Genomic DNA, 111,771 nt, shown 5'->3' with positions numbered 1-111,771 from the left:
GCGTCGGGTCCGAGCCGCTGCCCTCCCGCGCCGAGCTGTCGGGGCTGTCGCCAGGGCTCGCCACCGGAGGTGAGAAGGAGGGTCGCAAACGACTCGCGGCCTGGCTGCGCGGCCCGGTGTCCTCCTACGAGGAGCGCCATGACGACCTGGCGGGCGACGCCACGTCCCGTCTCTCGCCGCACCTGCACTTCGGCACCCTCTCCCCGGTCGAACTCGTCCACCGGGCGCGCCGGGTCGGCGGGCCGGGTGCCGAGGCCTTCGTACGCCAGCTGGCCTGGCGCGACTTCCACCGGCAGGTCCTCGCGTCGCGGCCGCAGGCGGCCACCGCCGACTACCGGACCCGGCACGACCGTTGGCGGTCGGAGCGGGAGGCGCGGGACGACATCGAGGCCTGGAAGGAGGGCCGCACGGGCTATCCGGTAGTGGACGCCGCGATGCGCCAGCTGCGGCACGAGGGCTGGATGCACAACCGCGGCCGCCTGCTGACGGCGAGCTTCCTCGCCAAGACCCTGTACGTCGACTGGCGGGTGGGCGCGCGGCACTTCCTGGACCTGCTGGTGGACGGCGACATCGCCAACAACCAGCTCAACTGGCAGTGGGTGGCCGGGACCGGCACCGAAACCCGGCCCAACCGGGTGCTCAATCCGGTCGCCCAGTCCAGGCGTTACGACCCCGACGGCGGCTATGTCCGCCGCTGGGTGCCGGAGTTGGCGGGGGTCGAGGGGCGCGCGGTGCACGAGCCGTGGCGGCTGCCGGACGACGAGCGCGCCGCGCTCGACTACCCGGAGCCGATCGTCGACCTGTCCGACGGACTGGCCCGCTTCAAGCAGGCCCGTGGGCGGTGAGGGGCGCGGCCTCGCCGCCTCGCACGCCCCCCACCTCTACACATAAGGAAAAAATAAGCGCAGAATGGGCGATGGCGGCGCTTACCGCACACCGCATCACCAGCGGTCAGGCCTGCGAGTCAAAGGAGACGAGTCATGGCCAACGTCTCGCCCACCAGTAGGGACATAACCAGCCACCCCGATGTATCCGAAATGCGGGAGCGGTACGACCGCATGCTCGGAGGTCGTGATGTGACGCTCCTGGACGGACCGGTGTTCCTGCTCGGTCTGTACTGCGCCGTGTCCCCCTGGATACTCCACTACACGACGAGCCAGCCCCCGCTCGTGACCCACAACCTGATCGTGGGGATCGCGATCGGCCTGCTGGCCCTCGGGTTCACCCGGGCTCCGGAGCGCATGTACGGCCTCAGCTGGGCCTTCTGCGCGATGGGCGTCTGGATGATCATCGCGCCGTGGGTCGTCGGGGACAGCCCGGATGCGGGTGTCGTCGTGAACAACATCATCATCGGCGCGCTGGCTGTGATCCTGGGGCTGATGTGCGCCGGCGCGGCGGCGAGGAGCACCCCCAGGCCGTAGCGCCCCACCGAAGACCGACACGACGGCCGGTCCGCACCCGCGGACCGGCCAGTTCGCGCCACGGCCCACAGCTCACCGGGTCGGCATCAGCCACGGTTCCTGCGGCAGCACATGCCCGGTCTCCAGGAGCGACTTGAGGTTGGACAGCACGGCCGGCCAGCCGGAGGACACTTCGGCGCGCGCGCCCTCGTCCGCCAGGTCCTCGTGGGTCACGGTGAGCCGGACGATCTCGGCGTGCCGCTGGATGTCGAAGGTGACTCGGGAGTACTTGTCCTCCTGTCCCTCCTCCTCCGGTGCCGCCCAGGTGGTGACCAGCCGGGTCGGGCGCTCGCTCTCCACGACGGTGCCGACCACGTCCGCGACGCCCGAACCGTCCGTACGGACGTGCTCCCAGCGGGAACCGGGCCGCCAGTCGGACACATTGCTGTGGCCCCAGTAGGCGGCGGTCAGGTCGGCGTCCGTCAGCGCGTCCCAGACCCTTTCGGGCGTGCTCTCGATGTAGGTCACGTAGACGAATGCGGGCTTGTCGGTCATGGCTTCCTCGGCTCGTCGTTTCACCGCCCCGAGCACGCGCAGGCGCGGGCGCTCGAACTTGTCGATCCACCGCTCCTGGATCTCGTGGAGCGGGACCGGATTGAGGTAGTGCAGCTTCTCCCGCCCCCGCCGCACCGTGCTGACCAGGTTGGCGGCCTCGAGGACGGCCAGATGCTGGGTCACCGACTGGCGCGCCATGTCGATCCGCGCGCACAGCTCGCCCAGCGTCTGCCCGTTGTCCTCGTGCAACCGGTCGAGGAGCCGTCTGCGCGTCTCGTCGGCCAGGGCCTTGAAGACCTTGTCCATGGCGGGGTCACTGTCTGATCGCACACCCAACGTTATGCAGGCAATTACCTGCATGTCAATCGGGCGAGGGAGGAGCTCCAGAGAAAACCACTCGCCGACCAGGCGCGCGCCCCGGCACGCTGCCCGCATGCATCAGACGCACGCACTGCTCATCGGGGGACGGGCCGGGGTAGGCAAGACCACGGTCGGCTGGGAGGTCTCGGCTCGACTGCGGGCCGCACGGGTCGCACACGCGGTGATCGACGGCGACTTCATGGGAGCCGTCCATCCGGCACCGCCGGGCGACCCGCACCGGGCCGGCGTCACGGCGCTCAACCTGGCCGCCGTGTGGGGGAATTACGCCGATCTCGGATACCGGCGTCTCGTCTACACGAACACCGTGAGCGTGCTCGACGAGGCGGCGCTCCTGTTCCGCCGGGCGCTGGGCGAGCACGTACGGCTGGTACGGGTTCTGCTGACGGCCACCGACGAGACGGCCGAGCAGCGGCTGACGGGGCGGGAGTTGGGCTCCGAGTTGGAGCACGAGATCAGGGGCAGTGCGCGCAAGGCGCGGCTGCTGGAGGAGCGGTCGCCCGCGGACGTCCTGCGCGTCGTGACCGACGGTCGCACGGTGACCGACATCGCCGCGGAGGTCGTGGCCGTCACCGGGTGGGCGGCGGACGAGGTCGCGACGACCGACGGCCCTGCGCCGAGCGCCGGTTGAAGCGGAACGGACTGTCCCTCTCTCCACGGGGAACACGATGACCGCGGGGACCGGAGGAAGAGGGACGACATGGAGATCTCGGGCATCATCAGTGCCATCGTGATCGGCATCATCATCGGCGTACTCGGACGACTCGTGGTTCCGGGGCGGCAGCGCATCGGGATCCTGTGGACGATCCTCGTCGGCATCGTGGCCGCGCTGATCGGCTCGGCGATCGCGGCCGGCCTCGACGTGGGCGACACGGACGGCGTCGACTGGATCGAGTGGCTCATCCAGATCGGTCTCGCCGCGGTCGGCGTCGCCGCCCTGGACCGGACGAAGGTCGGCCGCTGACGCCTCGCCCGGCCTGAGCCTCCTCATCGCCCGGCGAGCAGCCCCTCGTACCAGGTGACGGTGGCGTCGACCGTCTCCGCGAGCGGGGTCGGCGCGACATCGAAGGCCTGCTCGAAGGCCGTGGAGTCCATGATCTGGGGCTCGGTGTGCTGGTAGAACATCTCGGCGTACTCGGCCATGAACTGCTCGTCGAACGGACCGGCGGGCCGGGGCTCGGGCAGCACCACGACGTTCAGCGCCTTCCCGACCCGCTTCTCGATCATCGCGTGTATCTCGCGGGTGCTGACGGCCGGCGCCGTGGGCAGATGCCAGACCCGGCCGTCACCCTCCGGCCGTTCACCGAGGGTGGCGAGCCCGGCGGCCACGTCCTCGATGTTGGTGTAGCTGTGCGGCAGGTCAATGTCGCCGAAGCCGAGGACCTCCCCGCCGGTCAGCGCGCCCGGGAAGGCGGCCCCACCGAGGGAGGAGTTCAGCACGCCGGGTCCGACGAAGTCGGCGGAGCGGGCGAGGACCACCCGGACCCGGCCCTCCCGATGGGCCGCGAGGTACTTCTCGTCCAGTTCGGCGCGCATCCTGCCCTTGCGACTGGTCGCGTTCCACGGGGAGTCCTCGGTCATCACCGCTCCCCCGGTCTCGCCGTACGGGTAGAGCGTGTCGAGTACGACCAGCCGCGCCCCGGCGGCCTGAACCGCACCCATGATCGCCTCCTGGATCCGCGGCATCACCTCGACCTGGAGGTGATAGGCGACGTTCACCGCGTGGTAGACGACGGCGGCTCCCGCCGTGGCGGCCCGCGCCCCCTCCGCCGTGCTCACGTCGGCGGCGAAGCGCTCCACTCCGTCGAGCGCGGGCCCTTCCCCCTTGCGGTCGACGAGACGGACGGCGTGGCCGCGGCGCACGAGCTCCCGGGCGAGGGCGGTTCCGGCGGGGCCGGAGCCGAGGACGGTGTGCAGGGAGCGGGTGCCGTCGGTGGCGGTGTTCATGGTGACCTCTTCTCAGTTATTCACTCTTGCTTGTGTTAGACACCATAACTCTTGCTATGGACCATTGCAAGAGAAGGGCATCCAGGCTTTCGTTAAGGTGTGTCGCGATACCGAGGAGGAGCCGCCGTGACCAGCAGTGCGCAGACCCCGCGAGCCCGCTATCGCGAGCAGACCCGCGCGGAGATCAAGGAGATCGCGCTCCGTCAGCTGGCCGAGGGCGGCACGGAAGGGGTGGCCCTCACCCGGATCGCCAAGGAGGTGGGACTCTCGGGTCCCGCCCTCTACCGCTACTTCGACTCCCGCGACGCCCTGCTGACGGAGCTCATCCGGGACGCGTACGCCGACCTGGCGGCGGTCGTCACCGCGGCAACCGCCGCGCTGCCGGCGGCCACATCACCGCGCGCGCGGCTGCGGTCCCTGGCCGCCGCGTGCCGGGACTGGGCCGTGGAGCAGCCGCACCGCTATCTGCTCCTGGAGGGCACGCCGGTGCCGGGCTACACCGCGCCGCCGGACACCGTCGACAGCGCGCGGGCAGTGCTCGGCCCGTTCCTGCCGGCCTTCGAGGCGGCCGAGCCGTCGGCCGCCGTGCTGCCGGTGGTCGAGCAGATGCGGGCCTGGGCGGAGCGAGACGCGGCGGTTTCCCAGTGGGCGCGCGAGCAGGTGCCCGCGCGGGCGGAGGGCGCCGCCCTGGCCGGCGCGGTGTTCGCCTGGTCCCATATGCACGGGGCGATCGGGCTGGAGGTGTCCGGCCAGTTCGAGGGCATGGGCCATGACGGGGCCACGCTGCTCACGGCCCAGATCGACTCGCTGGCGGACTCGTTCGGGCTCGCCTGAGCGCACCCCGGCGCCGCAGGGGTCCTACGGCGTGTACACGTACGGCGTGGTCGTGGTCAGCGGTTCGAAGCCGAGCCGTTCCAGGACGGGGCGGCTGGTGCTCATGGCGTCGACCTGGAGGTAGCGGTACCCGCGGTCGACGGCCGCACGGCCGCGGTGGGCGACCAGCGCCCGGTAGATGCCCCGGCCCCGCCAGCCCTCGACGGTGCCGCCGCCCCACAGTCCGGCGAAGCGCGTCCCCGGCACGAGTTCCATCCGGGCGGCGCTCACCGGAGTGTCACCGGCGAGGGCCACGACCGCGACCACCGTGTCGGGGTCGGCCGCGAGGTGGGCCAGCAGCTGGTGCCGGAGCCGGGAGCCGTCGGTGCCGAAGGCCTTCTCGTGCACCTCGGCGACCATGTCGACCCCCGCCCGGTCGGTCACGGGGAGGATGCGGATGCCCTGCGGCGGCTCGGCGTCCAGGTTCAGATCGGCGGCCTCGCCGATCATCAGCGTCTCCTCGGGCTGGGGCGTGAAGCCGGCGTCCCGGAGCCGCCGGCCGAGGTCCACCGGCAGGTCATGGCCGTAGAGCTTCCACTCGAACTCCCGCCCGAGCCCGGAGAAGTGCGCGATCTGCTCGGCGATCGCGGCGTCGGCGCTCGCCTCGTCCAGGCCGGACCACACGACGCCGTTCCAGCCGTGCGCGGACGACACCTGGCGCACGACCCGGCCCACCCGCTCCACGAGCGCGCCGGGGCCGTCCGGCCGCGCCCCTTCCCGCATGTCCCGGTCGAACAGGGCGAGCACCCCGGCATGATCCATGGGAGCACTCCACCACCGCGCCCGTCGCGGGGCAAGACCTTTTCGGTCCGGCCGCCCCACCCCGCCGCCGGGCGGGAGTTCGGCGAAAATGGGGTACCCAGAGGCAAGTCGCGCCACGAGGAGGGCCGTACGCCATGGTCGTGAAGGACACCGAACTGCCGTACCTGCGCCGCTGTGTCGCGCTCGCGGCCGAGGCGCTGGAGGCCGGGGACGAGCCCTTCGGTTCGGTGCTGGTGGGGGCCGACGGCATGGTGCTCGCCGAAGACCACAACCGGGTGGCCTCGGGCGACCGCACCCGCCACCCCGAGTTCGAGCTGGCCCGCTGGTCCGCCGCCTACATGTCGCCGCAGGAACGCGCCGCCGCGACCGTCTACACCTCCGGCGAGCACTGCCCGATGTGCGCGGCCGCGCACGCGTGGGTGGGCCTGGGACGCATCGTGTACGTCGCCTCCTCCGAGCAACTGGGCGGATGGCTGGCCGAGTTGGGCGTACCCGCGCCGCCGGTGCGGACGCTGGCCGTCCAGGAGGTCGCCCCGGACGTGGCCGTCGAGGGCCCGGTGCCGGAGCTGACCGAGGACATCCGGGCCCTGCACTTCCGCTTCCACCGGCGCACGGGCTGACGACTCGCCGTACAGCCCGGTTGCCGCATGGGCGCTAGCCGAGTTCCAGCGTGGTGACGCCGAAGACGCGCTCCCGGGCGTACGGCCGCACCGGGCCCGTGTACATACGGGCCGTCTCGAAGGAGGGCGTGAAGCCGGACTCCTCGGCGAGGGCGACGGCCGCCGGGTTGTTCTCGGGCACGTCGACGGCGACCTCGCGGCCGGCCACGCCGGCGGTCAGGCCCGCGAGGACGGCCCGTGCGTCCTCGGCGGTGTCCGCGAAGAGCGGGCCGATGCGGGGGCAGTCGTGGCCGGGGCGGATCACGCCGTAGCCGGTGACGCGGTCGCCGGTGCGCCGGACGACGGCGTGGTGGCCGGGGCCGTCGAGCCACCGCGCGAGGAAACGCGGGCGGTCGGCCGACGTGCAGGCGGCGTCGTACGCGGCGATGTCCTCCGCGTCTCTCGGCCGGACCGCCCGGACGTCCCCGGGCGCCTCGACGGCGGGTGCGGTGCCGGTGTACCGGAAAGTGCGGTGGGCGAGTTCGAAGCCCGAGCGGCGGTAGTTGTCCTGCTGGGCGACGACCCCGTCGAGCCCCACCGTACGGTTCCCGGCGTGCGCCAGAGCGGCCTTCCAGGTGGCGAGGCCGTGGCCGCGGCCCCGGGCGTCGGGGCGGACCAGGTACCAGCCGAGGAAGGCGAAGTCGGAGCCGTAGTTGACCACGGAGATCGCCGAGACGGGCTCGCCGTCGACCCGGCCGATGAAGAAGCCCTCGGGGTCCTGCGCGAAGAAGGCGGCGCTGTCCGCCTGGCCCGGGTTCCAGCCCTCGTCGACGGCCCAGCCGCGCACGACCGGCCAGTCGTCGATGTCGGCCTGCGTGATGACGAGGTCCTCGGGGGCCAGAGAGGCCATGGATGCGCTCCGTTCCGTTGGGGGGTGCGCACGGTGATCAACCGCGCAGGCAGCATCCTCGCCGATCGTCCGGGAGGGCGTCACGGCATGATCAAGCCGTTGAGGCCCTCCTCGGGTGACCGGCCGGACGGGTGTTCGCACGACAAAGGCCCCACCGCTCGCCTGCCCGGTGGGGCCTGCCGTACCGCTTGCGCGACGGGGTCAGCGCACCGCCTTCGGGCGGAAGCGGCGGTACAGGACGGCCCCGCCCAGGACCAGGGCCGTGGCGCCCGCGAGGGCGGGGACGGTCTGGTCCGCGCCGGTGTGGGCGAGGACGGCCTGGGGAGCGTGCGGCACGTGCGCGGGCGGGACCGGCCGTGGGTGGTGGGCCCGGGGCGTCGTGGACGGCTTGGGCTTCGGCGCCGCACGGGGCGGCTGCTTGCCGGGGCCGTTCTCCGACTCGTTGCCGATCGCCGCGTTGCCGACGCCGACCACGTTCACGCTGTTGCCGCTGACGTTCACCGGGACATGCACCGGGAGCTCCACGACATTGCCGGACCCCACGCCCGGCGAACCCTTTCCGCTTCCTTCGGCGGACGCGCCGCCGTGCGACGCGGTGGCCGGCTTGGTCCGGCCGTCCTCGTTGGTGCACTTGTTGCCCACGCTGGGGTTGAGCAGTCCCACCACGTTCACGGTGTTCCCGCACACGTTCACCGGGGCGTGCACGGGGACCTGGATGGTGTTGCCGGCCAGCAGCCCGGGCGAGTCGACCGCGGCACCGTCCGCCGCGGAATCGGCATACGCCGGCACCGTCACAGCCATCGCGCCCGAGGCGGCGAAGGCGATCACACCGTTTCGGGTAACCCGTCTCATAGGTTCCCTGCCTTCCAGACTTGGTCGCGAGCGTTCGCTCGCATCGGATAAAACGCAGGCGAACCATTCGAGTTATGGCTTATCGGCCTTTCACCCCATCGAGTGGCACGTTTGTCGAACTAGTGGCAAAAACGAACGAGAGGAACGCAAGGGGCGCACGGTACGGCAGGGCCGAGGCGGCGCGCGCTCGCCAGGAGGCGTGCCCTCCGGAGCCCGCTTATCGTGATCGAGGACGCCGTTTCCCGGTCCGCGACGGGCGTCCTGGAGGCATTCATGCTGGCCAAGCTGTCAACGCGGCCCACGCTGCGGCGCTGCGCGGTCACCGGCGCGGTAGGGCTGGCCCTGCTCGGCACGGGCCTGTCCGTGGGCAGGGGCGACCCCGAGCCCGACCTGGACCGCTTCTACGATCAGAAGATCACCTGGGCCAGATGTCCGGGCGAGGGACTGCCGAAGGATCTTCAGTGCGGCAAGGTCACCGTCCCCCTGGACTACGCGCACCCGCGTGCCGGCAGCCTCGATCTGGCGCTGGCCCGCTTCCGGGCCACCGGCGAGAAGCGCGGCTCGGTGCTGCTCAACTTCGGCGGGCCGGGCGGCCCCGGCGTCCCCGAGTTCATGGCCGGCGGCAAGGAGTTCATGGAGCTGACGGACAACTACGACGTCGTCACCTTCGATCCGCGCGGCGTCGGCAGGTCCTCCCCCGTCAGCTGCGGGGACGGCCAGGAGGACATCGCGCTGCCCGAGGACGGCACGGAACTGGACCGCGATCCGCAGTCCGTCCTCGCCGACCTGAGGAAGGCGGCACGGGCGTGCGCCCGTCACTCCGGCCCGGTGCTCCCCTTCATAGGCACGGTCAACGCCTCGCGCGACATGGACGTGATGCGCCAGGCCCTCGGCGACGACAAGCTCAACTACCTGGGTTTCTCCTACGGAACACGGCTGGGTGCGGTATACGCCGCCCAATTCCCCGACAAGGTCGGCCGGTTGGTGCTCGACGGCGTGGACACGCTGACCGAGCCGCTCACCGAGCAGGGCATCGCGAGCGCCCAGGGCCAGCAGAAGGCGCTGGACGACTTCATCACCTGGTGCGTCGAGGACATCGCCTGCCCGTTCGGCCAGGACCCGCGCGAGGCGCGCAAGCAGGTCGTACGGCTCGTCGAGTCGCTGGACGAGGATCCGCTGCCGAGCGCCTTCGGTGAGCCGTTCACCGGCCAGGACCTGGTCGGTGCCCTGGCACAGGCGCTCTACAGCGAGGAGTTGTGGCCGTCCCTGGAGCGGGCCCTGGCCTCGCTGGTGGAGGACGGCGACACTCACGCCATCGAGACCTTCGCGGGCCGGGGTGCCGCGCTCACGCGCCGGGAGGAGACCGACGACCCCGACGGCGGTCTCGTGGACGAGCAGGACGTCCCGCTCGACAACATGCCCGCGGCCCTGATGGCGATCAACTGCGCGGACGACCCCGACCGCCCCACCGGCCGGCAGATCGTCGACAACCTCGACCGGCTGCGCGCCGAGTACTACCGGGCCTCCCCCGTGTTCGGGCCGTACCGGCTCAGCGGGGTGCTGATGTGCTACGGCCGCCCCAGGGGCACGGACTTCATACGCGACGAGGTCAAGGACGTGGATACCGCGAAGATGCTCCTCGTGGGCACCCGGGGCGATCCCGCGACGCCGTACCGCTGGACCGTGGAGACGGCCCGGCGCCTCGGCCCCTCCGCCGTGATCCTCGACAACAAGGGCGGCGGCCACACCGGATACGCCTCAAACAAGTGCGTGCACAGCAAGGTCGACGCCTTCCTGCTGTACGGCACGCTGCCGCCCGACGGCAGTTCGTGCGGGACCGAGGACGACGGACGGTAGGGCGGCGCGGGGGTGCGGGGATTGCCCCTAATGCCCGATCGGTGAATCGGTCCTATCGTGCTGTTATGGAGCACGCACTCAGTCCCACGACCCTCACCGAGCTGCGGCGCCCGCGCCCCTATCCGGCCGTGTCCGTGCTGACGCCGACGCATCCCCGAGAGCCCTACCGGGCCCAGGACCAGGTCCGGCTGCGCAATGTCGTGGCCGAGGCCAAGAAGCAGCTGGAGGCCGATCCGTCGGTCACCCGCGAGCGACGGGTGGATGTCGAGCGCCAGCTCGACCAGGCCCTCGCCGAGGTCGATCTCACCTACGCCGAGGACGGTCTGGTGATCTTCGCCGCCCCCGGCGAGCACCAGGTGTGGTCGCTCGCGCGCACGGTGCCCGAGCGCGTGGTGCTCTCGGACACCTTCCTCACCCGCAACCTGGTGTCCGCGCAGGCCGCGGAACGGCCGTACTGGGTGCTGTCGGTCTCCGCCGACCGCGTCACCCTGTGGAACGGCAGCCTGGACCGCATCACCGAGGCCCGCATGGGCGGTTTCCCGATCACCCGGCGCATCGAGAACTTCGACGCCGAACGCCAGGAGCGGATCGGAGACACCCCGAGCACGTTCCGCGACGAGGGCACCCGCCACTTCCTCAAGGACGCCGACTCCGCGCTCAGCGCGATCCTGCGGCGCAATCCGCGGCCGCTGTACGTCACCGGCGAGCAGGCGGCGCTGTCCCTGCTGGACGAGATCGGCGGCGCCGGCAAGCACGGCGTGCACATCCCGCACGGCGGGCTCGCGCACGGCACCCGCGAGGCGGTGTGGCACGCGATCGAGCCGCGGATCACCGCCGAGAACCGCAGGCACGCCGAGGCGGTGGCGCGCGAGCTCGTGTCCGCCCGCGGCCGCAAGGCGTTCGCGGCCGGCGTGGACGAGGTCTGGCGCAGCGCCCGCGAGGGCCGGGTACGGCTGCTGGCCGTCGAGGAGAACTACCGCGTGACGGTGCGCGGCGAGGCCGGCGACCATCTGATCCCGGCCGCGGCCGGCGAACTCGACGCCCGCGAGGACATCGTGGACGAGATCGTCGAGCAGTGCCTGGAGACCGGCGCCGAGGTCCGTTTCGTACCGGATGGCACGCTGAACGACGCGGGCGGGATCGCGGGCGTGCTGCGGTACTGACGCCGGGACGGCGAAGGAGGCGTGCGGCGCTGCCGCCGCCTCCTCACACGCCGTCGAACAGCGCGCTCAGCCCGCGCTCCACGACCGCCTCCAGGTCCTCCTCACCGGCGCCGACGATCGCGTACGTGCGCAGCAGGAAGCGGTTCAGCGCGGCGGTGTCGAACTGGAGCAGGGCCATGCCGTGCGGTGAGTGCAGTTCCACGACGGTGCGCTCCTCGCCGCACGGCCAGATGTGCACGTCGCCGTCGCCCGCCGGCCCGCGCAGCCCCGCCTCCAGCAGACCGCGCGCGAAGGTCCAGGTGGCGCCCTGCCCGTCGAGGGAGACCGCGCCCGGGAAGTCGATGTTCACCGCCAGCGGGTCCGTGGACGCGTACCGCAGCGTCGCGGACACGGCGACTTCCCGCTCCTCGCCGGTGATCAGGCGGGCACGGGCGGGCTGCTCGAGGGCGATGTCCATGGGCGGTCTCCCCTGCGGGTCGGCGGGCGGACGGTTTTTGCCGCTGTGCTTTTACGACCCCAAAGGCGCCCGTTGCATTACACCGCAGGGCACATCAATTTTGTGAGCTGCATCACGTCCACCGAGTGCAACCAACCCTCGGACGTCGACCGTCGCCTCAGCCCTAGAACATTCGGCCGTCGAACATGCGAATGAGGGCCGTACGATCGCCTCAACCGCACATCAAATCCCGTACGCCACCTACGACTTGGACCTCCGGACGACGTACACCATTCGCACGGGTCGAGCCCTCCGAGAAGACACTGGCATATGCCGGACGCACCACCGCATCGGGTGTTGCCAAATCCCTTACAGGGCGTCGCGGGCTGTGCAACAGTCGTAACGGTCCTTCCGTCAGCCTTTGGTCGTACCGTCCCGCATCGGAGTGCGTCATGCCGCCCCATCTCTCTGCGGACCACCCCGCCGCTCAGCCGCCAGGGCGCGGCTCGGTCGACGCGCTCATATCGCAGGCGCGGCGGCTCAAGGGCGACGTCGACGCCGTACGGCGCGACACGCCGGGCGACGGTTCGGACCCGCAGGAACGATGGCAGCGGGCACTGTACGACCTCGCACTGCACCAGCTCGACGACCTCGACACGCACCTGGGGCAGCTGCGGGACGGCCCGGCCCCCGCACCCGCGCCCCCCGACCGGCCCGCGCCGGCCCCTCCCCGGCGCGGCTCACTGCTCAGCCGTGTCGGCACCGCCGAGTGGAACCTGCTGACGGATGTGGCCAGTTGGTCCGGCGAGCTCTACCAGATCCTGGGCCGCGAGCCCGGGACGGCCCCCCTCACCCTCGACGAGCTGCCGTCCCTGGTGCACGACGAGGACCGGCCCAAGCTCACCACGATGGTCACCGACTGCCTGGTCGACGCCAAGCCCATCGACGGCGAGTTCCGGATCGTCCGGCCGGACGGCGCGGTCCGCACCGTGCACATGATGGGCGAGCCCGTGCTCGACTCCGACGGCAGCACCGCCTCGATGTGGGCCGTGCTGCGGGATGTCAGCGAGCTGCGCCGATGCCGCAGCGCGGTGAGTGAGACCCGTGACTCGCTCCAGCGCCACCGGCACGAGGCCCAGACTGAGCACCGGCTTGCGGCCGAGTTGCAGGAGGCCGTGCTGCCGCCGTGGCGCGGTTCCCTGCGGCTCCCGCACCAGGGCCCCGAGACGCTCGACCTCGCCGCCCGCCATTTGCCGTCGTCGACGAGCGCTCTGATCGGCGGCGACTGGTACGACGCGCTGGAACTGGCCGACGGCCATACCCTGTTGAGCGTCGGCGACCTCACCGGCCACGGCGTCGCCGTGGCGTCCGGCATGGCGACCCTGCTGGGCGCCGTACGCGGCATGGCGATGGCCGGCACCCAGCCTGGCCAACTGATGTCGTGGCTGAACCAGTTGCTCGACGCCACCGTCCAGCCGGCCCTGGGCAGCGCGGTCTGCTGCCGCTACCGGCCCGAGACGCGCACTCTGACCTGGGCGCAGGCCGGACACCCCGCCCCGCTGCTGTTCCGCGACGGGACGGGGCGCAGGCTGAACGCGCCGGACGGGGTGCTGCTCGGCGCCACCTCGGGCGCCGTCTACGCGCAGACGGAGGAGACGCTCGAGGTGGGCGACCTCCTCGTGCTGCACACCGACGGACTGGTGCCGGGGCACAGCGCCGCGGACTCCGTGAACCTCCTCCTGGAACTGGGCCCCCGCCTCGGTGCGGCGGACACGGCACAGGACTGTGTACGGCTGGTCGTGGACGAGTTCGGTGAGAGTGAGCGCGCGGACGACGCGTGCGTGCTCGTGGCCAGGGTGATTTCCTAGGTGATTTCCTAGAACGTCCAGACGGTCACGGCCAGGGATCCGGCCGGCGGCACAGTCCCCCTATGCCTGTGCGCTGTCTCCGCCCGGCTTCCTGGGCTTGGGCAGCGCCGACCGGATCTCCTCCCGCAGTTCGTTGATCTTCGGGTAGCTGGAGTACTCGGCGGTGAGCCGGTACATCTGCCGGAGCCGGTCCCAGGTGCGGCCCGAGGAGTTCGAGCCCATCGACATCAGGGCCAGCCGTGCGTAGCGGTCGGCCTGTTCGGGGTCGTCCGCGATAAAGCAGGCGGACGCCATGGACAGATGGTCGAAGATCTTCGAGCGCTCACGGCCGTCGTTGCGCAGGGCCAGGGCCTTCTCCGCATAGTGCTGGGCGTGCGCGGCCGCGCCCGGTTCGAACTCGGCCAGCGTGCGGTAGGCCAGGGCCTGCATGCCGTACAGATCCTCGTCCTTGAAGGTCTGCATCCAGCTCGGTGGCGGCACGTCGCTCCGGTCGGAGACGAAGAGGTCCTCCGCCCGGCCGAGGGTGCGGCGCATGGCCTGGCCCTTGCCCATCGACGCCTGCGCCCAGGCCTCGATGGTGTGGAACATGGCCCGGGTGCGCGGCAGCACCTCGTCGCCGGAGCCGGACTGGGCGAGTTTCATGAGGTCGAGTGCGTCGTCGGGCCGGCCGAGGTGCACCATCTGGCGAGCCGCTCGGGAGAGCGCCTCCCCGGCGCGGGGCCGGTCGCCGCCCTCTCGGGCCGCGTGGGCGGCGATGACGAAGTACTTCTGGGCCGTGGGCTCGAGGCCGACGTCGTGCGACATCCAGCCCGCGAGGACGGCGAGGTTGGCGGCGACGCCCCACAGGCGCCGCTGCAGATGTTCGGGGTGATGGTAGGCGAGCATGCCGCCCACCTCGTTGAGCTGCCCCACGACCGCCTTTCGCTGCAGCCCGCCGCCGCGAGCCGCGTCCCAGGCCCGGAACACCTCGACCGAGCGCTCCAGCTCCTCGATCTCCTGCGATCCGATGGGGGCGGCCTCGTACCGGTCGAACCCAGCGGGGTCGGCGTGCAAGGGGTCTTCGAACTGAGGGGCGTCGGCCTTGAGGGCCGGGTCGGTGCGCAGCCAGTCGTGCATGGCGCTGCTGAGTGCGGATCCCGCGGCGAGCGCGGCACCCGCGCCCACCAAGCCGCGTCGGTTGAGCATGAGGTCCATTCCCGTGAATTCGGTGAGGACCGCAGCAGTCCGCTCGGGCGCCCACGGCACACCGTCGGGATGCTCCACACTCCCGGCGTCCTGCCGTTTCCCCGCACGCCCGTGCCGGACCAGACCGAGGTCCTCGATGGTCACGACACGGCCGAGACGCTCGGTGAACAGAGCTGCCAGCACCCGCGGCACGGGATCGCGCGGGATCTCTCCCATGTCGATCCACCGCCGCACCCGCGAGGTGTCGGTCGCCAGCTGGGGGTGGCCCATGGCCGCCGCCTGCCGGTTGACCAGCCTCGCGAGTTCGCCCTTGGACCAGCCGGCCAGGCCGAACAGGTCCGAAAGGCGGGTGTTGGGTTCTCCGCTCACGTCAAGCCCCCAGGTTCTCGGCTGAGTTGACAGTAGCCCGGTGAGAGTTGCCCCGGGACTATTCGCCAGGGTTCGCCAGGGTGCGCCAGATGGTGTGCCACTGGGCATCGGGTGTCAGGTAGGAACGCGCCACCCCGACCCGGTCGCCCTTGATACGGCTGGTGCATTCCCCAGGGTGCACCCGGGCGACCGGATCGGGCAGCGCTTGACGTCGCAGGCACACGAAGGGATCTGTCTCTCCCATGTACGCAGCATCGTCTTCCGTGTCCGCCCCGCCCCGGTCGCTGCGTGCCCGCCCGGCGGGCGGCGGCCCCTACCTCGCCCCCGCGCGACCGGCGGCCACCCCCGTGCTCGGCGCGGGCCGGCCGCTGCGCGCCCCGGGGCTCGGCACCCAACCGCTCAGCGGGAGACTCGACTTGTCCGGCCCCCAGGGCGCGCAGTTGCGTACCGCGATCGCGTCGGTGCACCGGATCTGCCCGGAGTTCGCGCCGGTGCAGGTGCTCCGCCGCAGCGGGCGGTCCGTACTGCTGGTCGGCACGACCGGGCGCAGCACGGCCGTCGCCAAGTGTTTACTGGACCACTCGCCGGCCTGGGCCGAGCGCATCAGGCACGAAATAGCGGCATACCGCTCGTTCGTCCGGCACCGCCCTCCGGTGCGCGTGCCGAGACTGATCGCGGCGGATCCGGACAACTGCACCCTCGTCATCGAGCGGATGCCGGGCCGGGTGGCGGCCCTTCAGCGGCACCCCTTGGAGGTGCCGCCCCGTGCGGACATCAGGGCGGCGCTCGGCGCGATCTGCCGGCTGAACGCGTGGCGTCCACCGGCGGGCACGTTCGACGCGCCGCTGGACTACGCCGCCCGGATCTCCCGGTACCACGAGCTGGGCCTGCTCACCGACCGGGACATGGGTGATCTGCAGAAGCTCCTGCACGGCATCGCGGCGACCGCGGGCCGGCAGGGCATGGGCCAGTTCTGCCACGGCGACGCGCTGCTGTCGAACATCCTGCTCTCACCAGCCGGTCCAGTGCTGGTGGACTGGGAGCACGCGGGCTGGTACCTGCCGGGCTACGACCTGGCGACGCTGTGGTCGGTGCTCGGGGACGCACCGGTGGCCCGGCGGCAGATCAGCCAGATCGCCCAGTCGGCTGGTCCCGCCTCGCGGGACGCGTTCCTGGTGAACCTGATGCTCGTGCTGACCCGCGAGATCCGCACCTACGAGACGGCCGTGCAGCGTTCGATGCACGACGCGACCCCGGCGGCACCGGGAGTGGCCCACCCGAGTGCTGCGCCGTCCGGCGAGGAGCAGCGGCTGCTGCTGAGGCGGCTGCACGACGACTGTCAGCTGGCCCGGCGGGCCGTGCGTGCGGCGGTCGGCACTCGCTGACGGGGACGGTGGTCCGCGGTGCGCCCTGGAGACAGTGGCGTACCGCGGGCTTTCGTGTGTCCAGGCCCCATGGACCCCCGGCATTGGGATACGCCAATGACGCCCCGCAGGCCGGCAGGCGGCCTCCACGAAACTCCCGGGAATCTCCCTTGACAAGGGAATTCTCCTGCCCCTTGGCATGATTGACGGATCGTCGGACAGCCGGTACCACAGACCCACGCCCGGCCCCGCACGGCTCATCGCGCCCGACCGTCCCAGGAGGCTGCAATGCGTGGATCCGTCACCGCCATGGCCGCTGCGACCCTGCTGATGCCGTTGCTCGGCGCGGCCCCGTCCGATGTCCGGGGCGGGGAGAGCGGCCTGCAGTCCGCCTTCGCCTCGGCCGCGGCCGAGTACCACGTGCCGCAGAGTGTCCTGCTCGGTGTCTCCTACCTCCAGTCCCGGTGGGACGGGCACGGCGGGGCGCCCAGTGTGAGCGGCGGCTACGGCCCGATGCACCTGACGGACGCCCGCACGGCGCTCGCCGGGGCCGTCCCGCATCACAGCGACGGCCTGGAGGACCCGCGTGGCGACAGCGCCCGCGCCCCCCTGCGCCCCAAGGCGACGCCGCCGAAGAACGACCAGCTCCCGGCCCGCCTCCGGACCCTGCCCAGGGCGGCCGAACTGACCGGTCTGAGTCCGCGGGAGCTGCGTACGGACCCGACCGCCAACGTGGCCGGCGGCGCCGCGCTGCTCGCCGCCGCGCAGAAGGAGCTGGGCCAGCCGCTGAGCTCCGACCCCGCGGACTGGTACGGCGCGGTGGCCCGGTTCTCGGGCGCCGACGACACGGCCACGGCCGCGGCCTACGCGGACGACGTCTTCGCCGTGCTGCGCACCGGCCAGGAACGCCAGACGGACTCGGGCCAGCCGGTGGCGCTGGCCGCCCAGCCGGGCCTGACCCCCGACACGCGGCAGTTGCGCAGGGCGGGGCTGCGCACCCTCGACGCGGCAGAGACCGAGTGCCCGAGGAAGGTGTCGTGCGAGTGGATCCCCGCGCCCTACAAGGAGTTCGGGGACAGCGACTACGGCAATCACGACCTGGGTGACCGTCCGGCCGCGCTGGACATCGACTACATCGTCATCCATGACACGGAGGGCGCCTGGGACGGCGTCCTCACCATGGTGCAGGACCCGACCTATGTGTCGTGGCAATACACCCTGCGCTCCACGGACGGCCACATCGCCCAGCACGTGAAGGCCAAGGACGTGGCGTGGCACGCCGGGAACTGGTACGTCAACGCCAAGTCGATCGGCCTGGAGCACGAGGGGTTCCTGGCGCGGCCGGACGCCTGGTACACGGAGGCGATGTACCGGTCCTCGGCACGGCTGGTGGCGTATCTCGCGAAGAAGTACGACATCCCGCTGGACCGGCAGCACATCCTGGGCCATGACACCGTGCCGGGCCCGACCACGCCGACGATCGGCGGGATGCACACCGACCCGGGCCCGTACTGGGACTGGCGGCACTACTTCGAGCTGCTCGGCCACCCCTTGCGGCCGACGGCGGGCCCGCACGGCGGCATGGTGACGATCCGCCCCGACTACGCGGCCAACCGGCCGGAGTACACGGGCTGCGCCTCCGCGGGCGGACCCTGCGCCGAGCACGGTTCGAGTGCGGTACGGCTGCACTCCGGGCCGGGTGAGTCGTATCCGCTGATCAAGGACATCGGGCTCGGCACGACTCCGTCCAAGGGCGTGAACGACATCTCCTCGCGGGTCTCGACCGGGCAGCAGTACGCGGTCGCGGGGAGGGACGGCGACTGGACGGCGATCTGGTACCTGGGCCAGAAGGCGTGGTTCAAGAACCCCGCCGACCGCCCGGCCGCCGTGCACGCCGCGGGTGAGGTGGTGACCCCGAAGGACGGCGTGGAGAGCGTCCCGGTGTACGGGCGCGCCTACCCCGAGGCCTCCGCCTATCCGGCGGACGTGCCCGTCCAGGCCGTGTCGGCGCTGCCGTACACCCTGCCCGCCGGCCAGCGGTATGTGGTCGGCGAGAAGGTACCGGGTGAGTACTACTACGCGGTGACCTTCGACGAGGCCTCACACAAGGTCGTGACCGGCAAGGATCTCTACTACGAGATCCAGTTCGGCCACCGGGTGGGGTTCGTGCGGGCGGAGGATGTGCGGGTGATCCCCTCGGGGTCCTAGCCCTGCTGGAAGAGCTCCGCCGGCAGTGGCTTCAGGAGGGCGTACAGATCGTCGGTGATGGGGCGGTCCCAGGCGGCGATGGTGACCAGGACGTTGTCGCTGCGGTCGAACTGCACGCAGGAGATCCGGCTCTCGGAGAGCTTCAGGCGGCGCACGATCAGGAGGTTGTCGCCCTGCATCACGGGCACGTCCTCGCTGCCGACGACGGTGACCTCCTCGTCGTTCTCCAGGGCCACCAGCAGCTGTGCGACCTCGAAGGGGATCTCGCCCTCCTCCACCTCGCGGGCCGGGGAGCCCTCGGGCAGATTGCCGATGATCATGGCCGGGCCGCGGCCGCCGAAGAGGTCGTAGCGCAGGAAGACGCCCTGGCAGCTGCCGTCGGGGGCGGGCAGCAGCCCGGCACCCAGATTGCCGGGCCAGTCACCCGGGTCCATGGCCAGTACGTCGAAGTCGGGCCCGGCGGGCGTGGCGCTGCGGCGGCGGAGGAACGACATGTCGCCATGGTACGTGGCCGGGCCTGTTCCGTGACGCGAGGGCAGGCGTTGGACCACTGCTTCCCGGCTCGTCGGCGGGGCTTGCCGGGGGCCGGGACGGCTCACGGGGCGCCGCTGAAAACACGTCGCCCCCGGGCCGCCGGAGTCCTACGGTTCCGATCATGCTGCCAAGGGTGGAAACCGACGAGGAATGGGACGCGGTCGTCCCCGACGAGACCGTCATGCGGCCAGGGGCGGAGGACCTGTGTTCCCGGCTGGGGCTGGCGGGCCTGCCGCTGACCCGCTTCCCGGACGGGTCACAGCCGGTCTACGCCGTGGGCGGCGAGCACGTCCTGAAGCTGTTCCCCGCGGCCGCCGCCGAGGACGGCGAGGCCGAGGGCCGCGTCCTGTCCCACCTCCAGGGGCGGCTGCCGGTACCGACGCCGCGTGTCCATGACGCCGGCGCCTACGAGAACGGCTGGCGGTACGTCCTGATGTCCCGGCTGGGCGGCGAGAACCTGGCGGGCGCTTGGGAGCGCATTCCGCGGGCCGACCGCGAGCGGATCGTCGCCGAGATCGGCGAGGCCCTGGCCGTGCTCCACGCCGTCGATCCGACGCCGCTCGCGGACGTCCTCGGGCCCGGGGACTGGGGCGCGTTCGTGGACCGGCAGAGCGCCGGTGCGGTGGAGCGGCAGCGCGGGCACGAGCTGCCGGCCGCCTGGCTGGAGCAGATCCCCGGGTTCCTTGCCTCGGTCCCGCTGCCGCGCGCCCCACGCCTCTCGCTGCTGCACACCGAGGTCATGCAGCAGCACTTCCTCGTCGATCCCGACGGCTGGCGGCTGACCGGGCTCTTCGACTTCGAGCCGGCCATGATCGGCGACCGCGCCTACGACTTCGTCGGCGTGGGTGTCTTCGTCACGCGCGGCGATCCGCAGCTCATGGCGCGCCTGGTCAAGTCGTACGGCACGCCCCTCGACCCGGCCGAACTGCTCGCGTACACGCTGCTGCACGTGTACAGCAATCTCCCCTGGTACCTACGGGAGTCGGGCGCTCCGGCGGACGGCCGGCTGCGGTCCCTGGCCGAGTCCTGGTTCGGGACCGCTTGACCCGCGTACGCCGTCAGGTCAGGTCGAACTCGCCCTCCCTGGCTCCCGACACGAACGCACCCCATTCGGCGGGTGTGAAGATCAGAGTGGGGCTCTTTGGGCGGCCGCTGTTACGCATCGCGATGAACCCCTCGACAAAGGCGATCTGGACATCGCCCAGGCCGCGGCTGCTCGAGTGCCAATCGGCGTTGCTGAGGTCCAGCTCCGGCTTGTCCCAGCCCGCGAGCGGCTGCTGCTGGATGGTGCTCTCGGCCACGTCCGTGCTCCTCCCGATTCGTAGTCCGCGGCCAGCCTAGCGATCGGTCCCGGGTGCCAACAGGCCACGTGAGGGGGACCTTTCAGGTGGTCGGAGGTTCCGCTCCGACGAGCCACATCGAGAAGAACTGCGATCCGCCGCCGTAGGCGTGTCCGAGGGCCCTCCTGGCCCCGTCCACCTGGTGTTCCCCGGCCTGTCCGCGCACCTGGAGTGCCGCTTCGGCGAAGCGGATCATGCCGGAGGCGCCGATGGGGTTGGTGGACAGAACGCCGCCCGACATGTTGACGGGCAGGTCGCCGTCGAGCTCGGTCACCCCGGACTCGGTGAGTTTCCAGCCCTCGCCCTCGGCGGCGAATCCGAGGTTCTCCAGCCACATGGGCTCGTACCAGGAGAACGGCACGTACATCTCGACGGCGTCGATGTCCCGGCGTGGATCGGCGATGCCCGCCTGCCGGTACACGTCGGCCGCGCAGTCCTTGCCGGCCTGCGGCGACACGAAGTCCTTGCCGGCGAACATGGTGGGCTCGCTGCGCATGGCGCCGCCGAGCATCCAGGCCGGCGGGCGGGGCGCGCGGGCCGCTCCGGCCCGGTCGGTGAGGATCATCGCGCAGGCGCCGTCGGAGGAGGGGCAGGTCTCCGAGTAGCGGATCGGGTCCCACAGCATGGGCGAGGCCTGGACCTTCTCCAGGGTGATGTCGTGCTCGTGGAGGTGGGCGTAGGGGTTCTTCAGCGCGTTGCGGCGGTCCTTGTACGCGACCAGCGAGCCGACCGTGTCGGGCGCGCCGCTGCGCCGCATGTACGCGCGCACGTGCGGGGCGAAGAAGCCGCCCGCCCCGGCGAGCAGCGGCTGCTGGAACGGGATCGGCAGGGACAGTCCCCACATCGCGTTGGACTCGGACTGCTTTTCGAAGGCGAGCGTCAGCACGGTGCCGTGCACGCGGGCCGCGACCAGGTTGGCGGCCACGAGGGCGGTGGATCCGCCGACCGAGCCGGCCGTGTGCACCCGGAGCATGGGCTTGCCCACCGCGCCGAGCGCGTCGGCGAGGTACAGCTCCGGCATCATGACGCCCTCGAAGAAGTCGGGTGCCTTGCCGATGACCACGGCGTCGATGTCCGCCCAGGTCAGCTCGGCGTCGTCGAGCGCGCTGCGGGCGGCCTCCCGGACGAGTCCGGCGATCGACACGTCCCGGCGCGCGGCGACGTGCTTGGTCTGGCCGATGCCTGTGACGGCCACGGGCTCCTTGCTCATCGCGGATCCCCTTCGAGTACGGCGACCAGGTTCTGTTGCAGGCACGGGCCCGACGTGGCGTGCGCGAGGGCCCGGTCGGACTCGCCCCGGTGGACCCGGGCGGCCGCCTCGCCGATGCGGATGAGCCCGGCGGCCATGACGGGGTTGGCGGCGAGCGCCCCGCCGGACGGGTTGACGCGCACGCGGTCGTCCAGCTTGAGGGCCTTGCGCAGGACGATCTCCTGCGAGGTGAAGGGCGCGTGCAGCTCCGCGGTGTCGACGGGCCGCTCGAACGCGCCGGCCTGCTCGGCGGCGAGGCGGGTCGACGGCGAGTCGGTCAGGTCCCGCACCCCCAGGCCATGGGCCTCGATGCGGTGGTCGAGGCCGCGGATCCAGGCGGGGCGCTCGCACAGCTCCCTGGCCCGCTCCCCCGCCGCGAGGACGACCGCGGCGGCCCCGTCGCCGATGGGCGGGCAGTCGCCGGTACGGAGCGGTCGTACGGCGTAGTCACCGTGCGGCACCGAACCGCGCAGCTGGGCGTGGGAGTTGGCGGTGGCGTCCGCCCGGCTGCGGGCGGCGACGGCGGCGAGCGCGGGTTCGTCCGTGTCGCCGGCGTCGATGAGGGCCTGCGCCTGGAGGGCGGCCAGGGCTACGGAGTCGGGCCAGAGGGGGGCGACGTAGTAGGGGTCGAGCTGCCGGGTGAGGACGTCGCGCAGGGGGCCGGGCGACGACTTGCCGTAGGAGTAGACGAGGGCGGTGTCGGCGTCCCCGGTCAGGAGCTTGGTCCACGCCTCGTACAGCGCCCAGGCGCCGTCCATCTCGACGTGCGACTCGGAGATCGGCGGCCACGCGCCGACGCCGTCGAGGGCGAGCGTGAAGGAGAAGGCGCGGCCGGCGAGGTAGTCGCTGGAGCCGGAGCAGGTGAAGCCGATGTCGGCGGTCTTCAGACCGGTCTGCGCGAGCACCTCGTGCAGTACCGGCATGAGCATCTCCACCTCGGAGAGCTCCGCGCTGGTGCGCCGGTGGTCGGTCTGTGCGAAGGCGACGACGGCGATCTCGCGGTTCACAGCAGCTCCTTGTAGGTGTCGTAGTCCGCGTCGGGTTCGCCCGTGGGCCGGTAGTGGTCGGGGTAGCGGGCGCCTTCCGTCCAGACCGGTTCGACGCGCAGACCCATGCGCACCTGGTCGTACGGGATGCCGCCGATCCGGCCGTGCAGGGCGAGGTCGGCGCCGTCGAGGGCGATGTGGGCGTAGACGTACGGCACCTCGATGTCGAGGTTCTTCGCCTTGATGTTGACGATGCAGAAGGTGGTGACTGTGCCGCCGGGACCCACTTCGACCTGTTCCGATGTGGCGAGGCCACATGTGGGGCAGGCACCCCTCGGCGGGACGTACACCTTTCGGCAGGACGGGCAGCGTTCGCCGACGTTGCGCCGCTCGGCGAGCGCGTTGATGTAGGCGGTCTGGGCGCGGCCGGGCGAGTAGGTGTAGTCGAGGCGGGCGGCGGCGACGATGCCGGTGACCGCGTCCTCGAACTCGCCGGTGTGCGCTACGCGTTCGTACGTGCCGCCGTCGTCCGGGGCGTCCTCGTAGGGTTCGAAGCAGGCGATGTCGGTGATGGCGCCAGTGCGTTCCCCGGCCCAGCGTACGCGGACCCGCATGCCGGTGTGGACGGCGTCGGGGCCGGGGGCGTCGAGGGCGTGCAGGAGGGCGGTGTCGGCGCCGTCGAGGCGGACCAGGACCCAGGCGAAGGGGGTGTCCAGGGGCTGGTCGCGGCGGGGGGCGTGGTTCCAGGCCCAGGTGGTGACCGTGCCCGTGGGGGCGACCTCGACCAGGTCGCGGATCTCCTCGGCGGTGACGGGGTCGTACTCGACGGGTGGGACGAGCGTACGGCCGTCGCCGGTGCGCACCCCCAGCACGACGCGTTCGCGCAGTCCGGTGAGGAAGGCGCTCTGGACGGGGCCGACGGAGCGGGTGAAGGGGAACTCGACGACCAGGGGGGCTTTGAGAACGTCCGGCACGGTGGCTCCCTCGTTAGGCGCGCTTGTAGACGGGTGACCGCTTCTCCGCGAAGGCGCGGGCGCCTTCCTTGGCGTCGGCCGTGTCGAAGACGGGCCAGCCTCGCTTGAGTTCGGCGGCGAGGCCGTCCGTCTCGGTCAGTTCGGCGGTGTCGTAGACCGACGCCTTGACGGCCTCGACGGCCAGCGGCCCGCAGGCGTTGATCTGTTCGGCGATCTCCAGGGCCTTGTCCAGTGCCGTGCCGTCGGGCACGACATGCCCGATCAGGCCGATTCCGGCGGCCTCGCGGGCGCTGTACGGGCGGCCGGTGAGCAGCATCTCCAGGGCGTGCGTGCGCGGGATCTGCCGTTGCAGGCGGACCGTGGAGCCGCCGATCGGGAACAGGCCGCGCTTGACTTCGAAGAGCCCGAAGGTGGCCGACTCACCCGCGACACGGATGTCGGTGCCCTGGAGCATCTCGGTGCCGCCCGCGACGCAGTACCCCTCGACGGCGGCGATCACCGGCTTGCGCGGGCGGTGGTGGCGCAGCATCGCCTTCCAGTGCAGATCGGGGTCGGCCTTGAGCCGGTCGCGATACTGCTCCCCCACCATGCCCTGGCCGGCCAGGGCCTTGAGGTCCATGCCCGCGCAGAACGAGCCGCCCGCACCCGTGAAGACGATCGAGCGGACGGTGTCGTCGGCGTCCGCCTCCAGCCAGCCGTCGTACAGGCCGACGAGCATGGGCAACGAGAGCGCGTTCTTGGCCTCCGGCCTGTTGAGCGTGAGCACCAGTGTGGCGCCTACGCGCCGCACGGTGAGGTGTTCCGTCCCACTCATGGCCCTCTCCCCTCTGAAAGAACGAGAACAGGTTGCAGGAGGCGCGGAGGCACTTCAAGGGTTTTCTGACAGGTAGTCAGATTTCTTGTGCGCGGACCCTTCACAGTTGTGCCGCCCTTTGCTCTGATGACCGGCAGCCGGTGGAGTGCGAGGGCGGGAGGAACGGTGGAGTACAACCTTGCCGACCTGTTCGAGTCGGTCGTCGACGCGGTCCCCGACCGTGAGGCACTGGTGTACATCGACCATCCGGGCACGGGTGCGCGGCGCCGTCTGACGTACGCCGAACTGGACGCGGCCGCCAACCGGATCGGCCACCATCTGCTCGACAGCGGGATACGCCCCGGCGAGCACCTCGGGCTGCATCTCTACAACGGCGTCGAGTACCTGCAGACGGTGCTCGGCTGCCTGAAAGCCCGGATCGTCCCGGTGAATGTCAACTACCGGTACGTGGAAGAGGAGTTGGTGTACCTGTACCGGGACGCCGACCTGGTGGCCCTGGTCTTCGAGGCGGAGTTCACCGACCGGGTGGCGGCTTCGCTGCCGCAGGTCGAGGGGCTACGGCATCTGGTGCGGGTGGGCGCCGTCGCGCCGGGTGCGGCCGCCGCACCGGTCGTGCCCGCCGTGTCCTTCGCGGACGCCGAGGCGGCCGGGTCGCCCGAGCGGGGGTTCCCGGCACGGTCGGGTGACGACCAGTTCATCATCTACACCGGCGGCACCACCGGGATGCCGAAGGGTGTGATGTGGCGCCAGGAGGACCTGTTCTTCTCGGGGCTGGGCGGTGGCGCGCCGACCGGCGAGCCCGTGCAGAAGCCGGAGGAACTCGCCGAGCGGGTGGCGGCGGGCGGCGACGGGATCACCTTCTTCCCCACCGCTCCCCTGATGCACGGCACCTCCACCCTGACCGCCTTCATCGGCTTCAACTTCGGCCAGCGCATCGTGATCCACCGCAAGTTCGCGCCCGAGGAAGTCCTGCGGACCATCGAGAAGGAGAAGGTCACCAGCGTTTCACTGGTGGGCGACGCGATGCTCCGGCCCCTGGTCGACGCGTTGAGCGGCCCGCTGAAGGGCACGGACTGCTCGTCGATGTTCAGCGTGTCGTCGTCCGGGGCGATCATGTCGGACACGGTCCGCCGGCAGTTCCAGGAGCTCGTCCCGAACGTGATGCTGCTCAACAACTTCGGGTCCTCGGAGTCCGGCTTCAACGGTACGGCGACCGAGGACTCCGGGCCGGAGCGCGGTTTCCGCATCCGCGTCAACTCCCGTACGCAGGTCGTCGATCCGGCCACTCACGAGCCGGTCGCCGCGGGCGAGGTGGGCCGGGTGGCCCAGTGCGGCCATGTGCCGCTCGGCTACTACAACGACCCGGCGAAGACCGCCGAGACCTTCTTCGAGAAGGACGGCGAGCGGTGGGTGCTGCTCGGCGACATGGCCACGGTCGACGCGGAGGGCGTCGTCACCGTGCTGGGGCGCGGCTCGCAGTGCATCAACACCGGGGGCGAGAAGGTGTACCCGGAGGAGGTCGAGCAGGCCCTCAAGTCCCACCCCGATGTGTACGACGCCCTCGTGGCCGGGGTGCCGGACCCGAAGTGGGGACATCACGTGGCGGCGGTGGTGCAGTTGCGCGCGGGGGCGGTGCTGCCGTCCCTGGAGGACATCCAGACGCACTGCCGTTCGCATCTCGCGGGCTACAAGATCCCGCGCCAGCTGGTGATCACGGACTCGATCCGGCGCTCGCCCAGCGGCAAGGCGGACTACCGGTGGGCACGGGAGGTCGCGGCGGCCTCCGACGCGTGAACCCCGGACAGGTCTGGTTGAACACGAGGTGACGTGCGGACGTACTGATGGGGGCAGGCTCGCCCTTCGGGCGCTGTTTGCCATGCCATCGCACGACCGCACGGAAGGACCGCCGGGTGTCCCTCTTCACTCGCTCTCGTCAGCCGCTGGACACCGCCGGGAACGGGGCGGATCCGGACGACGACGATGCGGGCGGGGCGGAGGGAGCCGTACAGGAGACGGAGGAGGAACGGGCGCCGGCGGCGACGGACGACGAAGCGGATGCCGCCGACCGAGGAGCCGAGGACAGCGGCCCCCAGGCCCGCGCCTCCGATGCCTCCTCCCCCGGCTGGTTCGGCTGGCGGCGCCGCTACCCCCGTACGGCACACGGCGTCACCGTGGGCACGACCGTGCTGGCCGCCGCCCTGCTGCTCTTCGCGCTGCTCGTGCCGAACCGCCTCGAACGGCTCGGCCCCGAGGCGTTCCTGCGCCTGCCGGCCGAGGGAATCCTGCTCGCCGGCCTGCTGCTGGCAGTGCCACCGCGATCGCGCCGGCTGCTGGCGGTGGCCTCGGGGGCGCTGCTCGGTCTGCTCACCGTCCTGAAGTTCGTCGACATGGGCTTCTACTCGGTGCTGGCCCGCCCCTTCGACCTGGTCCTGGACTGGATCCTGCTGGACGACGCGGCGGAGTTCGTCCGGGAGTCCTTCGGCCGCGGCGGACAGGTCCTCGCCGTGGCCGGGGTGATCGTCCTGCTCGTCGCGGTGCTCGTCCTGATGACGCTGGCGACGGTCCGCGTGACGAACCTGATGGTCGGCCATCGTGACATCGCCACGCGCACGACGCTGATCCTCGGCACCGCGTGGATCACCTGCATGACCCTCGGTATCCAGATCGGCGGTGTTCCGCTGGCGACCAAGGGCAACGCCGAGTTCGTGAACAACCGCGTCGAGCAGGTGCGGGCCGGTCTCAAGGACGGGCGGATCTTCGAGAAGCAGGCGGCCGTGGACGCGTTCGCGAAGACACCGCCGGACCAGCTGCTCACGGGGCTGCGCGGCAAGGACGTGCTGTTCACGTTCATCGAGAGCTACGGCCGGGTCGCGATCGACGACCCCGCGATGGCGCCGCAGACCGACGCCGTGCTCAAAGAGGGAACGAGCTCGCTCAAGGCGGCGGGCTTCCAGTCGCGCAGCGCCTGGCTGCGGTCGCCGGTGACGGGGGCGGGCAGCTGGCTCGCCCACTCCACGTTCCTGTCCGGCCTGTGGATCAAGAACCAGCAGCGCTACCGGAGCCTGACGACCAGCGACCGGGCCACACTGGGCAGCTACTTCCGCAAGTCGGGCGCGTGGCGCACGGTCGGCATCGTGCCGGGGGTGCGGCGGGCCTGGCCTGAGGGCAAGTTCTTCGCGCTGGACCACATCTACGACTCCGAGCATCTGGGCTACCAGGGCCCGTACTTCAGCTGGACGCCCGTACCCGACCAGTTCAGTCTGGAGGCCTTCCAGCGGCTGGAGCACGGCAAGAAGGACCGCGAGCCGATCATGGCGGAGATCATCCTGGCCTCCAGCCACAACCCGTGGTCCCCCATCGCGCGCATGGTCGACTGGGACGACCTCGGCGACGGTTCGGTCTTCCACGAGATCAAGAAAGAGGGCACCGACCCCAAGGAGGTCTGGCAGGACCCGGAGCGGGTGCGCACCGAGTACCGGCGGGCCATCGAGTACTCGGTGCGCAGCCTCACCGAATGGGTCGAGCGCTACGGCACCGACGACACGGTCCTCGTCTTCCTCGGCGACCACCAGCCCGTGCCCACCGTCACCGCCGGCAGCACCAGCAAGGACGTCCCCGTCACCATCGTCGCCCGCGACCAGAAGGTCCTCGACCGGATCTCCACCTGGAACTGGACGGACGGCCTCAAGCCCGCCGAGAACGCCCCCACCTGGGGCATGGACCGCTTCCGCGACCGCTTCATGACGGCGTACGGGCCGCAAGGGGGCTGAGCGGCCGACGACTGGGCCGTTCGGGTGGCGCGCCAAGGGCGGGGCCCGTCCGGCGTAGCAGTACGCGACGGCGTGCGGGCGGCGTATCTACGGTCGCAACGAGGGGGCCTCCAGACCTCAGGACCGAAAGGCGCACCCGTGAACAGACGCGTCCATGCGATATGCACGACCGCGATCAGCGTTCTCGTCCTCACCTGCCCGGCGGCCCTGGCGGCACCCGCCGGGGACGACGTGGACTGCAGCGACTTCGCCTTCCAGGAGGACGCGCAGGCGATGTTCGACCGAGACCGCAGCGACCCCAACCGTCTGGACCGGGACCGCGGGGGACCCAACGGTGTCGCCTGTGAGGACCTGCCCCGCCGCGGGGGCTTCGTCTCGCGCGTCCCCACGCAGTCGCCGCCGCCCACCCTGACCCCCCTGCCCACCCGCTCGGTCCTGCCCACGCAGGGGGTCAGGGGCGGTATGGGCGGCAGCTCGGGCCCGGCGGACTTCGAAGTGGCGCTGGGAGCCGGCCTGGCGGTAGGCGCACTCGCGCTGACCGCCGGAGTCGTGGTGTACCGGCGCCGGCTCAGCCGCTGAAGCACACCTCACCGGTGCCCTTCGGCCGTATCGGCCCTGGCTCAGGACCGTGGTGCGCCGGCATCAACGCGTCGATCAGCGTGGTCGCCTCGGCGGAACTGAGCCGCACCGACGGCGCGCACGCGTCCGGGTCGTCCTGGCGGTACGCGCTGAACGTCCGTGAACCGTCCCGGTGGGTGACCACGGACAGGCGCCGCGTCAGCCCGCCCGCCGGCCACTCCCGTCCAGGAAGGCGAGGACACGTCGTACGAACCATTCCGGGTCGTCCAGCCACGGGTAGTGACCAGCGGCGGGCTGCACGGCGACCTCGGTGTCGGGGAAGACGTCGGCGGTGCGGCGGGCGAGTTCGGGGGTGGGGCCGCCGTCCAGTTCGCCCGCGAGGACGAGCACCGGGGCGGCGAACCGGGAGAGTTCGGCGCGGGTCGCGGGCGGGTCGTAGGCGCCGTCGGAGTGGTACAGGTCGGCCGCCTCGTCGTTGGTCTCGTCGTCGCCGCGCGCGTCGTGCTCCTTCGCCGCGTCGTCCCAACGCCCGTAGAAGAAGGGCGCGAAGGCGGGGTCGAAGTCACTGCCGCCGGCCAGCCAGGCATCGAACGCCGGGAAGGTCTCCGCGAACCACGGCTCACCCTTCCGCAGCAGCGCGGCGGCCCGTCGGTCCTCGGCCGTGGCCGGCATCCCCAACGCCCACGGAATGGCGGTCACCAGCGCCAGCCGCGCCACCCGCTGCGGATAGCGGGCGGCGTACAGCATGGCCAGGCTCGCACCCGCCGAGTGCCCGAGCACATCCATGTGGTCCAACCCCATGTGGGCGCGCAATATCTCGACGTCGTCCACCAGGTGGTCGCAGCGATAGGTGGCCGGGTCGGACGGCACGGCCGAGTCCCCGGTGCCGCGCAGGTCGAGCAGCACCAGCTGCCGGTGTGCGGAGAGTCCGCCGAGGTCGCCCAGGTAGGCCGAGGCCCGCATGGGACCGCCGGGCAGGACGACGAGCGGTGCCCCCTCTCCTCGCAGGTGGTAGGCGATCTCGGTTCCGTCGGACGCGCTGAAGGTTGGCATGGACCCGATCTTGGTTGCCGGGTCACCCCTCCTGCAACCCTTTACAACAGGCCAGGTCAGGAGCCTACGGGCCGTCATATCGCCGTCCTGGCCCACAGAAAGTGCGCCCCGCCCCCTTGCCTGATCAACCGCATACTGGATTACTGATCCCGAACACGCGGACCGAATGATCGGTCGTCCGGATTGACGCGATTGGCGAGGGAGCGCTCCCCATGGCGGATGCGACCGAACTGCTGGACTCGGGGGAGCGACTCGACCCGGACGCGCTGCGGGCGCTCCAGCTGGAGCGGTTGCGCGACTCCCTGCGGCACGCGTACGACAACGTGCCCTTCTACCGGCAGTCCTTCGACAAGGCAGGTGTCCGGCCCGAGGACTGCCGTTCCCTCGCCGACCTGGCCCGCTTCCCGTTCACGGTCAAGGCCGACCTGCGGGAGAACTACCCGTACGGCATGTTCGCCGTGCCCCAGGACCGTATCCGCCGTATCCACGCCTCCAGCGGCACCACCGGACGCCCCACGGTCGTCGGCTACACCGACGCCGACCTCTCCCTGTGGTCCGACATGGTGGCCCGCTCCATTCGCGCGGCGGGCGGACGCCCCGGGGACAAGGTCCATGTGGCGTACGGCTATGGGCTGTTCACCGGTGGGCTCGGCGCACACTATGGCGCGGAAAGGCTGGGCTGTACGGTCATCCCGGCGTCCGGCGGTATGACTGCCCGCCAGGTCCAGCTGATCCAGGACCTCAGGCCCGACATCATCATGGTGACACCGTCGTACATGCTCACGCTCCTCGACGAGTTCGAGCGACAGGGCGTCGATCCGCGCGGCACCTCGCTGCGGGTGGGCGTCTTCGGTGCCGAACCCTGGACCGAGCAGATGCGCCGCGAGATCGAGGAGCGGTTCGCGATCGACGCCGTCGACATATACGGGCTGTCCGAGGTGATCGGGCCCGGGGTCGCACAGGAGTGCGTGGAGACCAAGGACGGGCTGCATGTGTGGGAGGACCACTTCTTCCCGGAGATCGTCGACCCGATCACCGGCGAGGTGCTGCCCGACGGCGAGGAGGGCGAGCTGGTCTTCACCTCGCTGACCAAGGAGGCGATGCCCGTCGTCCGGTACCGCACCCGGGACCTGACACGGCTGCTGCCGGGGACCGCGCGGGTGTTCCGGCGGATGGAGAAGATCACCGGGCGCAGTGACGACATGGTCATCCTGCGCGGGGTGAATCTCTTCCCCACCCAGATCGAGGAGATCGTGCTGCGGACGGCGGGCGTGGCGCCCCACTTCCAGCTCCGGCTGACCCGGGAGGGCCGTCTCGACGCCCTGACCGTGCGCGCGGAAGCCCGCCCCGACGCCTCGCCCGAGACCCGGGACGCCGCCGGGCGGGCCATCGCGGCGGCGGTGAAGGATGGTATCGGGGTGTCGGTCGCCGTGGAGATCGTCGAACCGGAGTCGCTGGAGCGGTCCGTGGGCAAGATCCGGCGGATCGTGGACCTCCGGCCGCGCTGACCCGTTGCCCCACTGACCGACTGACCCGCCGACCCGCTGACCCGCCGGGCGACCGGCGTCGGCTACGCGTCGGCGAACCGGTCCCGCAGCTCCCGCTTGAGGATCTTCCCGCTCGCGTTGCGCGGCAGCCCGTCCACGAAGACCACCCGCTTGGGCGCCTTGAAGTGGGCGAGCTTCTCGCGCGCGTGATCGATCAGTTCGGCCTCGCTCACCGTCCCGCGCGGCACGACGACCGCCGTGACAGCCTCGATCCACCGCTCGTGGGGCAGGCCGATCACGGCGACCTCGGCGACACCGTCGTGCGTGTACAGCGCGTCCTCGACCTCACGGGAAGCGATCAGTACGCCACCGGAGTTGATGACGTCCTTGACCCGGTCGACGATCGTGAAGTAGCCGTGCGCGTCCCGCACCGCGAGGTCGCCGGAGCGGAACCAGCCCTCGCGGAAGGCCTCGGCGGTCTCCTCGGGTTTGTCCCAGTAGCCCTCGCACAGCTGCGGGGAGCGGTAGACGATCTCGCCGGAGGTGCCGTCGGGCACGTCCTCGCCGTTCTCGTCCACCACCCGGGCGTCGACGAAGAGGACGGTGCGCCCGCACGAGTCCATGCGGCCCTTGTGCTCGTCCGGGGCCAGCACCATGGCCAGCGGGCCGATCTCGCTCTGGCCGAAGCAGTTGTAGAAGGCCAGCTCGGGCCAGCGCTCACGCAGCCGCTCCAGTACCGGCACCGGCATGATCGAGGCGCCGTAGTACGCCTTGCGCAGTCCGTCGAGGTCACGGGTGGTGAAGTCGGGCCGGTTGGCCAGTGCGATCCACACCGTGGGCGGGGCGAACAGGCTGTCCGCCCGGCCCGACTCGATGAGCTCGAAGAGCCGGTCGCCGTCGGGCGACTCCAGGATGACGTTCGTGGCACCGACGGCCAGGTACGGCATGAGGAACACATGCATCTGGGCCGAGTGGTACAGCGGCAGCGAGTGGACGGGGCGGTCGCCCGCGCTCAGGTCCAGGGCGGTGATCGCGCTCAGGTACTCGTGGACCAGGGCGCGGTGGGTCATCATCGCGCCCTTCGGCAGGGCCGTCGTACCAGAGGTGTAGAGCAGCTGCACCAGGTCCTCGCCGCGCGCCTCCGGGCCGTCGTGGGGCGGGGCGGTGGCCAGTCGCGCCAGCAGTGAGTCGTCGGCGTCGCGCAGCGGCAACGTAGGGACGCCGTCGGGCAGGCGGCCGGCCAGGGCCGGGTCGGTGAGGACGAGCGAGCTGCCGGACTGGCCGACGACGTAGGCGAGGTCGTCCCCGGTGAGGTTCTGGTTGACGGGGACGTGCACGAGGCCGGCGCGTGCGCAGGCCAGGAAGGCGATCAGGTACGCGGCCGAGTTGTGGCCGTAGGCGGCGACCCGGTCGCCGCGGTCGAGGCCCTGGTCGAGCAGGACGCTCGCCGCGCGGGAGACCGCCTCGTCGAGTTCCTCGTACGTCCATGCCCGGGCGCCGTCCTCGATCGCGATGCGTGCGGGGGTGCGTCGGGCGCTGCGGCGCAGTACTCCGTCAACCGTACTGCCGTGTCCTGGCGTCATGACACATGATCCTCGGTGCCGCGAAGAGACGGGTCAAGCTACGGGCCGGACACCCCACCGGGGACACATACCCGTTGGTACGCTCAACGGCTCCTTCCCTCAATGACGTTGGGAGGCACGATGCGCACCCGCCCCAGACGGCTCGTCGTCGCGACCGTCGCCCTGCTCGCCACCGTGGCCGGGTTGCCCGCCGCCGCGGCCGACCGGCACGATCCGCAGGACCGGCAGAACCGGCAGAACCGGCAGGAACACCCCGCCCACGGCGGTATGTCCGCCACGGTCCGCTACACCGAGTACGGCATCGCGCACATCGTCGCCAGGGACTACACGTCCCTCGGCTTCGGCACCGGGTGGGCGCAGGCCGCCGACCAGGTGTGCACACTCGCCGACGGGTTCCTGACCGTACGCGGCGAGCGTTCGCGCTTCTTCGGACCCGACGCGGCGGCCGACGACCTGTCCTCGGCGTCCAGCAACCTCTCCAGTGACCTGTACTTCCGAGGGGTGCGTCAGAGCCGCACGGTGGAGAAGCTGCTGGACCAGCCGGCACCCCTCGGCCCCGGCCGTCAGGCCGAGGACCTGATGCGGGGCTTCGCGGCCGGGTACAACACCTGGCTGAAGCAGGGCCGGATCAGCGACCCCGCGTGCAGGGGCGCCGCCTGGGTGCGGCCGATCACAGGGCTGGACGTGGCAGCCCGCTTCTACGCCCTCGCGGTGCTCGGCGGCCAGGGCGGCACCGTGGACGAGATCACCTCCGCCCAGCCGCCGACCGGCTCCCCCGCCCGCGCCGAGCGCACCGGGCCCGACGCCGACGCCCTGGTGCGGGCCGTGCGTGAGCGCACCGCCGACACGGACATGGGGTCGAACGCGGTCGCGTTCAGCGGTGAGACCACGGCGAACGGCCGCGGTCTGCTGCTGGGCAACCCGCACTACCCCTGGCACGGCGGGCGCCGCTTCTGGCAGGCGCAGCAGACGATTCCCGGCGAACTCGACGTGGCCGGGGCGGCGCTGCTCGGCTCACCGACGATCTCCATCGGTTACAACGCACATGTGGCGTGGAGCCACACAGTGTCGACGGGTGTCCCGTTCAATGTGCACCGGCTGACCCTGGATCCGGCCGACCCCACCGTCTACCTGGTGGACGGCGCACGCGAGCGGATGCGGAAGCGGACCGTGACCGTCGCGGTCAAGGGCGGCGCACCCGTCACCCGCACCCAGTGGTGGACGCGGTACGGTCCGGTCGTCGCCGCCTCCGAACCCGGCGCCCAGCTCCCGCTGACCTGGACGGCGACGACGGCGTACGCGGTCAACGACCCGAACGCGGCCAACCTGCGGTTCGCCGACACCTCGCTCGGCTTCGCCAAGGCGCGCGGGACGGCCGACGTCCAACGGTCCCTCGCCCGGCACCAGGGCCTGCCGTGGGTCGACACGATCGCCGCGGACTCCGCAGGGCACTCGCTGTTCACCCAGTCGCAGATACTGCCCCGGATCACCGACGACCTCGCGTCACGGTGTTCCACGGACCTGGGCAGGGCCACCTATCCGGCGGTGGGCCTCGCGATCCTCGACGGCTCCCGCGGCGACTGCACGCTCGGCAGCGACCCCGACGCCGTCCAGCGCGGAACCTTCGGGCCCGCGCACATGCCGGCATTGAAGGACGCGCCGTACGCGGAGAACTCCAACGACAGCGCGTGGCTCGCCAACGCCGACCGGCCGCTGACCGGCTACGAGCGGGTCTTCGGCGACATCGGCACACAGCGCTCGCTGCGCACCCGCGGCGCCGTCGAGGACGTGGCGGCGATGGCGGAGCGGGGCGGTCTGACCGTGCGGGACCTGGAGCGCCAACAGTTCGCGAACCGGGTGCCGGCCGCCGACCTGGCGGTGGCCGACTCGGCCAAGGCGTGTGCCGCGCTTCCGGGCGGTACGGCAACGGGCAGCGACGGCAAAGCCGTTGACGTGTCGGAGGCGTGCGCGGTGCTGGCGGCCTGGGACCGCACGATGGACACCGGTAGCCGGGGCGCCCTGCTCTTCGACCGGTTCTGGCGGAAGCTGACGGCGAAGGTGCCGGCCGCCCAGCGGTGGAAGGTGCCGTTCTCGGCGGCCGATCCGGTGCGCACGCCGAACACGCTCAACACCGCCGCGCCCGGCTTCGCCACAGCTCTCGCGGACACGGTCACCGAGCTCCGGGCGGCGGGCATCTCGCTCGACTCCCGCCTCGGCGAGCACCAGTTCGTCGTACGGAACGGTCAGCGCATCCCCGTGCACGGCGGCACCGAGGGGCTCGGTGTGTGGAACAAGATCGAACCGGAGTGGGACCGGGTGCGGGGCGGCTACACGGAGGTGACGGCCGGCTCCAGCCACATCCAGGCGGTGGGCTGGGACGGCAGCCGCTGTCCGGTGGCCCGAACTCTGCTGACGTACGCGCAGTCCTCGAACCCGTACTCGCCCCACTTCAGCGATCAGACCCGGCTGTTCTACGGTGAGAAGTGGGTGACCTGGCGGTTCTGCGCGAAGGACATCCAGTCGTCGCCGGCGTTGAGGACCGTCCACGTACGCGAACGCTGAGTCTGTGTGGTCCCGTTCCACATGGGGCGGGACCACATAAGAGTGACCCATGGGATGCGCTGAGAATGCGCCACGCGTCAACGGCCCATTCACCGAATGCTTCTTTTGCTTCCTTGTGCTCCCGTGCGCCCCTTTGGAGAAAGGTTTCGGGAAACCAAGAGCCACTTGGACTGGGCAGGACTTGTCTCAAGTGTTCAAGTCCGTGGCACGTTCACCAATTTCGCGTGCCTCGTATGGCAGGAGGTTTTCATGAGCCGTGCTGTGCCTGAACGAAAGCGTACATGGAGGACAGGAACTGCTCCAGGCATATTCCCTGTCCTCGGCCACGGTATCGCGTTATACCGACAGCCGCTGGCGTTTCTGAATTCTTTGCCCGCTTACGGCGACCTGGTCGAGATACGGCTGGGCCCCCAGCGCGCCTGGATGGTGTGCCATCCCGAGCTGACCCACGAGGTGCTCATGGATCCGCACACCTTCGACAAGGGGGGCCCGCTGTACGACAGGCTCGGGAAGCTCATGGGCGACGGCCTCGTCACCTGCCGGCAGCCGACGCACCGGCACAAACGCAGGCTGTTACAGCCTGCCTTCCGCCCTTCCCATGTCGCTGAATACACGGACCTGGTCACCGAGGAGGCCGCGGCGGTGTGCCGCGCGTGGCCGGCCGGTCAGGACGTCGCCGTCACCGAGGCGATGATGGCCCTCACGACACGGGTGACCAGCCGTGTCCTCCTCTCCGATTCCCTGGACGACCGGACGACCGCGGAGGTGCGGGACTGTCTCGGCGCGGTCGTGCGCGGCCTGTTCGTCCGGACGGTCGTACCGATCGATGCCCTGTTCCGTCTCCCCACCCGCGCCAACCGCCGCTATTGCCGCGCGCTCTCCCGCCTCCACGAGATCATCGACACGGCGATCGCGGAGCGTCGCCGGGGCGCCGACCGCGACGACGTGCTGGGCACGCTGCTGAAGGCCACCAAGGCCGACACCTCGACGGCCGGCAACGGTGACGGCGCGACACCCGCGATCACCGACCAGGAGGTCCACGATCACCTGATCACGCTGCTGCTGACGGGCGTCGAGACCCAGGCACTCGCCCTGACGAGCGCCTTCAGCCTGCTCGCCCGCCATCCGGAGGCGGAGCGCCGGCTGCACGCCGAGCTCGACTCGGTCCTCGCCGAAGGCCGACGGCCCACCGCCGAGGATCTGCCGCACCTCGTCTACACCCGGTGCGTCGTCTCCGAGACGCTGCGCCACTCGTCGCCCGGCTGGCTCTTCACCCGCGTCGCCACCAAGGAGACCGAGCTCGCCGGGTGCCGTCTGCCCAAGGGCGCCACCGTCCTGTACAGCCCCCACCTCCTGCACCACGATCCCGCGTCGTTCCCCGACCCCGAGCGCTTCGACCCCGACCGCTGGCTGCCCGGACGGCCCACCGCCGAAGAGCGCCGCGCGATGATGCCGTTCTCCGCGGGCAACCGCAAATGCCTCGGTGACGAGTTCGCGATGGTGGAGGCCACCCTGGCGCTCGCGACCATCGCCGGCCGCGCGCGGCTGCGTCATCAGCCCGGGTATGTCGACCGAAAACCGCGCCCCGGCATCACGATGGGGCCGCGTTCCCTGGTCATGACGTGTGAGCCCCGATCACGTATGCCCTCAGCGGCGTCGCTCGCGCACCGAGCGAACGCCGCCCCGTGCACATCGGACAGCCGAACGGCAGGTGACCACGTTGTCGACGACGCATGAGGAACTCACCCTCGGCCTACCCGACGGAATGCCGGTCTCCACCCTCCGGGACCTGATCGACACCAACCTCCGCATGCCTTTCCCGTTCCGGCGGAACCCTCATGAAACCGAAGCCGCCGTCGGCGTCGACGCGTGGCTGAGGGTGTGGGGGCTGACCGACGAACCCGATGTGGCGGCGATGATCGCCCGCACCCGCCCCGCCGAACTCGCCAGTTACACCAGCCCCACCGTGGATTTTGGGGTCCTGCAGATCGTGGCCCAGCAGATCGCCTACCAGTTCGTCTTCGACGACGTCGCGGAGGACCTGGGGCGACGCTCTCCGGCCAGGCTGCTGCCCATGTTGTGCGAGAGCGTCGCGATCCTGCGGGAGGGGCGGCAGCCCAGCACTCCCCTCGGAGCCGCCCTCGCCGATCTCCACCGGCAGGTCCGCGAACAGTGCACCCCCGCACAGGCCGCGCGCTGGGCCTGGCAGAGCTGTGAATACGTGCACGGGCTGTTGTACGAAGCCGTGGCCCAGACCCACCCCGTCCGCCTGCGCATCGGCGACTGCACCTCCATTCGGTCGCTGACCGCGGGCGTCGAGCCGTTCTACCCGCTGTACGAGGGCGCCCGGACACGCGAACTGACCGCCGCCGAGGTGCATCACCCCGTCGTACGGCGACTGAGCCGGCTGTCGGCCGACGCGGCGGTGTGGACGGCCGACCTGTTCTCGGCGGTGAAGGAACAGCGCACGGGCGAGATGATCAACCTGGCCCTGGCCCACCAGCGCGAACAGCGGTGCTCGCTGCAGGCCGCTGTACTCCTGGCCATCGAGGAGATCAACAGGACGATCGACACGTTCCAGAGGCTCCACGACGGGATCAAACCGGCGTTGAGCCCCGCGGGCATCCGCTATGTGAAGGGCATGATCGGCTGGATGCGCGGGTGCTACGACTGGGCCCGCACCGTGCCTCGGTACGCGGATGTGACGTCGGTGCCCGCCGTGCCGTAGACGTCCTGGCGCGCACGGCATCGGCCCCGCCCGGGAGACGTCCATCCGTGTCCATTACCCATCGGGTGGGCGTTCTCCCACCTACCGTTGACGATTCACCCTATGGTGCTCAATTCAGCCTGCCGCACCTCAACGAGGCGTACGCTCGGGCTCCTCCGAGCCGAACGACAGAAGGCGGTACGGCACATGGCGATGGAGCCTCGGCACCCGGTCACGGAACAGGGGACGTTGATCGAGCGCCGACGGGAACTTCAGGCCCTCGACGCCGCGTTCAAGGAACTGCGAGGCACCGCGGACGGTGTGCCGCAAGCGCGGCGCAGGGGACTGCTCGCCTTCAGCGGACCGGCCGGACTGGGCAAGACCGCGCTCCTCACGGAAGCCCGTCAGCGGGCCAGGGCCTCGGGATTCACCGTGCTGTCGGGGAGGGGCGGGGAGAAGGAACAGGGGTCGGCGTTCCGCGTGGTCCGCCAGCTCGTGCAGCCCTCGCTGGCAAGGATGGGGGGAGCCGAGCTCCGGGACTTCCTGGGCAGCTGGTACGACGTCATGGCCGCCGTGCTCGGTCTGGAGGCGAGGGGCCCCGCCCCCGCGCCCGACCCGACCGGGGTCCGCGAGGGTCTCGACTGGGTCATGACCTGCCTCACCATCAAGAAGGCGCCCGTCGTCCTGCTCCTGGACGACCTGCACTGGGCGGACGCCGAGTCCTTGAGCTGGCTCGATTCCTTCGCGTCACGGGTCGATGACCTCCCCCTGCTGATCGTGGTCGCCTACCGGCCCGACGAACTGCCCTCCGAGGCGGGCGAACTCCGCACCCTCGTCGGACATCACGGCGACCGCCCCCACGACCTCGCGTGCCTCACCGCCGACGGTGTGGCGCAGATCGTCAGAAGCCAGGTCGGTGACAGAGCCGAGGACGTGTTCTGCAAGGAATGCTGGTCGGCCACCGGCGGGAGCCCCTTCGAGACGGTGGAGCTCGCCATCGGTCTCGGTGAGCGGAAGCTGACCGGCAGCGAGGACGACCTGCCCGCGATGCGTGAACTCGCCGCGGCCATCAAGGGCCCGGGCCTGATCGAACGTCTGGAGGGCCTCGACACCACGACCGTCCGCTTCGCGCACTCCGCCGCCGTGCTCGGTTCGCCCTTCTCAGCCCAGGTCGCCGCGAGCATCGCGGTGCTCGGCGACGAGACCGTCGCCGAGGCGACCCAGCAGCTTCGCTCGGCCCGGATCCTCGCCGACGGCCACGGCCCGGAGGGTGAGCTCGAGTTCGTCCACCCGCTGATCGCCACGACGATCTACCGCTCCATCCGCTCCGGCTTCCGCGCCGGTCTGCACAACGCGGCCGCGAACGCCGTCCTGAACGCGGGCTACGGCCCGACCGTCGCCGCCCGGCATCTGCTGGAAGTACCGTGCGAGGGCAACCCCGAGACGGTCGAGTGTCTGCGCGAGGCCGCCCGCGAGTACCTCGGCGCCGGGGCTACCGAGGCCGCCCGGCGCCTGCTGACCCGTGCGCTGCAGGAGCCGCCCCTCCCGGAGGACCGCGCCGCGGTCCTGCACGAACTCGCGTGCGCCACGTTCCTGATCGAGCCCACGGCCACCGTGCGGCATCTGCGCCAGGCGCTGGCGGAGCCCGACGTCGACCCCGACCTGCGCGCCTCCATCGTCTACCGGCTGACGACGGCGCTCGCCCACACCGACCGGATGGACGAGGCCGTGACCGTGGCCGCCGAGGAGGCCCGGCAGGCCACGAACCCGCGCGTCAAACTGCGGATGCAGGCCGACCAGTTCGTCTGGAGCACGATGCGTGCCGACGATCCCGACTCCCCCGCGCGTTCCCGGAGGCTCGCGCGGCTGGCCGAGCAGTTGCCCGGCCGCAGCCTGGAGGAGCGCTACATCCTGGGGCTGCGGGCCTGGGACGCCGTATTGCGCGGCGAACCGCGGCAGACCGCGCTCGGTTACGCGGAGAAGTCCCTGCGCGGCGGCATGAGCTGGACCGATGAGAACCGCGGCTTCGAGGTGCCCCTCTCGGTCGCCCTGGTGTTCATGTACGGCGACCAGCCGCGCCGGGCGGAGGAGTTGTTCGAGAAGGGGATCGCCGAGTGCGTGGGCAAGGGCTGGCACGGCTCCCACCTGGCCTTCGGCCAGACCATCGCCGGTTATGTCCGCTACCACCGCGGCTGCCTGGCCGAGGCCGAGGACCTGGTCCGGGAAGGCCTGCGCATCGCCGACAAGGTGGAAGGCGTCGTGGCCGCCCAGTGGTACGGCGTCAGCGTCCTGATCCAGACGCTGCTGGCGCGAGGGCGCGTCACCGAGGCGCGCGCCCTCGCCGACGACCACCACTTCGGTGACATGGCTCCGAACGCCATCATCTATCCCGACCCGCGCACCGTGTACGCGGAACTGCTCCTGGCGGAGGGCCGGCACGCGGAAGCGGCGGCGCTGCTGACCGCGGTCGGGGACTGGCTGGACGGACGGGCCTGGCGCAACCCTGCCTGGTGCCCGTGGCAGCTGCGGCTCGCGACCGCGCTCGCCCCCACCGCCCCGGACGAGGCGATCCACCACGCCCAGGACGCCGTCAAGCGCGCCCGGGACTTCGGCGCCGCGTCCACCGTCGGCCAGGCCCTCCACACCCTCGCCGAGGTGACCGGCGGTCCGGCCGCACTCGACCTGTACGCGGAGGCGATCGACTGCCTGGAGCAGTCGCCGGCCTCGTACGAACTCGCTCGCGCCCAAGTCGGCCACGGCGCCGCGCTGTCCCGCCACGGGCGGCTCCAGGAGGCCGCCGACCGGCTCTACCAGGGTCTGGAAGGCGCCGTCCACTGCGGGGCCGAGGCGCTCGCCACCCGTGCCAGGGAAGAGCTCTCGACGGCCGGTCTGCGCCCGCTGCCCCTGCGCTATGTGCAGGCGGACGCGCTCACCGCGCGGGAACGCCGGACGGCCGAACTGACCGTCGCGGGAAGCCCGGTGGGCGCGATCGCGGCGGACCTGCACCTGACCGAACAGGGCGTACGGCAGCTGCTGTCCAGCGTCTACCGCAAGATCGGCACCGACGCCGCAGGCCTCGCCAGAGCTCTGGAGGCTCCTCCGCGTCTGCGCCCCTGACGTCACACGGGCCTGGAGCGGCCCTCCCAGTACGGATCCCGCAACCGCCGCTTGTACAGCTTCCCGTTGGGATCGCGCGGCATCTCGGCGATGAAGTCGACGCTCTTCGGCCGCTTGTACCCGGCGAGTTGCCCGGCGCAGTGGTGGAGGATGGCGGCGGCGAGGGCCGGCCCCGGCTCCTGGCCCGGGGCCGGTTCGACGACGGCCTTGACCTCCTCGCCCCAGTCGTCGTGGGGGATGCCGAAGGCGGCCGCGTCCGCGACGGCCGGGTGGGCGAGCAGGACGGACTCGATCTCGGCGGGGTAGATGTTGACCCCGCCGGAGATGATCATGTCGATCTTGCGGTCGCGGAGGAAGAGGTAGCCGTCCTCGTCGAGGTAGCCGAGGTCGCCGACGGTGAAGAAGTCTCCGATGCGGTTCTTCTTCGTCTTGGCCTCGTCCTTGTGGTAGGCGAAGCCGCCGGTGTTCATCTTCAGGTAGACGGTGCCGAGTTCGCCGGGCGGGAGGCGCTTGCCGTCGTCGTCGAAGATCGCGAGTTCGCTGATCGGCCAGGGCTTGCCGACCGTGCCGGGCTTCTTCAGCCAGTCCTCGGCGGTGGCGAAGGCGCCGCCGCCCTCGCTGGCGGCGTAGTACTCCTCCACACAGGGTCCCCACCAGTCGAGCATCGCCCGCTTCACGTGGTCGGGGCAGGGCGCGGCACCGTGGATGGCGTGCCGCATGGAGGAGACGTCGTAGCGGGACCGGATGTCCTCCGGGAGCGCCAGCAGACGGTGGAACTGGGTGGGGACCATATGGGTGTGAGTGCACTTGTGGGTGTCGATGACACGGAGCATCTCCTGCGGTGTCCACTTGTCCATCAGCACCAGCCGGTGCCCTATGTGCAGGGACGCGCCCGCGAACTGGAGCACGGCGGTGTGGTAGAGCGGTGAGCAGACGAGATGCACGTTGTCGTCGAACGGCTTGATCCCGAAGATGCCCAGGAAGCCGCCCAGGTAGGCCTCCTCGGGCGGCTTGCCGGGCAGCGGGCGGCGGATGCCGCGGGGGCGGCCGGTGGTGCCGGAGGTGTAGTTCATGACCCAGCCGAGCGTGCGGTCGGCGGGCGCGGACTCCGGTTGCCCGTCGAGGAGTTCGGCGTACGGCCGGAAGCCCTCGACCTCACCGACGGCGTAGCGGTGGGTCTGCGGGAGGCCGGCCTCCTCGGCGGCCTGGCGGGCGGCGCCGGCGAAGCGCTCGTGGGCGACGAGCACCTTGGCACCGGAGTCGGCGACGATCCAGGCGATCTCGGGTCCGACGAAGTGATGGTTGACGGGGACCAGGTAGAACCCGGCCTGGGAGGCGGCCAGATAGGCCGTGAAGAACTCGACGCCGTTGGGCAGGACGACCGCGAAGGCGTCGCCGCGTCGCAGGCCCGCCGCGCGCAGGCCGTGGACCAGGCGGTTGGTGGCGGCGTGCAGCCGACCGGCGGTCCACCGCTCACCGTCGGGGGCGACGAGGACCGTGCGGTCGGGGTCGGCGGTGGCCTGGGCCCAGAAGCCGACGGGCGGGGTGCTGACGGCGTGTGCCGCGGATGTGCCGGTCACTGTCCGCTCCTTCCGGCGATGCGGTTGATGCGGTCGACGGCTTGTTCGAAGCCGCGGGTGAGGTCGTCGAAGACGGCCTGGACGCTCCGTTCGGTGTTCATCCGGCCCACGATCTGGCCGACGGGCGTGCCGAGGAGTGGCCCGACCTCGTACTTCTGGATGCGGGAGACGGCCTCGGCCACGAGCAGTCCCTGCAGGGGCATGGGGAGGGTGCCGGGTCCGTCCGGGTCGTCCCAGGCGTCGGTCCACTCGGTGCGCAGCTGCCGTGCGGGCTTGCCGGTCAGGGCGCGGGAGCGGACGGTGTCGCCGGAACCGGCGGCCAGCAGTTTGGCGGTCAGGGCGGGCGAGTGCAGGTCGGCTTCTGTGGTGGTCAGCCATATGGAGCCCAGCCACACACCCTGGGCGCCGAGACTGAGCGCGGCGGCCACCTGCCTGCCGCTGCCGATACCCCCGGCGGCGAGCACGGGCAGCGGGTCGACCGCCTCGACCACCTCGGGAGTGAGCACCATGGAGGCGATCTCACCGGTGTGGCCGCCGGCCTCGTAGCCCTGGGCCACGACGATGTCGATGCCCGCCTCCTTGTGCTTGCGGGCGTGCCGGGCGCTGCCCGCGAGCGCGGCGACGAGCACGCCCCGGTCGTGGGCGCGCTCCACGACGTCCGCGGGCGGTGAGCCGAGGGCGTTGGCGAGCAGCTTGATCGGGTAGTCGAAGGCGACGTCGAGCTGAGTCCGGGCGACCTGCTCCATCCACCCGGTGATCCGCCAGCCGGAGGCCTCACCCTCGGCGAGGTCGGGCACGCCGTACTTGGCGAGGGTCTCCTGGACGAACTGCCGGTGCCCCTCGGGGATCATCGCCTCGACGTCGGCCTCGCTGACACCTTCGACCTTCTTCGCCGGCATGACGACGTCCAGGCCGTAGGGCCGGCCCTCGACATGTGCCTCGAGCCAGTCGAGGTCGCGCTTGAGGTCGCCGGGGGCCGTGTAGCGGACCGCGCCGAGCACTCCGAAGCCGCCGGCCCGGCTGATGGCCGCGGCGACGGCGGGGAACGGCGTGAAGCCGAAAATGGCGTGCTCGACTCCCAGTTTCTTGCTCAGCTCCGTCTGCATGGGCGCAGGATGCCGCAGTCCTCCGGACGACGGAAGGCCTTTTCTGATACACCGTCAGATCTGTTGTGGCCACCGCCCCGTTGACACGGCTCACTCCTGACATGAAAGTTTCATCACGCAAGGTGATCCCGGAAAGATACTTTCAGCCCGAGCGGTGGGAGGAACCTCGATGACGGACGACAGCAACAGACTGACTCGGCGTCAACTGAGCAGAGGGATCGTGGCTCTGGGCGGCGCCCTGGCCGTCGCCCCCTTTCCCGCCGGACCGGCGGCCGCCTCCTCCGACCGCGGTGCCACCACCTTGCGCCACGGCTCCCCCGAGCGCGCCGGCCTCCTCCCCGCCCACCTCCGGCAACTGGTCACCGACGCGGAGGCCTTCCTCCGCCCCTCCCCCAAGCACCCGTGGTACGCGGGCGCCGTACTGCTCGCCGGGCGGGGCGGCACGGTGGCCCTGCACCAGCCGATCGGGATGGCGGTGCGCTACCAGTCGTACGACGAGAAGACGGACACCGGCGTCGAGTTCCCTGCCGACCGGCAGATCGCCATGGGCGAGGACACCGTCTTCGATCTGGCCTCGGTCTCCAAGCTGTTCACCTCGATCCTCGCCGTGCAGCAGATCGAGCGCGGTGCCCTCGGGCTGGGGGCGACGGTCGCCTCCTACCTCCCGGACTTCGGCCGCGCGGGCAAGCAGGACATCACGATCCGTCAGCTCCTCACCCACACCTCGGGGTTCCGCGCCTGGATCCCGCTCTACAGCGCGCCGACACACGAGGAGAAGCTCGAGCTCATCTGGAACGAGGCACCGCTCAACCCGCCGGGCACCGCCTACCTCTACTCGGACCTGAACCTGATCTCCCTCCAGCTCGTCCTGGAGAAGATCACCGGCCGGGCGCTCGACACCCTCCTGCATGACGAGATCACCGGCCCGCTCGGCATGCGCCGCACCCGCTACAACCCGCCCGCCGATTGGAAGCCCCGGATCGCGGCCACCGAGGACGCCCGCAAACCCTGGTCCGGCCTGGACCGTGGTCTCGTGTGGGGCGAGGTGCACGACGAGAACGCCTTCAGCCTCGGCGGAGTCGCGGGCCACGCGGGTGTGTTCTCGAATGCCTGGGACCTCGCGGTGCTCGGCCGGACGCTGCTCAACGGCGGCTCCTACGGCCGCTCGCGCATCCTGGAGCCGCAGTCGGTGGAGCTGATGTTCACGGACTTCAACACCGCCTTCCCCGGCGACGAGCACGGCCTCGGCTTCGAGCTCTACCAGCACTGGTACATGGGCGCGATGGCCACCCCGCGCACCGCCGGGCACACCGGCTTCACCGGCACCTCGCTGGTCCTCGACCCGACGACCGACTCCTTCCTCGTCGTCCTCGGCAACTCCGTGCACCCGGTGCGCAGTTGGCGCTCCGGTTCCGCGCCCCGGGTCGCCACCGCGAATGGCATGGCCCGCGCGGTGGCGGTGCGCCCGCGGTACGGCCGTACGGCATGGTTCTCCGGAATGGCATCCGCCACGACCGCGACCCTCGCGCTCCCCGCGCTCGACACGTCCTCCGCAGGCGCCCGCCTGCGCTGCGCCCTGTGGTGGGACACCGAACCTCAGGCGGACACGCTCGCATTGGAGGCGACCACCGACGGGGGCACGACCTGGCAGCCGGTCCCCTTCACGACGACCCGCCACGGCGAGCGGCCGCAGGACCACCCGGCGGGCACGGTGACCGGCTGGTCGGGCCGGGTGTGGCACCGCCTCTCGGCCCAACTCCCCGCGCACCCGGGGCTCGTGGTCCGCTGGCGGTACGCCACCGACCGGCTGTACGTGGGCCGTGGGGCCTACGTCGACGGACTGCGCGTCGAGGCGGGGCGCTCGGTCCTGTTCGACGAGGGCCGGCCGGCGGACGCGGCGCGGATCACGGCGAGCGGCTGGACGGCCTCGGCGGACTGACCGCTCAGCCGGGTACGTCCAGGCGCTGTGTGCCGATGACGGACAGCAGCCGTAGGGCCTCCTCGGAGGGCGTTCCGGGGGTGGCGGTGTAGATGACGACCCGCTGGTCGCGGTCGGCGATGTCCAGGACGTCGCAGTTGACGGTGACGGGGCCGACTAGGGGATGGTCGAAGGTCTTGCGGAGCGTGGGCACGGACGTCACGCCGTGGTCCGCCCACAGCCGGGCGAACTCCTCGCTGCCGTCCAGGAGTTCGCGGACCAGCCCGGTCAGTTCCGGGTCGTCGGGGTAGCGGGCCGCGGCGGCGCGCAGTTCCTGCGCCGAGTTCCGGGCGAACTCGGTGACGTCGGAGACGCCGTAGAGCCGCCTGCCCTCCCGGTGCGGTCCGAGGAAGGCGCGCCGGACGAGGTTGCGCTCGCGGCGGGGCAGCGCGGAGAAGTCCTCCATGAGGGCGGCCGCGAGGTCGTTCCAGGCGATGATCTCGAAGGCGGCCGAGACGACGATCGCCGCTGCCTGCGGCAGCCGGTGCAGGAGGTCGACGATGCTCCGGCGGACCTCGCGGGAGGGGCCCGGCGGTGGTCCGGGCGGCGCCCCGGCGAGGTGGTGCAGGTGGGTGCGCTCCGCGTCGGAGAGGCGCAGGGCGCGGGCCAGCTGGGCCAGCACCTCGCGTGAGGGATGCGGCGCGCGGGCCTGCTCCAGCCGTGTGTAGTACTCGGTGGAGATGAACGCCAGCTGCGCCACCTCCTCGCGGCGCAGCCCCGGCGTACGCCGCCGCGAGCCCGTCGGCAGCCCCACGTCGGCGGGGGCGATGCGCTCGCGCCTGCTGCGCAGGAAGTCCGCCAGTTGTCGTCGGTCCACGTCTCCAGTGTGCGCGGGCGTCCGGGTGCGCAGCCAGGTACCGCCGGTGCCTGGATGAGCCCCGCGGCCGGTCGCAGGCTCGACGGCATGAACAACACATCTGTCACCGCGACCGGCCTGCTCGAAGGCAAGGTCGCGTTCGTCACCGGCGCCGGGCGCGGCATAGGCGCCGCCGCTGCCCGGCTGTTCGCCCGCGAGGGTGCCCGAGTGCTGCTGGCGGCCCGTACGGAAGCCCAGCTGAAGGCCGTCACGGAGGAGATCCGGGCGGCGGGCGGCAGCGCGGACCATGTGCTGTGCGACCTGGCCGACGCCGGCAGCGTCCGCACCGCCGTCGACCGGGCCGTGGAGCTGTACGGCCGGCTGGACGTCGCCTTCAACAACGGTGCGACGATCCAGTCGCCCGGCCCCATGGACGAGCTGTCGGAGGCCGAGTTCGACCGGATCGGCGCCGTCAACCTCAGGGGGCCGTGGCTGGCCATGAAGGCCGAGGTCGCCGCCATCCGCGCCACGGCCGGGCGCGGCGCGATCGTCAACAACTCCAGCGTTGGCAGCCTCGCGGCCAATCCGGAGCTGCCGGTGTACGGCGCGATGAAGCGGGCGGTCAACAGCCTCACCGGCTCGGCCGCCGTCACGTACGGCCGTGAGGGCATCCGCGTCAACGCCGTCGCCCCCGGGCTCACCCTCACCGACATGGTCGACGAGTGGGAGCGCGACTCCCCCGGCATCATCGACCGGATCACCGCCCAGAACCCGCTGGGCCGGGCCGCCGACCCGGAGGAGATCGCCCAGGCCGCGGCGTGGCTCCTGAGCGATCGCGCGTCCTACGTCACGGGCGTGATCCTCCAGGTGGACGGCGGCGCCCGCGCCTAGTCGGCGTCCTCCAGCACCGCCATCGCCGCGTTGTGCCCCGGCACGCCGCTCACCCCTCCCCCGCGCACCGCGCCCGCCCCGCACAGCAGCACGTTCGCCTGGCGGGTCTCCACGCCCCAGCGGCCGGTGCCCTCCTCGGCGTACGGCCACGCGAGCTCCCGGTGGAAGATGTTCCCGCCGGGCAGCCGCAGGTCGTGGTCCAGGTCCAGCGGGCTCTTGGCCTCGATGCAGGGGCGCCCGTCCGCGTCCGTCGCCAGGCAGTCGGCGATCGGCTCGGCGAGCTGGGCGTCCAGCTGGGCGAGGGTCGACTTCAGCAGTTCCTCGCGCACGGCGTCGTTGTCGTGCGCGAAGAGGCGGGCCGGGGTGTGCAGGCCGAAGAGGGTCAGGGTCTGGTAGCCCTGTGCCACGAGGTCGGGGCCGAGGATCGTCGGGTCGGTGAGCGAGTGGCAGTAGATCTCGGACGGCGGGGCTGCGGGGAGCCGGCCGGCGGCGGCCTGGGCGTGGGCGGTGGCCAGCTGGTCGTAGCCCTCGGCGATGTGGAAGGTGCCGGCGAATGCCTCACGTGGGTCGACAGAGCTGTCGCGGAGCCGGGGCAGCCGCTTGAGCAGCATGTTCACCTTGAGCTGGGCGCCCTCGGCGGGCGCCGGGGGCGTGTCGCCGGTGAGGGCGGCCAGGGCCTGCGGGGAGGCGTTCACCAGGACGTGCCGGGCGGCGGCCACCCCCTCGCCGTCCGCCGTGCGGTAGGTGACCTCGGCCGCCCGGCCGTCGGTGTCGACGCGGATAGCCTCGTGCCCGGTGGCGATGACCGCGCCCGCCTCGCGTGCCGCCGCGGCCAGCGCGTCGGTGAGGGCGCCCATGCCGCCGACGGGGACGTCCCAGTCGCCGGTGCCGCCGCCGATCACGTGGTAGAGGAAGCAACGGTTCTGCTTGAGCGAGGTGTCGTGGGCGTCGGCGAAGGTGCCGATCAGGGCGTCCGTCAGGACCACGCCCCGCACCAGGTCGTCCGTGAAGCGCTCCTCGATCGCCACGCCGATCGGCTCCTCGAAGAGGATCCGCCAGGCCTCCTCGTCGGCCACCCGGCGGCGCAGCTCCTCGCGGCTCGGCAGGGGTTCGGTGAGCGTCGGGAACACCCGCCCGGCCACCTCGCCGGTCATGCCGTAGAAGCGCTGCCAGGCCTCGTACTCGCGCTCCCCGCCCGTCAGCCGGGCGAACGCCTCCCGGGTGCGTTCCTCGCCGCCGCCCACCAGCAGTCCGGTCGGCCGGCCGTCCCGTTCGACGGGCGTGTACGAGGAGACGTCGCGCTTGCGCACGCGGAAGGTCAGGCCGAGGTCCCGGACGATCTTCTGGGGCAGCAGGCTGACCAGGTACGAGTAGCGGGAGAGGCGGGCGTCGACGCCGGCGAACGGCCGTGTGGACACGGCGGCGCCCCCGGTGTGGTCGAGCCGCTCCAGCACCAGCACGGACTTTCCGGCGCGGGCCAGGTAGGCGGCGGCGACCAGACCGTTGTGGCCCCCGCCGACGATCACGGCGTCGTACGTACGGTGTCCCGGGTTTCCCTCGTGTGCAGGCATGGTTCTTCGTAACACGCGATGATCTAGGTCGGCCAGAGGGGGAACACCGGGGCGTCACGGCCGGCGGGGCCTCCCAAGGGGTTCATGTGCCGCCGGTCGCCCGCTGCTGCCGCAGCAGCGCCACCCTGCGGTACAGCTCGACCGCCTCCGCGCCCCGCCCCAGCTGCTGCAGGCAGTGGGCCTCGTCGTTGCGGCTGGCGAGGGTGTCGGGGTGGTCGCCGCCGAGGACGCGCTCGCGGGCGTCGGCGACCCTGCGGTACTCGGCGAGCGCGTCCGGCCAGCGGCCCAGCCAGCCGAGACCGACCGCGACCTCACGCCGGCTGACCAGGGTGTCCGGGTGGTCGGTGCCCAGCACCCGCTCCCGGATCGCGCACACGTCACGCGACTCGGCCAGGGCCTCCTCCCAGCGGCCGAGGCGGCCGAGGTTGACGCCGAGGCCGTGGCGGGCGCGCAGGGTCTCGGGATGGGCGGGGCCGTGGACGCGGGTGCGGTCGTCGACGAGGTCGCGGTAGAGCCGCAGCGCCTCCGCACTGCGGCCGAGCCGGCCGAGGCTGATGCCCACCTCGTAGCGGGCGGCGAGCGTGTCGGGATGGTCGGGCCCGAGGGCCCGGGCCCGCGCCTCGGCGACCTCGCCGTAGGTCCGCAGGGCATCCTCCCAGCGACCCAACTGGCCTAGCGCGTAGGCGACTTCGTACCGGGTGACCAGGGTTTCGGGGTGGTGCGGGCCGAGGATGCGGGCACGGGCGGCGGCGACCTCCTCGGCCATCCGGTACGAGTCCTCCAGCCGGCCGAGCCTGCTGAGGTTGAAGGCGAGGTTGTGGCGGCAGCGCAGGGTGTCGGGGTGGTCGGCGCCCATGGCGCGCTCGCGGGCGATCAGCACCGACGTGTAGACCTGGTGCGCGTCGAAGTGGCGGCCCAACTGGCCGAGTACATAGGCCATTTCCTGCCGGGCCGCGAGCGTGTCGGGATGGTCCGGGCCGAGCGCGAGGCTACGGGCGCGGGCGACGTGCTTGTACTCGCGCAGCGCGTCGGCGGCGCGGCCGGTGCGACTGAGCGTGAAGGCGACCTCGTAGCGGCTGGCGAGCGTGTCGGGGTGGTCCGGGCCGAGCAGGTGCTCGCGTTCGGCGGCGACGGCCCGGTGCACCTCGCCGGCCTCGCTCCAGCGGCCCAGCCGGCCCAGGCTCAGCCCGGCGTTGTGCCGCCCGGCCAACGCGGTCAGGGTCGCCACGGACGGAGCGGGCGGCTCCTGCGGTACGGCCGTCTCGTCGGGCCGTCCCGTGGCCGGACGCGGGATCCACTCGCCGGTGAGGCCGGCCGCGGCGTCGGGCGGCGTGTTGCGCAGTCCGGCGCCGGTGGCCTTGTGGCCGGTGGTCATGCCGTGGGTCCAGGACGGCAGGCGGGTCTCCCTGGCCACGGGCTGCGGGGGCCGCAGGGCGGGCTGCGGGGTCACCACGGTCGGCACGTACGCCGGGGTCGTACGGCCCAGACCGATTCTGCGGCCCAGCTCCTGTCCGTCGTACGGGCGTTCCTCGGGGCGCTTGGCCAGCAGGTCGAGGATGACCCGCTCGAAGTACTCGGGCAGCTCGGCGCGGTGGCTGCGGGGCGGGCGGGGCGGGGTGTCGCGGTGGCCGACGAGGATCGCCCAGGGGTCGTCGAGGTCGAACGGCGGTACCCCGGTGGCGATCTCGTACGGCACACAGCCCAGCGAGTACAGGTCGCTGCGCTGGTCCACCTCCTCCCCGCCGATCTGTTCCGGGGACATGTAGTGCGGGGTGCCCATCGCGATGCCGGTGCCGGTCAGCCGGGAGGTGAAGCCGATGTCGTGGGCGAGGCGCGCTATGCCGAAGTCGCAGATCTTCACCGTGCCGTCGGCCAGCCGCATGATGTTCGCCGGCTTCAGATCGCGGTGCACGATGCCCTGCTGGTGGGTGTAGGCCAGGGCGGCGGCGACCTGGTCGGCGATGTCGACGACGTCCGGGACGGGCAGCGGATGGTGCTTGTTGTCCTCCAGGAGCTGGCTGAGGTTGCGGCCCTCCAGCAGCTCCATGACCAGGAACAGCACACCGTCCGACTCGCCGAAGTCGTGGACGACGGTCACCCCGCGGTGCTGGAGCGCCGCCGCCACCCTGGCCTCGCGGCGGAACCGCTCCCGCAGGACCCGGGTGAAGGAGTGGTCGTGGTGCGGTCCCAGGGGTTTCAGGCACTTCACGGCGACGTGCCGCCCCAGCGACTCGTCGCGCGCACGCCACACCTCGCCCATACCGCCGCGCCCGATCGGATCGAGCAGCCGGTACCGGCCCTGGATCAGCCTGCTGTCCCCCATCTCCCGCGCTCGCCCCCCGTTGTGGTCCGCCCCACCCTCCCTGGGCACGTCCAGTATGGCGAGCTATCGCCCGAGTTTGTACGGTGCCGGGCGCGCGCCGGGGCCGAGCCGTGCCATGGCGCGCAGGATGTGTTTGGGCGGGAGTTGCCAGCGCAGACGTGCGGGAACGCAGCGCAGCAGGGTGCCCGTGACACGCAACTGACGGGTGACGGCGGCGGGTTTCGGGGCCGGTCTGCCGTACAGCTCGTGGGCGTACGGCGGCAGGGCGGCGTACGCCAGCTGCGCCACGCGCCGCCACAGCACCTCGCGCGCCGGGACGAGGAGGGGATGCGTCGGCGGGCGGAGCAGGAAGTCGTCCACCGCGCGTGCCTCGGGTCCGCTCGCGAGCTGGGGGCGCACCTTCTCGAAGTAGGCCGCCATCTCGGCCTGGTTCGCCGGTACGGCGCCCGGGTCGAGGCCCACCAGACGGGCGCCGAGGCGCTGTTCGTCGATGTAGCGGTCGGCCTGCTCCTCGGTGAGGCGGATGCCGGAGCGGCGCGCGACCTGCAGATAGGAGTCGATCTCGGCGCAGTGCACCCACAGCAGCAGTTCGGGTTCGTCGACGCCGTACCGCTCGCCGGTGTCCGGGTCGGTGGCGCTCAGCATGCTGTGGATCTTCCGCACCCGGGCGCCGGCCTTCTCGACGGCCTCGGTGGTGCCGTAGGTGATGGTGCCGACGAAGTTGGCGGTGCGCAGCAGGCGGCCCCACGCGTCGCGCCGGAAGTCGGAGTTCTGCATGACGCCGCGCACGGCCCGGGGGTGCAGGGCCTGAAGGTAGAGCGCGCGGATTCCGGCGACCCACATCATGGGGTCGGCGTGCAGCTGCCAGGTCACCGACCGCACCGCGGCCCGGTCGTCCCCCAGGAAGGCCACCGTCGCCCCTCTCCGCTTCGTATGGCGTACGCCGAACACGGTACGCATCGCGGGCGACATGGGAAGGCCCCGGCGATCCGCACGGTTCGTCCGCACCGGCGCCGGCGCTGGCGCCTCAACCGGACTTCGCTGACGCGTTCGAGTCCGACACGCGCCCGGGTGCCGCGCGCGACGGCGCTTCGCGGGTCCGCTGGTTCGGTCTGACGAAGACCCAGCTCGCGCGTGCGAAGGCGTCGTGGTCTCGTCGTCGACGCCGGCCTCGCGAGTCTCCCCGCGGGCGCTGCTGCCCAGTTCCGCCTCGAACTCGGCGGCCAGGTTCGCTCGGATTTCCGTGCCCCTTTTGACCGCCACGACGTCGTCGAGTTCTTCGCCCTCAACGAGATGACCACGCTGCAATGCCGAGCACCACCCGTCGGGTCTCGGCGGCGATCTGCTGCGTCTCGCCGGTCGCGACCACGAGGACCGGGACCCCTCCCACCGCCTGGTCGATGCGTCGGTGGCCTTCCCGCATCAGATCTTCCAGTTCGGGGACGAGCAGCCCGCCTCGTACACCGAGAACAGTCAGGGCCGAGCAGATCTCCTCGCGTACCTCGGGTTGGTCCTCGCCGATCTCCCCGGTGAAGACCAGCGCGTCCAGCCGGTCCAGCGAGGCGGCCATCGAGGCGATGGCCCTGCGGCAGCTGAGTGTGAACGTCGCCAGCGCCAACTCGGCCGCGGCATCACCCTCCGCGCGGGCGGCAACCAGGTCCCGGGTGTCTCCCGAGGTACCGGAGAGACCGAGCAGACCGGAATGCCGGTGGAGTGTGTCATCCAATTCGTCCGTGCTCAGACCGTGCCGCCGCTGCAGCCACAGCAGCGCGCCGGGGTCGAGGCTGCCGCTGCGCCGGCTCATCACCAGGCCTTCCAGCGGAGTGAGGCCCATGGTGGTGTCCACGCTGCGTCCGTTGCGGACGGCGCAGGCCGAGCAGCCGCCGCCCAAGTGCACGAGCACGACTTGGAGGTTGTCGACGGATCGGCCCAGGGCCTGCGCCGTCCTCTGCAGTGCCCACGAGTAGGAAAGCCCGTGGAAGCCGTAACGGCGCAGCCCGTATTCGGCCCGCCATCGCTCCGGCACGGCGTACGTGCGCGCCTGTGCCGGCAGATCCTTGTGAAACACAGTGTCGAAGCAGGCGATATGAGGAACGTCGGGCAGGAGTTCTCGTGCGCCATCGACCACATGCAGGGCAGGGGTCACGTGCAACGGCGCGAGATCGGCGATGTCCGCCAGCAGAGCCCGCACGCGTGCGTCGATCAGCGTATGTCCAGTCAGGTGCGGACCGCCGTGGACAATGCGGTGGCCAACCGCCGCAGGAGCGGGCACCTCGCTGAGGAAGTTCCGCAGTTCCGCCGCCGCAGCAGGTCCCGGGGGCTCCGAGGCGTCTCGAACCGCCACCCGTTCACCGTCCGCCGCGAACAGAGTTATGTGAAGGCTCGAAGAGCCGGCGTCCAAGACCAGTACGTGACCATCACGGCTCTCATGGGAGCGGTCAGTACTCATCACACACCTCCAGTGCACGTGCGCCCCGGCACGGTGCGCCCGCCACGGAGTGCTCGGGGTCGGCCTCGGTGCGGACCGGGTGTGCTGCGCCCGGCTCGGCAGGTCGGTGAGGAAGACACTGATGTCCCAGTCGCCGTCCTCCAGGCAGGTGCCGACGTTCCGGCCAGGTAGGACGCGTCGACCTGTTCGTTCGCCGCCAGGGGCGCCGCCGGTGTCCGTCTGCCGGCGGATGCCCCTGGCGGTGCGGCGGCGCGGTTCCTCCCGCGGGCCGGAGGCGAGGTCCCGGCAGAATCGGAGGGCAGACCCCGAGTCGGCGCCAGGACGGGCCGCAGGTTCCTGCCGTTCGTGTCCGCGTCGGGCTGCCTCATATCCCTTGTCCTGCCGCCTGGTAGGCCTCGGTGATGTCGCGCCTCGCCGCCTCCCCCCAGGCTGCCATCACAGGGAAGGATCCGCTCGTCCACCCGAGCCGCCGGGAGGCGACTTCCCGCCCCAGGAGACGCCGCGCTCCCTGTCGTCGGAGCCCTCACCAACCCCCGTGAGTGGGTTCTGACCCGTCGCCTTGAGCGGCGATGCCGCACACGCGTTCGGGAGCCAGTTGTGTCGGCGTCGGTTCACCTCGAGGGCTGGTCACCTTGGTCGTCTTGAAGCGTGTGGCGGCGTTCCTGTTCCCGCTTGGAGTAGGCGGCTGCCCGGATCGCATCGTCGCTCTCCAAGCCTGATCCCAGCGCGCCACCCACGGTGGCGGTCGAAGCGACGAACCATGACAACGTCAAGTACTCCTCGGCGTGCAGCGGGGTTCGCGTCATGGAAGCGAACACTTGGTCGTTGAGGATGAACAGCGCCCACACCCAGTTGATGACCATCAAACCCACGTAGCAGACAAGCACCCCGATACCCACGGTCAAGACCGTCGAGGCGTTGTACAGCCGCGCCCTCTGCCTCGCCTCCGGCGAGCTCTCCGCTGATCGATGCCACAGCTCCGCGTCTATGATCAGCCAGCCGATCATGAGCCCGACAGACCCGACCGTGGCGATCACGAGGCGTGGCGTGCTGAGGGACGCGGCCAGGCTCCAGACGGTGGAGTTCACGGTGGCGACTGCTCCCGTGGCGAGTGCGGCCGCCAGGGCTTTCGACAAGCCCGGCACCAATCGCCACGGCCGGTTGGCGCGGACCATACCGGCGAGCACCCGCAGGTATCCGCGCGGCCCGCTGACGACGTACCGAAGATCGTCGGTCTCCTTCTCCCCGGTCTCCCCGGTTCGGCCCCGATGCCCAGGCGCGAGGCGATTGACGAAGGGCCCCAGAAGCGGCTGGCTTCGCGGAGGTCCTTCAGCCCCGGTGGTTTGCGGACCCGCCAAGCCAAGCACGGCCTCTTCGACCGCTCGTCGGGCCCTCGACTGGAGCCGCAGGCCTCCCAGTGAAGGAAGAGAGAGCAGTGCCAGGCCGTGTTCGTGATTCAGGTTCACAGCGAGCTTGCGCCCGTGTGAGTGCAGCGGAAGGTCGGTGAGAGCCACGACGATGTCCCAGTTCTCCGCACTCCCACGGTCCATGATCCGGCGCATCAAGGTGGGCGGGTCTTCCGTCCCCGAGGTGAAGGGCTCACTGACCACCTCGACGTCGAACCGTCGCCCCTGGCCTGACTTGTCGGCGAGCCGATCAGGAAGTGTCCGGGCCATGCGCTGAGCGATCTCCGTCGGCGCGTCCGGATCCGCCAGGAGAGCCACGACCGTAACGCCCTGCGACGACACCGGCATGAGTGGACCCTCCTCGTGGGCTGCCCCGCGATCCCAAGTGCCCGCAGACGCCACCGAGGTAACGTCGACGCCGCGTGACGCGCCGGCCTCCGCCTGCAGGTGCAGGCGGTACGGCCGGATCTCCCGGGCCGCACCCTGGCACGCACCGCACGCCGCGCCACCGACCACCCCCATTCGGTATCCGCCCCGGGAGCCGGAGTCCGGCAAGCCCTGTCACGCGGGAAAACCAGAACGGCTGCGAGGCAGAGCGCTACGTCCTGCCCGGCGTCGGGGCGGCTGGTGGGCAGGACGGGCCGCGTCGACCGGCCCCGGCTGCTGCTCACCGGCCTCTCCCGAGCGCTCCGTGGCCCTGCTGTCGGTCCGCACGCCCGTCCGACAACCCGGGCAGTCGGACGCATAGGCCTGGCAGGGCAATCAGGGGAGGCTAATTAGGCCCGGCATGCGCATGCGTTCACACGCCCCCGTCGGCCAGGCTGACTGCGAAGCCCAGGGGCCGGGAGCGACCCGGCTCCCGCAGCCGGAGGTTGCCATCATGACCGTGATGTCCATCGCCAGATTCGAGAGGTTCTTTCGCACGGCCGCAGGACTGGACGTCGACAAGAACGATCTCAAGCGCTACAGCGACTTCGTCGATGCCAAGCTCTACGATCTGCTGACCGTCGCCCAGGCCACTGCCAAGGCCAACGGGCGCGACATCATCCGGACCAGTGACTTGCCGATCACGAAAGGCCTGCAGGAGAGCATTCACCACTTCCGGAAGATCGACCAGGACGTAGAGCTCAAGCCGATCCTGGAACAGCTCGCCACCCATCCCACTCTGGACCGCACGCCCGACGAGGAGACCGAGGCGGCCTATCCGGACATCATCGGCGGAATCAGCCTGGCCCTTGCCCAGAGCTTCAAGATCCTCCACCCCGATCTGAAGAACCCGCAGACCCAGCACTGGAACGAGGCCCGAGCCGTCTTCGACCTCCTGCTGTGAGTGGCGACCGGAACAGGCGGGTGCAGGGCACGGCCTCGAAGGGACCATCGAAGGCATGGACGGGAACGTGTCCAACGGGTCCGGGGAGCGGCTGCTGGAGGAACTGGTCAGGGCAGCCCAGCTGGCATCACCCGCGGAGCTGCCCGTGGTCCTGAGCCGGTATGCCGAGGCCATGGGTCTGGGCAGGGCCGTCATCTATCTGGTCGACATCCAGCAAAGACTGCTGGTGCCGCTTGTCGAAGGCGAGCCGGAACTGGAGCTCGACACTTCGCTTGCCGGATGGGCCTACCGCACCGGCTCTCTCCGAGTGGAGGAAGTCCCCTCCGGGGGACTGATCGTATGGCTGCCCCTGGCCGACGGAGCGGAGCGGCTGGGCGTCGTGGAGCTGAACATGAGCACCTTGGACGGGCTCAAGCTACGACGCTGTCGAACGATGGCGCTGCTCCTCGCACTGATCATCACATCCAAGCGCACCTACAGTGACACCCTCGCGCAGCGCATGCGTACCAGGCCGATGCACCTGCCCACGGAGATGGTGAGGGCCTTTCTCCCTCCCCGGTCGATCGGTACAGGGCGGGTCGTGTCGACGGCGGTTGTGGAGCCTGCGTACGAATTGGGTGGCGATGCTTTCGACCATGCGTTCACCGAGGACGTTCTGCACGCCGCAGTCCTTGACGGCATGGGGCACGATCTGGCGTCCGGACTAGCCACCTCTGTCGCCATGGCGGGCTGCCGTAACGCCCGGCGCAGCGGGGCAGACCTGAACGAACTCGTGGGCACCATGGACGACGCGTTGGCGAAGTGGCTTCCGGATCAGTTCTGCACGGGTGTCTTCACCCAGTTGCACATGCCCACCGGTGTGCTGCGCTGGTGCAACTGCGGCCACCCGCCTCCGTTGCTCATCCGTCGCCACCGTCTGCTCCACAAGGCCTTGGAGCGGCCACCTGAGCCTCCTTTGGGTCTGCCCGCCAGTCTCGCCGGGACCGCCCGTCAGGTGCACGAGGTCAGCCTCGAACCCGGTGACCGAATACTGCTTTACTCGGACGGCGTCGTGGAATCACGCGACGAGGCAGGCGAAGAGTTCGGCCTGGAGCGCTTCACCGACTACATCATCCGGTCGACCGCGGCAGGGCAGAGCGCCCCGGAAGTGTTGCGCCTGCTCATCCACGCCATCCTCGAGCATCAGCACGACGCACTCAGCGACGACGCCACGATCTTGATGGTCGACTGGCAGCCCCCTGTTCCGTGACCGCTGATCCGTGACCGCAAGAGCCGGAAGGCGCAGCCGGGGCGCCGTGGGACTGCTCAGCGCGTGGGGCCGCGCTCATGACCTCCTCGGCGCTCATGACCTCCTTCTCCCGGGTCACGGCAGGAGCGCGGCAAGCGAGTCCGGCACCCGGGATTTGAGGTGCTGCCATTCACCGGCGCTCACATGGCGCTCCATGGATTTCAGCACGGTGCGCACCAGCTTCTCGCTGCCGCCCTCGACCGCATAGGGAAATTCGCTCCGGACCCGTGCGAAGAACTCCTCGTTGCTCATCTTCACGGGCGTCTCGGCCGGCTTCCAGCCGTCGTAGTAGACGCCTCTGACGAGGGTCGGCAGCTGGGCACCGAACTGTACGGCCGTCTCGACCGGGAGACGATCCCGGAGTGGGTGCAGCACGGCCCGAAGTGCCGCGTACGACTGCTTACGCCGTTCCTTGGGCCACTCGAAAGCCTCCTCGACGTCTTTGAGGAGCCGATTGGCCTTGTCCACCATGGTGTCGAACGAGGCGAAACCTGTATCAACCATTTGCGTGGGCCTTTCGTTCCGGGCGCCCTCACAGGCTCAGTCCGCGAGGTCGGCCTTGCCGAACAGGAGCGCGTAACTGGAGGGGAGTTGACTGATGATCTGATTCAGTTCTCCACCGGTGACAGCGTCGGCGACGGTGGTCAGCACCGCGCTGGCGTCCCACTGCGCCGTCCGCGGCCGGGCATGGGTGCGCTCGGCGACCCGGCGGTAGAACTCTTCGATCCCGAAGCTCTGCGCCTGCTGCGGCGTGGCATGGTCCAGAACCTGTCCCAGCGGGCCGGGCAGCTGGGATGCGAGATCCTTGACCTCCCCAGGGCTGATCCGTTGGGCCAGCACTTCCAGCACGGCGTTGGTGACGTCCGCGGCTTCGTTCTGGTCGTTGTAGTCGCCTCGCTCGCGTACTTGGGCGAGGAATCCGTCGTATTTCATCGCTGCCTCCTTCTCTCCCGGTCACCGCTGGTCATGGGGGTCGTCCGGTGCGCTGTCGGGCCGGCCGTGTCCGTCCGTCGGCGCGTAGCCGCCGTTGGCAAGGCCCCTGGCCCTGGACTCCCGCTCGGACTCACGCAGGGCACTGCGGAAGCGTCCGGGGCCCCAGGAACGGCCGCCCACGGCCTGTTCGAGTCGGTCGCGGCTCGTCGGGCCGGTTTCTCGGAGCGCGTGGGTGATCTGTTCGATCTCGTCGTCGAGGCGTAGTTCGGCGATGGCGGACGTACGGCTTGCCGTGCCCGCGGTGCCGGCCATCCCCGGCGAGTACATCCTGCTGCCTGGTCCGGGGCCCGGGCGGTAGCGGCGGGCTCCGGTGCGCTCCCGCTCCCGGCGGCGGGCGGTGCGGTCGGCGATCCGCTGTTCCCGCTCGTCCGCGGCCTGCCGGACGTGCTCGGGCCGGCGGTGGTCTCGTGCGTCCTGGGGCGCTGGCTCGTCGCGCAAGGCAGCGTCGGCTTCCTCGGCGGTGAGCGGCCGGGCGATGTTCTCGAGGGACTGTTGTTCGGCCCGGACACCGAAGAAGACCTCGGCCAGCCCGCCCAGCGCCATGGCGGCCGCTCCGACTAGGAAGCCGATGGCCACCACGTCGGCATCGCCGGTGTGAATCAAGTGGCCGAACAGCAGTGGGCCGGTGATTCCGCCCACGGCCGTGCCGATCGCGAAGAACAGCGAGATGGACAGGGCTCGGGTCTCCATGGGGAAGACCTCGCTCACCGTCAGGTAGGCCGAGCTCGCTCCCGCGGACGCCACGAAGAAGGTCAGCGAGACCAGCAGGAAGAAGCCCCACGTCGTCAGGGAGCCGCCGGCCAGCAGGAGGGCGAGGACGGCTGCCACGACCGCCGAGCCGAAGTAGGTGGCCGCGATCATCGGCTTTCTGCCGACGGTGTCGAACAGCCGGCCGAGAAGGAGTGGTCCGAGGAAGTTGGCGATCGCGAAGAGGGCAAGGAAGTAGGGGATCGAGCCGGAGCCGATGTCGAAGAAGCCGTTCAGGATCGTGCCCAGGTCGAAGACGATCGCGTTGTACAGGAACGCCTGTCCGACGAAGAGCGCCAGACCGAGAACGGCGCGACGCGGGTACCGCCGCAGGGCCGCGCCGGCGATCTCCCTGAACGGGATGACGTCGCGCTGCCGTACGGTGACCGCCTCGCCCGGTTCAGGAAGCTCCTGGCCGGTCTCTTGGCGCACCTCGGCCTCGATCCGGTCGACGATGCGTTCAGCCTCGTCTTCATGCCCGTGTATGAACAGCCAGCGCGGACTCTCCGGCACATGGCGGCGTACCAGCATGATGCCCAGACCCAGAATGCCGCCCAGGCCGAAGGCCAGCCGCCAGCCCAGGTCGGCTGCCAGCAGACTCTCGTTGAGGAGCAGCACGGCGACCAGGCTGCCGAGCGCCGCACCGACCCAGTAGCTGCCGTTGATGGCCAGGTCCACCTGCCCGCGGTTACGTGCGGGAATCAGCTCGTCGATGGCCGAGTTGATCGCGGCGTACTCTCCGCCGATGCCCATACCGGTGATGAACCGGGCGAGGTAGAGGTACCAGGCGTCGTGGGCGAACGCGGTCGCGACGGTGGCGAGGATGTAGATGCCGAGCGTGAGCATGAACAGCTTCTTGCGCCCGTAGCGGTCGGTGAGCCTCCCGAACAGCAGAGCGCCCGCGCATGCGCCCGCCACGTAGATGGCGGCGGCAGTGCCTATGTCGGCGCTGGTCAGGTTGATGCCGCTGCCCGGCTCGGTCATCCGGGCGGCAACCGCCCCGACGATCGTCACCTCGAGTCCGTCCAGAATCCAGACGGTGCCCAGACCGATGACGATCCGCCAGTGGAACCGGGACCACGGCAGCCGGTCCAGCCGAGCGGGGACCTTGGTGGTGACGACACCGAGCTCCGCGGTGGTGGTCATGCCGTGCCTCCTCGTGCAGGGCCATGGGCTGTTGCCCGGAAAGGGACAGAGCAGGCCGGAATGGACAGGTCCGCATAGGGTGGTCTTCTGTGCTGCGCTGCCACCTTCTGGGACACCGTTTTCGCTTTCTCCATGAGGGCGACACGATGCTCTGGCACTGCGCGCGCGGGTGCGGAGCGGAGGGCAGCAAGCGATATCCCACGGCCCAGGACGCCGAGCGTTACGCACGGGCATTCGACCGCGAGGACCAGACGGACATGGGCCGGCGAGCACCGCTGGGCCTGCTCCCCCTTCGGCTGCTGCGCGCCTGGCGGCTGGGGCGCCGAAGGGAAGCCTGTGGGGAGCCGCGTGCCGAGTCTCCGCCGAGGTGAGGGCTTGTGATGCGGGACGTCATTCATAGGTCACCCCGGATGTCGAGCCTCGCCGGCCCGGCCGCGGTGCCGGACGGGTGTCCGGAACCGCGGCGTTCGCGGCTCAGTCGCCCCTACCGGTGCTTTCACTCGCCTCGCTGATCTCGACGTGCCGGGGCTTTGCGACCTCGGCCTTGGGGACGGTGATGGCGAGCACCCCGTCCGACATCTGCGCATTGATCTTTTCGGTGTCGACCTCTCCGGGCAGCCGCAGCCGGTACTCGAAGGCCCCGGTGCGGCGGGTGCTCCGGCGCAGGACGCCTTTGCGTTCCTTCTCCTTGATCTCTCCGCTGACCACCAACTCCTGGCCGTTCGCTTCGACGTTGATGTCCTTGCTCTTGACGCCGGGAAGTTCGATCTCCACCTGGAAGGCGGCGTCGGACTCCCTGACATCCGCCAGAGGTGTCCACGCGACTGCAGGCGCAGCGGCTCCCACCGTGGATTCGATCAGTCCGCTCATCTCGCTGAGCAGTTGGTCGAACTCCGTCAGCGGATTGTGTGCCCAGCCAAGGGGCCTGGCCTGCATCGCGCCACCGCGGGGGCGCCGGACGGGCGTGGTCATTGCCATCGCCTCCTTCTCCTTCTCGTGATCTCGTCGCCCGCCGGCGGTCATCCGAGCCAAGCGGACTCCTTCGGACGGGTACGCGGGGAGCTGTCGGTGCCGCCGGGCGCGGCCAAGTGCCCCAGGTAGCGGTGCACGAAGTGGATGCTCATCGCGCCTTCGCCGACCGCGGAGGCCACACGTTTCACCGAGCCGCTGCGGACGTCGCCGGCGGCGAAGACGCCAGGCAGGCTTGTCTCCAGCGTCAGGCAGTCGCGGCCCTGGCTCTGCCATAGTCCGGGAGCGGAGCAGGCCTGCGCGTCCGCGCCGGTGAGCACGAAGCCGCGCGCGTCGAGGGCGAGCGCGCCGGACAGCCACTCGGTGTGGGGGTCGGCGCCGGTGAAGACGAACAGGGCCCGCACCGCGAGCCGGCGGTGCTCGCCCGTACGGTGGTCGACCACGTCGACGGCCTCCAGCGTCTTGTCGCCGAGTGCCTCGGTCATCTCGGTGTGCAGCAGCACGCGCACCCGCGGGTGACGCTCGACCTGATCGATCAGGTAGCGGGACATGTGCGCCTCGAGGCTCGGCCCGCGGACGAGCAGATACACCTGCGGCGCGTACCCGGCCAGGAAGAGCACGGCCTGGCCCGCTGAGTTGCCGCCGCCGACCACCGCGACCGGATCGGTACGGCACTGCTGGGCCTCGTAGACGGTCGCCGAGTAGTGGACGCTCGCTCCTTCCAGTGGCTCGATGCCGGGCACCTGGAGGCGGCGGTAGCGGGCACCGGTGGCCAGGACGACGGTGCGGGCGGTGATCTCGCTGCCGTCGGCGAACCCGACAGCGTAGTGGCCGTCCCGCGGTTCGAGGCGGGCCGCCTCCGCCGGGACGCTGATCCGGGCGCCGAACTTGTCGGCCTGGAGCACGGCGCGGTCCGTGAGTTCGGCGCCGGAGATGCCGGAGGGGAAGCCGAGCAGATTCTCGATGCGGGACGACGTCCCGGCCTGGCCGCCGGTGGCCATCGCCTCGACCAGGGTCGTGCCGAGGCCCTCCGAGGCGGCGTTCACCGCGGCGGCGAGACCGGCGGGTCCGGAGCCGACGATCAGGAGATCGCCGTGATGGTTTCCCGCAGGCAGCGAGGGCAGGCCTATGAGCCGGGCCAGTTCCGCGTTGCTGGGGTTGCGCAAGAGTGTGGTGTCCCGCCAGATGACCAGCGGTGTCTCCTCCGGGCCTACGCCGAACCGGCGCAGCAGCGCCTCGGCGTCCTTGTCCGTCTCCAGATCGATCCAGCGGTGCGGCAGCCGGTTGCGGGCGGCGAACTCGCGCAGTCGCCGGGTGTCGGGCGAATAGCGCGAGCCGATGATGCGGAACCCGGCGCCCTGCCCGACGAGCAGGGCACGGCGGCCCAGGCAGGCGCGGAGCACCAGATCGCCGAGGACGGAGTCCCGGGTCACCAGGTCACGCAGCTGGTCCATGGACAGGGCGAGGACCTCACCGGGGTCCCTGACCGTAGCGGTGTAGAAGGCCACCTGCCCGTTCAGAAGGCCGAGTTCGCCGATGAAGCGGCCGGGGCCGTGCACACGCAGCAGACGTTCGTCGGGCGTGCCGTAGTCCTCGACGATGGCGACCGAGCCGCTGAGGACGACGTAGAACGTCTCGCACCGCTCCCCCTCCCGGATCAGCACGTCACCGGCGTCGACTTCGAGCCGCCGGCCACGCTGCGCCAGGCGATCCAACTGGTCGTCCGGCAGCCGGGGATAGGCGCCGTAGATGTCGGCGGTCTCGAAGGGGACGCTCGCCTCCCCCTCGTTCGGCACCTGCGCCGCGCTCGGCCGCGTCTCGTCGCCGGACATCACACGAACGCCTCGTGGACGAAGCACCACCGCCAGTCCTCGCCGGGCTCCAGCGACGCCGCGATCGGATGGCCGTCGGCGGCGGCGTGCCGTCGCGCGTGCCGGTTCGGCGAGGAATCGCAGCAGCCGACGTGGCCGCAGGTCAGGCAGAGCCTCAGGTGGACCCACGGGGAGCCGAGCAGCAGACACTCCTGACACCCTTCCGGGGTCAGTGGCTGGACCGGCCGGACGAGCGCCAGGTGGGGGTCGGTTCGTACGGTCATGGCTGATCACCCTTTCCCGGCCGGTTCACGGCCCGCGATCGACTGCTCCACCCACCGCCGCAGTGCCGGGGCAGGTGCGGCACCCGCCTGCCGGGCGATGGTCTGCCCTTTGTCGAGGACCATCAGCGTCGGTACCGCCTGGACCTCGAACCGCTGCGCCAGGCGTGGGTTCTTGTCGATGTCGACCTTGACCAGCTTGATCTTTCCCGCGAGATCGGCGGCGACCTTCTCCAGCGCGGGGCTCACCATGCGGCAGGGGCCGCACCAGGTGGCCCACAGGTCGACGACGACGGGCACCGTGGCCTGCTCGACGACCTCGGCGAAGTCGTTGTCGCCCGCATCGGCCACCCACGGCAGAGGCTGCTTGCAGTTGGCGCACCTGGGGCGGCCCTCGGCGGCCACGGGTACCCGGTTGGTGCGCCCGCAGTGCGCGCAGGTGACGTTGACGGCCTGCACGGTACTCATGCCGCCCTCGCCCCCTTCTCGTCCTCGGGCTGGTCGTAGGTCACCACCAGCTCTCCGTGCTCGGCGTCGACGCGGACCTTCGCGCCGTCCTGGACGTCGCCGCGCAGCAGGGCACGCCCGACGAGTGTCTCCACCTCGTGGGAGATGTAACGCCGCAGCGGCCGGGCCCCGTACACCGGGTCGTAGCCCTGGTGGGCGATCAGCTCACGGGCCGCCTCGGTGAGTTCAACGGTGATGCGGCGCTCGGCGAGGCGGTGGCGCAGTTCGTCGAACTGCAGCTCCACGATCCGCTCGATCTGCCGCTCACCCAGCGGCTTGAACAGCACGATGTCGTCGACGCGGTTGAGGAACTCCGGACGGAAGTGCCCGCGCAGCTCGCCCATCACCAGGGCGCGGGCGTCCGGCTTGATCTCACCCTCGGCGGTGGCGCCGTCGAGGAGGTGCTCGGAGCCGATGTTGGACGTCATGATGATCACGGTGTTGCGGAAGTCGACGGTGCGGCCTTGGGCGTCGGTGATGCGGCCGTCGTCGAGGATCTGCAGCAGGGTGTTGAAGACGTCGGTGTGCGCCTTCTCGACCTCGTCGAACAGCACGACCGAGTACGGCTTGCGGCGTACGGCCTCGGTGAGCTGGCCGCCCTCCTCGTAGCCGACGTATCCGGGCGGGGCCCCCATGAGCCGGCTGACGGTGTGCCGCTCCTGGTACTCGCTCATGTCGAGGCGGACCATGTTCTCCTCGGAGTCGAACAGGGCCCGGGCGAGGGTCTTGGCCAGCTCGGTCTTCCCGACGCCGGTGGGGCCGAGGAAGATGAACGAGCCGATGGGGCGGCGCGGGTCGCGGATGCCGGAGCGGGCGCGGATGATGGCGTCGGCGACGAGCTTGACGGCCTCGTCCTGGCCGATGACGCGCTCGCGCAGGATCTCGTCGAGGCGCAGCAGCTTCTCGCGTTCGCCCTCCTGGAGGCGGGCGACGGGAACGCCGGTCCAGGCGGCGACGATCTCGGCGATCTCCTCCTCGGTGACGACCTCGCGCAGCAGCCGGTTCTGCCCTTGCTTCGCGGCCAGTTGCTCCTCCTCCGCGGCGAGCCGGCGTTCCAGGTCCTGGAGGCGGCCGTAGCGGAGTTCGGCGGCGCGGTTGAGGTCGTAGGCGCGTTCTGCCTCCTCCGCCTCGTGGCGGACCTGCTCCAGTTCCTGGCGCAGCTCCTGCACGCGGCGGATCGCCTGCCGTTCGGCCTCCCACTGGGCGTGTTTGGCGTCGGCCTCGCCGCGCAGGTCGGCCAGTTCCTTGCGCAGTTCCTCCAGGCGGGTCTTGCTCGCGGGGTCGGTCTCCTTGGAGAGGGCGGCCTCCTCGATCTCCAGGCGGGTGACGCGGCGGGTGATCTCGTCGAGTTCGGCGGGCATCGAGTCGATCTCGGTACGCAGCCGGGCGCACGCTTCGTCGACGAGGTCGATGGCCTTGTCGGGCAGGAACCGGTCGGTGATGTAGCGGTGGCTGAGGGTGGCCGCGGAGACCAGTGCGGTGTCCTGGATCTTCACGCCGTGGAAGATTTCCAGGCGTTCGCGCAGTCCGCGCAGGATGGAGATGGTGTCCTCCACGCTCGGCTCGTCGACCAGGACCTGCTGGAAGCGGCGTTCGAGGGCGGCGTCCTTCTCGATGTGCTTGCGGTACTCGTCGAGGGTGGTGGCGCCGATCATGTGGAGTTCGCCGCGGGCGAGCATCGGCTTGAGCATGTTGCCCGCGTCCATGGCTCCTTCGGCGGCGCCCGCGCCGACGACGGTGTGGAGTTCGTCGACGAAGAGCAGGATGTGCCCCTGGGCGGCCTTCACCTCGGACAGCACGGCCTTGAGGCGTTCCTCGAACTCGCCCCGGTACTTCGCCCCGGCCACCAGGGAGCCCATGTCGAGTGCGAACACGGTCTTGTCGCGCAGTCCTTCGGGCACGTCGCCGCGGACGATGCGCTGGGCGAGGCCCTCGACGATGGCGGTCTTGCCGACGCCGGGGTCGCCGATGAGGACGGGGTTGTTCTTGGTTTTGCGGCTGAGGATCTGGGTGACGCGGCGGATCTCGGCGTCCCGGCCGATGACCGGGTCGAGTTTGCCTTCCCTGGCCTCGGCGACCAGGTCGCGGCCGTACTTCTCCAGGGCCTCGTACGCCACTTCGGGGTTGGCCGAGGTCACGCGCTGGTTGCCGCGGATCTGGGTGAGCGCGCTCAGGAACGAGTCCCGGGTGATGCCGTGCTCCTTGAGCAGCCGTCCGGCGGCGGTGGACGAGCCCTCCTCGGCCAGGGCCAGCAGGAGGTGCTCCACGGACACGTACTCGTCCTTGAGTCGTTTTGCCTCCCGCTCGGCCGTGTCCAGCAGCCGGGACAGGCGCTGGGTGACGAACACCTGGCCCGGTGCCGCACCCGGGCCGGTCACCTTGGGCCGGCGGGAAAGTTCCTCACGCACAGCCGCGCCGAGCTCCTCGGGCTTCCTGCCCGCCTGTTGCAGCAGCCGCGGGATCAGGCCGTCCTCCTGGTCGAGGAGCGCGAGCAGCAGATGCTCACCGTCGACCTCGGTCTGGCCCATGCGGACGGCGGCGGTCTGCGCCTCTTGTAGGGCTTCCTGTGACTTCTGGGTGAGACGGTTCATGTCCATGGCGGTATGTCACTCCTCGTACCGGCGCGGCGCAGTGCGGCTTCGAGCAGACTGATGCGGTCCAGCAGATCGAGCACCAGACCGATGGATGCGTAGTTGAGACACAGACCGGAGCGCAGCCGCTGGACGCGGGCGATGACCGCCGGGGCCGCGGGGTCGAACACGAGGTGCCCCGCGGCGTCGCGTTCGGCGTCGACCAGGCCCAGGGCGACGAACCGGCGGACCAGGTCGGGATGGACGCCGGCGCGGCGGGCCACGGTGTCCAGGGAAAGCCTGGGCACGGGGACGAGCGCGTACCGCACGGCCGTGGAGCCGGCGCTCGTCCGTTCGGGATGCCCGCCGGCGTCGGCCCGGGCGGTCCGACCGCCGGTCGCCGCCCATGAGGGTCGGTCGCTCATCGCGTCCTCCTGGGATCGTACGAAGAGGTGGCTGCGAGCTCCTCGAACAGCTCGCGCTCCCGGTCGCTGAGCTTGGGCGGCACCATGACGCGGAGTTCGGCGTAGAGGTTGCCGTCGGCACCGCGCGGGTTCGGCATGCCCTCGCCGCGCAGCCGCAGCCGTCGGCCACTGGACGAGCCCGCGGGCACTGTGACCTTGGCCGTGCCGCCGCCGGGGGTGGGCACCGGCACGGTCGCGCCCAGCGCGGCCTCCCAGGGGGTGACGGGGACCTGTACGTGGACGTCGCGGCCGTCCAGCCGGAACCGGGGGTGGGGCCGGATGCGCACCCGCAGGTACAGGTCGCCCGCGGCGGCGTCACCACTGCCCCGGCCGCCCTCGCCCGCGAGCCGGATGCGCTGCCCGTCGGTGACGCCGGGCGGTACGTCGACCTCGTACCGCCGCGGCTGCCCGGTGGGACCGGCGAGCGTGACGGTGCGGCGGCCTCCCCTGAACGCCTCCTCGACGGTGAGCGGCAGCTCGGCCTCCTGGTCGGCTCCCGGTACACCACCGGGGGCGGCGCCTGCTCCGAAGAGTGAGCCGAGCAGGTCCTCGATGTCGACGCCCTCCGCCGCGAAGTCGTCGCCGAAGCCGGTGTACCGGACACGGGAGCCGCCCGCGCCCGCGGTCCTCCTGGCGCGGAAGCCGCCGCCCGCTCCGGCCGCGACCCGTTCGTCGAAGTCCTCGGGGATCTTTCGGAAGTCCTCGCCGAAGCGGTCGTAACGGGCCCGGGTCTTGGGGTCCGACAGGACGCTGTACGCCTCGTTGAGGTCCTTGAAGCGTTCCTCCGCCCCCGGGTCCTTGTTGACGTCCGGGTGGTACTTGCGGGCGAGTTTGCGATATGCCTGCTGGATCTCGTCCTGGCTCGCGGTCCGTGACACGCCCAGCACCTCGTAGAAGTCCTGTGCCATGACCGGTCACTCCCGCTTCGCGACAGTCACGGCGGCGGGCCTGAGCTGCCGTTCGCCGTCCCCGTAGCCCGGACGCAGCACCTCGACGACCGTGCCCGGTGGGGCGTCGGGGTCCTGGACGACGCCGAGCACCTCGTGCCGGGCCGGGTCGAAGGCGACGCCGGTCTCCGCGTGCCGCGGGTAGCCGAGCAGTTCGAGGACGTTCACCGCCTGGTCGCGGACCGCCCGGACGCCCTCGACGATCGCGCCGGGGTCGGATCCCGCATGGGTCAGGGCGAGTTCGAGGTTGTCCAGGACGGGCAGGAACGCGGCGGCCGTGCGGGACCGCTCGGCCGTCCGCTCCCGCTCCAGTTCCCGGGTGTGGCGCTTGCGGAGGTTGTCGAGGTCGGCGAGCGCGCGCCGCCAGCGGTCCTCGAGTTCCTTGAGCTCGGCCGTGTGCTGGTCCTCGGACGGTGCCGGGCCGCCGGCCGCGTCGGGGCCGGGTTCCTCGTCCGTGTCTGGCCCCGCCCCGGTCGGCGGGCCCGAGCTCGGAAGATCCCCTCGGGGAGGGCGTACGGCGCCCTCCGGAGCCGGGTCGGCCGGGTCCGGGACGGCCGGGTCGGGTTCCCTGGGGTGGATCGGCATGGCGGTTCCTCAGTCCTTGTCGAACTCGGCGTCGATGACGTCTTCGTCACCGCCACCGCCACTCGGGCCGCCACCGGCCGCACCGTCCCCGGTGGTGTCCTGGTCGGGACCGGCCGTGGTGGCGCCGGCCTGATGCGCCGCCAGCCCTGCCAGCACCTGCTGGAGTTCGGCGGTCAGCGGCCGTACCCGCTCCACGCCCGCCTCCTCCTTGACCGCCGCCCGGGCGTCCGACACCAGCATCTCGGCGCGTGCCTTCTCGTGCGCGGGTGCGGCGTCGCCGAGCTCGGCGAGGCGCTTGTCGACCTGGTACGCGACGGCGTCGAGCTCGTTGCGGGCGTCGACGGCCTCGCGCAGGGCCTGGTCCTGGCCCTGGTTGCGCTCGGCCTCCTGGACCATGCGTTCGACTTCGCCGCGGTCGAGGTTGGAGCTCTCGGTGATGGTGATGCCCTGTTCCTTGCCGGTGTCCTGGTCTCGGGCCTTGACGTTGAGAATGCCGTTGGCGTCGATGTCGAAGGTGACCTCGATCTGCGGTTCGCCGCGCGGCGCCGGGCGTATGTCGGTGAGCTGGAAGCGGCCGAGCACCCGGTTGTCGGCGGCCCGTTCGCGCTCGCCCTGGAGGACGACGATGTCGACGGCGGGCTGGTTGTCCTCGGCGGTGGAGAAGGTCTCGGTGCGGCGCACGGGGATGGTGGTGTTCCGCTCGATGATCTTCGTCATCACACCGCCGCGTGTCTCGACACCCAGCGACAGGGGCGTGACATCGAGCAGCAGGACGTCCTTGACCTCGCCCTTGAGCACCCCGGCCTGGATCGCGGCGCCCAGGGCCACGACCTCGTCGGGGTTGACGCTCATGTTGGGTTCCTTGCCGCCGGTCAGCCGGCGCACGAGGGCCTGGACGGCGGGGATGCGGGTGGAACCGCCGACGAGGATGACCTCGTCGATGTCGCTCTCCCCGACCTTGGCGTCGGCCATGGCCTGCTTGACCGGTTCCAGGCACCGCTCCACCAGGTCGCCGGTGATCTGCTCGAACGTGGACCGCATGACCGAGTCGGTGAGGTGCTTGGGTCCCGAGGCATCGGCGGTGATGAACGGCAGGCTGACCTGTGTCTGCGTCACCGAACTCAGCTCGGTCTTGGCCTTCTCCGCCGCTTCGAACAGGCGTTGCAGGGCCTGCGGATCCTTGCGCAGATCGATGCCGTTCTCCTTCTGGAAGTCGTCCGCGAGGTAATCCACCAGGCGCCGGTCGAAGTCGTCACCGCCCAGGTGACTGTCGCCCGCCGTGGAACGCACCTCCACCACGCCGTCGCCCACGTCGAGGATGCTCACATCGAACGTGCCGCCGCCGAGGTCGAAGACCAGCACCGTCTCGTGCTGCTTCTTGTCCATGCCGTACGCGAGAGCGGCCGCGGTCGGCTCGTTGATGATCCGCAGCACCTCAAGGCCCGCGATCCGCCCGGCGTCCTTGGTGGCGGTGCGCTGGGCGTCGTTGAAGTAGGCGGGCACCGTGATGACCGCCTCCGTGACCCGTTCCCCGAGCTGCTTGGAGGCGTCGTCGGCGAGTTTGCGCAGCACCTGGGCGCTGATCTCCTCGGGCGCGTAGAGCTTGTCGCGCACCTTGAAGCGGGCGACGCCGCCCGGGCCCTCGACGACGTCGTACGCCACCGCCCTGGCCTCGTCCGGGATCTCGTCGAAGTGCCGGCCGATGAACCGCTTGGCCGAGTAGATGGTGCCCTTGGGGTTGAGGATCGCCTGGCGCCGGGCCAGCTGGCCCACCAGCCGTTCCCTGGTGTCGGTGAAGGCCACCACGGACGGGGTCGTACGGTTGCCCTCGGTATTGGGCACGACGGAAGGTTCGCCGCCCTCCCACACGGCGATCACCGAGTTCGTGGTGCCCAGGTCGATGCCCACTGCCTTGGCCATGAGGAGCTCCTCCCGGTGCGGCGGCCTGCGCCGGCACTGCGATCCGATCGTTCATGTATGGGCTGGACGTCCGGCGGCGCCCGTGGTCTGCAGCCCGCCGAGCAGCAGTACGGCCTCGGCGGCGACCTCTTCGTCCACGACGACGTCGTACCGGCTGGGCTGCATCGAGCGGACGGAGGCGAAGTCCCGGCGGCCGCCCTGCAGGGCATACAGCAGCAGGCCGAACAGCGCGCCCACGATCGCTCCGAAGATCAGGCCGTAGAGGGCGACGAGCAGGGCGGAGACGAGCGGGTCCACCCAGTCGACAAGGCCGAAGAGCCAGCCGATCAGTGCTCCGGGAAGGGCCCCGCTCGCCGCTCCGTGCAGGGCGGCCCTTCCGTAGTCCATACGGCCGGTGACCTGTTCGACGAGGCGGACGTCCTGGCCGACGATGGCCACCCTCTGCACGGGAAACCCCCGGTCCGAGAGGTGGTCGACGGCGCGTTCGGCTTCCTGGTACGTGTCGTACGTGGCAACGGGCCTACGAGGCTGCTCGCTCATCGCCCAGTCCTTCCTGCCGGTGTGCACGGCGGCCCCCGGCACGCCCCAGACTCCCGAACCGAGCAGCTCTGCGCCTGCACCCGGCAGGTCAAAGAACAACGCAGCCCGTCCCCCCGCGAGCACGAGACGTTTACTGCGCACATCTCGGGCAAGTTGGGCAGGGGAGGCGTAGAGGAAGAGGTGCTGTCACCTCTCCGGGGGCATAGCGAAGGGAGTAATCCCATGGCCGGCCGCAGGGGCCAGAGCGTGTACCGACGCCGTCCCGACCGGGAAGGCCGCATTCCGCCGGGCCGTCTGGGACAGCACCCCACGATCTCGCGGCGAGGGTCCCGTCCGCCCCTTTCCACCCTGGCATCCCACGAGCTGCCGGCAGTCTCTCGTGCCCTGTTCGGCACTCGGGACGAAAGCGAGATCCTGCGCCTGGCCATGGACCACGTGTCGGGCGTCGGCCCGTACAGGGCCGAGGCCGGATACCTCAGGGTGCACGGCCGACTGGTCCCCAGCCCGCAGGTCGGGCCGGACCATGCGTCAGCCATGGACCGGACGGTGCGAGAGCTGACGGGGCAGGACGTCCCCGTCACCGTTCCCGGCCGGTCCAGGGGCCGGGCCCTGGCCCTGCACGGACCCGGTGGACTGCACGGCTACCTCGTGGTGACGTCTCGGTCCCGGCCCACTCATGCCCAGCACTTCCTGCTCGCCGTGCTGATACGCCTCACCGCCGCCGCCCTGTCGGTCGCCGTCGCGCACCGCCGCCGGCAGGAAGACGCGCTGGAGCTGCACCGACTGCGACGAGAACGAGCAACCCTCCAGCAGCGGCTGATCTCCCTCGTGGTCGAGCAGGGACTTCAGCGGGCCGTGCACAAGGCCCTCGACGAGGTCGCGGCCTCGGGCGGCGGCGAGGAGGCCATCACCGGCGCACTGCATGAGCTCACAGGATTTCCCGTGCTGGTGGAGGACCGCTTCGGCCGACTGCGGTCCTGGACCGGTCCCGGCCGGCCCGACTCCTATCCCGAACCGGACCCCGCACGCCATGAGGAAATGCTCCAGGGGGTCGCCCGCAGAGGCGGACCCGTGCGGATCAAGGACCGGCTGATCTCCCTGATACGCCCACGCGGTGAGGTCCTCGGAGTGCTGGCCCTGGTCGATCCCCTGGACGACGCCGACGAGTACACCGTGTTCGCTCTGGAGCACGCCGCCACGTCACTCGCCCTGGAACTGTCGCACCTGCGCCAGGTGGCGGAGGTGGAGCTGCGACTGCACCGCGAACTGGTCGACGACCTTCTGGGGGGCACGGACGAGGCGAGCGCCTACGCCCGGTCAGAGGCGTTCGGACACGACCTGCACCGCATCCAGTACGTGGTCGTCGTGCAGTGGACGAGCCGGGCCTCGGACGACACCTTCGCGCGGACCGTGGGCCGGGCGGCTTCGGCCGTGGGCATGCCGTCGCTGGTGACCCGGCGTTCCGACCACGTGGTCCTGGTCGCCGAGGGCAGGCCCGACGACCACGCCTTGTACGAGATGCTCGCCCGGGAGACCGGCACACCGGACGGCACGATCGGAGTGAGCGCCCGATGCGACACCCCGGACGGTATTCCCGGCCGCTACCAGGAGGCACTGCGTGCCCTGGAGGTACGCCGCCGGTCTCGAAGCCGGTACGGCACGACGTTCTTCGACGATCTGGGCCTCTACCGCATCCTGGGACCTGGGAACGACTACCAGGAGCTGGAGGGGTTCGTGCGGGAATGGCTCGGACAGCTCGTCGACTACGACGGCCTGCACCGTGCGGCGCTCGTGGAGACTCTGTCCCGGTACTTCGACTGCGGCGGCAACTACGCCGAGACCGCCGAATCCCTCGCGATCCACCGCAGCACGCTTCGCTACCGGCTCCAGCGCATCCGCGAGATCAGCGGTCATGACCTCACGAACGTGGAGGACCGCCTCAACCTGCAGGTCGCGACCCGGGTGTGGAAGATCATGCTGGGCGGACCCGATTGATGCGCCCACGCACCGCAGGGCCGGCGGCCCCGCTGTCTCCATCGCCGTGGGAGCAGGCTTCGGTCCTCCACGCCGCGGAATGCGCGACCCTCGCGGCCACGGCAACGAGGGGAAGCCGGTGTGCAGATCGACGCGCGGGCTAGCGGCGCACCCTCGGCATCCCCAGCCCGATCCACGAGATGATCTCCCGCTGGATCTCGTTGTTGCCGCCGCCGAAGGTGAAGATGACGGCCGACCGGTAGCCGCGTTCCAGCTCGCCGTGCAGGACCGCGCCCGCCGAACCCTCCTTCAGCGCGCCGGGCGCCGCGACGATCTCCATCAGCCACGCGTACGCGTCGCGGCGCGCCTCGGAGCCGTAGACCTTGACGGCCGAGGCGTCCTGCGGGGTGAGCGTGCCCTCCTGGACGGCACTGACCATCTTCCAGTTGAGGAGCTTGAGGGCGTCGAGCCGGGTGTGGGTCTGGGCGAGGCGGCGGCGCACCCAGGGCAGGTCGATCACCCGGCGGCCGTCGGCGAGCTTCGTCTCCATGGCCCAGCGCTGGACGTCGTGCAGGGCGCGGATCGCCATGGTGCCGTGGGCGGCGAGGGTGACGCGCTCGTGGTTGAGCTGGTTGGTGATCAGCCGCCAGCCCTGGTTCTCGGCGCCGACGCGGCGCGAGACGGGAACGCGGACGTTCTCGTAGTAGCTGGCCGTGGTGTCGTGCGAGGCGAGGGTGTTGATGACCGTGCAGGAGTAGCCGGGGTCGGTGGTTGGGACGAGGAGCATCGTGATGCCCTTGTGCGGCGGGGCGGCGGGGTCGGTGCGCACGGCCAGCCACACCCAGTCGGCGGTGTCGCCGTTGGTCGTCCAGATCTTCTGCCCGTTGACGACGTAGTCCTCTCCGTCCTGCACCGCGCGCGTCTTCAGGGACGCGAGGTCGGTGCCCGCCTCGGGCTCGCTGTAGCCGATGGCGAAGTCGATCTCGCCGGAGAGGATCCGGGGCAGGAAGTACGCCTTCTGCTCGTCCGTGCCGTACTGCATGATCGTCGGCCCGACGGTGTTGAGCGCCATCAGAGGCAGCGGTACGCCCGCCTGCGCGGCCTCGTCGAAGAAGATGAACTGTTCCATCGCGGTCAGCCCGCGCCCGCCGTACTCCTTGGGCCAGCCCACGCCGAGCCAGCCGTCCGCGCCGAGCCGCCGGATGGTCTTGCGGTAGTGGCGTTTCTGGGCTGCCGGGTCGGTGAAGCGGGTGTGTACGAGGTCCGGCACCAGTTCGGCGAAGTAGTCGCGCAGTTCGCTGCGCAGCCGCTGCTGCTCGGGCGTGTATTCGAGGTGCACGGCGCCTCCAGGCTCCCCAAGGGCGGTCCTGACGGCGCACACCGTAGAACGTGTCCCAGAAATTGGGAATGGCGAGGAGCCTGCCAGACCTGACGTACCGACCTGACGTGAGCGACTCAGTCGAGGGTGCTCATGAACTCCGTGCAGGCCCGTGCGCAGTCACGGCAGGCCTCGGCGGTCTTCTCGGCGTCCGGTTCCCGGTCGAAGACGTGGGCGGACTCCAGGCACACCGTGCGGGTCCACTCCAGCTGGAGGCGCAGGGCCGCCTCGTCCAGCTGGCTCTGCTCGGCCAGCACCCGGCACGTCGCGTCGCACACCTCGGCGCACAGGATGCCCTTGCGTCGCAGAAGTTCCTGGTCCTCGGTCCCGTCGGGATCCACCAGACTCGCGCGCAGGGCGCAGGCCCGCGCACAGTCGGTGCAGGCCTGGGCACACGCGAAGCGGTCCTCGAGAAACTGGACTGGCTGCTGCTGGGGCGTTGTCTGTGTCACCTCGCTCGGGTAGCCGGTCCGATTGGCCCCAAACCCGGTGCTCGCAAGGGTTCCGTCCGGTTTTCGTGCTCCGAACGGGTGGCACCGGAGGCGGCGGTCGCGCTGACCGGGTTCGCGCGAGATGCCAGGGGTACTCGCGGTGCCATGAACTTCGCATGGACGAACATTGCCGCGGAAGGCGCGCTCGGGATCGGACTGGTCGCCGCCGGTCTGGTCGTCGTGGCGCTGCTCATCGGCGCCTTCGTCGTGGGCGCCCGGATCAGGAGCCGGGAGCCGGCGCCGCCGCGCCCCGAGGAACAACCGCGGCTGCCCGAAGGCGGCCCGGTCCATGAGGTCCGCGAGCAGCGGGAGCCGGACGAGGTGCCCAGAAGCGACCGTCGGCTGACCCCGCACGAGATGCCCGCCCACGGCAACGTGTCCTCCCGGCGCAGTGCGTCGCAGCAGCGGCGCCGCTGGGACGAGGGCCGCAGCGGATCGTTCGGCAGCGGCGGACAGGGCTGAACCCGGCCCCGACCGAAGGCCCCGATCCGCTCCGCCAGCCGTCCGAGGGCCGGGGCAGGCCGAAGAGTGATGGTCCGTGACGGTCTGTTTCCGGGCGCGGGCGCCAGGGCAATCGTGATCCGTGCTGTGGAGGAGGAGAAGGGCCCGCGCCGGTGCGCGGGCCCGCCGTGCCGCTGAGCGCACCACGGACTACGTCGACGCGCGACTGCCGCTCTCCGAGGGCGGCGGTCTGCTGCGGAAGGCCTTCCCCCACCACTGGTCGTTCTTCCTGGGCGAGATCGCCCTCTACAGCTTCGTCGTCCTGCTGCTGACCGGCGTTTGGCTGACGCTGTTCTTCCAGCCTTCGATGACGGAGGTCGTCTATCACGGCTCGTACACGCCGCTCGACGGGACGCGGATGTCGGCCGCCTACGAGTCGACGCTGGACATCAGCTTCGACGTGCGCGGCGGTCTGCTCATGCGTCAACTGCACCACTGGGCGGCCCTGGTGTTCCTCGCCGCGATCGGGCTGCATCTGCTGCGGATCTTCTTCACGGGCGCGTTCCGCCGGCCACGCGAGGTGAACTGGCTGATCGGTGTGACCCTGTTCCTGCTGGCGCTGGCGGAGGGCTTCGCCGGCTACTCGTTGCCCGACGACCTGCTGTCGGGGACCGGCCTGCGGATCGCCCAGGGCATCATGCTCTCGCTCCCGGTGGTGGGCACGTACGTCAGCTTCTTCGCCTTCGGCGGCGAGTTCCCCGGCGAGGACCTCGTCCCACGGCTGTACGGCCTGCACATCCTGCTGCTCCCGGGGCTGCTGCTGGCGCTGGTCGCCGTCCACCTGATCCTGGTCTTCTACCTCAAGCACACCCACTGGGCGGGCCGTGGCCGCACCAACCGCAACGCGGTGGGCAAGCCCATGTTCCCGCAGTTCGCCGCGTCCTCGGGCGGCCTGTTCTTCATGGTCTTCGGTGTGCTGACCCTGCTGTCCGGCGTGGCACAGATCAACCCGATCTGGTCGTACGGCCCCTACCGCACGGACGTGGTGTCGACCGGTTCCCAGCCGGACTGGTACGTCGGCTTCCTGGAGGGCTCGCTGCGTCTGGTGCCGCCCTGGGAGTCGACGGTGGCGGGCCACACGGTGATGTGGAACGTCCTGCTGCCCGCGGTCGTGCTGCCGGGCCTCCTCTTCGCCGTGCTGTACGCGTACCCGTTCGCCGAGCGACGGGTGACCGGCGACCGCGGGGAGCACCATCTGTGCGACCGGCCCCGGGACAACCCCGTGCGCACGGGGCTCGGTGTCGCTGCGATCAGCTGCTACGGCGTTCTGCTCGCCGCGGGCGGCAACGACATCATCGCGGAGAGCTTCGAGGTCTCGGTGAACGCGCTGACCTGGCTGTTCCGGATCGCGTTCGTGGTGCTGCCGGTCCTCGCGTTCATGGTGACCCGGCGCGTGTGCGTGGCGCTGCGGGAGGCGGACCAGGAGCGGCTGACGGAGGGTGAGGAGAGCGGCGAGGTACGGCAGACGGTCGCCGGCGGGTACGAGGAGAGTCGGGAACCGATCGACGAGGGGCGGCGCTACCTGCTCCTTGGCTACGGCTACCGCTTCGGGGAGGAATCCGAGGTGGAACGGGAGCCGTCCGCGTCCGAGCCGGAGCGCTGACCGTCTCTGTCCGCGCACTGGAAGACCATGCCGAACACCCCGTGCCCCAGTACCCCGAGGCCGAGCAGGAAGAGCCACAGGCCGTAGACGACGCCGAGGGCCGCGACGACGGATCCCGCGGCGATCGTGACGGGCCAGGGGCTGTGCGGCGAGAAGAAGTCCAGCGGGCCCGCGGTCTCCGCGACCTCGGCGTCGGGGCGGTCCTGGGCCCTGAGGCCCCGCCGGCGGTGCTGCATGTGCAGGAAGAACGCGACGAGCGCGGCCATCAGGAAGGCGACGAGCAGAACGGCGGTACCGGCGGGCTCCTCGGAACTCACGCCGTAGCCGACGGCGGTGACGAGGAAGAACCCCGCCACGCCGACGAAGAGTCGGGACTCGGTCTTCACTGCTGCTGCCTTTGGTCGAGGCGGGCGATGTCGGGATGGTGCAGGTCGAACGCCGGGGACTCGGAGCGGATGCGGGGCAGCGCCGTGAAGTTGTGGCGCGGCGGCGGGCAGGAGGTGGCCCATTCGAGGGAGCGGCCGTACCCCCAGGGGTCGTTGCCCGTCACGCGCCGGCCGTGCTGGGCGGTGCGCCAGACGTTGGCGAGGAACGGCAGGGTGGACAGGCCGAGGAGGAAGGCGCCGACGGAGCTGATGGTGTTCAGCAGGGTGAAGCCGTCGGTGGCCAGGTAGTCGGCGTAGCGGCGGGGCATGCCCTGTTCGCCGAGCCAGTGCTGGACCAGGAACGTGGTCTGGAAGCCGACGAACAGCGACCAGAAGTGGATCTTGCCGAGGCGTTCGTCGAGCAGCTTGCCGGTGAGCTTCGGCCACCAGAAGTAGAAGCCCCCGAACATGGCGAAGACGACCGTGCCGAAGAGCACGTAGTGCAGGTGGGCGACGATGAAATAGGAGTCGGTGAGGTGGAAGTCCAGCGGCGGGGAGGCGATGAGTACGCCGCTCATGCCGCCCAGCAGGAACGTCACCAGGAAGCCGCAGGACCACAGCATGGGTGTCTCGAAGGACAGCGAGCCCCGGAACATCGTGCCGATCCAGTTGAAGAACTTCACCCCGGTCGGCACCGCGATCAGGAATGACATCAGGGAGAAGAACGGCAGCAGCACGGCCCCGGTGGCGAACATGTGGTGGGCCCACACCACCGCGGACAACATGGTGATGGCGATGGTGGCACCGATGAGCATGAGGTAGCCGAAGATCGGTTTGCGGCTGAAGACCGGGATGATCTCGGAGACGATGCCGAAGAACGGCAGGGCGACGATGTACACCTCGGGATGCCCGAAGAACCAGAACAGGTGCTGCCACAGCAGCGCCCCGCCGCTCGCGGCGTCGTAGATCTGCGCCCCGAACCTGCGGTCCGCCTCCAGGGCGAACAGGGCGGCGGTGAGCACCGGGAACGCGGGCAGGATCAGGATCGACGTGAACAGCACGTTCCAGGTGAAGATCGGCATCCGGAACATGGTCATGCCGGGGGCGCGCAGGCACAGGATCGTGGTGATGAAGTTGACCGCGCCGAGGGTGGTGGACACACCGGTCACGACCAGGCCCATGACCCACAGGTCACCGCCCGAGCCGGGGCTGCGCACCGGGCCGTTGAGGGGCGCGTAGGCGAACCAGCCGAAGCTGGCGGCCCCGCCGGGCACGACGAAGCCGGACACGACCATCAGGCCGCCGAACAGGTACAGCCAGTACGACAGGGCGTTGAGCCGCGGGAACGCCACGTCCGGGGCGCCGATCTGCAACGGCATGATCGCGTTGGCGAACCCGGCGAACAGCGGGGTCGCGAACAGCAGCATCATGATCGTGCCGTGCACGGTGAACAGCTGGTTGTACTGGTCGTTGCTGAACAGCTGCATCCCGGGACGGGCCAGTTCGGCCCGCATCAGCAGCGCGAGGACGCCGCCGAAGAGGAAGAAACCGAAGGCTGTCGTCAGGTAGAGGTTGCCGATCACCTTGTGGTCGGTCGTCGTCGCCCATCGCACCAACGCCCGGCCGAGACTTCTGCGCGGGCGGGGCGGCGCCGCCCGTGTCCGCCCGATCCCGCTGTCCACCGCCATGCGCCGCTGGGTACCCCGGGGGCGTAGGCGTCAGTCGCCGGCCGCGCGGCTTTCACCCGTGTGCCTCACTCCGCGCCGGCGAACCGCCGCGCGAGGTCCCGGTGGTGCTCGGCCACCCGGCCCGCCTCCGCCCCGCCGACGACGGCGCCCGGCATCGCGCCGAGCCGCTCGATCTGCCCGGCGAGGCGCAGGTGCTCGGCACGGCCGTGCTCGCGGCAGGCCAGGCAGGTGACGCTCTCGGGCCGGGACGAGGTCATCGCGTACGGCACCCGCAGCCCGCAGCCGGTGGCGACCGTCTCCGGCAGGTCCCCGACCAGGCCGAACGTGCCGGCCAGCAGGTTGCGCACGGTGGCGTCGCCGCGGATCACACTGCGCTCGACATGGACATGTTGATCGGCACCGGCCATGAGACTCATCCTGCCCACCCGCCGGCGGTCGGCCCCCGCCGGGGTCGCGCTTCGGAGTCCGGGGTGCGCCGCCCGCCGTCGGTCAGTACGGTGCTGTTCTGGTGTTCGAGCGCGGCTGCGGGAGGCGGCATGGCCGACGAGAAGGCGGAGAGGCTGCCACGCAAGACGTACGAGAAGGAACTGCTCCGCCTGCAGGGCGAGTTGGTGCGGCTCCAGGAGTGGGTCCGCGCGGAGGGCGCCCGGCTGGTCGTGATCTTCGAGGGGCGGGACGCGGCGGGCAAGGGCGGCACCATCAAGCGCGTGACGGAGCATCTGAATCCGCGGGTGGCGCGGATCGCGGCCCTGCCGAAGCCGACCGAGCGCGAGCGCACGCAGTGGTACTTCCAGCGGTACATCGCGCACCTCCCGGCGGCCGGGGAGATCGTGCTGTTCGACCGCAGCTGGTACAACCGGGCCGGCGTCGAGCACGTCATGGGCTTCTGCACCCAGGAGGAGTACCAGACCTTCCTCCGCCAGTGCCCGATCTTCGAACGGATGCTGGTGGAGGCTGGGATCCTGCTGCGCAAGTACTGGTTCTCGGTGAGCGACGAGGAGCAGCAGGAACGTTTCCGGCGCCGGCTGGACGACCCGCTGCGCCGCTGGAAGCTGTCTCCGATGGACCTGGAGTCGATCACTCGCTGGGAGGACTACTCGCGGGCCAAGGACGAGATGCTGGTGCACACCGACATCGCCGAGGCGCCCTGGTACGTGGTCGAGAGCGACGACAAGCGCCGGGCCCGGCTGAACATGATCGCCCACCTGCTTCGCTCCGTGCCGTACCAGGACACTCCCCCGCCGGTCCTGGAGCTGCCCGACCGCCCGGAGTCGACCGGCTACCGGCGGCCGCCGCGTGAGCTCCAGAACTACGTCCCTGACCACGCCGCGAGCCTGTGAGGTTCACGCCGCCTCGGTCCTGACCACGGCGACGGGGCACTCCGCGTGGTGCAGCACCGCCTGGCTGACCGACCCGAGCAGCAGCCCGGCGAAGCCGCCCCGGCCGCGCGCACCGACCACCACCAGCCCGGCGTCCGCGCTGGCCTCGATGAGGGAGTGCCGGACCCTGCCGCGCACCAGCCTGCGGTCCACGGTGACGTCGGGATACCGGTCGCGCAGCCCGCCCAGCGCCTCGGCGAGCACGCGCTCCTCCTCGTCGTGCAGCCGGCCCTCGTCGTACGTCACGAAGGGCGGGTCGGCGGGAGCCTCGTAGGCGCGCTCGCTCCGGGTGCTCCAGGCGTGCAGCGCCACCAGGTCGACACCGTGCAGGGAGGCGTGGGCGAAGGCGAACTCGACCGCGCCGCGGGCCGCGGGCGAGCCGTCGACGGCGAGGAGGACGGGCCCGGCGGGGTTGGGCCTGCGGCGCACCACCAGCACCGGGCAGACGGCGTGGGCGGCCAGGTGACCGGCGGTCGACCCGAGCAGCAGGGCGCCGAACCGGCTCAGGCCCCGGCTGCCGACGACGGCGAGAGACGCGGAGCGGGACTCGATCTCCAGTACCGTGACCGGCTCCCCGACGACGACCTCGCGGGTGATCTCGACGCCGGACGCCGTGTCGTGGGCGCGCCGCTCGGCCTTCATGAGGGTGCCGTCGATCAGCTCGCGCACCCCCGCGTCATTCGGTTCCCAGGGCCGCCCGCCGTGCGGTATGTGCGCGGCCGGCCAGCCGAAGGCGTGCACCAGCCGGAGCCCCACACCCCGCAGTCCGGCCTCGCGCGCCGCGACCTCGACGGCCGCCATGCTCGACGGCGAACCGTCCACCCCTACGACCACCGGGCCCGTCATCGCGTTCCCCTTTCCGACCGCTGCCCTCCCAGCCTCCACCCGCCGGCCGCTCCCCGCACCGGTCCGGGGTCAGCCGGGAAGGACCAGCCGCCCCTTCTCCCCGGGCTGCAGGAAGACCTCGTGCTCCGGGAGCCGTACGTCGATCGGTGAGGCGTCGGACGAGGGCACCTCGATCTCCAGCAGTCCGCGCTCCAGACGCAGCCGTACGCCCCAGTTGCCCTGGTAGCGCAGGGAGAACCCGTAGGTGGACAGCTCGGGCAGCGGCACGGGGTCGAGCCACAGCGCGCCGTCCCGGGTCTCCAGGCCGGTCAGTCCGCGCTGGACGAGGTCGAGGGTGCCGCCCATGGCGCCCAGGTGGATGCCCTCGCCGGTGGTGCCGCCCTGGACGTCCGCGATGTCGCCCTGGAGGGCCTCCTGGACGAACTTCCAGGCCTCGCTGCGCCGGCACCGGGCCAGTACCCAGCCGTGGACCAGGCCGCTGAGGGTGGAGCCGTGGCTGGTGCGGTGCATGTAGTAGTCGACGGTGCGCCGCCACATGTCCTCGTCGAGGCGGTAGCCCAGCATGGCGAACACGTCCCGCAGTTCGGCCGGTGCGAAGAGGTAGCCGAGCATCAGCACGTCGGCCTGCTTGGAGGCCTGGTAACGGTTGACGGTGTCGCCCTCCGCCTCCAGGATGCGGTCGAGCCGCCGGATGTCGCCGTAGCGCTCGCGGTAGCCGTTCCAGTCGAGTTCGGCGAGGTCGCCGTAGCCCGCGAACTGGCTGATGACGTCGCCGTGGAAGGGGACGTGCAGCGTGTGGGCGACGTCCTCCCACAGCGTCAGTTCGTCGCCGTCCACGCCGGTGCGTTCGACGAGTTCGCGCCTGCGGGGCGCGGGCAGGGTGTCCAGCAGCTCCAGGGTGCGGGCGAGCACCCAGGCGGCGGTGACGTTGGTGTAGGCGTTGTCGTCCAGACCCGGTGTCTCGGAGTCCGGATAGGCCTCGTGGTACTCGTCGGGGCCGACGACGCCCTTGATGCGGTAGCGGCCGAGGCTGTGGTCGTACACGGCCTTGTCCGCCCAGAAGCGCGCGATCTGCAACAGCATCTCGGCGCCTTTGGTGTGCAGGAACTCCATGTCGCCGCTCGCCTCGCAGTACTGCCACACGTTGTAGGCGATGGCCGAGCCCACATGGTGCTGGAGGTGGGAGTGGTCGGGCAGCCAGCGTCCGGAGCGCGGGTTGAGATGGAGCTGCTGGGTCTCCTCGCGTCCGTCGCTGCCGCTCTGCCAGGGGTACATCGCGCCCCGTCGGCCGGCCCGCGCCGCACTGGTGCGGGCCTGTTCGAGGCGGCGGTGGCGGTAGCGGAGCAGGGCGCGGGAGACCTCCGGGAAGTGCAGGTTGAGGAACGGCAGGACGAACAGCTCGTCCCAGAAGACATGGCCCCGGTAGGCCTCGCCGTGCAGCCCCCGGGCGGGCACACCGACGTCCAGGTCGGCGGTGTGCGGGGAGAGGGTCTGCAGTACGTGGAAGAGGTGCAGCCGCAGGATGAGTCCCGACTCGCCGGGGACGTCGAGCTCGGAGCGGCGCCAGAGCTGACCCCAGGCGGTGCGGTGCGAGGCGGCCAGCGCGTCGAAGTCCGCCGACCGGCCGACCCGGTCGATGGCGGCGTGCAGCGGGTCGCTGATCGCCGGGTCGCGGGAGGTGTGCAGCGCGACGGTCTTGTCGACGGTGGCGGTGCGGCCCGGAGTGAGGTCGAGCGTCAACCGCTGGGTGACACAGGGCAGTTCGTGGCGGATCTGGGCGGGTGCGCCGGCGGTGAGCCGGGCCGCGAGTCCGATCCGGATGTCGGAGGTCCGTGTACGGCAGCGCAGCCAGACCGTGTCCGGGGTGGAGGCGCCGGTGTGGACGTGGGTCAGATGGCGGCCGTCGAGGTCCCGGTAGCGCGCCACGCCGGAGTTGGTGACCCCGCCGTCGAGGGCAGCCTCCACCTCCAGCGGTCCGGCGTACCCCTCGGTCGTGAACTCGGTGCGCAGGGCGGCCAGATGGGGGTCGGCCATGTGCACCATCCGATGCTGACGCACCGTCAGTACCCGGCCTTCGCCGAGGTCGTAGCGCGTCCGGCGCTCCAGCAGCCCCTCGGACAGGTGCAGCATCTGCCGGTGTTCGAGCACGGTGACGGTGTCGGGGTCGATCCAGGGCCCCTCGGGGAGCCGGAAGCGCAGGGGCAGCCAGTTCGGGACGTTGACCACGTCCTCGTTTTCCACACGGCGGCCCGCGACATCGGAGGTGAGCCGGTTGTAGATGCCGGCCACATAGGTTCCCGGATAGTGGATGTCGTCGGCGGAACACTCCGGCAGCACGCCCCGGGTGGCGAAGTAGCCGTTGCCGAGGGTGCACAGCGACTCGCGCAGCCGTTCGTCGACGGGCCTGTATCCCGCGTACTCCCAGCTCCAGCCGGCCGGCTCGGCCTCCGGGCTCGCCTCGTCCGTCACTTCGGCTCTCCTCCCGCGCAGAGTTCTCCGAGGTCTCGTACGACGATGTCGGCGCCGTGCCGCAGCAGTCGCGCTCCCGTGTCCTCGCCGGCGGCCCGGTCCACGCCGACCACCAGGGCGAAGCCGCCGCGCCGGCCGGCCTCCACGCCCGCCAGGGCGTCCTCGACGACGGCCGCTCGGTCGGCCGGCACGCCCAGCCGGCTCACCGCCTCCAGGAAGAGATCGGGCTCGGGCTTGCCCGCGAGGCCCAGCCGGGCCGCCTCGCCGCCGTCGACGAGGACGTCGAACAGATCGAGGACCCCGGCCCGCGTCAGCAGCTCACCGGCGTGCCGGGAGGCGGAGGCCGCCGCACGGGGCACTCCCGCGGCGCGCAGCGCCTGCACCAGCCGCACGGTCCCCGGGTAGGCGTCGACGCCGTGCTCGCGCAGCCGCTCGGTGAACAGGCGCTCCTTGTCCGCCGCCACGGCACGCACCGTCTCGTCCGATGCGTCGACGCCGCGCGCGGCGAGGAAGGCGGCGGCTCCGTCCAGTCGTGACCTGCCGTCCACGTGGCGCAGGTAGTCGTCCCGCACGTCGAAGGGTCGGCGCTGGTCGGGGGCGTCGGGCGGGTGGGCGCGCAGGTAGTCGTCGAAGGCGACCTTCCAGGCGGCGGCGTGCACCTTGGCGGAGTCGGTGATGACCCCGTCCGTGTCGAAGACGACGGCGCGCACGTCGCGCAGGACGTCGGCGAGCGCCATGGTCACCCCCACCGCGCTCGCCGGACGGCGACCGGGCGCCGAGGGGCGCGCATGCGCGAGGGCAGGGCACGCGGTACGGCATCCGGGCGACGCCTGGCCGGGACAGCACCACGGAACGCGAGGCGCACGGCCTGCTCACCTCCACTCGACGGCTCCCCCGCGCCCGGCGGGGTCCGCTCATGGGTACCCGTCGAGTCTGCCTTGTCACCTCGGTGCCCCTGAAGTGCCGAACGGCCCTGGCGTGGCGGCGGCCCGCGTGGTGTGCTGGAGGGGACGGGAAGGACCCACACAGGCGCGGGGAAGCGGCTCGCAGCCGCGCACCGCGCAATCAGGATCCGCGAGAAGTGGATGGGGCCCTTCCCGCCCCACGTGCGGGCCGCCGTCCCCGGCCGGCGTCAGTCCCCCCGGTACAACGCCGTGAGCAGCTCAATCACCGCCTGCGCCGCCGACGGCGCATCGTCACGCCACCAGGCCAACCGAACCGCGATGGGCTCGGCGTCGCGCAGCGGGCGGTAGACGATGCCGGGGCGCGGGTACTGGTGGGCGGTGGCCTCGGCGGTCACGCCGATGTAGCGGCCGGTCGAGATCACCGTGAGCCAGTCGTCGACGTCGTGGGTCTCCTCCGTGGCAGGGCGCGCGTCGGGCGGCCACAGGTCGGTGGTCGTGGTGCCGGTGCGGCGGTCGATCAGGAGGGTGCGTCCGCTGAGGTCGGCCAGCCGGACCGAGCGGCGCCGGGCCAGCGCGTCGTCGGCGGCCACGGCGCACAGCCGTCGCTCCAGACCCACGATGGCGGAGTCGAAGCGCCGGTCGTCCACCGGCCGCCGTACGACGGACAGGTCGCACGCGCCCTCGGCGAGCCCGGATGTGGAGGAGTTGACCCGGACCAGCTGCAGGTCGGTCCCGGGGTGGGCAGCGGCCCAACGGCGTTGGAAGGCGGGGGTGTGCCGGCCGAGCGCCGCCCAGGCGTAGCCCATCCGCAGCCGGGCGTGTCCGGACGCCGCCTCCCTGACCAGCTCGTCCACCTCGCCGAGCACCCGCCGAGCGTGGGCCAGGACACGCAGCCCGCTCCCGGTCGGGGTCACCTCCCGGGAGGTGCGGCGCAGCAGCCGTACGCCGAGTGCGCGTTCCAGTGAGGCCAGCGAGCGGGAGACCGCGGCCTGGGAGACGCCGAGGACTATGGCGGCGTCGGTGAAGGTGCCCTCGTCGACGATCGCGACGAGGCAGCGCAGCTGTCTCAGCTCCACATCGGCATTCATGACTCAAGCGTATAGATCAATAAGCACACTCATTTTGCGCAAGGATCGGGGAGCCTCACGATCGCCGTATGCGCACCCGACCCGCATCCGCACCTGCGCCCACGCCCGTGCCCCTCCCCCCGCTCGCCCACGAGCAGTCCGGCGGCCGCACGGCCGGCGTCGCCACCATGCTCGGCAGCGGCCTGTCGAACCAGACCGGCGCGGCGATCGGCTCGCTCGCCTTCCCCGTCCTCGGCCCCGTCGGAGTCGTCGCCGTGCGCCAGTACGTCGCCGCGGCCGTGCTGCTCGCCGTCGCCAGGCCGAGGCTGCGTGCGTTCACCTGGGGTCAGTGGTGGCCGGTACTCCTGCTGGCCCTGGTGTTCGGCACCATGAACCTCTCCCTGTACTCGGCCATCGAGCGCGTCGGACTGGGCCTGGCCGTGACCCTGGAATTCCTCGGCCCGCTCACCCTCGCCCTCGCGTCCTCGCGCCGCCGGGTGGACGTGGGCTGCGCGGTGATCGCCGCGGCCGGTGTCGTCACGCTGATGCGCCCGCGCCCCTCGACCGACTACCTCGGGATGGCCCTGGGCCTGCTGGCGGCCCTCTGCTGGGCGTCGTACATCCTGCTCAACCGCACCGTCGGCCGACGTGTCCCCGGAGCCCAGGGCGCGGCGGCCGCGGCCGGGATCTCGGCCGTGATGTTCCTGCCGGTCGGGGTGGCCGTCGCCGTGCAGCAGCCGCCCACGGCAGGCGCCGTCGCCTGCGCGGTCACCGCCGGGCTCCTGTCGTCGGCCGTGCCGTATCTGGCGGATCTGTTCACCCTGCGCCACGTGCCGCCCCGGGCCTTCGGCCTGTTCATGAGCGTCAACCCCGTCCTCGCGGCCCTGGTCGGCTGGGCAGCGCTGGGTCAGGGCCTGGGCGGGCCGGAGTGGGCGGGCATCGGGGCCGTCGTCGCCGCGAACGCGCTGAGCATTCTGACGTCGCGGAGCTGACGCCACGAGGCCGCTCGAACCCGGCACGTGACCAGGGGCGCGCCCCGGGGCGCCTGTGCACGTGACCTTCGTTGCCGCAAGCGAGATACTGCCGAAAGAAGGGATTCGGCGACCTCACACACCAGCGACCACCGACACCTGACGAGACCTGACGACACCTGACGATCCGTCACCGCAGCTGCCATCGAGCCGACAGCGGTACGGCACGGGCCGCGCTGCTCATATCACCAGGAGGCACTCATGAAGATGCTGATCAACGTCGCGGAGACCGTGGTCGCCGACGCACTGCGCGGGATGGCGGCCGCCCACCCCGAGCTGGTCGTCGATGTGGAGAACCGGGTGATCGTACGGCGGGACGCTCCCGTCGCGGGGAAGGTCGCCCTGATCTCCGGTGGCGGGTCGGGGCACGAGCCGCTGCACGGCGGCTTCGTGGGTCCGGGAATGCTGTCGGCGGCCTGTCCGGGTGAAGTGTTCACGTCGCCGGTGCCGGACCAGATGGTGCGGGCCGCGGCCGCCGTGGACAGCGGGGCAGGCGTGCTGTTCATCGTGAAGAACTACACGGGCGACGTGCTGAACTTCGACATGGCCGCCGAGCTCGCCGAGGACGAGGGCATCCAGGTCGCGAAGGTGCTCGTCAATGACGACGTCGCGGTCACCGACAGCCTCTACACGGCCGGGCGACGCGGCACGGGCGCGACGCTGTTCGTGGAGAAGATCGCGGGCGCCGCGGCGGACGAGGGGCAGCCGCTGGAGCGGGTGGAGTCGATCGGGCGTCAGGTCAACGAGAACTCCCGCAGCTTCGGCGTCGCCCTCAGCGCCTGCACCACGCCCGCCAAGGGGAGCCCCACCTTCGATCTGCCGCCCGGTGAGCTGGAGTTGGGCATCGGCATCCACGGCGAGCCCGGCCGGGAGCGGCGGGCGATGATGACCTCGGGCGAGATCGCCGACTTCGCGGTCGGCGCGATCCTGGAGGACATGACCCCGCGCAATCCGGTCCTCGTCCTGGTCAACGGCATGGGCGCGACACCGCTGTTGGAGCTGTACGGCTTCAACGCCGAGGTCCAGCGGGTGCTCGCCGAGCGTGGTGTGGCCGTCGCCCACACCTTGGTCGGCAACTATGTCACCTCCCTCGACATGGCCGGCGCCTCGGTCAGCCTGTGCCAGGTCGACGAGGAGATGCTGCGGCTGTGGAACGCGCCGGTGAAGACGCCCGGGCTGCGGTGGGGTATGTGATCCGGAGCCGGACGACCGCAACGCACCTGTCACGCAAGGAGATCCAGTGCTCGACGCCGACTTCTTCCGCCGTTGGATGACGGCCACCGCCGCCTCCGTCGACCGCGAGGCGGAACGGCTCACCGCTCTCGACTCGCCCATCGGTGACGCCGACCACGGCAGCAACCTCCAGCGCGGTTTCCGCGCCGTCTCGGCCGCGTTGGAGAAGGAGGACCCGCAGACGCCCGGTGCGATCCTGACGCTCGCCGGGCGGCAGCTCATCTCGACGGTGGGCGGGGCGTCCGGCCCCCTGTACGGGACGCTGCTGCGCCGGACCGGCAAGGCCCTCGGGGACGCCGGCGAGGTCGACGAGGGCCGGTTCGCCGAGGCGCTGCGGGCGGGCGTGGACGCGGTGATGACCCTCGGTGGGGCAGCGCCGGGTGACAAGACCATGATCGACGCGCTGGTACCGGCCGTGGACGCGCTCACCGAGGGCTTCGTGGCTGCGCGGGCCGCCGCCGAGGAGGGCGCCCTGGCGACGACGCCGTTGCAGGCCCGCAAGGGTCGGGCGAGCTATCTCGGGGAGCGCAGCGTCGGGCACCAGGATCCCGGCGCCACGTCCTCGGCGCTGCTGATCGCGGCACTGGCGGAGGCAAACGGTGAGTGACGACAAGAGCGAGGGTCTCGTCGGCATCGTGCTGGTCTCGCACAGCGCCCAGGTGGCCGCCTCGGTGGCCGATCTGGCACAGGGGCTCGCGGGCGGCGGTACGGCGGTGCAGGTGGCCCCGGCGGGTGGCACCGAGGGCGGCGAGCTCGGCACCAGTGCGGAACTGATCGCCGCGGCGGCCGCGTCCGTGGACCGTGGCGCCGGGGTCGCCGTCCTCACCGACCTCGGCAGCGCGGTCCTCACCGTGAAGGCCCTGCTCGCCGAGGGCGACGAACTCCCGCACGGCACACGCCTGGTGGACGCCCCCTTCGTCGAGGGCGCGGTGGCCGCGGTCGTGACGGCCGCGACGGGGGCCGACCTGGCGGCGGTGGAGGCGGCGGCCGCGGAGGCGTACACGTACCGGAAGGTGTGAGGGAGCCCGCTGCGAGGGCGCGCCGCGAGGTTTCGGCGCGCCCTCCGGCATGAGGTCGCCCCGGTCGTCGCCTACCCAATCCCCTCCCCCGTGACGGTCAGCGCCGAGCGCAGTGTCGCAACCAGCTCTCTCTGGGCCGTCTCACGGTCGGGGTTGGTGTCGGCGGTTTGCCAGGCGTAGTGCTCGACCGCCGCGCGCAGGGCCGCGTTGAACATCGCCGCCTGGACCTTCGGGCGCGGGTCGTCGGCGGGGAGGCCGGCGCGCTCGGCGAGGGCGCGGGCGAACGCCGGTTCGGCCGCGTCGTAGGCCTGCAGCCAGCCGGCGAGTGACCGGCGTCCGCGAAATCCTCCTTGTGCCCCGCCCACACTCACTCGCCGTCCACGAACTCCCGTGCCAGCCGCTCCCCCGCGGCCACGGCGGCCGCGGGGTCCTCGATGGGCGTCACCCGCGAGTTCTTGAAAACGATGTAGGTGACGCCGGAGGCCGTGCCGCCGGTCCGTGGGTCCGGCGGGATACCGAGGGCCTTGGCGGCGGCGTACGACGCCTCGCCGATGATGTCGCGCGGACCGACGTCGCCGACGACCGCGTACCGCACCTGGTCTCCGTACACGACGGCCGCGACCGAGCCGCCGCGGACGCCGTGGGCGCGGTAGTCCCAGATGGCGCTCGGGGTGGGCACGACGATGTACGGGAGGCGTTCGGCGCTCAACTGACGGCCGTCGGACTGCTGAAAGGCCGTCGCGTCGGAAAAGTGGGGATCGGTACGGCTGTTGCAGTGGTCGGTGGCCTGCCCGTCGCAGTCGATGTCCATGTCGGCCTTCCAGAACACGACGTCCTGTGCCCCGCAGACCGGGATCGTCGCGGGCGTACCACTGTCGCTGCGATAGCGGCCCTGGGAGACGGCGTCGCACCCACTCACCTTGGACAGCAGGTCGGCGGCGCTGACGTCGGCCTCCACGCGGACCTCGGACTCCTCCTGCGCCGGAGGCGGGTCGTCGGGCGGCGTTGTCGGGGCGAGCAGCGCGGCGCCTGCCGCAGCGAGTGTCAGCGAACTTAAACGCACGACCGGGGAGCCTCTCGCCGGGGACACTGACGGACACGCACAGGGAACTGCCTGACACCCAGCCAATCTGCTGGTGTTTCGATCATGCCGCCACCACAGAGGTCCGTACGGCGGACACCGCGGCGACACCAACACGATTCCCTTGGACTCCGCCAGGGGCCGGGGGCCTGAGCCCGCACCGGGCCCGGCCTCCCGGCCACCCGCGTCCGGCGCCGGATCAGCGACGACAGCGGCCTGCGCCGGGCGGCACGAACTCCCCATCCCTCAAGGAGAGTTCGACCGCGAGGAGCTTCAGCATACGTAAGCCTCCGAGCGGGTCACCAAATGCCGACGGATTGCCGATGACCGAACAGCCGCCCGCCACCGCCCTCTTGATGTGATCGCGTCACCCGCGCCATATTGGTCCGGACCATTGCAGCGAGGCCGCCGATGGCCCGGCCCCACCCGGGAGGCAGAGTCGTGCGACGCGTTTCCGTGCCCGTGCCGGTGTCCGTCGTCTGTCTGGCGCTCGCGCTGCTGCTCTCTTCCTGCGCGTGGGGCGCGGCGGACGGGGAGAGTGGCGGGCGACCGCCCGGGGCGCCCACGGGTGTCACGGCGGACGCGGGCAGCGCGACCAGCGTGCACGTCATGTGGAACGCGGTCACCACGGAGGCGGGTGTCGAGGTCTACGAGGTGTATCGGGGCCCCACCAAGGTCAAAGAAGTGCCGGGTTCCGCGCACATGGTGGATGTCACCATGCTCAAGCCGTCGACCACGTACGCGTTCTCCGTGCGGGCCCGCGACACGGACGGGCGTCTCGGCCCGCCGAGCAAGGTGGTCCGGGCGACGACTCCCAAGGCCGTGGCGGCCGACCGGTCGGCTCCCACGCGCCCGGGGCGGCCGTACGGCCGTGCGGTCGGCAGCCGGGCGGTGCAGCTGTCGTGGTCGCGGGCGACGGACGACCGGGACGTGGTGTCGTACGACATCTACCAGGGCGACACGAAGATCCACAGTGTGGGCGGCAACCAGACGGCCACCGTGGTCACCGGGCTCAGGCCGGGCGGCCGCTACTCGTTCACCGTGCGGGCCCGCGACGCCGCCGACAACCTCTCTCCGGCCACGGCGGCCGTCCGCGTCACCACACCCGGCACCGACGACGGGCGCGGCACCGCCCCGACCGGCTTCCGGGCCTCCACCCATCGCGCCGACGGGGCGTACCACCTCGACCTGAGCTGGGTGCCGCCGCGCGCCGACGGTGTCGTCACGGAGTACGAGGTCCAGATCGACGGCCGTGCGGCGACCTCGCTGGTGTACGGCGGGAACGCGCCCCGCGACAAGGCCACGTACAGCTTCTACCTGACCCCGGACAGCGGGGTCAGCCACCGGGTGCGGATCCGGGGCCGGCTGCCGGACGGCACCTGGGGCGGCCTCTCGGCCGAGCGGACGGTGACGACGGGCGAGGAGGGATGACGCCGGTCACGGTGATCACCGGCCCACCGGGGTGAAGTCCCCCGGATGCACCAGCACGTCACCTGTCCGGGCGACGCCCGCATGCGGTGCGGCCCCGGGACGCGTTGGCTTCCCCTGAGGCAGCACGGCGTTCCCGATCTCGGCGGCGCAACGGACGTACCGCCGACCGTGCCGCCGGAGGGCATCCCATGCGCAACTCATCGCTCTTCCGCTCGGGCCTGACCGTGGCAGCCGCCTCCGCACTCCCCCTCTTCGCGGCCGTCGTCCCCGCCGCCGCACAGTCGGGGATCTCCGTGAGCACCACCGGGTCCACGGTCTCCGTCACGACCAGGGCCTGCACGGACGTCAACGGCAGCTGGGGCACCGCCTCGCTGCTGAACAGCCGGCAGGCGAACTTCGCCCAGGGCCGCCAGGTCTCCCTGGCCGGTACGGCCGCGCTGCAGTCGGCCGCCTGGGCGAACGTGAGCCCGGGTACGTACACCGTCATCGTCGTCTGCTCCAACGGCACGACGGCGGGCACCCAGTCGGTCGTCGTCGCGGGCGCCAGGCCGACCCGCACGATCTCCGCCACGGCCACGGCCTCGCCGTCGCGCGGCGTCCAGGGCGGCGTGGGCGGTTCCACCTCCGACTTCGGCACCCTGACGCTGGTGGGCGGCGGCGTACTGGTGGGCGCTGGTGTCGCCGCCACGGCGTGGTTCCTGCGCCGCAAGTCGAAGCCGCACCGGCTCTGAGGGCCCGCACCGGATCGAGTCCGTGAGCCTGCCGGCTCAGGCCGTCCCGGACCCGGGCAGCTCCGCGAACTCGTCCAGCGCGTGCGTGAGCCACTGGATCCAGAAGGTCTCCAGATCGATGCCCGCCCGCAGCACGAGGTGGCGCAGCCGGTCCTGCGAGCTGTCCCGGCCGGGCGGGAAGTCCCGCTTCTCGATCTCCTCGTACTCGGTCAACTGCCGGCGGTGCAGGTCGAGATGGCGGCGCAGATCCGCCTCGACGCCCGCCGTCCCGACGACGGCCGCGGCCCGCATCCGCAACAGCAGCGTGTCGCGGTGCGGCCGCGGGTCCTGGGACGCGCCGGTCCAGCGGGCCAGCTCGGCGCGGCCCGCGGGCAGGACCTCGTAGCTCTTCTTCTGCCCACGGGCCGGCTGCTGCGCGGGCAAGGTGCGGATGAACCCCTCCGCCTCCAGTTTTCCCAGCTCGCGATAGATCTGCTGATGCGTCGCCGACCAGAAGTAGCCGATCGACTTGTCGAAACGACGGGTCAGCTCCAGCCCCGAGGACGGCTTTTCGAGCAGGGCGGTGAGGATCGCGTGCGGGAGTGACATGGGCTCATCCTAGGGACGCGCTCGCGGGCCCCTAGAGGCTCGCCGCCAGCTCCGTGCCCTGCTTGATGGCCCGCTTGGCGTCCAGTTCGGCGGCGACGTCGGCACCGCCGATGAGGTGCACGCTGCGGCCGGCTGCCGCCAGTTCCTCGTACAGGTCGCGGCGCGGCTCCTGGCCGGTGCACAGCACGATGGTGTCGACCTCCAGGACCGTGCTCTCCTCACCGACGGTCACGTGCAGTCCGGCGTCGTCGATGCGGTCGTAGCGCACGCCCGGGACCATGGTGACGCCCCGCTGCTTGAGCTCGGTGCGGTGGATCCAGCCGGTGGTCTTGCCGAGGCCCGCGCCGACCTTGCTGGTCTTGCGCTGAAGCAGGTGGACGGTGCGCGGCGGGGCGGGCCGCTCGGGGGCGGCCAGGCCGCCGGGGGCCGTGTAGTCCATGTCCACGCCCCAGTGGCGGAAGTACGTCTCGGGGTCCTCGCTCGCCTTGTCGCCGCCGTCGGTGAGGAACTCGGCGACGTCGAAGCCGATGCCGCCCGCGCCGAGGACGGCGACACGCTCGCCGACGGGGGCGCCGTCACGCAGGACGTCGAGGTAGCCCACGACGCTCGGGTGGTCCACGCCGGGGATGTCCGGGGTGCGCGGGGTGACGCCGGTGGCGACGACGACCTCGTCGTACGCGGCGAGGTCCTCGGCCGACACCCAGGTGTTCAGCCGTACGTCCACTCCCTGCCAGTCGAGCTGGTGGCGGAAGTAGCGCAGGGTCTCGTCGAACTCCTGCTTGCCGGGGACCTTGCGGGCGACGTTCAGCTGGCCGCCGATCTCGCTCGCGGCGTCGAACAGCGTGACGTCGTGGCCTCGTTCGGCCGCGCTCGCCGCGCAGGCCATACCGGCGGGTCCGGCGCCCACGACCGCGACGCGCTTGCGCCGCCGGGTCGGGGACAGGGTCAGCTCGGTCTCGTGACAGGCGCGCGGGTTGACCAGGCAGGACGTGATCTTGCCGCTGAAGGTGTGGTCGAGGCAGGCCTGGTTGCAGCCGATGCAGGTGTTGATGGCCTCCGGCTTCCCGGCGGCGGCCTTGGCGACGAAATCGGGGTCGGCGAGCATCGGACGGGCCATCGATACCATGTCCGCACAGCCGTCGGCCAGCAACTCCTCGGCCAGTTCGGGGGTGTTGATGCGGTTGGTGGTGACGAGCGGGACCGACACCTCGCCCATCAGCCGCTTGGTGACCCAGGTGTAGGCGCCGCGCGGCACCGAGGTGGCGATGGTCGGGATGCGCGCCTCGTGCCAGCCGATGCCGGTGTTGATGATGGTCGCCCCGGCTGCCTCGACGGCCTTGGCGAGCGTGATCACCTCGTCGAGCGTGGAGCCGCCGGGGACGAGGTCCAGCATCGACAGCCGGTAGATGATGATGAAGTCCGCACCGACGGCCTCGCGCACCCGGCGGACGATCTCGACGGGGAACCGCATGCGGTTCTCGTACGAGCCGCCCCAGCGGTCGGTGCGGTGGTTGGTCTGCGTGGCGATGAACTCGTTGATGAGGTAGCCCTCGGAGCCCATGATCTCCACGCCGTCGTAGCCGGCCTGCTTCGCGAGGCGGGCGGCGCGGGCGTAGTCGTCGATGGTCCGCTCGACGTCGGCGTCGGTCAGCTCGCGCGGCGCGAAGGGGCTGATCGGCGCCTGGAGCGGGCTCGGGGCGACGAGGTCCTGGTGGTAGGCGTAGCGGCCGAAGTGCAGGATCTGCATCGCGATCCGGCCGCCCTCGCGGTGCACGGCCTCGGTGATGACCTCGTGCTGCTCGGCCTCCGCGTCGGTGGTGAGCCTGGCGCCGCCCTCGTATGGCCGGCCCTCGTCGTTGGGGGCGATGCCGCCGGTGACGATCAGGCCGACTCCGCCGCGCGCCCGCTCGGCGTAGAAGGCGGCCATCCGCTCGAAGCCGCGCTCGGCCTCCTCCAGGCCGACGTGCATGGAGCCCATGAGGACGCGGTTGGGCAGCGTGGTGAAGCCGAGGTCCAGCGGGCTCAGCAGGTGCGGGTAACGGCTCATCGGGCCCCTCCGTGCGCGGTGTCGTGCCTGACGTAGTTGTAGAGGACCGCGCGAGGTTTATGCAACTAGTTGCATAACCAAGGGGGGGTGACTCGGGCCACTGCACTCCTGCCATCGCACCGGCCGGCCTTCTTGTACGGCCGTTCGGCCGGACCTTCCGGCACAGTGGCCCCCATGACCGCACACGCCGACGTGATCGACCTCGCCCAGCGGCTGGTCCGCTGCCCCAGCCGCGCCGGGATCGACGACTACGGGCCCGTCCTCGGGGTCCTGGAGGAGTGGCTCACCGGGCGGGAGCTGCCGTACCGGCGCCTGTACGGCGACGAGGGCGGCGCGGTCGGTCTGCTGATCGAGGTCACGGGCGGGCGGCCCGGTCCCTGGTGGGCACTGGACGCCTGCGTCGACACCGCCCCGTACGGCGACGAGTCCGCCTGGTCCTTCGCCCCGGATTCCGGCGAGGTCGTCGACGGCTGGCTGCGCGGCAGGGGTGCGGCGGACTCCAAGCTGGCGGCGGCGATGTTCTGCGGCATCGCGGCCGAGCTGCGCGGCCGGGCGGACGAACTGCGGGGCGGTCTCGCGGTGCTCCTCGACGCCGACGAGCACACGGGCGCCTTCGGTGGCGCTCGCGCCTACCTGGCCGACGCGCGGGCGGTGCGGCCGTCCGGCGTGATGATCGGCTACCCCGGCCTCGACGAGGTCGTGGTCGGCGGGCGCGGACTGTGGCGGGCCACGATCGCGGTGCACGCCGCCTCGGGCCACTCGGGGTCGCGCCGCTCCGGTCCCGGCGCCATCTCCCGCGCGGCACGTCTCGTGCGCCTTCTGGAGGAGGCCGAACTCCCGGACGCGGAGGGCGAGTTCCCGCTGCCGCCGAAGCTGACGGTGACCTCCTGCCACGGCGGCCAGGGCTTCTCGGTCGTACCCGGCCGGTGCGAGCTGGGCGTCGACATCCGCACCACCCCCGGCTTCGACGCCCGCGACGCCGAGCGGCTGGTCCGTGCGGCGGCGGACGAGCTGGACGTACGGGTCCCGGCGCCGCGGCCCACCGCGATCACCCCGGTCGCATCCTGGCCGGCGTACCGGCTCGCCGAGGACCGGCAGCCGGCGGCGGCGCTGCTGGAGGCCGCCGCGGCCGAGGGCCTCACCGTGCGCCCGAAGACCGCGGGCCCGTCGAACATCGGCAATCTGCTCGCGGGCGAGGGCATCCCGGCGACGGCGGGCTTCGGGGTGCGGTACGCGGGCCTGCACGGCGTGGACGAGCGGGCCTGCCTCGACGACCTGCCCGCCGTCCACGCCGTCCACCGGCGGGCCGTACTCGCCCTGCTCGGCTCGTCCTGACCTGGCTCGCCCTTGCCGAGCCAGGTCGTCACAGGCCGGGGCGGCTCCTCAGCACCACGTGCAGCTCCCGCTCCTGGTCGCCCGAGGCCGACGTGAGGTCGTGCACCGTGAACACGGAGTCCAGGGTCGTGCGGAGGCGTTCGATGGCCCAGTAGCCGCCCTGCGCGTCGGCCTCGACGGTCGACGAGAGCCGGGCGGGGGGCGCGCACTCCTGCGCGTCCGTCACCTCGAACGTGCCGAGCCACACCATCGGGCGCGTCTCGTGGAGCTGCTGCGGCACGTCGTCGGGATCCCGGTCGGACTCGAAGCACTGGTTCAGCACGTCGAACACGATCCGGGCGTCTTCCTTGCTGCATCCGCTGATCTCGACGGACACAGGCTCCTCGTGCAGTCGTTCACGACCCATCGTGATCGCTCCTCTCGTGGCCGCACCGCGGTGCCACGAGTAGCCCGCGGAACCGGACCCCAACCCCAAGAAAAGCACCGCGCGCGCCGGAGCACTACCGGCGGAGCCGTTCCGTCCGCGGCTCAGCTCCTGGTGAACCGGTACGTCTTGCTGTCGGTGAGCACGCAGAAGCCCGGCGAGATGACGATCACCCGCAGGGTGCCGGTGCGGCGGTCGTAGTCGATGCCCTCCGTCTCGAAAGAGCCCGAGCAGGAACTGCGCAGCGGGAGCTGGCGCAGGGCGGTGACATGGCCGGTCACGTCCGACGATCCCGGCTCGGCCGACAGGTCGATCCGGAGCAGCGGCTTGGTCATGCCGAAGAGGGTGCCTGCGGGGTCGTCGGAGGCGCACAGCAGCGTGGTGGCGCTCAGGAAGTCGCAGCCCTGCACGTCGCGTACGGCGTGGTCGAGCCGGATGCTGGAGGTCCAGGGGAGGTTCGCCGAGGGGGACGTGCTCGGGTTGACGCCGGGAGTCGGGTGGACCAGCAGGCGGGTCATGGTGCCCCATTCGCCGGAGACCATCCACTGGCCGGCGGGTGTGATGGCGACGAACGAGTTGTTCAACGCCTCTCCGGAGCCCAGCGTGTGGACGTACTCCGACCAGGCCCCGTTCGGCGCCTGCACGCGGAACATCTTCGCGGTGCCGGAGTCCGCCTGGTACGGCTCGATGTAGTAGCCGTTGTACGAGGCGTCGGGGTCGCCCACGTGGTTCCAGCCGCGGCTGCTGACCGAGACGGGGATGGTGCCGATGCCGGTGTAGCGGTTGGGGCTGTTCGCCGGGACCTCGACGGAGGTCAGGCCCTGGCTCTCGGTGAGCGGATCGGCGCGGTCGGAGCCCACCTCCGTCCAGGTGTCGGCGGCCTGCGCGGGTGCCGCGGTGGACAGCACGGCTGCGGAGGCAAGGGCGACGACGCGGGTGAGAACCGCATGACAACGTTGCCGGGCACGCAGGGCCATGGGAGCGACTCCTCGGGGGGTGGGGTGCGTGTCGGCGGACAGTCTGGCGGGGCCCGGTGGTCATGTACAGACCAAGAAGGCGAACGGCTGCTGTCTGATCGGCCACAGTCACGTGCCCCCGTGCGGACTTCGGCGGACGCCCCCCGTCGTGTTGAGGGATGGTGGAGGTGAACGACCGAGGGGGCCCGGAGACGGTTGAACACGGTAGAACAAGGGGAGTCGGCACGGGGGAACGGCGTGCCGCGACGAAGGGCGAAGGCGGTGCGTGGCATGTCTCCAGCCGAATCTCCCGTCGCCGGGGGCACCGAGCCGGCGCGCGGGCCCATGGGTCCGAGCGGACTTCTCGACGTGCTCGGCGTGGCTTCGGTCGTGCTGGACACCGAGGGACGCATCGTGCTGTGGAGCCCGCAGGCCGAGGAGCTGTTCGGTTACTCGGCCCAGGAGGCGCTCGGCGAGTACGCCGCCCGGATCATGGTCCACGAGCAGCACCTCGACCTGGTGGTCAAGCTGTTCGCCGACGTCATGGAGACCGGTGAGGGCTGGGCCGGGGCGTTCCCGATACGGCGCAAGGACGGCGCCACCCGCCTGGTGGAGTTCCGCAACATGCGGCTGCTGGACGACCAGGGAGACGTCTACGCGCTGGGCCTGTGCGCCGACCAGACGACCGTCCGCCAGGTGGAGCGGGACGTCGCGCTGTCCACGCGCACGATCGCCCAGGCGCCGGTGGGTCTCGCCGTCCTCGACACGGAACTGCGCTACGTCACGGTCAACCCGGCGCTTGCCCAGCTCAACGGCATCCCCGCCGAGGACCACATCGGTCACACCCCGCGCGAGCTGCTGCCCGATATCGGCGCCGACGCCGTCGAGGCGTCCCTGCTCGAGGTGCTGCGGACCGGTCGTCCGCTCATCAACCAGCACATCGTGGGCCGCACCCAGGCGGACCCCGACCGGGAGCACCACTGGTCGGTCTCGCTGTACCGGCTGGAGGACACGACGGGGACGGTGCTGGGGGTGGCCGGGATGGCCGTGGACATCACCGAGCAGCACCAGGCCGCGCTGGAGGCCGAGACGGCTCGGCGGCGGCTGGCCCTCATCGCCGACGCCTCCGCCCGGATCGGCACCACGCTGGAGCTCGACCGCACCGCGCACGAACTGGCCGACGTCGCGGTACCGGAGCTCGCCGACGTCGCGGCCGTCGACCTGCTCGAAGCCGTGGTGGAAGGCAGGGGCAGCGCCCTCGGCCCCACCGAGCCGGCGGTGATCCGCGCCCTGGCCGTGCAGGCCGACCACTCCACCGAGGCCCTGGACGCCGCCGACCCGCCCGGCGAGGTCGCCCGCTACGGCCCGGACCGCCTCGTCACCGAGTGCGTGCGCACCGGCAAGGCCGTCATGGTCGCGCAGGTCCAGGAGGAGGACCTGCCCCGGATCGCCCGCTCCCCCGAGGCCGCAGCGCAGCTGGGGCGCGCGGGCGTGCACTCCTATCTGGCGGTGCCGCTGATCGCGCGCGGCGAGGTGCTCGGCGCGCTCGACCTCAAGCGCACCCGCAACCCGCTGCCGTTCAGTGAGGACGACCTGCTGCTCGCCCGGGAGCTGGCGGCCCGCGCGGCCGTGCAGATCGACAACGCCCGCTGGTACCAGAACGCCCGCGACATCGCCCTGACACTGCAGCGCAGCCTGCTGCCCAGCCATCCCGCGGTGACCGGCGGCGTGGAGGTCGCCTCCCGCTATCAGCCCGCCGGCGCCAGCGCCGAGGTCGGCGGCGACTGGTTCGACGTGATCCCGCTGGAGGGCGGCAAGACCGCGCTCGTCGTCGGGGACGTGATGGGCAGCGGCATCGACGCCGCCACGACCATGGGCCGCCTGCGCACCGCGACGCACACGCTGGCCTCCCTCGACCTCGAACCGACGCTGCTCCTGGAGCACCTCGACAAGATCACCGAGGGCCTGGACCACTCCATCGCCACCTGTGTCTACGCCGTCCACGACCCGCAACTGCGCCAGTGCCGGATCGCCAACGCGGGCCACCTTCCGCCGGCCCGCGTCCGCCACGGCCATCCCCCGGAGCTTCTCGAACTGCCCACCGGCGCCCCGCTGGGCGTGGGCGGCGTCGCCTTCTCCACGACGACCGTGGACCTCGAACCCGGCGACCAGCTGGTGTTCTACACCGACGGGCTCGTCGAAACCCGCCAACACCCGCTCGACGAGCGCCTCGACGCCCTCCTGGAGCTGCTCGACGACCCCGACCGCGACTTGGAGGAGTGCTGCGACCTCCTCCTGCGCACCCTGCACCGGCCGGACAACTCCGACGACGTGGCACTGCTCATCGCGCGCGTGCTGCCCCAGAGTTGACCGTCACGACGTGATCAAGGCCGGTGGAGGCCGATCACGACGTTCGCGTACCTCTCCTCCGACACGACGAGATCGGCGGTCAGCCCGCTGCCGGTGAAGGCCTCCAGAGCCGCCGGCGCCTGACGCTCGCTCGTCTCGATCAGCAGACAGCCGCCGGGCGCGAGCCAGCGGGGCGCCTCGGCGGCGACCCGGCGCAGCACGTCCAGACCGTCCGGGCCGCCGTCGAGGGCGACTCGGGGCTCGTGGTCACGTGCCTCCGCGGGCAGCAGGCCGACCTCGCCGGTGGGCACGTACGGCACGTTCGCCGCGAGGATGCCGACCCGGCCGCGCAGGCCGCCGGGGAGGGCTTCGTACAGGTCGCCGGTGTGCACGTGCCCGCCGAAGGGGGCGACGTTGCGGCGGGCGCAGCGCACGGCCGCCGGGTCGATGTCGGCGGCGTGCAGTTCGATCGGGCCGCGTGGGCCGAGTCCGGCGGCGAGGGCGGCGCCGACCGCGCCCGAACCGCAGCACAGGTCCACGACCACGGACGCCTCGGGCGCGAGCGCGAGGGCCTGCTCGACCAGGAACTCGGTACGGCGGCGCGGTACGAAGACGCCGGGTTCGACGGCAATGCGCAGCCCGCGGAACTCGGCCCAGCCGACGACGAGTTCGAGGGGCAGGCCCGCTATCCGCCGGTCCACCATGGCGGCCAGCTCGTCCGGGGTGCGGGCGGCGGCCAGGATCAGACGGGCCTCGTCCTCGGCGAAGACACAGCCGGCGGCACGGAGCGCGGCCACGACGTCGTCACGCGAGAGCGGCGAGGGGGAAGCGGGAGAGGAGGGAGACAGAGGGGGCATGGAAGCCGAGAGCCTTTCGGAAGCCGAAGGGTGCTCTCGCGGTCGCCTACCGGCGGTGATCCGCGCCGATCCGAGATACGAGCACCCGACCTGACACAGCGGTAATGGGTCTCACCTCCCGGGTTTCGCCACGACCGGGACTGCCCCGGCCGGACGGCCACACTACCCCAGCGATCACGAGCGTTCCCACGCGTTTGCGGGGCGCGGCGAGGCATACTCGCCGGTCCCCCCGCCCTCAGGCGCCCCACCCGAGCACGTACGGTTGTACGAAGCACGAACCGAGGCTCGTGCCGCAGCACGTCACGATCACGCCCGAACCGGCGGGCCGCCGCCCATGGCGGCCTGGAGGCACCACCCGCATGAATGTCACCCGAGGCTTCACCGGACGCCCGCGCGTCCAGAACGCCGCGCTGCCGCCCGGCCAGTACGACGCCCGCGACGACTGGCCCGTCCTGTCCGCGGAGGTCACTCCCGAGCTGACGCCCGCCGAGTGGTCCTTCCGTATCGACGGCCTGGTCGAGGAGCCGCGCGAGTGGAGCTGGGAGGAGGCGCACGAACTGCCCACGGCCGGGTACGAGGGCGACATCCACTGCGTGACCGGCTGGTCGAAGTTCGGTGTGCGGTTCGGCGGTGTGTCGCTGGACGCCTTCCTCAATGTGGTCCGGCCCCATGTGTCCGCCACACATGTCGTCGCCTATGCGCACACCGGCTACACCAGCAACCTTCCGCTCGCCGACCTGACCGGTGGACGCGCCTGGATCGCGTGGGACCACGACGGGCAGCCCCTCGCGCCGGAACACGGCGGCCCGGCGCGGCTGTTGGTGCCGCATCTGTACTTCTGGAAGAGCGTCAAGTGGATCGCGGGACTGCGCGTCCTCGACCACGACGAGCCGGGCTTCTGGGAGCAGAACGGCTACCACGCCCGCGGCAACCCCTGGGAGGAGCAGCGGTACTCCGGTGACTGACGTGACTGAGACCTTCGCCCCGCCCACGCGCGTCCCCCCTCCCACGCGCGTCACCCCTCCAGCACGCTTCGCCCCGCCCACGCGCTTCGCCGTTCCCGGGCGCATCGCCGTCAGCGAGCAGGCCGCCGCCGTGTGGCAGACGGCCACGATCGCCGAGATCCGCCGGGAGACCCCGCAGGCCGCCACCTTCCGGCTAGCGGTGCCCGACTGGGCGGGCCATCTGCCCGGCCAGCACCTGATGCTGCGGCTGACCGCCGAGGACGGCTATGTGGCCCAGCGCCACTATTCGATCGCGTCCGCGCCGGACGACTCCGGGCACATCGAACTCACCCTGGACCATGTGACGGGCGGTGAGGTCTCCGGCTGGTTCCACACGGTGGCGAAGCCCGGTGACACCGTCGAGGTGCGCGGTCCGCTGAGCGGCTTCTTCGCGTGGCCCGGGGACCGGCCGGCGCTGCTGGTCGGCGCCGGCTCCGGTGTCGTACCGCTGATGTCGATGGTGCGGCACCACCGGGCGCAGTCCCTGGATGTGCCCTTGCGGCTGCTGGTGTCGGCACGCAGTCCCGAGGAGCTGATCTACGCGCGGGAGTTCGGCGCGGAGACGACGCCTGTGTTCACGCGGAGTGCGCCCCAGGGTGTGCCGGTGGGCCGTGTGGCGGCCGCACATGTGGCGGCACTCCTGGCCGAGCGGCCTCCCGGCGGGTGGGAGGCCTATGTGTGCGGCTCCAACGGGTTCGCCGAGCATGCCTCACGGCTGCTCGTGGCGGCGGGTCAGCCCGTGGACCGGATCCGGATCGAGCGCTTCGGCTGACCGGCCGCGGGGCCGGGACGGATTGTCAGGAACGATGTCCGGTGTCCGGGGTACTTGGACGGCATGCGAACCCGGGTACGTGGCTGGCGCCGGCGGGCAAGTCCGCTGCGGCGCCGGTCCGATGTCGTGGAGGCGTGGACGTTACTGGCCACGGCCGTCCTGCTGGTCGTCGTCGCTCCGCTGGTCGGGGTGGTCGCCGGGTGGTGGGCGCACGAGGACGCCGGCGCCACGGTCCAGAAGCAGCGCGACGATCGCCGTCAGGTCCGGGCCGAGGTCGTCGGCCGGACCTCCCCGGCGATCCCCATGGCGCAGAGCGGGCGGCAGCCGTCCGCCAACATGACGGTCCGCTGGACGGACCCGGCGACCGGCACGCGCACGGACACGGCCCGCGTCCCGGCCGGCACACGGACCGGCCAGACCGTCGACGTCTGGCTGGATTCCCGGGGCCGGACCGTGGCCCCGCCGCCGGACCGCACGGCGGTCTGGCAGCACACCGTCACCATCGGCGTCTGCGCGACGGCCGGCGCGGCAGCCGTGACCCTGCTCGCTCACACCGTCGTACGGCACACGGCGATGCGTCGTCGGCTGGCCGAATGGGAGGAGGAATGGGCGCGGACGGAGCCGCAGTGGACGGGCCGTCGGGCCTGAGGCGGCACCTCCCGCCCGTCGGGTCCGAGGCGGTGCCTCCCGCCCATCGGGCCGGAGGCGGCACCTCCCTCCCGTCGGGCCTGAGGCGACGCCTCCCGCGTCCGTCATGCCCCTTGCTGGATCCGTCGCGCGATCCCTCCGTGGGCCCGCAGCGCGTCCGCCAGCCCGCTGAGCCGGGGCTCGCCGCCGTCGACCAGCACCCGTCCCCCGACCACGGTCGTCCACGCCCGCGCCGGCCCGCATCGCAGCCACGCCTCCACGGGGTCGCTCAACGCACCGGCCAGCGCCACCTCGTGCAGGTCCCAGACGACGAGGTCGGCGCACGCCCCGGGCCGCAGATGACCCAGTTCGTCCTCCCGGCCCAGGCAGCGCGCCGAGCCCCGGGTGGCGATGTCGAGGGCGTCACGGGCGGTCATGGCTCCCGGACCGCCGCGGTAGCGGCCCAGCAGCAGCGCGGCCCTCGTCTCCATCCAGAGGGAGGCGTGGTCGGTGGAGGCCGAGCCGTCGCAGCCGATGCCGACGGGCAGGCCCAGTTCGCGCATCTCCGTCACGCGCGCGGTGCCGCCGCCGATCAGCATGTTGGAGCTGGGGCAGTGCGCCACGCCGACGCCCGCGGCCGCGAGGCGGCGCAACTCGGCGTCGTTGGGGTAGATGCAGTGCGCGACCCAGCTGCGGTCGCTCATCCAGCCCGTCTCCTCGAAGTACTCGACGGGACGGCAGCCGTACGTCTCCAGGCAGTAGGTGTCCTCGTCGTGGTCCTCGGCGAGGTGGGTGTGCAGGCGTACGTCGTGCCGCTCGGCGAGTTCGGCGGTCGCGGTCATCAGGGACTTGGTGACCGAGAACGGTGAGCAGGGCGCGAGCGCGACCCGGACCAGCGCGCCCGGCCCGGGATCGTGATACGCCCCGATCAGCCGCTCGCTGTCGGCGAGGACCTCGTCCTCCGTCTGCGTGACACTCCTCGGCGGCAGTCCTCCGTCCTCGACGGAGCGGGTCATGGAGCCGCGGGTGGCGTGGAAGCGGAAGCCGATGTCGCGGGCGGCGCGGATCTCGGCGTCGACGAGGCCCGGGCGGGGATGGACGTAGAGGTGGTCGGAGGACGTGGTGCAGCCGCCCATGAGCAGTTCGGCCATGCCGACGTACGCGGACACGTACGCGGCTTCCTCGTCGAGGTGGCCCACAGCGGGTAGAGGGTGGTCAGCCAGTCGAAGAGGGTGCCGTTCACGGCGGGCGCGTAGGCGCGGGTGAGGTTCTGGTAGATGTGATGGTGCGTGTTGACCAGGCCCGGGGTGACCAGGCGTCCGGCGGCCGAGAGGGTCGTGCGTGCCTCGGGCTCGGTTCCGGCGGTGCCGACGGCAGTCACCCGACGATCGGTGACGGCCAGCCAGCCGCCCGGGATCTCCCGCCCTCCGTCCACGACGAGCAGTTCGGCGTCCCTGACCAGCAGATCAGCGGTCCTCAGAGGGTGATCGACGGCAGACGTCATGGCGCCATCGTAGGTGCCCGAAGGGGCAGATATCTGGCGAGCGCTCCGATCACTCCCGTACTGTGTGATCATCCTCGGTCACTCTTCGAAAAGGCGGTCCTCCATGGCTCTGTTCGACCTTCCGCTCGACGAACTGCGCGAGTACCGCAGCGAGTCCGTCGAGCCCGAGGACTTCGACTCGTTCTGGGCCAAGACCCTGGCGGAAGCGCGCGAGCACGACCTGGACGCCCGTTTCGAGCGGGTCGACACGGGGCTGTCCACGGTCGAGGTGTACGACGTGACGTTCGCCGGGTTCGGCGGTCACCCGGTGAAGGGCTGGCTGCGCCTGCCGGCCGGGGCCACGGAGCCGCTGCCGCTGGTCGTGGAGTTCATCGGCTACGGCGGCGGGCGTGGGCTGCCGCACGAGAACCTGCTGTGGGCCTCCACGGGCCGGGCGCACTTCATGATGGACACGCGCGGCCAGGGCAGCGCGTGGGGTGCGGGCGGCGGCACGCCGGACCCGGTGGGATCCGCGCCGGCGTACCCCGGTTTCATGACCCGGGGCATCGACGCGCCCGAGAACTACTACTACCGCCGGGTGTTCACGGACGGCGTCCGTGCCGTCGAGGCCGCCCGCTCGCACCCGCTGGCCGACGCCTCGCGCACGATCGCGCTCGGTGCCAGCCAGGGCGGCGGCATCACGATCGCGGTCGGCGGCCTGGTCCCCGACCTGACGGCGATCGCGCCGGACGTGCCGTTCCTGTGCGACTACCCGCGCGCGGCCACCATGACGGACCGTCACCCGTACCGCGAGATCGGCCTCTACCTCAAGACGCACCGGGGCCGCACCGAGGACGTCCTGCGCACCCTGTCCTACTTCGACGGCGTGCACTTCGCCGCCCGCGGCCGGGCGCCGGCCTTCTTCTCGGCGGCCCTGGAGGACCAGACCTGCCCGCCCTCCACCGTCTACGCCGCCTTCAACGCGTGGGCCCACGACGAGAAGGCCATCGAGGTGTACGACTTCAACGACCACGAGGGCGGCGGTCCCTTCCACGAGGCGGCCAAGCTGGACTGGCTGCGCTCGCACGCCTGAGCGAGGACGGCGCGCCGCAACGCGGGCTGCCCTTCACGCGAGTTCGGCGTGCAGGGCACTTTCCACGCAGTCCGACCAGTCGGTACGTTCAGGGCGCCCGGGGCGTGGTACCGCACCCCGGGTTCCCGGTGGACGGACGAGGGGTGGGGTGGCTCATGGCGGAGCACGGGGTACAGGTGCACGGGCAGTGCGATCCACGGTTCGCGGCGGTGCGGTCGGCGTTCGAGGCGAACTTCCGCGACCGCGGTGAGCTGGGCGCCGCGGTCGCCGTCACAGTCGACGGCAGGACGGTGGTGGACCTGTGGGGCGGCTGGGCCGACGGCGCGCGCAACCGCCCGTGGGAGCGCGACACGCTGGTCAACGTGTGGTCGACGACCAAGGGCCCGACGGCGCTGTGCGCCCACATCCTCGCCGACCGGGGCCTGCTCGACCTCGACGGGCCGGTGGCCGCCTATTGGCCGGAGTTCGCCGCGGCGGGCAAGGAGCAGATCCTCGTACGGCATCTGCTGTCGCACCGCGCCGGCCTGTCCGGGCTGCGTGAGCCGCACTCGTTCGAGCAGCTCTGCGACTGGGAGTTGACGACCCAGCGGCTCGCGGCGATGGAGCCGTGGTGGGCGCCCGGGACGCGCTCCGGGTATCACGCGTTCACGTACGGCTTCCTGGTGGGAGAGGTCGTACGGCGGGTGTCGGGGCTGCTTCCGGGGGCCTTTCTGGAGCGGGAGGTGACCGGGCGGCTCGGGATCGACTTCGCGATCGGCCTGCCGGAGAAGGACTCCGGGCGGGCGGCCGAGCTGGTGCAGCCGCCGGCCGAGCGGACCAGTGAACAGGCGGCGATCTTCAGCCAGTTGGCCCCCGCCGCGCTGGCCGCGCTGACCAATCCCGTCCTCGGCGCGGCGCAGGCCAACTCCTCCGCGTGGCGGGCCGCCGAGATCCCCGCCGCCAACGGGCACGGCACCGCGCGTGCGATCGCCGCGCTGTACGGGATCTTCGCGGGGCGGGGGTCGTACGACGGCCATCGCGTCCTGTCCCCCGAGGCGGCCGAGCGGGTGCGCGAGGGGCAGGGCAGCTGCCGCGATCTGGTGCTCGGCGCCGGCTTCGAGCACGAGACCGAGGTCGCCCTCGGCCTGTGGCTGAGCGGGCCGAACGGCTCGTACGGGCCGAACCCGCGGGCTTTCGGACACGACGGGTTCGGCGGCTCGTGCGGACTCGCGGACCCGGAGGCCGGGGTGTCGATGGGTTACGCGATGAACCGGATGGGGCCTCATATCGCCGATGACCCGCGGAAGATGGCGTTGATCGAGGCCCTCTACGGCGCCCTGTGAGCCCCGTGCGGCGCGGGTCGTTTCGGCCGAAGTGAGAGACCACCCTTCCCTGGTGGTGTAGACCAATGCTTGGATCTGGTGACGCAAGGAGCCCGCACGGCTACGACACGTCACCAACAGGAGGCGCGGCATGGCCCGCACCACCCCGCACGACCGCCCGCTCACCGAAGCGCAGCCGCTGTACTGGAGGATCGCCACCCAGCTGCTCGACGAGCTGCGCGACGGGACCGTCCCGCCCGGCGAACGGCTGCCGGCCGAACGGCAGTTGGCGGAGCACTTCGGGGTCAGCAGGGAGACCGTACGGCAGGCACTGGAGGTGCTGCGCCGCAGCGGCCTGGTCGCGACCGACCGGCGGGGCAGCCACGCCACGCTGCCCGGTCTGCCGGTCGAGACCACGGCGTCGCTCACCTTCCCGGTCGGCGCCCGGACCTCGGGACCGGGCGCCGTCGATCGGGCCACGGTCACCTGGGAGACGCCCCCGCCGGAGCACGCCGAGGCCCTGGGGCTCGGTCCGCACCGGCCCACCCTGGTGCATCGCTACGAGTCCGAGGACGCCGACGGACGCGGCCGGCGTACGGCCGTGACGTCCTTCTCCGCCGTGGCGCTCGCCGAAGTGGCGGAGCTGGGCCGGTACCGCGAGCGCACCGACTCCTCCGACTCGGCCCAACTGCGCCGCGCCTACGACTGGATGCGCAAGGCCGGCCTCACGCTGCACCACCGGGACGCCATCACCCGCTTCCCGGGGGCCTCCGCGGTACGGGTCACCCGCTGGGTCCACGACCAGCACGCCCGCCCACTGGAGATCACGGACCTCGTGGTGGACGCCCAGCAGGACGCCTTGGTCTACGAGTTCACGCTGCCGGCCGCGATGTGAGCGGGCACGGGCGCGCGTCTAGTCCGGCCGTCGTGCCACGACCATCCGCACCTTCGGGCTGCCGTCCCGCCGCCGCCCGAACTCGGACAGGGCCCGCAGCTCCACCTGGAACCCGGCGCGAGCCAGCTCGCTTCGCACCTCGCCGAGCCGGAAGGCCCGGTAGTACATGACGAACTGCGGCCGCCACACGGCGTTGCGTACGCGCATCACCGCGTCGAAGCCCAGCAGCATCCAGTAGCCGGGGGACGCGGGAGGGGGAGGGGCGACGACGGGGAAGACGAAGCTCCCGCCGGGCCGCAGGACGGAGTGGACCTGGGCGAACAGCCCGGGCAGCTCCCGGGGCAGGAAGTGTCCGAACGCCCCGAAGCTCACCACGAGGTCGAAGGCGGGGGCGAAGGGCAGCGCACGGGCGTCGGCCCGCACCCAGTCGACGCGCGGCTCGCCCCGGCGCTCCTCCCCCGCCCCCGCCCGCCGCCGGGCCACGTCGAGCATGCCGGCGCTGAAGTCCACACCGGTGACACTGCGCCGGCACACCTCGGCCAGCACCTCGACGCCGGCACCCGTCCCGCAGCACAGGTCGAGCCCGTCCTCGTAGCCTCCGGTCCGGGCGAGTTCGGAGGTGACGGCGGCCAGTACCGAGTCCGGCGTGCGGAACGGCGTGTGGTCGAACTTGGGGGCGAGCAGGTCGTATCCGCGCTCGACGGACGACAGGGCCTGGACGGCGAGTTCACGCAGGGAGGGGCCTTCGGGGCCGAACATCGGCGTCACCCCTGAGCCACGCGCTGCTTCAGGACGGTCAGGACGAGCTCGCACCACCGCAGGATCTGCTCCTCGAAGGAGATCCCGGCCAGCAGCGTCAGATACGGCCCGACCCGGTCGGACTCGCGCAGGTACTCCTCCTCGGTCCGCCCGTCGAGCAGGCGCTCACGCACACGCTCGTAGCGGTCGAGCTTGCCGCGCGACCACGTCATGCGTTCCTCGACCAGGGCGCGGGTGGCCTCGGGATCCTCCATGGCCTGGAGCTTGATCAGGAGTTCGTCGCGGACGGCGGTGGGGCGGCGCGGCGGCTCGACGGCGAAGGCGCGCAGGTCCTCGCGGCCGGCCTCGGTGAGCGTGAACATCCGCTTGTTCGGCCGCCGTTCCTGCTGCACGAACCTGGCCTCGACGAGGCCGTCCTGTGCGAGGCGTTCCAGCTCCCGGTAGAGCTGCTGCGGGGTGGCGGGCCAGAAGTTGGCGAACGAGATGTCGAAGGCCTTGGACAGCTCGTAACCCGAGGCCTCGCCCTCCAGGAGAGCGGCCAGGACGGCGTACTTCAGGGACATGTGGACACGTTAACAGCAGGTGATTATTCTCATCCGCACCTACTCAACAAATTGACTATGAGGTGATCCGATGCGCGCGTTCCGTGAGGCGGTCGAGGCAGGCGACGCCGAGGCGATCGAGGCGTTGCTGGCGGAGGACGTCGTCTTCACCAGCCCGGCCGTGTACAAGCCGTACGCGGGCAAGGCGATCACGGCGGCGATCCTGCGCGGTGTCGTGCGGGTCTTCGAGGACTTCCGCTATGTGCGCGAGATCAACGACCCGGGCGGCCGGGATCACGCGCTGGTCTTCACCGCGCGGGTGGGCGACCGGCAGCTCACGGGCTGCGACTTCCTCCGGGTGAACGAGGACGGCCTGATCGAGGAGTTCATGGTCATGGTCCGTCCACTGTCGGGCTTGCAGGCGCTGGCCGAGGCGATGGGCGCGCAGTTCGAACAGATCGCGAAGGAGGCGGAGGCCCGGTCGGCCTGACGGACGCGCTCCGCCGGCCGAAGCGGCCCTACGCGGACCGGCACTGGGCGAGCCGCCGTTGCAGGAACCTCCGTTCCGCGTCGTTCTCGACCAGTTCCAGCGCCCGCCGGTAGGCCTCGGCCGCCTCCTGCGTACGGCCGCTGCGGCGCAGCAGATCGGCGCGGGTGGCGGGCAGCAGGTGATACCCGGCCAGCTCCCCTTCCCGCTCCAGTTCCGCGACCGCGGCGAGGCCCGCCTCCGTGCCCTCGGCCATCCCGACGGCCACCGCGCGGTTGAGGCGGACCACGGCGGAGGGCATCTGGCGGGTCAACTCGCCGTACAGAGCGGCGATGTCGGCCCAGTCGGTGTCGTCGGCGGTGGGCGCGTTGGTGTGGCAGGCAGCGATGGCGGCCTGGATCTGGTACGGCCCGGCGCGGCCGCGGCGCAGCGCGGTCTCCAGCAGTGCGGTGCCCTCGTCGGCCTTCGCCCGGTCCCAGGCCGTGCGGTCCTGGTCCTCCAGGGTCACCAGTTCGCCGGCCGCGTCGACCCGGGTGTCCTGGCGTGCATCGTGCAGCAGCAGGAGCGCCAGCAGACCGAGGACCTCGGGCTCGTCGGGCATGAGGCGGGCGAGGACGCGGGCCAGGCGGATCGCCTCCGCACAGAGGTTCCTGCGCACGAGATCGGCGCCGGCGGTGGCCGCGTACCCCTCGTTGAACAGCAGGTAGATCACGCCGAGCACGCCCGTCGTGCGCTCGGGCAGCAGGTGGGCGGGCGGGACCCGGTAGGGGATCCCGGCGTTGCGGATCTTCCGTTTGGCGCGCACCAGGCGCTGCGCCATGGTCGGTTCGGGGATGAGGAAGGCGCGGGCGATCTCCGGCGTGGTCAGGCCCGCGAGCGTGCGCAGGGTCAGGGCGACGCGCGCCTCGATGGGCAGCGCGGGATGGCAGCACGTGAAGATCAGCCGCAACCGGTCGTCGCGCACACCGCTGTCGTCGCCGTCGTCGTCGGGTCCGTACGACGACCGGTCCCGTCCCAGCACCGCCACCTCCCGGAGTTTCGCCGCCCCCACCGCCTCCCGGCGCAGTACGTCGAGGGCGCGGTTGCGAGCGGTCGTGGTCAGCCAGGCACCCGGCCGGCGCGGCACGCCGTCGCGCCGCCACCGGTCGAGGGCCTGGGCGAAGGCGTCCTGGGCGCATTCCTCGGCGAGGTCCCAGTCGCCGGTCACCCCGATGAGGGTGGCGACGACCTGACCCCATTCCTCGCGGAAGGCCTCGGCGACGGCCTCCTCGACGCCGTTCGTGTGGTTCATGGCCTTCGCGTCATTCGCAGCGTTCCTGTCGTTCACTCCCAGACCGGTCGTACTTCCACCGAGCCGCCGGCGAGGGCCGCGGGGTGCCGG

100 protein-coding genes and 1 pseudogene (2 of these 101 running past the window's edge) are annotated in these 111,771 nt (G+C 71.4%); 43 read left to right on the top strand and 58 right to left on the bottom strand.

All coding sequences use genetic code 11. The annotated features are described in order from the left end of the window. Together ACIRD7_RS15490 and ACIRD7_RS15485 are read left to right on the top strand one after the other, a co-directional pair. On the top strand, positions 1 to 845 hold the 3' portion of the coding sequence (locus ACIRD7_RS15490) for a cryptochrome/photolyase family protein (RefSeq protein WP_403453336.1). 526 nt of this gene lie to the left of the window's left edge; only the last 845 of its 1,371 coding nucleotides appear in the window; the start codon falls outside the window, past its left edge; its stop codon occupies positions 843 to 845. A 135-nt stretch (positions 846 to 980) separates the two neighbouring features. Next, positions 981 to 1,421, top strand: coding sequence for an SPW repeat protein (locus ACIRD7_RS15485; RefSeq protein ID WP_403453335.1), 441 nt, complete (start codon positions 981 to 983; stop codon positions 1,419 to 1,421). Positions 1,422 to 1,493: 72 nt separating this feature from the next. On the opposite strand, the gene ACIRD7_RS15480 is transcribed toward ACIRD7_RS15485, so the two are convergent. Continuing rightward, positions 1,494 to 2,261, bottom strand: coding sequence for an ArsR/SmtB family transcription factor (locus tag ACIRD7_RS15480; protein ID WP_403453850.1), 768 nt, complete (start codon positions 2,259 to 2,261; stop codon positions 1,494 to 1,496). A gap of 127 nt (positions 2,262 to 2,388) precedes the next feature. Here ACIRD7_RS15480 and ACIRD7_RS15475 point away from each other — a divergent pair, with 127 nt between their 5' ends. Both ACIRD7_RS15475 and ACIRD7_RS15470 read left to right on the top strand, forming a co-directional pair. Continuing rightward, a complete protein-coding gene (locus tag ACIRD7_RS15475) occupies positions 2,389 to 2,964 on the top strand; it encodes a hypothetical protein (protein WP_403453334.1) in 576 nt (191 codons plus the stop codon). Between the two features lie 69 nt (positions 2,965 to 3,033). Then, on the top strand, positions 3,034 to 3,297 hold the full coding sequence (locus tag ACIRD7_RS15470) for a GlsB/YeaQ/YmgE family stress response membrane protein (RefSeq protein ID WP_403453333.1): 264 nt from the start codon (positions 3,034 to 3,036) through the stop codon (positions 3,295 to 3,297). A gap of 23 nt (positions 3,298 to 3,320) precedes the next feature. Here the strand turns inward: ACIRD7_RS15470 and ACIRD7_RS15465 are convergent, their stop codons facing one another. Beyond that, the gene (locus ACIRD7_RS15465) at positions 3,321 to 4,280 is read right to left on the bottom strand and encodes an NAD-dependent epimerase/dehydratase family protein (protein ID WP_403453332.1); all 960 of its coding nucleotides are present in this window, start codon (positions 4,278 to 4,280) and stop codon (positions 3,321 to 3,323) included. Between the two features lie 126 nt (positions 4,281 to 4,406). Here ACIRD7_RS15465 and ACIRD7_RS15460 point away from each other — a divergent pair, with 126 nt between their 5' ends. Continuing rightward, positions 4,407 to 5,114, top strand: a complete 708-nt coding sequence (locus tag ACIRD7_RS15460) for a TetR/AcrR family transcriptional regulator (RefSeq protein WP_403453331.1) — start codon at positions 4,407 to 4,409, stop codon at positions 5,112 to 5,114. Positions 5,115 to 5,138: 24 nt separating this feature from the next. Here ACIRD7_RS15460 and ACIRD7_RS15455 read toward each other — a convergent pair whose 3' ends face one another. After that, entirely contained in the window at positions 5,139 to 5,915 is a 777-nt protein-coding gene (locus ACIRD7_RS15455) for a GNAT family N-acetyltransferase (protein ID WP_403453330.1), read from the bottom strand. A 134-nt stretch (positions 5,916 to 6,049) separates the two neighbouring features. Here ACIRD7_RS15455 and ACIRD7_RS15450 point away from each other — a divergent pair, with 134 nt between their 5' ends. Further along, a complete protein-coding gene (locus ACIRD7_RS15450; protein WP_403453329.1) occupies positions 6,050 to 6,535 on the top strand; it encodes a nucleoside deaminase in 486 nt (161 codons plus the stop codon). Between the two features lie 34 nt (positions 6,536 to 6,569). On the opposite strand, the gene ACIRD7_RS15445 is transcribed toward ACIRD7_RS15450, so the two are convergent. Together ACIRD7_RS15445 and ACIRD7_RS15440 are read right to left on the bottom strand one after the other, a co-directional pair. Further along, on the bottom strand, positions 6,570 to 7,424 hold the full coding sequence (locus ACIRD7_RS15445; protein WP_403453328.1) for a GNAT family N-acetyltransferase: 855 nt from the start codon (positions 7,422 to 7,424) through the stop codon (positions 6,570 to 6,572). A 201-nt stretch (positions 7,425 to 7,625) separates the two neighbouring features. After that, on the bottom strand, positions 7,626 to 8,276 hold the full coding sequence (locus ACIRD7_RS15440; protein ID WP_403453327.1) for a chaplin: 651 nt from the start codon (positions 8,274 to 8,276) through the stop codon (positions 7,626 to 7,628). Between the two features lie 273 nt (positions 8,277 to 8,549). Between ACIRD7_RS15440 and ACIRD7_RS15435 the strand changes: the two genes are divergently transcribed. Both ACIRD7_RS15435 and ACIRD7_RS15430 read left to right on the top strand, forming a co-directional pair. Next, positions 8,550 to 10,133, top strand: a complete 1,584-nt coding sequence (locus ACIRD7_RS15435; RefSeq protein WP_403453848.1) for an alpha/beta fold hydrolase — start codon at positions 8,550 to 8,552, stop codon at positions 10,131 to 10,133. 65 nt (positions 10,134 to 10,198) lie between these two features. Continuing rightward, positions 10,199 to 11,296, top strand: coding sequence for a chemotaxis protein (locus ACIRD7_RS15430; RefSeq protein ID WP_403453326.1), 1,098 nt, complete (start codon positions 10,199 to 10,201; stop codon positions 11,294 to 11,296). A 43-nt stretch (positions 11,297 to 11,339) separates the two neighbouring features. Here the strand turns inward: ACIRD7_RS15430 and ACIRD7_RS15425 are convergent, their stop codons facing one another. Beyond that, complete coding sequence (locus ACIRD7_RS15425) at positions 11,340 to 11,753, bottom strand: SsgA family sporulation/cell division regulator (protein ID WP_403453325.1); 414 nt, start codon at positions 11,751 to 11,753, stop codon at positions 11,340 to 11,342. Positions 11,754 to 12,184: 431 nt separating this feature from the next. On the opposite strand from ACIRD7_RS15425, the gene ACIRD7_RS15420 reads away from it, so the two are divergent. Continuing rightward, on the top strand, positions 12,185 to 13,600 hold the full coding sequence (locus ACIRD7_RS15420; protein ID WP_403453324.1) for a PP2C family protein-serine/threonine phosphatase: 1,416 nt from the start codon (positions 12,185 to 12,187) through the stop codon (positions 13,598 to 13,600). A 60-nt stretch (positions 13,601 to 13,660) separates the two neighbouring features. On the opposite strand, the gene ACIRD7_RS15415 is transcribed toward ACIRD7_RS15420, so the two are convergent. Continuing rightward, positions 13,661 to 15,154: a hypothetical protein gene (locus tag ACIRD7_RS15415; RefSeq protein ID WP_403453323.1), complete on the bottom strand. Its 1,494-nt coding sequence runs from the start codon at positions 15,152 to 15,154 to the stop codon at positions 13,661 to 13,663. 242 nt (positions 15,155 to 15,396) lie between these two features. Between ACIRD7_RS15415 and ACIRD7_RS15410 the strand changes: the two genes are divergently transcribed. Together ACIRD7_RS15410 and ACIRD7_RS15405 are read left to right on the top strand one after the other, a co-directional pair. Further along, positions 15,397 to 16,539, top strand: coding sequence for an aminoglycoside phosphotransferase family protein (locus tag ACIRD7_RS15410; protein WP_403453322.1), 1,143 nt, complete (start codon positions 15,397 to 15,399; stop codon positions 16,537 to 16,539). A 267-nt stretch (positions 16,540 to 16,806) separates the two neighbouring features. Further along, positions 16,807 to 18,726, top strand: coding sequence for an N-acetylmuramoyl-L-alanine amidase (locus ACIRD7_RS15405; RefSeq protein ID WP_403453321.1), 1,920 nt, complete (start codon positions 16,807 to 16,809; stop codon positions 18,724 to 18,726). Here the strand turns inward: ACIRD7_RS15405 and ACIRD7_RS15400 are convergent. Further along, positions 18,723 to 19,220 (bottom strand): hypothetical protein, encoded by a 498-nt coding sequence (locus ACIRD7_RS15400; protein WP_403453320.1) that lies wholly within the window; start codon positions 19,218 to 19,220, stop codon positions 18,723 to 18,725. The two genes, ACIRD7_RS15405 and ACIRD7_RS15400, sit on opposite strands and share 4 nt — an antisense overlap. A 161-nt stretch (positions 19,221 to 19,381) precedes the next feature. Between ACIRD7_RS15400 and ACIRD7_RS15395 the strand changes: the two genes are divergently transcribed. Beyond that, entirely contained in the window at positions 19,382 to 20,305 is a 924-nt protein-coding gene (locus tag ACIRD7_RS15395) for a phosphotransferase family protein (protein WP_403453319.1), read from the top strand. A 13-nt stretch (positions 20,306 to 20,318) separates the two neighbouring features. On the opposite strand, the gene ACIRD7_RS15390 is transcribed toward ACIRD7_RS15395, so the two are convergent. From ACIRD7_RS15390 to ACIRD7_RS15370, 5 genes are all read right to left on the bottom strand, one after another. Next, the gene (locus ACIRD7_RS15390; RefSeq protein ID WP_403453318.1) at positions 20,319 to 20,561 is read right to left on the bottom strand and encodes a DUF397 domain-containing protein; all 243 of its coding nucleotides are present in this window, start codon (positions 20,559 to 20,561) and stop codon (positions 20,319 to 20,321) included. 82 nt (positions 20,562 to 20,643) lie between these two features. Then, entirely contained in the window at positions 20,644 to 21,810 is a 1,167-nt protein-coding gene (locus tag ACIRD7_RS15385) for a thiolase domain-containing protein (protein ID WP_403453317.1), read from the bottom strand. Further along, positions 21,807 to 22,856, bottom strand: coding sequence for a thiolase domain-containing protein (locus ACIRD7_RS15380; protein WP_403453316.1), 1,050 nt, complete (start codon positions 22,854 to 22,856; stop codon positions 21,807 to 21,809). The genes ACIRD7_RS15385 and ACIRD7_RS15380 overlap by 4 nt, the downstream gene beginning before the upstream one ends. After that, positions 22,853 to 23,809: a Zn-ribbon domain-containing OB-fold protein gene (locus ACIRD7_RS15375; RefSeq protein WP_403453315.1), complete on the bottom strand. Its 957-nt coding sequence runs from the start codon at positions 23,807 to 23,809 to the stop codon at positions 22,853 to 22,855. Before ACIRD7_RS15375 ends, ACIRD7_RS15380 begins: the two co-directional genes overlap by 4 nt. Before the next feature lie 13 nt (positions 23,810 to 23,822). Beyond that, a complete protein-coding gene (locus ACIRD7_RS15370) occupies positions 23,823 to 24,623 on the bottom strand; it encodes a crotonase/enoyl-CoA hydratase family protein (protein ID WP_403453314.1) in 801 nt (266 codons plus the stop codon). 165 nt (positions 24,624 to 24,788) lie between these two features. Here ACIRD7_RS15370 and ACIRD7_RS15365 point away from each other — a divergent pair, with 165 nt between their 5' ends. From ACIRD7_RS15365 to ACIRD7_RS15355, 3 genes are all read left to right on the top strand, one after another. After that, positions 24,789 to 26,417, top strand: a complete 1,629-nt coding sequence (locus ACIRD7_RS15365) for an acyl-CoA synthetase (RefSeq protein ID WP_403453313.1) — start codon at positions 24,789 to 24,791, stop codon at positions 26,415 to 26,417. Between the two features lie 116 nt (positions 26,418 to 26,533). Continuing rightward, entirely contained in the window at positions 26,534 to 28,393 is a 1,860-nt protein-coding gene (locus ACIRD7_RS15360; protein ID WP_403453312.1) for a sulfatase, read from the top strand. Positions 28,394 to 28,531: 138 nt separating this feature from the next. Further along, the gene (locus ACIRD7_RS15355) at positions 28,532 to 28,972 is read left to right on the top strand and encodes a hypothetical protein (RefSeq protein ID WP_403453311.1); all 441 of its coding nucleotides are present in this window, start codon (positions 28,532 to 28,534) and stop codon (positions 28,970 to 28,972) included. A gap of 43 nt (positions 28,973 to 29,015) precedes the next feature. Here the strand turns inward: ACIRD7_RS15355 and ACIRD7_RS15350 are convergent. Beyond that, positions 29,016 to 29,228 (bottom strand): annotated as a pseudogene (locus ACIRD7_RS15350) (potassium transporter TrkA); the annotation flags it as partial. Then, positions 29,171 to 30,025, bottom strand: coding sequence for an alpha/beta fold hydrolase (locus ACIRD7_RS15345; protein ID WP_403453310.1), 855 nt, complete (start codon positions 30,023 to 30,025; stop codon positions 29,171 to 29,173). The pseudogene ACIRD7_RS15350 and the gene ACIRD7_RS15345, both read right to left, overlap by 58 nt. 212 nt (positions 30,026 to 30,237) lie before the next feature. On the opposite strand from ACIRD7_RS15345, the gene paaK reads away from it, so the two are divergent. Next, positions 30,238 to 31,533, top strand: a complete 1,296-nt coding sequence (gene paaK / locus ACIRD7_RS15340; RefSeq protein ID WP_403453309.1) for a phenylacetate--CoA ligase PaaK — start codon at positions 30,238 to 30,240, stop codon at positions 31,531 to 31,533. Between the two features lie 62 nt (positions 31,534 to 31,595). On the opposite strand, the gene ACIRD7_RS15335 is transcribed toward paaK, so the two are convergent. Then, entirely contained in the window at positions 31,596 to 33,095 is a 1,500-nt protein-coding gene (locus tag ACIRD7_RS15335; RefSeq protein ID WP_403453308.1) for an acyl-CoA synthetase, read from the bottom strand. A gap of 120 nt (positions 33,096 to 33,215) precedes the next feature. On the opposite strand from ACIRD7_RS15335, the gene ACIRD7_RS15330 reads away from it, so the two are divergent. The 4 genes from ACIRD7_RS15330 to ACIRD7_RS15315 all read left to right on the top strand — a co-directional run bounded on the left by ACIRD7_RS15330 (position 33,216) and on the right by ACIRD7_RS15315 (position 41,481). Further along, on the top strand, positions 33,216 to 35,657 hold the full coding sequence (locus ACIRD7_RS15330; protein ID WP_403453307.1) for a penicillin acylase family protein: 2,442 nt from the start codon (positions 33,216 to 33,218) through the stop codon (positions 35,655 to 35,657). Positions 35,658 to 35,906: 249 nt separating this feature from the next. Next, a complete protein-coding gene (locus ACIRD7_RS15325) occupies positions 35,907 to 37,394 on the top strand; it encodes a cytochrome P450 (RefSeq protein WP_403453306.1) in 1,488 nt (495 codons plus the stop codon). Then, on the top strand, positions 37,369 to 38,385 hold the full coding sequence (locus ACIRD7_RS15320; RefSeq protein WP_403453305.1) for a (-)-alpha-amorphene synthase: 1,017 nt from the start codon (positions 37,369 to 37,371) through the stop codon (positions 38,383 to 38,385). The genes ACIRD7_RS15325 and ACIRD7_RS15320 overlap by 26 nt, the downstream gene beginning before the upstream one ends. Positions 38,386 to 38,571: 186 nt before the next feature. Continuing rightward, complete coding sequence (locus ACIRD7_RS15315; RefSeq protein ID WP_403453304.1) at positions 38,572 to 41,481, top strand: ATP-binding protein; 2,910 nt, start codon at positions 38,572 to 38,574, stop codon at positions 41,479 to 41,481. 2 nt (positions 41,482 to 41,483) lie between these two features. On the opposite strand, the gene ACIRD7_RS15310 is transcribed toward ACIRD7_RS15315, so the two are convergent. Together ACIRD7_RS15310 and ACIRD7_RS15305 are read right to left on the bottom strand one after the other, a co-directional pair. Next, complete coding sequence (locus ACIRD7_RS15310; RefSeq protein ID WP_403453303.1) at positions 41,484 to 43,061, bottom strand: acyl-CoA synthetase; 1,578 nt, start codon at positions 43,059 to 43,061, stop codon at positions 41,484 to 41,486. Then, a complete protein-coding gene (locus ACIRD7_RS15305; protein ID WP_403453302.1) occupies positions 43,058 to 44,167 on the bottom strand; it encodes an NAD(P)H-dependent flavin oxidoreductase in 1,110 nt (369 codons plus the stop codon). The genes ACIRD7_RS15310 and ACIRD7_RS15305 overlap by 4 nt, the downstream gene beginning before the upstream one ends. 169 nt (positions 44,168 to 44,336) lie before the next feature. Here ACIRD7_RS15305 and ACIRD7_RS15300 point away from each other — a divergent pair, with 169 nt between their 5' ends. Next, entirely contained in the window at positions 44,337 to 46,106 is a 1,770-nt protein-coding gene (locus ACIRD7_RS15300) for a serine hydrolase (RefSeq protein WP_403453301.1), read from the top strand. Between the two features lie 4 nt (positions 46,107 to 46,110). Here ACIRD7_RS15300 and ACIRD7_RS15295 read toward each other — a convergent pair whose 3' ends face one another. After that, complete coding sequence (locus tag ACIRD7_RS15295) at positions 46,111 to 46,962, bottom strand: helix-turn-helix transcriptional regulator (RefSeq protein ID WP_403453300.1); 852 nt, start codon at positions 46,960 to 46,962, stop codon at positions 46,111 to 46,113. Between the two features lie 54 nt (positions 46,963 to 47,016). On the opposite strand from ACIRD7_RS15295, the gene ACIRD7_RS15290 reads away from it, so the two are divergent. Beyond that, positions 47,017 to 47,832: an SDR family NAD(P)-dependent oxidoreductase gene (locus tag ACIRD7_RS15290; RefSeq protein ID WP_403453299.1), complete on the top strand. Its 816-nt coding sequence runs from the start codon at positions 47,017 to 47,019 to the stop codon at positions 47,830 to 47,832. On the opposite strand, the gene ACIRD7_RS15285 is transcribed toward ACIRD7_RS15290, so the two are convergent. The 5 genes from ACIRD7_RS15285 to ACIRD7_RS15265 form a co-directional block, all read right to left on the bottom strand. Then, positions 47,829 to 49,403, bottom strand: a complete 1,575-nt coding sequence (locus ACIRD7_RS15285) for a phytoene desaturase family protein (protein ID WP_403453298.1) — start codon at positions 49,401 to 49,403, stop codon at positions 47,829 to 47,831. The two genes, ACIRD7_RS15290 and ACIRD7_RS15285, sit on opposite strands and share 4 nt — an antisense overlap. Positions 49,404 to 49,485: 82 nt before the next feature. Next, positions 49,486 to 51,726, bottom strand: coding sequence for a tetratricopeptide repeat protein (locus ACIRD7_RS15280; RefSeq protein ID WP_403453297.1), 2,241 nt, complete (start codon positions 51,724 to 51,726; stop codon positions 49,486 to 49,488). Positions 51,727 to 51,789: 63 nt separating this feature from the next. Further along, positions 51,790 to 52,572 carry an oxygenase MpaB family protein gene (locus ACIRD7_RS15275; protein WP_403453846.1) on the bottom strand — a complete coding sequence of 261 codons (783 nt, stop codon included), beginning with the start codon at positions 52,570 to 52,572 and terminating at the stop codon, positions 51,790 to 51,792. 439 nt (positions 52,573 to 53,011) lie between these two features. After that, positions 53,012 to 54,175: an acetate/propionate family kinase gene (locus tag ACIRD7_RS15270; RefSeq protein ID WP_403453296.1), complete on the bottom strand. Its 1,164-nt coding sequence runs from the start codon at positions 54,173 to 54,175 to the stop codon at positions 53,012 to 53,014. Between the two features lie 611 nt (positions 54,176 to 54,786). Continuing rightward, entirely contained in the window at positions 54,787 to 55,929 is a 1,143-nt protein-coding gene (locus ACIRD7_RS15265; protein ID WP_403453295.1) for a hypothetical protein, read from the bottom strand. A gap of 532 nt (positions 55,930 to 56,461) precedes the next feature. On the opposite strand from ACIRD7_RS15265, the gene ACIRD7_RS15260 reads away from it, so the two are divergent. Continuing rightward, on the top strand, positions 56,462 to 56,911 hold the full coding sequence (locus ACIRD7_RS15260) for a DUF1931 family protein (RefSeq protein ID WP_403453294.1): 450 nt from the start codon (positions 56,462 to 56,464) through the stop codon (positions 56,909 to 56,911). 55 nt (positions 56,912 to 56,966) lie between these two features. After that, entirely contained in the window at positions 56,967 to 58,160 is a 1,194-nt protein-coding gene (locus ACIRD7_RS15255) for a PP2C family protein-serine/threonine phosphatase (protein WP_403453293.1), read from the top strand. 114 nt (positions 58,161 to 58,274) lie between these two features. Here ACIRD7_RS15255 and ACIRD7_RS15250 read toward each other — a convergent pair whose 3' ends face one another. The 13 genes from ACIRD7_RS15250 to ACIRD7_RS15190 all read right to left on the bottom strand — a co-directional run bounded on the left by ACIRD7_RS15250 (position 58,275) and on the right by ACIRD7_RS15190 (position 71,679). Continuing rightward, a complete protein-coding gene (locus ACIRD7_RS15250) occupies positions 58,275 to 58,703 on the bottom strand; it encodes a DUF2267 domain-containing protein (RefSeq protein ID WP_403453292.1) in 429 nt (142 codons plus the stop codon). 36 nt (positions 58,704 to 58,739) lie between these two features. Further along, positions 58,740 to 59,132 carry a DUF2267 domain-containing protein gene (locus ACIRD7_RS15245; protein WP_403453291.1) on the bottom strand — a complete coding sequence of 131 codons (393 nt, stop codon included), beginning with the start codon at positions 59,130 to 59,132 and terminating at the stop codon, positions 58,740 to 58,742. Between the two features lie 21 nt (positions 59,133 to 59,153). Then, positions 59,154 to 61,085, bottom strand: coding sequence for an MFS transporter (locus ACIRD7_RS15240; protein ID WP_403453290.1), 1,932 nt, complete (start codon positions 61,083 to 61,085; stop codon positions 59,154 to 59,156). A 474-nt stretch (positions 61,086 to 61,559) separates the two neighbouring features. Beyond that, entirely contained in the window at positions 61,560 to 62,057 is a 498-nt protein-coding gene (locus ACIRD7_RS15235; protein ID WP_403453844.1) for an Hsp20/alpha crystallin family protein, read from the bottom strand. 47 nt (positions 62,058 to 62,104) lie between these two features. Beyond that, positions 62,105 to 63,886: an FAD-dependent oxidoreductase gene (locus ACIRD7_RS15230; protein WP_403453289.1), complete on the bottom strand. Its 1,782-nt coding sequence runs from the start codon at positions 63,884 to 63,886 to the stop codon at positions 62,105 to 62,107. Continuing rightward, on the bottom strand, positions 63,886 to 64,149 hold the full coding sequence (locus tag ACIRD7_RS15225) for a UBP-type zinc finger domain-containing protein (RefSeq protein WP_184907154.1): 264 nt from the start codon (positions 64,147 to 64,149) through the stop codon (positions 63,886 to 63,888). The genes ACIRD7_RS15230 and ACIRD7_RS15225 overlap by 1 nt, the downstream gene beginning before the upstream one ends. Before the next feature lie 6 nt (positions 64,150 to 64,155). Next, positions 64,156 to 64,614, bottom strand: coding sequence for a thioredoxin (gene trxA, locus ACIRD7_RS15220; RefSeq protein WP_403453288.1), 459 nt, complete (start codon positions 64,612 to 64,614; stop codon positions 64,156 to 64,158). After that, entirely contained in the window at positions 64,611 to 67,250 is a 2,640-nt protein-coding gene (gene clpB, locus ACIRD7_RS15215; RefSeq protein WP_403453287.1) for an ATP-dependent chaperone ClpB, read from the bottom strand. The genes trxA and clpB overlap by 4 nt, the downstream gene beginning before the upstream one ends. Continuing rightward, positions 67,241 to 67,648 (bottom strand): chaperone modulator CbpM, encoded by a 408-nt coding sequence (locus tag ACIRD7_RS15210; protein ID WP_403453286.1) that lies wholly within the window; start codon positions 67,646 to 67,648, stop codon positions 67,241 to 67,243. The genes clpB and ACIRD7_RS15210 overlap by 10 nt, the downstream gene beginning before the upstream one ends. Beyond that, on the bottom strand, positions 67,645 to 68,595 hold the full coding sequence (locus ACIRD7_RS15205) for a DnaJ C-terminal domain-containing protein (RefSeq protein WP_403453285.1): 951 nt from the start codon (positions 68,593 to 68,595) through the stop codon (positions 67,645 to 67,647). Before ACIRD7_RS15205 ends, ACIRD7_RS15210 begins: the two co-directional genes overlap by 4 nt. 6 nt (positions 68,596 to 68,601) lie before the next feature. Next, positions 68,602 to 69,219 carry a nucleotide exchange factor GrpE gene (gene grpE, locus ACIRD7_RS15200; protein WP_403453284.1) on the bottom strand — a complete coding sequence of 206 codons (618 nt, stop codon included), beginning with the start codon at positions 69,217 to 69,219 and terminating at the stop codon, positions 68,602 to 68,604. A 9-nt stretch (positions 69,220 to 69,228) separates the two neighbouring features. Beyond that, positions 69,229 to 71,139 (bottom strand): molecular chaperone DnaK, encoded by a 1,911-nt coding sequence (dnaK, locus tag ACIRD7_RS15195; protein ID WP_403453283.1) that lies wholly within the window; start codon positions 71,137 to 71,139, stop codon positions 69,229 to 69,231. Positions 71,140 to 71,190: 51 nt separating this feature from the next. Next, complete coding sequence (locus ACIRD7_RS15190) at positions 71,191 to 71,679, bottom strand: general stress protein (RefSeq protein ID WP_403453282.1); 489 nt, start codon at positions 71,677 to 71,679, stop codon at positions 71,191 to 71,193. Positions 71,680 to 71,901: 222 nt separating this feature from the next. Between ACIRD7_RS15190 and ACIRD7_RS15185 the strand changes: the two genes are divergently transcribed. Further along, on the top strand, positions 71,902 to 73,674 hold the full coding sequence (locus ACIRD7_RS15185; RefSeq protein ID WP_403453281.1) for a PucR family transcriptional regulator: 1,773 nt from the start codon (positions 71,902 to 71,904) through the stop codon (positions 73,672 to 73,674). A gap of 139 nt (positions 73,675 to 73,813) precedes the next feature. On the opposite strand, the gene ACIRD7_RS15180 is transcribed toward ACIRD7_RS15185, so the two are convergent. After that, on the bottom strand, positions 73,814 to 74,992 hold the full coding sequence (locus ACIRD7_RS15180) for an acyl-CoA dehydrogenase family protein (RefSeq protein WP_403453280.1): 1,179 nt from the start codon (positions 74,990 to 74,992) through the stop codon (positions 73,814 to 73,816). A 116-nt stretch (positions 74,993 to 75,108) separates the two neighbouring features. Further along, positions 75,109 to 75,483, bottom strand: a complete 375-nt coding sequence (locus ACIRD7_RS15175) for a ferredoxin (RefSeq protein WP_403453279.1) — start codon at positions 75,481 to 75,483, stop codon at positions 75,109 to 75,111. A 144-nt stretch (positions 75,484 to 75,627) separates the two neighbouring features. Here ACIRD7_RS15175 and ACIRD7_RS15170 point away from each other — a divergent pair, with 144 nt between their 5' ends. After that, positions 75,628 to 75,984 (top strand): DUF6479 family protein, encoded by a 357-nt coding sequence (locus ACIRD7_RS15170; RefSeq protein ID WP_403453278.1) that lies wholly within the window; start codon positions 75,628 to 75,630, stop codon positions 75,982 to 75,984. 121 nt (positions 75,985 to 76,105) lie between these two features. Continuing rightward, on the top strand, positions 76,106 to 77,626 hold the full coding sequence (locus tag ACIRD7_RS15165) for a cytochrome bc complex cytochrome b subunit (protein ID WP_403453277.1): 1,521 nt from the start codon (positions 76,106 to 76,108) through the stop codon (positions 77,624 to 77,626). On the opposite strand, the gene ACIRD7_RS15160 is transcribed toward ACIRD7_RS15165, so the two are convergent. The 3 genes from ACIRD7_RS15160 to ACIRD7_RS15150 form a co-directional block, all read right to left on the bottom strand. Beyond that, positions 77,563 to 78,012, bottom strand: a complete 450-nt coding sequence (locus tag ACIRD7_RS15160) for a cytochrome c oxidase subunit 4 (RefSeq protein ID WP_403453276.1) — start codon at positions 78,010 to 78,012, stop codon at positions 77,563 to 77,565. The two genes, ACIRD7_RS15165 and ACIRD7_RS15160, sit on opposite strands and share 64 nt — an antisense overlap. Then, the gene (ctaD, locus tag ACIRD7_RS15155; RefSeq protein WP_403453275.1) at positions 78,009 to 79,679 is read right to left on the bottom strand and encodes a cytochrome c oxidase subunit I; all 1,671 of its coding nucleotides are present in this window, start codon (positions 79,677 to 79,679) and stop codon (positions 78,009 to 78,011) included. Before ctaD ends, ACIRD7_RS15160 begins: the two co-directional genes overlap by 4 nt. Before the next feature lie 65 nt (positions 79,680 to 79,744). Then, positions 79,745 to 80,086: a hypothetical protein gene (locus tag ACIRD7_RS15150; RefSeq protein ID WP_403453274.1), complete on the bottom strand. Its 342-nt coding sequence runs from the start codon at positions 80,084 to 80,086 to the stop codon at positions 79,745 to 79,747. Positions 80,087 to 80,215: 129 nt separating this feature from the next. Between ACIRD7_RS15150 and ppk2 the strand changes: the two genes are divergently transcribed. Continuing rightward, positions 80,216 to 81,019, top strand: coding sequence for a polyphosphate kinase 2 (gene ppk2 / locus ACIRD7_RS15145; RefSeq protein WP_403453273.1), 804 nt, complete (start codon positions 80,216 to 80,218; stop codon positions 81,017 to 81,019). A gap of 3 nt (positions 81,020 to 81,022) precedes the next feature. Here ppk2 and ACIRD7_RS15140 read toward each other — a convergent pair whose 3' ends face one another. The 4 genes from ACIRD7_RS15140 to ACIRD7_RS15125 form a co-directional block, all read right to left on the bottom strand. Then, positions 81,023 to 81,904, bottom strand: coding sequence for a universal stress protein (locus ACIRD7_RS15140; RefSeq protein WP_403453272.1), 882 nt, complete (start codon positions 81,902 to 81,904; stop codon positions 81,023 to 81,025). A 69-nt stretch (positions 81,905 to 81,973) separates the two neighbouring features. Continuing rightward, complete coding sequence (locus ACIRD7_RS15135) at positions 81,974 to 84,373, bottom strand: glycoside hydrolase family 65 protein (protein WP_403453271.1); 2,400 nt, start codon at positions 84,371 to 84,373, stop codon at positions 81,974 to 81,976. After that, a complete protein-coding gene (locus ACIRD7_RS15130; protein ID WP_403453270.1) occupies positions 84,370 to 85,110 on the bottom strand; it encodes an HAD family hydrolase in 741 nt (246 codons plus the stop codon). Before ACIRD7_RS15130 ends, ACIRD7_RS15135 begins: the two co-directional genes overlap by 4 nt. Before the next feature lie 395 nt (positions 85,111 to 85,505). Further along, positions 85,506 to 86,366 carry a LysR family transcriptional regulator gene (locus ACIRD7_RS15125; protein ID WP_403453269.1) on the bottom strand — a complete coding sequence of 287 codons (861 nt, stop codon included), beginning with the start codon at positions 86,364 to 86,366 and terminating at the stop codon, positions 85,506 to 85,508. Between the two features lie 68 nt (positions 86,367 to 86,434). Here ACIRD7_RS15125 and ACIRD7_RS15120 point away from each other — a divergent pair, with 68 nt between their 5' ends. The 4 genes from ACIRD7_RS15120 to ACIRD7_RS15105 all read left to right on the top strand — a co-directional run bounded on the left by ACIRD7_RS15120 (position 86,435) and on the right by ACIRD7_RS15105 (position 89,628). Next, positions 86,435 to 87,337 carry an EamA family transporter gene (locus ACIRD7_RS15120; RefSeq protein ID WP_403453268.1) on the top strand — a complete coding sequence of 301 codons (903 nt, stop codon included), beginning with the start codon at positions 86,435 to 86,437 and terminating at the stop codon, positions 87,335 to 87,337. 240 nt (positions 87,338 to 87,577) lie between these two features. Further along, positions 87,578 to 88,570, top strand: a complete 993-nt coding sequence (gene dhaK / locus ACIRD7_RS15115) for a dihydroxyacetone kinase subunit DhaK (RefSeq protein ID WP_403453267.1) — start codon at positions 87,578 to 87,580, stop codon at positions 88,568 to 88,570. A gap of 46 nt (positions 88,571 to 88,616) precedes the next feature. Beyond that, on the top strand, positions 88,617 to 89,216 hold the full coding sequence (gene dhaL / locus ACIRD7_RS15110; RefSeq protein ID WP_403453266.1) for a dihydroxyacetone kinase subunit DhaL: 600 nt from the start codon (positions 88,617 to 88,619) through the stop codon (positions 89,214 to 89,216). Further along, positions 89,209 to 89,628, top strand: coding sequence for a PTS-dependent dihydroxyacetone kinase phosphotransferase subunit DhaM (locus tag ACIRD7_RS15105; RefSeq protein WP_403453265.1), 420 nt, complete (start codon positions 89,209 to 89,211; stop codon positions 89,626 to 89,628). Before dhaL ends, ACIRD7_RS15105 begins: the two co-directional genes overlap by 8 nt. Before the next feature lie 71 nt (positions 89,629 to 89,699). On the opposite strand, the gene ACIRD7_RS15100 is transcribed toward ACIRD7_RS15105, so the two are convergent. Together ACIRD7_RS15100 and ACIRD7_RS15095 are read right to left on the bottom strand one after the other, a co-directional pair. Next, on the bottom strand, positions 89,700 to 89,999 hold the full coding sequence (locus tag ACIRD7_RS15100) for a hypothetical protein (protein ID WP_403453264.1): 300 nt from the start codon (positions 89,997 to 89,999) through the stop codon (positions 89,700 to 89,702). After that, on the bottom strand, positions 89,996 to 90,691 hold the full coding sequence (locus ACIRD7_RS15095; RefSeq protein ID WP_403453263.1) for a glycoside hydrolase family 75 protein: 696 nt from the start codon (positions 90,689 to 90,691) through the stop codon (positions 89,996 to 89,998). The genes ACIRD7_RS15100 and ACIRD7_RS15095 overlap by 4 nt, the downstream gene beginning before the upstream one ends. A gap of 429 nt (positions 90,692 to 91,120) precedes the next feature. Between ACIRD7_RS15095 and ACIRD7_RS15090 the strand changes: the two genes are divergently transcribed. After that, a complete protein-coding gene (locus ACIRD7_RS15090) occupies positions 91,121 to 92,140 on the top strand; it encodes a fibronectin type III domain-containing protein (RefSeq protein WP_403453262.1) in 1,020 nt (339 codons plus the stop codon). Between the two features lie 188 nt (positions 92,141 to 92,328). Next, the gene (locus tag ACIRD7_RS15085; RefSeq protein ID WP_403453261.1) at positions 92,329 to 92,871 is read left to right on the top strand and encodes a hypothetical protein; all 543 of its coding nucleotides are present in this window, start codon (positions 92,329 to 92,331) and stop codon (positions 92,869 to 92,871) included. 36 nt (positions 92,872 to 92,907) lie between these two features. Here the strand turns inward: ACIRD7_RS15085 and ACIRD7_RS15080 are convergent, their stop codons facing one another. Next, entirely contained in the window at positions 92,908 to 93,459 is a 552-nt protein-coding gene (locus ACIRD7_RS15080; RefSeq protein WP_403453260.1) for a PadR family transcriptional regulator, read from the bottom strand. Positions 93,460 to 93,490: 31 nt separating this feature from the next. After that, the gene (locus ACIRD7_RS15075) at positions 93,491 to 95,506 is read right to left on the bottom strand and encodes an FAD-dependent oxidoreductase (RefSeq protein ID WP_403453259.1); all 2,016 of its coding nucleotides are present in this window, start codon (positions 95,504 to 95,506) and stop codon (positions 93,491 to 93,493) included. Positions 95,507 to 95,680: 174 nt separating this feature from the next. Here ACIRD7_RS15075 and ACIRD7_RS15070 point away from each other — a divergent pair, with 174 nt between their 5' ends. Further along, entirely contained in the window at positions 95,681 to 96,841 is a 1,161-nt protein-coding gene (locus ACIRD7_RS15070) for a M20 family metallopeptidase (RefSeq protein WP_403453258.1), read from the top strand. A 28-nt stretch (positions 96,842 to 96,869) separates the two neighbouring features. On the opposite strand, the gene ACIRD7_RS15065 is transcribed toward ACIRD7_RS15070, so the two are convergent. Both ACIRD7_RS15065 and ACIRD7_RS15060 read right to left on the bottom strand, forming a co-directional pair. Continuing rightward, positions 96,870 to 97,247, bottom strand: coding sequence for a hypothetical protein (locus ACIRD7_RS15065; protein ID WP_403453257.1), 378 nt, complete (start codon positions 97,245 to 97,247; stop codon positions 96,870 to 96,872). Positions 97,248 to 97,369: 122 nt separating this feature from the next. Next, positions 97,370 to 98,242, bottom strand: a complete 873-nt coding sequence (locus tag ACIRD7_RS15060) for a hypothetical protein (RefSeq protein WP_403453256.1) — start codon at positions 98,240 to 98,242, stop codon at positions 97,370 to 97,372. Between the two features lie 270 nt (positions 98,243 to 98,512). On the opposite strand from ACIRD7_RS15060, the gene ACIRD7_RS15055 reads away from it, so the two are divergent. Then, positions 98,513 to 100,591: a SpoIIE family protein phosphatase gene (locus ACIRD7_RS15055; RefSeq protein WP_403453255.1), complete on the top strand. Its 2,079-nt coding sequence runs from the start codon at positions 98,513 to 98,515 to the stop codon at positions 100,589 to 100,591. Between the two features lie 14 nt (positions 100,592 to 100,605). Here the strand turns inward: ACIRD7_RS15055 and ACIRD7_RS15050 are convergent, their stop codons facing one another. Further along, positions 100,606 to 101,427, bottom strand: a complete 822-nt coding sequence (locus ACIRD7_RS15050; RefSeq protein ID WP_403453254.1) for a putative protein N(5)-glutamine methyltransferase — start codon at positions 101,425 to 101,427, stop codon at positions 100,606 to 100,608. Positions 101,428 to 101,786: 359 nt separating this feature from the next. Here ACIRD7_RS15050 and ACIRD7_RS15045 point away from each other — a divergent pair, with 359 nt between their 5' ends. The 3 genes from ACIRD7_RS15045 (at position 101,787) to ACIRD7_RS15035 (ending at position 103,851) form a co-directional block, all read left to right on the top strand. Then, entirely contained in the window at positions 101,787 to 102,392 is a 606-nt protein-coding gene (locus ACIRD7_RS15045; protein WP_403453253.1) for a sulfite oxidase-like oxidoreductase, read from the top strand. Positions 102,393 to 102,495: 103 nt separating this feature from the next. Continuing rightward, the gene (locus ACIRD7_RS15040) at positions 102,496 to 103,203 is read left to right on the top strand and encodes a ferredoxin reductase (RefSeq protein WP_403453843.1); all 708 of its coding nucleotides are present in this window, start codon (positions 102,496 to 102,498) and stop codon (positions 103,201 to 103,203) included. Positions 103,204 to 103,266: 63 nt separating this feature from the next. Then, entirely contained in the window at positions 103,267 to 103,851 is a 585-nt protein-coding gene (locus ACIRD7_RS15035) for a hypothetical protein (protein ID WP_403453252.1), read from the top strand. Between the two features lie 104 nt (positions 103,852 to 103,955). On the opposite strand, the gene ACIRD7_RS15030 is transcribed toward ACIRD7_RS15035, so the two are convergent. After that, positions 103,956 to 104,999, bottom strand: a complete 1,044-nt coding sequence (locus tag ACIRD7_RS15030) for an amidohydrolase family protein (protein ID WP_403453251.1) — start codon at positions 104,997 to 104,999, stop codon at positions 103,956 to 103,958. A gap of 438 nt (positions 105,000 to 105,437) precedes the next feature. Between ACIRD7_RS15030 and ACIRD7_RS15025 the strand changes: the two genes are divergently transcribed. The 3 genes from ACIRD7_RS15025 (at position 105,438) to ACIRD7_RS15015 (ending at position 108,602) form a co-directional block, all read left to right on the top strand. Beyond that, positions 105,438 to 106,406, top strand: a complete 969-nt coding sequence (locus tag ACIRD7_RS15025) for an acetylxylan esterase (RefSeq protein WP_403453250.1) — start codon at positions 105,438 to 105,440, stop codon at positions 106,404 to 106,406. A gap of 155 nt (positions 106,407 to 106,561) precedes the next feature. After that, positions 106,562 to 107,728: a serine hydrolase domain-containing protein gene (locus ACIRD7_RS15020; protein WP_403453249.1), complete on the top strand. Its 1,167-nt coding sequence runs from the start codon at positions 106,562 to 106,564 to the stop codon at positions 107,726 to 107,728. 130 nt (positions 107,729 to 107,858) lie between these two features. Next, complete coding sequence (locus tag ACIRD7_RS15015) at positions 107,859 to 108,602, top strand: GntR family transcriptional regulator (RefSeq protein WP_403453248.1); 744 nt, start codon at positions 107,859 to 107,861, stop codon at positions 108,600 to 108,602. Positions 108,603 to 108,620: 18 nt separating this feature from the next. Here the strand turns inward: ACIRD7_RS15015 and ACIRD7_RS15010 are convergent, their stop codons facing one another. Beyond that, positions 108,621 to 109,361 carry a class I SAM-dependent methyltransferase gene (locus ACIRD7_RS15010; RefSeq protein WP_403453247.1) on the bottom strand — a complete coding sequence of 247 codons (741 nt, stop codon included), beginning with the start codon at positions 109,359 to 109,361 and terminating at the stop codon, positions 108,621 to 108,623. A gap of 5 nt (positions 109,362 to 109,366) precedes the next feature. Beyond that, positions 109,367 to 109,924, bottom strand: coding sequence for a PadR family transcriptional regulator (locus ACIRD7_RS15005; protein ID WP_403453246.1), 558 nt, complete (start codon positions 109,922 to 109,924; stop codon positions 109,367 to 109,369). Between the two features lie 70 nt (positions 109,925 to 109,994). Here ACIRD7_RS15005 and ACIRD7_RS15000 point away from each other — a divergent pair, with 70 nt between their 5' ends. Further along, positions 109,995 to 110,393: a nuclear transport factor 2 family protein gene (locus ACIRD7_RS15000; protein ID WP_403453245.1), complete on the top strand. Its 399-nt coding sequence runs from the start codon at positions 109,995 to 109,997 to the stop codon at positions 110,391 to 110,393. 28 nt (positions 110,394 to 110,421) lie between these two features. Here the strand turns inward: ACIRD7_RS15000 and ACIRD7_RS14995 are convergent, their stop codons facing one another. Continuing rightward, a complete protein-coding gene (locus tag ACIRD7_RS14995) occupies positions 110,422 to 111,681 on the bottom strand; it encodes an RNA polymerase sigma factor (protein WP_403453244.1) in 1,260 nt (419 codons plus the stop codon). A gap of 32 nt (positions 111,682 to 111,713) precedes the next feature. Then, positions 111,714 to 111,771, bottom strand: the final stretch of a protein-coding gene (locus tag ACIRD7_RS14990) for a YciI family protein (RefSeq protein ID WP_403453243.1). The gene runs 284 nt beyond the window's last position; only the last 58 of its 342 coding nucleotides appear in the window; the start codon falls outside the window, past its right edge; its stop codon occupies positions 111,714 to 111,716.

The organism is Streptomyces sp. NPDC093568, assembly GCF_044764945.1.
Classification (GTDB): domain Bacteria; phylum Actinomycetota; class Actinomycetes; order Streptomycetales; family Streptomycetaceae; genus Streptomyces.
The sequence above is the reverse complement of the archived record's forward strand: the minus strand, read 5'-3'. Positions and strand labels throughout refer to the sequence as shown.

What these genes read in the sequence shown, in the direction of transcription:
- ACIRD7_RS15485 (WP_403453335.1), top strand. Translation starts at nt 981, where the DNA reads ATGGCCAACGTCTCGCCCACCAGTAGGGACATAACCAGCCACCCCGAT.
- ACIRD7_RS15480 (WP_403453850.1), bottom strand. Translation starts at nt 2,261, where the DNA reads ATGGACAAGGTCTTCAAGGCCCTGGCCGACGAGACGCGCAGACGGCTC.
- ACIRD7_RS15475 (WP_403453334.1), top strand. Translation starts at nt 2,389, where the DNA reads ATGCATCAGACGCACGCACTGCTCATCGGGGGACGGGCCGGGGTAGGC.
- ACIRD7_RS15470 (WP_403453333.1), top strand. Translation starts at nt 3,034, where the DNA reads ATGGAGATCTCGGGCATCATCAGTGCCATCGTGATCGGCATCATCATC.
- ACIRD7_RS15465 (WP_403453332.1), bottom strand. Translation starts at nt 4,280, where the DNA reads ATGAACACCGCCACCGACGGCACCCGCTCCCTGCACACCGTCCTCGGC.
- ACIRD7_RS15455 (WP_403453330.1), bottom strand. Translation starts at nt 5,915, where the DNA reads ATGGATCATGCCGGGGTGCTCGCCCTGTTCGACCGGGACATGCGGGAA.
- ACIRD7_RS15450 (WP_403453329.1), top strand. Translation starts at nt 6,050, where the DNA reads ATGGTCGTGAAGGACACCGAACTGCCGTACCTGCGCCGCTGTGTCGCG.
- ACIRD7_RS15445 (WP_403453328.1), bottom strand. Translation starts at nt 7,424, where the DNA reads ATGGCCTCTCTGGCCCCCGAGGACCTCGTCATCACGCAGGCCGACATC.
- ACIRD7_RS15440 (WP_403453327.1), bottom strand. Translation starts at nt 8,276, where the DNA reads ATGAGACGGGTTACCCGAAACGGTGTGATCGCCTTCGCCGCCTCGGGC.
- ACIRD7_RS15435 (WP_403453848.1), top strand. Translation starts at nt 8,550, where the DNA reads ATGCTGGCCAAGCTGTCAACGCGGCCCACGCTGCGGCGCTGCGCGGTC.
- ACIRD7_RS15430 (WP_403453326.1), top strand. Translation starts at nt 10,199, where the DNA reads ATGGAGCACGCACTCAGTCCCACGACCCTCACCGAGCTGCGGCGCCCG.
- ACIRD7_RS15425 (WP_403453325.1), bottom strand. Translation starts at nt 11,753, where the DNA reads ATGGACATCGCCCTCGAGCAGCCCGCCCGTGCCCGCCTGATCACCGGC.
- ACIRD7_RS15420 (WP_403453324.1), top strand. Translation starts at nt 12,185, where the DNA reads ATGCCGCCCCATCTCTCTGCGGACCACCCCGCCGCTCAGCCGCCAGGG.
- ACIRD7_RS15410 (WP_403453322.1), top strand. Translation starts at nt 15,397, where the DNA reads ATGTACGCAGCATCGTCTTCCGTGTCCGCCCCGCCCCGGTCGCTGCGT.
- ACIRD7_RS15405 (WP_403453321.1), top strand. Translation starts at nt 16,807, where the DNA reads ATGCGTGGATCCGTCACCGCCATGGCCGCTGCGACCCTGCTGATGCCG.
- ACIRD7_RS15400 (WP_403453320.1), bottom strand. Translation starts at nt 19,220, where the DNA reads ATGTCGTTCCTCCGCCGCCGCAGCGCCACGCCCGCCGGGCCCGACTTC.
- ACIRD7_RS15395 (WP_403453319.1), top strand. Translation starts at nt 19,382, where the DNA reads ATGCTGCCAAGGGTGGAAACCGACGAGGAATGGGACGCGGTCGTCCCC.
- ACIRD7_RS15385 (WP_403453317.1), bottom strand. Translation starts at nt 21,810, where the DNA reads ATGAGCAAGGAGCCCGTGGCCGTCACAGGCATCGGCCAGACCAAGCAC.
- ACIRD7_RS15370 (WP_403453314.1), bottom strand. Translation starts at nt 24,623, where the DNA reads ATGAGTGGGACGGAACACCTCACCGTGCGGCGCGTAGGCGCCACACTG.
- ACIRD7_RS15345 (WP_403453310.1), bottom strand. Translation starts at nt 30,025, where the DNA reads ATGCCAACCTTCAGCGCGTCCGACGGAACCGAGATCGCCTACCACCTG.
- paaK (WP_403453309.1), top strand. Translation starts at nt 30,238, where the DNA reads ATGGCGGATGCGACCGAACTGCTGGACTCGGGGGAGCGACTCGACCCG.
- ACIRD7_RS15335 (WP_403453308.1), bottom strand. Translation starts at nt 33,095, where the DNA reads ATGACGCCAGGACACGGCAGTACGGTTGACGGAGTACTGCGCCGCAGC.
- ACIRD7_RS15330 (WP_403453307.1), top strand. Translation starts at nt 33,216, where the DNA reads ATGCGCACCCGCCCCAGACGGCTCGTCGTCGCGACCGTCGCCCTGCTC.
- ACIRD7_RS15325 (WP_403453306.1), top strand. Translation starts at nt 35,907, where the DNA reads ATGAGCCGTGCTGTGCCTGAACGAAAGCGTACATGGAGGACAGGAACT.
- ACIRD7_RS15315 (WP_403453304.1), top strand. Translation starts at nt 38,572, where the DNA reads ATGGCGATGGAGCCTCGGCACCCGGTCACGGAACAGGGGACGTTGATC.
- ACIRD7_RS15305 (WP_403453302.1), bottom strand. Translation starts at nt 44,167, where the DNA reads ATGCAGACGGAGCTGAGCAAGAAACTGGGAGTCGAGCACGCCATTTTC.
- ACIRD7_RS15300 (WP_403453301.1), top strand. Translation starts at nt 44,337, where the DNA reads ATGACGGACGACAGCAACAGACTGACTCGGCGTCAACTGAGCAGAGGG.
- ACIRD7_RS15290 (WP_403453299.1), top strand. Translation starts at nt 47,017, where the DNA reads ATGAGCCCCGCGGCCGGTCGCAGGCTCGACGGCATGAACAACACATCT.
- ACIRD7_RS15285 (WP_403453298.1), bottom strand. Translation starts at nt 49,403, where the DNA reads ATGCCTGCACACGAGGGAAACCCGGGACACCGTACGTACGACGCCGTG.
- ACIRD7_RS15280 (WP_403453297.1), bottom strand. Translation starts at nt 51,726, where the DNA reads ATGGGGGACAGCAGGCTGATCCAGGGCCGGTACCGGCTGCTCGATCCG.
- ACIRD7_RS15275 (WP_403453846.1), bottom strand. Translation starts at nt 52,572, where the DNA reads ATGATGTGGGTCGCCGGAATCCGCGCGCTCTACCTTCAGGCCCTGCAC.
- ACIRD7_RS15270 (WP_403453296.1), bottom strand. Translation starts at nt 54,175, where the DNA reads ATGAGTACTGACCGCTCCCATGAGAGCCGTGATGGTCACGTACTGGTC.
- ACIRD7_RS15265 (WP_403453295.1), bottom strand. Translation starts at nt 55,929, where the DNA reads ATGCCGGTGTCGTCGCAGGGCGTTACGGTCGTGGCTCTCCTGGCGGAT.
- ACIRD7_RS15260 (WP_403453294.1), top strand. Translation starts at nt 56,462, where the DNA reads ATGACCGTGATGTCCATCGCCAGATTCGAGAGGTTCTTTCGCACGGCC.
- ACIRD7_RS15255 (WP_403453293.1), top strand. Translation starts at nt 56,967, where the DNA reads ATGGACGGGAACGTGTCCAACGGGTCCGGGGAGCGGCTGCTGGAGGAA.
- ACIRD7_RS15250 (WP_403453292.1), bottom strand. Translation starts at nt 58,703, where the DNA reads ATGGTTGATACAGGTTTCGCCTCGTTCGACACCATGGTGGACAAGGCC.
- ACIRD7_RS15245 (WP_403453291.1), bottom strand. Translation starts at nt 59,132, where the DNA reads ATGAAATACGACGGATTCCTCGCCCAAGTACGCGAGCGAGGCGACTAC.
- ACIRD7_RS15240 (WP_403453290.1), bottom strand. Translation starts at nt 61,085, where the DNA reads ATGACCACCACCGCGGAGCTCGGTGTCGTCACCACCAAGGTCCCCGCT.
- ACIRD7_RS15235 (WP_403453844.1), bottom strand. Translation starts at nt 62,057, where the DNA reads ATGACCACGCCCGTCCGGCGCCCCCGCGGTGGCGCGATGCAGGCCAGG.
- ACIRD7_RS15230 (WP_403453289.1), bottom strand. Translation starts at nt 63,886, where the DNA reads ATGTCCGGCGACGAGACGCGGCCGAGCGCGGCGCAGGTGCCGAACGAG.
- ACIRD7_RS15225 (WP_184907154.1), bottom strand. Translation starts at nt 64,149, where the DNA reads ATGACCGTACGAACCGACCCCCACCTGGCGCTCGTCCGGCCGGTCCAG.
- trxA (WP_403453288.1), bottom strand. Translation starts at nt 64,614, where the DNA reads ATGAGTACCGTGCAGGCCGTCAACGTCACCTGCGCGCACTGCGGGCGC.
- clpB (WP_403453287.1), bottom strand. Translation starts at nt 67,250, where the DNA reads ATGGACATGAACCGTCTCACCCAGAAGTCACAGGAAGCCCTACAAGAG.
- ACIRD7_RS15210 (WP_403453286.1), bottom strand. Translation starts at nt 67,648, where the DNA reads ATGAGCGACCGACCCTCATGGGCGGCGACCGGCGGTCGGACCGCCCGG.
- ACIRD7_RS15205 (WP_403453285.1), bottom strand. Translation starts at nt 68,595, where the DNA reads ATGGCACAGGACTTCTACGAGGTGCTGGGCGTGTCACGGACCGCGAGC.
- grpE (WP_403453284.1), bottom strand. Translation starts at nt 69,219, where the DNA reads ATGCCGATCCACCCCAGGGAACCCGACCCGGCCGTCCCGGACCCGGCC.
- dnaK (WP_403453283.1), bottom strand. Translation starts at nt 71,139, where the DNA reads ATGGCCAAGGCAGTGGGCATCGACCTGGGCACCACGAACTCGGTGATC.
- ACIRD7_RS15190 (WP_403453282.1), bottom strand. Translation starts at nt 71,679, where the DNA reads ATGAGCGAGCAGCCTCGTAGGCCCGTTGCCACGTACGACACGTACCAG.
- ACIRD7_RS15185 (WP_403453281.1), top strand. Translation starts at nt 71,902, where the DNA reads ATGGCCGGCCGCAGGGGCCAGAGCGTGTACCGACGCCGTCCCGACCGG.
- ACIRD7_RS15170 (WP_403453278.1), top strand. Translation starts at nt 75,628, where the DNA reads ATGAACTTCGCATGGACGAACATTGCCGCGGAAGGCGCGCTCGGGATC.
- ctaD (WP_403453275.1), bottom strand. Translation starts at nt 79,679, where the DNA reads ATGGCGGTGGACAGCGGGATCGGGCGGACACGGGCGGCGCCGCCCCGC.
- ACIRD7_RS15150 (WP_403453274.1), bottom strand. Translation starts at nt 80,086, where the DNA reads ATGGCCGGTGCCGATCAACATGTCCATGTCGAGCGCAGTGTGATCCGC.
- ppk2 (WP_403453273.1), top strand. Translation starts at nt 80,216, where the DNA reads ATGGCCGACGAGAAGGCGGAGAGGCTGCCACGCAAGACGTACGAGAAG.
- ACIRD7_RS15140 (WP_403453272.1), bottom strand. Translation starts at nt 81,904, where the DNA reads ATGACGGGCCCGGTGGTCGTAGGGGTGGACGGTTCGCCGTCGAGCATG.
- ACIRD7_RS15130 (WP_403453270.1), bottom strand. Translation starts at nt 85,110, where the DNA reads ATGGCGCTCGCCGACGTCCTGCGCGACGTGCGCGCCGTCGTCTTCGAC.
- ACIRD7_RS15125 (WP_403453269.1), bottom strand. Translation starts at nt 86,366, where the DNA reads ATGAATGCCGATGTGGAGCTGAGACAGCTGCGCTGCCTCGTCGCGATC.
- ACIRD7_RS15120 (WP_403453268.1), top strand. Translation starts at nt 86,435, where the DNA reads ATGCGCACCCGACCCGCATCCGCACCTGCGCCCACGCCCGTGCCCCTC.
- dhaK (WP_403453267.1), top strand. Translation starts at nt 87,578, where the DNA reads ATGAAGATGCTGATCAACGTCGCGGAGACCGTGGTCGCCGACGCACTG.
- ACIRD7_RS15090 (WP_403453262.1), top strand. Translation starts at nt 91,121, where the DNA reads ATGGCCCGGCCCCACCCGGGAGGCAGAGTCGTGCGACGCGTTTCCGTG.
- ACIRD7_RS15085 (WP_403453261.1), top strand. Translation starts at nt 92,329, where the DNA reads ATGCGCAACTCATCGCTCTTCCGCTCGGGCCTGACCGTGGCAGCCGCC.
- ACIRD7_RS15080 (WP_403453260.1), bottom strand. Translation starts at nt 93,459, where the DNA reads ATGTCACTCCCGCACGCGATCCTCACCGCCCTGCTCGAAAAGCCGTCC.
- ACIRD7_RS15075 (WP_403453259.1), bottom strand. Translation starts at nt 95,506, where the DNA reads ATGAGCCGTTACCCGCACCTGCTGAGCCCGCTGGACCTCGGCTTCACC.
- ACIRD7_RS15070 (WP_403453258.1), top strand. Translation starts at nt 95,681, where the DNA reads ATGACCGCACACGCCGACGTGATCGACCTCGCCCAGCGGCTGGTCCGC.
- ACIRD7_RS15065 (WP_403453257.1), bottom strand. Translation starts at nt 97,247, where the DNA reads ATGGGTCGTGAACGACTGCACGAGGAGCCTGTGTCCGTCGAGATCAGC.
- ACIRD7_RS15060 (WP_403453256.1), bottom strand. Translation starts at nt 98,242, where the DNA reads ATGGCCCTGCGTGCCCGGCAACGTTGTCATGCGGTTCTCACCCGCGTC.
- ACIRD7_RS15055 (WP_403453255.1), top strand. Translation starts at nt 98,513, where the DNA reads ATGTCTCCAGCCGAATCTCCCGTCGCCGGGGGCACCGAGCCGGCGCGC.
- ACIRD7_RS15050 (WP_403453254.1), bottom strand. Translation starts at nt 101,427, where the DNA reads ATGCCCCCTCTGTCTCCCTCCTCTCCCGCTTCCCCCTCGCCGCTCTCG.
- ACIRD7_RS15045 (WP_403453253.1), top strand. Translation starts at nt 101,787, where the DNA reads ATGAATGTCACCCGAGGCTTCACCGGACGCCCGCGCGTCCAGAACGCC.
- ACIRD7_RS15035 (WP_403453252.1), top strand. Translation starts at nt 103,267, where the DNA reads ATGCGAACCCGGGTACGTGGCTGGCGCCGGCGGGCAAGTCCGCTGCGG.
- ACIRD7_RS15025 (WP_403453250.1), top strand. Translation starts at nt 105,438, where the DNA reads ATGGCTCTGTTCGACCTTCCGCTCGACGAACTGCGCGAGTACCGCAGC.
- ACIRD7_RS15020 (WP_403453249.1), top strand. Translation starts at nt 106,562, where the DNA reads ATGGCGGAGCACGGGGTACAGGTGCACGGGCAGTGCGATCCACGGTTC.
- ACIRD7_RS15015 (WP_403453248.1), top strand. Translation starts at nt 107,859, where the DNA reads ATGGCCCGCACCACCCCGCACGACCGCCCGCTCACCGAAGCGCAGCCG.
- ACIRD7_RS15010 (WP_403453247.1), bottom strand. Translation starts at nt 109,361, where the DNA reads ATGTTCGGCCCCGAAGGCCCCTCCCTGCGTGAACTCGCCGTCCAGGCC.
- ACIRD7_RS15005 (WP_403453246.1), bottom strand. Translation starts at nt 109,924, where the DNA reads ATGTCCCTGAAGTACGCCGTCCTGGCCGCTCTCCTGGAGGGCGAGGCC.
- ACIRD7_RS15000 (WP_403453245.1), top strand. Translation starts at nt 109,995, where the DNA reads ATGCGCGCGTTCCGTGAGGCGGTCGAGGCAGGCGACGCCGAGGCGATC.
- ACIRD7_RS14995 (WP_403453244.1), bottom strand. Translation starts at nt 111,681, where the DNA reads ATGAACCACACGAACGGCGTCGAGGAGGCCGTCGCCGAGGCCTTCCGC.